Genomic DNA, 90451 nt, shown 5'->3' with positions numbered 1-90451 from the left:
TCGTGCGGGATCGGGTGGGCGGGGAAATCGCGCAGCCCCGTGGCCGCCATCGCCCGGCCTGCACGTGCAGCGAACGCCTGCCCGGCCTTCGCGCCGAAGCGTGCCCTCAGCTCATCGAGGTCGCGCGATTCGGCCAGCACGCGGCCTTCGCCGCCGCCACGCGGATCCTCGCGCAGACGCAGGTTCATCCGCAGGTGCGGCTCGAGCGCGGCCTCGTCGAAGTCGAGCGCACTGACCGCCACGCCGGTCGCACGCGACAGGAAGCGGGCCAGTTCGCCGCGAAGGTCGTCGGCCGTCGGCTTGGCGAACGCCTCGAAGAACGCGCGGCCGAAATCCGGCGCCGGCACGTAGTTGCGCCGCATCGCCTTGGGCAGGCTGCGGATCAGGCCGGCCGCCTTGTCGGCCACGAAGCCGGGCGCCAGCCACGACAGCCGCGCCGGGTCCAGCGCGTTGAGCAGGTGCAGCGGTACCTCCAGCGTCACGCCGTCGTCGGCCGCACCCGGCTCGAACGTGTACTGCAGCGGCAGCCGCGCATCGCCCAGCGCGAAATACTTCGGATAGCGGTCTTCCTCGCTGCCCTCGCCCGGCAGCAGATCGACCAGCGACCAGTGCAGGGGGCGGCGCTTGTCGGCCGGCAAGGCCTTCCACCATGCATCCAGGCCGGCAGCGGAATGGATCTCCGGCGGCACGCGGTCCAGGTACCAGCGCGCCTGCCAGTCCTCGTCGGCCACCAGACCGGCGCGGCGCAGCTTGGCTTCCTCTTCCCGCGCCTGCTCCAGCGTCTTCAGGTTGTCGGCGACGAAGCCCGCGCGCGTATTGAGCTCGCCGGTCACCAGGCCCTGGCGGACGAAGATGTCGTGCGCCTCGGCCGGCGCGATGCGGCCGTAATGCACCGGCTTCTTCGGCGCCAGCACCAGGCCGAACAGGCTGATCTGCTCCGACGCCAGCACCTGTCCCTGCGCGCGCGACCAGTGCGGATCGAAGTGCTTGCGCAGCAGCAGGTGCGGCAGCTCGGCGATCACCCAGTCCGGCTCGATCGCGGCCAGGGTCATGCCCCACACCTTCTGCGTGTCCAGCAGGTTGGCCGCCAGCAGCCATGGCGGCGGCCGCTTGGACAATGTCGAGCCCGGGAACGGCAGGAAGCGGCGTTGCCGCGGCGCCTGGAAATCGCCCTTCTCGGCGCGATGGCCGATCTGCGTGGGCAAGCCGGCGACCAGCGCGCGATGCAGGGTCTGGTAGGCGCCGGCGCGCACGCGTTCGCTGAAACCACCCCCGGCGGGTGTATGGTCCTGCTGCGCGCGCGCCGCCACCGGTGCCGGTGCAGCGTCGGTCTTTCCTTCGCGGGCCAGGCGTGCGGCACGGTGCAACTGCCCGCGCGTGGCCTTGACGGCCGTCGCATCATCCCGCACGACCGCGGGCAGGCGGCTGCCCTCCAGCAGCGGCGCCATCGACGCATCGCTCTCTTCTTCCTTCCATCCCAGTTCCTCGCACAGCAGGCGCAGCTGCCGGTGCAGTTCGCGCCATTCGCGCATGCGCAGGAAACCGAGGAAATGGCGGCCACACCAGTCGCGCAGCTTCGACTGCGTGAGGTCTTCATGCGCCTGCCGATAGGCATCCCACAAGCGCAGGACGCCGACGAACTCGGAACGGCCATCGGCGAACTGGGCGTGCGCGGTGTCCGCAGCGCCGCGCGCATCGGCCGGACGCTCGCGCGGATCCTGGATACCCAGGAACGACGCGATCACCAGCATCGGCCGCAGGCAGCCGGCGGCCTGTGCAGCCACCAGCATGCGGGCCAGCTTGACGTCCACCGGCAGCCGCGCCATCTGCCGGCCGATGGCGGTCAGGCGGCGCTCGCCGTCGATCGCGCCAAGCTCGGTCAGCTGCTGCCAACCATCGGCGACGGCGCGCTCATCGGGGGGTTCCAGGAACGGGAAATCCTCGATCCGGCCCAGCCCCAGCTGCAGCATGCGCAGGATCACGCCGCCCAGGCTGGAACGGCGGATCTCCGGATCGGTGAACTCGGCGCGCGCCTGGAAATCGGCTTCCGCGTACAGGCGGTAGCAGATGCCCTCGGCGATGCGTCCGCAGCGGCCCTTGCGCTGGTTGGCGCTGGCCTGCGAGATGGGCTCGATATGCAGGCGGTCGAGCTTGTTGCGCGGGCTGTAGCGCTTGACGCGAGCGAAGCCGGGATCGACCACGTAGCGGATGCGCGGCACCGTCAGCGAGGTCTCGGCCACGTTGGTCGCCAGCACGATGCGCCGGTTCGCGCCGGGATTGAACACGCGATCCTGGTCCTGGTTGGACAGCCGCGCATACAACGGCAGCACCTCGGTGTTGCGGTACTTGCGCCGCTCCAGCGACTGGTGCGCGTCGCGGATCTCGCGCTCGCCGGGCAGGAAGACCAGCACGTCGCCGCGCGCATCCAGCCGGGTGATCTCGTCGATGGCACCGACGATGGCGTCGTTGACGGTGAGGCCGGGATTCGGGGTTCGGGATTCGGGATTCGACGAGCCACGTCGGCCCTGATGTTCCAATCCCGAATCCCCCATCTCCAATCCCGATTCCTCCAGCGGCCGGTAGCGCACCTCCACGGGATAGGTGCGTCCTTCCACGCTGATCACCGGCGCGTCGTCGAAGTGCTGGGCGAAGCGTCCGGTATCGATGGTGGCCGAGGTGACGATGACCTTCAGGTCGCGGCGCTTGCGCAACAGCTGCTTCAGGTAGCCCAGCAGGAAGTCGATGTTGAGGCTGCGTTCGTGCGCCTCGTCGACGATGATCGTGTCGTAGGCCGACAGCCAGCGGTCGCTGGCGATCTCCGCCAGCAGGATGCCGTCGGTCATGAACTTGATGTGGGTGTCTTCGCCGACCTGGTCGTTGAAACGCACCTGGAAGCCGACCCCGCGGCCGACCTCGGTCTTCAGCTCCTCGGCCACGCGCCGTGCCACCGCACGCGCGGCGATGCGGCGCGGCTGGGTGCAACCGATCATGCCGGCCACGCCGCGACCGGCGGCCAGGCACAGCTTGGGCAGCTGCGTCGTCTTGCCGGAGCCGGTTTCGCCGGCGATCACCACCACCTGGTGCTGGCGGATCAGCTCGACGATGCGTTCGCCTTCGCGGGCGATCGGCAGCGACTCGTCCAGCGTCACCGCCGGCACCGTCGACAGGCGGCGCTCGCGGGTGGCGATCGATGCCGCCAATGCCTGCTCGAACGCCTGCCGCACGCCGGCGTCGGCCGGCTTGCCCTGCCAGCGCGACCAAAGCCCATGCAGGCGGCCGCGGTCGCGACTCAGGGCACGGTCGAGCGACCGCCGCGCCTGTTCGAGGGCGGTGCGGTCGGGGTTGGCCGGGGAAGGGTCGCGGGACGTCGTCATCATTTACGGCAAGCGGTTGAAACTTTTTGCTCACGCCACATGTTCTAGTGTGTCTATTGTGCCGCCTCAACCCACCCTCAGGAGATTCCGCATGGCCAAGACCAAGCCCAAGCCCGTCAAGAAGACCAAGGCCGCCTCCGTGGCGGCGCCGCTCGCGGCCGCACCCTCGGCACCGAACATCGATATCGGGATCAGCAGCGGCGAACGCAAGAAGATCGCCGACGGCCTGTCGCGCTTCCTCGCCGACAGCTACACGCTGTACCTGAAGACCCACAATTTCCACTGGAACATCACCGGCGCGATGTTCAATTCGCTGCACACGATGTTCGAGACCCAGTACACCGAGCAGTGGACGGCGCTGGACGAGATCGCCGAGCGCATCCGCGCGCTGGGGTTCAATGCGCCGGGTTCGTACCGCGAGTTCGTCAGCCTCACCTCGATCCCGGAAGAGCCCGGCCTCACGGACAGCGCCGACTGGCGCGAGATGGTCCGCCAGCTGGTGGTGGGCAACGAGGCGGTCTGCCGCACGGCGCGCAAGGTGCTGGACATCGCCGACGACGCCGACGATGCGCCGACCGAAGACCTGCTGACCCAGCGCCTGCAGACGCACGAGAAGTACGCGTGGATGCTGCGTTCGCTGCTGCAGTAAGCCATGCCCCAGTAGAGCGCAGAACGCCCGGCTGGTCCGGGCGTTTTGCTGTCTGACCCCTCAAAGCCCCTCTCCCTACGGCGACCGAAGGAAGTCCCCGTGGGAGAGAGGGGTTGGGGTGAGGGCCAACGGAGCCCTTGCCTTCGATCCGCCCGTAGTCGACACCACATCCGCCATGACGTTTCGCTGGCCGCGGGCTCGGAAGCCCCTCTCCCTGCGGGAGAGGGGTTGGGGTGAGGGCCAACGGAGTCCTTGTCTTTGTTCTCCATGGCTGCCACCGCATCCGCGATGGCTTTTGCTTTTGATGGCCTTGCGGGACCGATCTTCTTCTTGGACACATGGTGCCGCTCGCCGCGGAGGCCCTACTTTCTTTGCTTGTGCAAAGAAAGTAGGCAAAGAAACACACCCCGGCGGTCCGCCCGCCGCTGCGCGGCGGGTGCGCAGTCCCGGCGGGAATTTTCGTGCGGGGCATCGTGCCCCGTACGAAAACGCCGCACATCCTTGTGCGGCGCCCCTTTGGGGTTGTACCCGCCGGGACTGCCGGACCTCAGGGGGCCTGAGAACCAAAGCCGACGCGTCGCCGTTGCTCCTGCTTTTCGGGGTCCCCATGAGGCACGGCGAGTGGGCCGGGTAAAACCCGAAGGGCGCCGTCATGGATGACGGCATTTTCGTATGGCACAGGGATGTGCCTTACGAAAATTCCCGGCCCTCTCGCGGACCCTGCGCAAAGCACAGGGCGTGCCGCCTGGGGCGTGTTTCTTTGGTTCCTTTCTTTGCACGAGCAAAGAAAGGGACGCCCCCGCGGCGAGCGGCACAATGCGTTCGGGAAGAAACCCCCTTCCGCAAGGTCATGGAGCCAAAAGCCATCGCGGATTTGGGATACCCCATGGAAAAGGAAGACACGGACTTCGTTGGCCCTCACCCCAACCCCTCTCCCGCAGGGAGAGGGGCTCCAAAACCTGCGGGATTTACGAAATGCCATCGCCGATGCGGTATCGACCATGGACAGATCCAAGACTCGAACTTCGTTGGCCCTCACCCCAACCCCTCTCTCCCACAGGGACTTCCTTCGGTCGCCGCAGGGAGAGGGGCCTAATGTGGGCTGCTCGAATCAGGATGAACTCCTACCCCTCGCCCCTCCGATTTCCGATATCCCCAGGCGCCCGAAAACCGGCCTGACACCCCACGCCACGGTATCCTGTCCCCATGTCGTCCCCCGCCCTCGAAACACTGCAGCGCGTCTTCGGTTACAGCGCTTTCCGTGGCCATCAACAGGCCATCGTCGAACACCTCGCCGCCGGCCACGATGCCCTCGTGCTGATGCCGACCGGCGCCGGCAAGTCCCTGTGCTACCAGGTGCCCGCGCTGCTGCGCGAGGGCACCGGCATCGTCGTCTCGCCGCTGATCGCGCTGATGCAGGACCAGGTGGATGCGCTGCGCCAGCTGGGCGTGCGCGCGGCGTTCCTCAACTCCTCGCTGGCGGCAGACGAGGCGCAGCAGGTCGAACAGGCCCTGCTCCGCGGCGAGCTGGACCTGCTGTACGTCGCGCCGGAACGGCTGTTGACCGGCCGCTTCCTGTCGCTGCTGGACCGCAGCCGGATCGCGCTGTTCGCCATTGACGAAGCGCACTGCGTCTCGGCCTGGGGACACGACTTCCGCCGCGAATACCTGGAACTGACCCTGCTGCACGAGCGCTGGCCGGACGTGCCGCGCATCGCGCTGACCGCGACGGCAGATCCGCCGACCCAGCGCGAGATCGCCGAGCGCCTGAACCTGGTCGAGGCCGAGAAGTTCGTCAGTTCGTTCGACCGTCCCAACATCCGCTACACCGTGGTGCAGAAGGACAACGCGCGCCACCAGTTGCGCGACATGCTGCGCAAGCACAAGGGCGAGGCGGGCATCGTCTACTGCCTGTCGCGCAAGCGGGTGGAACAGTTCGCCGACTACCTGGCCGAACAGGGCTTCAACGCCCTGCCCTACCACGCCGGCCTGGATGCCAGCGTGCGTGCGCACAACCAGCGCCGCTTCCTGCGCGAGGACGGCATCGTCATGGTGGCGACCATCGCCTTCGGCATGGGCATCGACAAGCCGGACGTGCGCTTCGTCGCGCACGTGGACCTGCCCAAGTCGATGGAGGGCTACTACCAGGAGACCGGCCGCGCCGGCCGCGATGGCGAGGCCGCCGAAGCGTGGCTGTGCTATGGGCTGGGCGACGTGGTGCTGCTGAAGCAGATGATCGAGCAGGGCGAGGCGGGCGAGGAGCGCAAGCGGCTCGAGCGCCGCAAGCTGGACCAGTTGCTCGGCTACTGCGAATCCACCCAGTGCCGGCGGCAGGTGCTGCTGGCCGGCTTTGGCGAAACCTATCCGCACGAGTGCGGCAACTGCGACAACTGCCTGAGCCCGGCCGAGACCTGGGATGCCACCGAAGCCGCGCAGAAGGCGTTGAGCTGCGTCTACCGCAGCGGCCAGCGGTTCGGCGTGAACCACGTGATCGACGTACTGCGCGGCAGCCAGAGCGAGCGCATCCAGCAATGCGGCCATGAACACCTGACCACCTACGGCATCGGCAAGGACCTGGATGCCGGCACCTGGCGCAGCGTGTTCCGGCAGCTGGTGGCCTGCGGTCTGCTGGAGGTGGATGGCGAATTCGGCAGCCTGCGCCTGACCGAGGGCAGCCGCAGCGTGCTGCGTGGCGAGCGTCGCCTGCAGTTGCGCAAGGAACAGCGCGAACGCCGCGAACGCGACCGCGGCGCGCGCAGCGGCGTGCCGGTGCAGCCCGCCGACCTGCCGCGTTTCCAGTTGCTGCGCGACCTGCGCGCACAACTGGCACGCGAGCAGAACGTCCCCGCCTACGTCATCTTCCACGACAGCACGCTGCGCAACATCGCCGAGCAGCAGCCCGCCACGCTGGACGATCTGGCGCGGGTCGGCGGCATCGGCGGTGCCAAGCTGGAACGTTATGGCCAGCGCGTGCTGGAAGTGCTGGGCGCGGCGGGATGAAGTTCCCTGCCCGCGGGCATCCGTATCAGCCGACGTTCAATCCACGACTGTTAGGTTGCCTTTCAGGTCCGCCAGCCGGCGGCCCGCCGCTCCGGGATTCCCCATGAAGACCCTGCCCGCCGTCCTGCTGGCCCTGCTGACCACGGCGCCCGCGCTGGCGCAATCCAGTGCGGAAGCCCTGGACCTCAGCCTTCCCGCGTCCGCGACCCATGCGAAGGATCCGCCCGGCACCTGGTACGGCGACCGGCAGCCGGCGCGCGTGAAGGACGCAACGCCACCTGCGCCGGTGGATCCCTGCGTGTACTACGGCGACGACGATGGCGACGGCGTGTCGGGCAGCGTCACCACCGGCATCGGTTACAGCAAGGGACATGGCCGCAGCACCTACAACGCGGTCAACCTCAACCTGTGCAAGACCACGTACGACGACGAAGGCAAGCCGCGCACGTTCAACTTCAACATCAACGTCGACCGTTACGACGGCCCCGGCGGCTACTACGGGCCCTATGGCGGCTACCCCGGCGGCCCGATGATGCGCGGCGCACCGCGCCCCTAGCGCTCAGCCCGGCAGCAGCTCGAAGCTGACCGCCTCGCCCGTCGTCGCCGACGGCGACACCCACAGATCGAACAGGCCCGGCTCGGCGATCGGACGGTTGTCGACGCCGTGGAACTCGACATCCGAGCGCTGCAGCGTGAACACCACGTCCTGCGCTTCGCCCGCGGCCAGCGCGATCTTGCGGAAGCGCTTCAGTTCGCGCACCGGCCGCACGCGGCTGGCGGTGCGGTCGCGCAGGTACAGCTGCACCACTTCCTCGCCCGCCCGCGTGCCGATGTTGGTGATGCGCGTGCGGATGGTCAGCGTGTCGTTCCAGCCCAGCGTCTGCGTATCGAGCTGCGGCGCGCCGTAGTCGAAGCGGGTGTACGACAGGCCATGGCCGAACGGATACAGCGCGGCATGGCTGACCTCGCGCCAGCGCGTCTGGAAGAAGCGCGGCGTGCCCGGCACGTTGGGACGGCCGGTGGCGGGATGGTTGTAGAAGTACGGCTGCTGGCCGGCGTCCTGCGGAAAGCTCACCGGCAGGCGCGCGGACGGGTTGTAGTCGCCGAACACGACATCGGCGATGGCCGGCCCGGTCTGCGTGCCCAGGAACCAGCCCACCAGGATCGCCTGCGCGTCGCGCACGGCGCCTTCCAGCGCCAGCGCGCGGCCATTGCGCAGGATGACGACCACCGGCGTGCCGGTGGCGGCGACCGCCTCGGCCAGCGCCTGCTGCGCGGCGGGCAGCACGATCTGCGTGCGCGATTGCGCTTCGCCGGAGAATTCGTGCGGCTCGCCCACGGCGAGCAGCACCACGTCGGCCTCGCGCGCGGCGGCGACCGCCGCGTCGATGCCGCCATCGATGGCCTCTTCGATATCGCTTCCCGGCACCACGACCAGCGCGGACGGATCGTCCAGCGCGGCGCGCACACCGGTTTCCACATCCACCATGCGCGCGGCATCGCCGAAGATGTTCCAACAGCCGCCGAGGTTGGCGGTGTCCTGCGCGAACGGCCCGATCAACGCGATACGCTGGCCACTCTTCTTCAGCGGCAGCAGCTCGCCTTCGTTCTTCAGCAGCACGATGGAGCGGCGCGCGCAGTCGCGCGCCAGCGCGTCGTGCGCGGCGATGTGCGACTGGTCGGCTTCGCGCTCTGCATCGAGACAGCGGTAGGGATCGTCGAACAGGCCCACCGCCGCCTTCACGTGCAGCACGCGGCGCACGGCCTCGTCCACCTGCGCCATCGACAGCCGGCCCTGCTCGACCAGCGCGGCGACATGGCCGGCGTAGATGCCGCTCTGCAGGCTCATGTCCAGTCCGGCCGACAGCGCCTTCTGCGCCGCGTCGGCCTCGTCGCTGGCGTAGCCGTGCGCGATCAGTTCCAGGTCGGAGGTGTAGTCGGAGACGACGAAGCCCTCGAACTTCCACTCGCCGCGCAGCAGGTCGGTCAGCAGCTCGCGGTTGGCCGAGGCCGGCACGCCGTTGATGTCGTTGAACGAACTCATCAGCGTCAGCGCGCCGGCGTCGATCGCCGCCTTGAACGGCGGCAGGTGCACGTCGCGCAGCGTCTGCGGCGCCATGTCGACGAAGTTGTAATCCAGGCCGGCGGAGATCGCGCCGTAGGCGGCGAAGTGCTTGGGCGTGGTGAGCAGCGAATCGGCGGCGGTCAGGTCATCGCCCTGGAAGCCGCGCACGCGGGCGGCGGCGAATTCGCAGGACAGGTAGACATCCTCGCCGGAGGTTTCGGCGACGCGGCCCCAGCGCTGGTCGCGCGCGACATCGACCATCGGCGCGAAGGTCCAGTGGATGCCGGCCGCCGTGGCTTCCTTCGCGGTGGCGCGCGCGGTGCGCTCGGCCAGGTCGGGCTCGAAGCTGGCGGCTTCGCCCAGCGGGATCGGGAACACCGTGCGCATGCCGTGGATGACGTCGGCGCCGAGCAGCAGCGGAATGCCGAGCCGGCTCTCCTCCACCGCGATGCGCTGCGCCTCGCGGCCTTCCGCCGCACCCACGCCGTTGAACAGGGCGCCGACGCGCCCGCTGCGGATCTGCTCGCGCACCTGCTCGGCATCGCGGGCGAAGGTCTCCGGATTGACGTCGAAGGCGAACGGCCGCAGTGCGTCGGCGAAGGCACCGAGCTGGCCGATCTTTTCCTCCAGCGTCATCTCGGCGATCAGGCCTTCGATCCTTCGCTGATGCGGCATGTAGGCGATCCTCCCGGAAACGCGGGTGTTACGGGGGAGCCATTATGAAAACGTTTACAGGTCGGGTCAAACCCTGCGGGACGGGCTTTCGGGGGGCATTCCGACCCTGAGGCCGCGCATCATCCCGCCATGCCGGAATGGCGCAGCAGGGCATCGATCCGCGGCGCACGTCCGCGGAACGCGCGGAAGTTGTCGGCCGCCGCCCGGCTTCCGCCCCGTGCCAGCACCTCCCGGCGGAAGCGCGCCCCGGTGTCCGCAACCCGGGCGGGCGCCTCCTCGAAGGCCTCGTAGGCATCGGCGCTGAGCACCTCGGCCCACTTGTAGCTGTAGTACCCCGCGCCGTAACCGCCGGCGAAGATGTGGCTGAACTGGTGCGGGAAGCGGTTCCACGCCGGCGGGATGTTCACCGCCACCTCCGCACGCACCCGGTCCAGCAGGCCCAGCACGCTGTCGCCGGCCGCATCGAAGCCGCTGTGCAGCTGCATGTCGAACAGGCCGAACTCGAGCTGGCGCACGGTCGCCATGCCGCTCTGGTAGTTCTTCGCCGCGACCATCCGGTCGAACAGCGCGCGCGGCAGCGGCTCGCCGGTGTCGACGTGCGCGGTCATCGCCTGCACGCGCTCCCATTCCCAGCAGAAGTTCTCCATGAACTGGCTGGGCAGCTCCACCGCATCCCACTCCACGCCGTTGATGCCGGCCACACCCAGTTCGCCCACCTGCGTCAGCAACTGGTGCAGGCCATGGCCCATTTCGTGGAACAGGGTGGTCACGTCGCTGTGGCTGAAGGTGGCCGGCTTGCCGTCCATGCCCTTGCCGAAGTTGCAGACCAGATACACGACAGGTGTCTGTACAGCATGCGTCTGCGTGCCACGCGGGGTGTCGCGGCGGTTGCGGCAGTCGTCCATCCACGCACCGCCGCGCTTGCCCTCGCGCGCATACAGGTCGAGATAGAACTGCCCCACCAGCGCGCCGTCGCCGTCCACCAGCCGGTAGAAGCGCACGTCGGGATGCCAGGTGGGCGCGGTGTCCTGTTCCACGCGCAGGCCGTACAGGTCGCCGATCACCCCGAACAGCCCCGCCAGCACCGCCGGCTCGGTGAAGTACTGCTTCACCTCCTGCGCGGAGAAACTGTAGCGCGCCTGCTTGAGCTTCTCGCTGGCGTAGGCCAGGTCCCAGGCTTCGAGCGTTTCCAGCCCGAGCTGTTCGCGCGCGAAGTTCTCCAACTCGTTGCGGTCGCGCTGCGCATGCGGCCTGGCGCGTGCGGCCAGATCGCGCAGGAACGTCAGCACTTCATCCGGGGTGTCGGCCATCTTGGTGGCCAGCGAGTAATCGGCGTAGCTGGCGAAGCCGAGCAGGGTGGCGAGTTCGGCGCGCAGGGCGAGGATGCGGTCGATCAGCGTGGAATTGTCGAGCGCCTCGTTGTCCGCCAGTTCGGACGCGCGCACCGCATTGGCGTGGTACAGCGTCTCGCGCAGCGCGCGGTCGTCCGCATACGCCTGCACGGGCAGGTAGCACGGCATCTGCAGGGTGAACTTCCAACCCGGCTCGTCGTCGGCCTTGGCCGCCGCGCGCGCGGCCGACACCACGTCGGCCGGCAGGCCACCGAGGTGCTGCTTGTCCTTGATCCAGAACTCGTACTCGTCGGTGGCATCCAGCACGTTCTGCGAGAACTTTGCCGACAGGCCGGCCAGTTCTTCCTTCACCGCAGCGAAGCGCGTCTTCTGCTCGTCCGGCAGCTCGGCGCCGCCCAGGCGGAAATCGCGCAACGCGTTTTCCAGCACCTTGCGGCGCGCCTCGTCGTACTGCGCGGCCTCGGGCGCATCGGCCAGCGCGCGGTACTGGCGGAACAGCTCCAGGTTCTGTCCCAGCGCACTCCAGAAGCGGGTCACTTTGGGCAACTGGGCGTTGTAGGCGCTGCGCAGCGCGGCGGTATTCGCCACGGCCTCCAGATGCGTCACCTGGTTCCAGGCCCGGGCCAGACGCTCGGTGGCGTCATCCAGCGGCACGACGAAGGTGTCCCACGTCACCGGGGCAACGGCTTCCGCCGCCTTCACGACGGCCTCGCCCTCGGCCAGCAACTGGTCGATGGCGGGCGCGATGTGCTCGGGACGGATGGCGTCGAAGCGCGGCAGGCCGGAGAAGTCGAGCAAGGGGTTGGTCATTGGCGAATACCTGGGGAAATTCGGGTGTGCTGGGGAACGACGGGCATGCAGACGTGGGGGACAGGCCCGCACCACGTCGACAGAGATATGGGGGCGTCCGGAGTGCCCGCAAAGGCCGACCGGGCAGTTTAGCGGGGAGCCCCCCCAGGGGCGACCGCCAGCCGCCCGGATCCAGGACACTTCACGTCGCGGCATATGGCATGCAACCCAGCAAGGATCCGCTGAACAACTCAGATTTTGTTCGTCATTCCCGCGCAGGCGGGGAGCGCCTCACGACGGCAAAATGGTCGGTCTCCCGGTGTCTTTGCTTTCAATGACCTGAAGTCGCTGGATCCCCGCCTTCGCGGGGACGACGGCAGTAATTCAGACCTTCCCTGGCGGTATCCGCTTTCAGGCAACGAGGCGCAATGGAGATCACTCGCGCGACGCCTTCCGATTTGATCCAGTCTGTGGATCGGCTGACCCCTGCCTTCGCTTGACTGCGATGGTCACTCGATCGGAGAGAACTTCAGACCAAAAGACATTCCTTTCTCGGCTTGCCACAACTTTGCATCCGGGTATCTGGCCCTGATCAATGGCATTAACTCTGCGCACCACCGTTCAGCTCTCACCCCGAAGTAGACGCCAACCAGTTCGGGCGCACCAAAGCGGATGTCTTCAAACACTTCATTAGGAAACCTCCCTTCTCCTGTAACGATCCGCCACTCTCGCTCGTGGGCCCAGTGGGTATGCTTAATCAGCATCAAGCGATCAGCCAGTTTGGTATCCAGCCGTATGTTGCCTGCGAGGAGTTGGGCCCAAGCTTCTGGCTCAAGCAGGGGCGGCGGCTCATCTGCGTAAGTGACGCGCTGAGCGACGCGATATACGCTGTCGAGCTCAGGTATGGTGGCGAACTCAAGTACCAGACCACGATGATCGTCCGCGTAGTAAGCCCACATCGCCGCATTGTCATTCATCGGCGACAGACATAGGACTTTGATCGTCTCGAAGTGCTTGATTACGTCGGCACTGAACCTTTCGACGATGTTGGGGAAAGTGCGAATAGATGGCTCAAGCCCCGCTGCCATCGCCTCGCGAAATCCCAAGCGCCCATACTTGAGCATGGCCGCTCTCGTCGCTTCCAGCAGCGCGCCCATCTGGTTGCGAGGCCATGTCCAGTTTCGGCATATCACTCGATCCCACATGAGGTCGAGCGCCCGGTCTCTCACTTCCTCCAGCGGCACTGCAGTCGAGAATCCGACTTGCAAATCATGCGGATCATTGAATGGAGCGCGCCGCGACCAACGTAGGGTCTGATTGGTCAGCACGGCTTTCGCAGTAGGTCCCGTAACGTACTTGAACAAGCGTTCGGGGGCTGGTTCTCGGCTCATGGCTGCCGAGCTTACAGCCGACCGCAGAACATCGGCTGCGTCAAATTTTCCGAAAACTGTTCCGGGTGCTGCGGAAAGGCAATTACCGAAAGGCTAAGCGCCTGATTCGTATGGTGGGCCGTGAAGGATTCGAACCTTCGACCAAAAGATTAAAAGTCTTCTGCTCTACCGACTGAGCTAACGGCCCGGAAACGCATCCCGGCCTTGCGCCGGGGTGTGCATTCTAGCGCATCGTCCGCGACGGGGCGAAACCCGTCCGGCTCACGCGTAGTGCGTGGGGTCGGGCACGCCGGCATCGGCGAAGCCGGCGGCGCGCAGGCGGCAGGCGTCGCAGTGCCCACATGCACGGCCCTGATCGTCGGCCCGGTAGCACGACACGGTCTGCGCGAAGTCCACGCCCAGGCGCACGCCCTCGCGCACGATGTCGGCCTTGCTCATGCGCAGCAGTGGCGCCTGGATGCGCAGACCGGCGCCTTCAACACCGGCCTTGGTCGCCACGTTGGCGAGCCGCTCGAATGCCTCGATGAACTCGGGCCGGCAGTCCGGATACCCCGAATAGTCCACCGCGTTGACGCCGCAGAAGATGTCGCTGGCGCCCAGCACCTCGGCCCAGCCCAGCGCCACCGACAGCATGATGGTGTTGCGCGCCGGCACGTAGGTCACCGGGATGCCCGGGCCGCCGGCCTCCGGCACCTCGATATCGTCGGTCAGCGCCGACCCGCCGATGCTGCGCAGGTCCACGTGCACGGTCTTGTGCGCAGCGGCGCCAAGCGTGCTGGCGACGCGCGCGGCGGCATCGAGTTCGGAGGTGTGGCGCTGGCCATAGCGCACGCTCAGCGCATGCACGGCAAAGCCCTGCTCGCGGGCGATGGCGACGACGACGGCGGAGTCCATGCCACCGGAGAGAAGGACGACGGCGTTTTTCATGGGTTGTCTGGTTCGTGAAGAAGGATTCGGGAGCACAGTAGACGCGTCATCCCAGCGTACGCTGGGATCCATGTTGCCGTTGCCTCCATGCTTTTTCCAAGCGGAGAAGCAAGATGGATCCCAGCGTGCGCTGGGATGACGGCAACAGCAGCCTTAATCGCGCCAGTCTGCTCAACGCCCCGGCTCGTCATTCCACAGCAGCTTGTGCAGCTGCATCTGGAAGCGGACCGGCAGGCGGTCCTCGACGATCCAGTCCGCCAGCTCGCGCGGCGACAGGTCGGACTTGCTGGGCGAGAACAGCACGTCGCAGCGTTCGGCCAGGCGGTGTTCGGCGACCATGTCGCGCGCCCATTCGTAGTCGGCGCGGCCGCAGAGCACGAACTTCACCTGGTCGCGCGCGGTGAGCAGCGGAATGTTCTCCAGCCGGTTGCGCGCCATTTCCTTCGAGTCGGGGGTCTTCAGGTCCACCACGCGCGAGACGCGCGGGTCGACGTCGGCGATGTCGATCGCGCCGGAGGTTTCCAGCGAGACATCGAGCCCGGCATCGCAGAGCTTCCTCAACAGCAGCAGGCAGCGCTTCTGCGACAGCGGCTCGCCGCCGGTGACGCAGACGTGGCGCACGCCGTGCCGGAGGACCTCGGCGACGATGTCGTCGATCTCGCGCCACTCGCCGCCATGGAAGGCGTAGGCGGTGTCGCAGTACTGGCAGCGCAGCGGGCAGCCGGTCAGGCGGACGAAGACCGTGGGCCAGCCGACCGCGTTCGCCTCGCCCTGCAGGGACAGGAAGATTTCTGTGATCTTGAGGCGTTCCAGCAGGGACTGGACGATCTCGCTGGGGCGGGTGGCGTCGTTCATGGGGTGCGCATGATACGCCTTGCCGGCCCGGCGCCTCCGCTACGGAGCGCCGGGAGTCCTGGACTCAGCGCAGGCGGCCGAGCTGGATGGCGCGCAGGCGGTCGTCGGCGGTGCGGGCGACATCGGTGCCCGGGTACCTGGCGATCACTTCGCCGAGCGTGCGCTCCGCCTCGGGCAGCTTGCCCAGACCGTAATCGCACAGGCCGATCTTCAACAGCGCACCGGACGCCTTGTCGTGGGTCGGGTACTGCGCCAGCAGCGCGCGGAACTGGTCTGCGGCCAGCGCGTAATTCTGGGTGACGTAGTAGCTCTCGCCCAGCCAGTACAGCGCATTGGGCGCGTACACACCGCTGGGGTACAGCTGCAGGAAACTGGTGAACAGCTGGGCGGCATCGGCATAGTCGCCGGCCTTGAGCTTGTCGAAGGCCACGTTGTACGCGGTGCGCTCGTCGCCGGCGGCAGACAGGGCGCCCATGTCGCCGTGCACGCTGGGCGGCGGCTCGGACATCGCGGCATCGACCGGCGCCGGCGTGGCGGCCGGCGCGGCCACCGGGGCAGTGCCGAGGGGCGGAGCTGCGGACGGCGTGCCGGCCGGCGCCGGGGCGGTGCCCCCTTCCAGGCGGTTGAGGCGTCCATCCAGGTCGAGGTACTGGTCGCGACCCTGCTGCTTGAGCTGCTCGTTCTCGTGCTGCAACTGTTCCACCTGCGCACGCAGGGAACGCAGTTCGGTTTCCTGCTGGGTGATGCGGTTGAGCAGGTCGAGGTTCTGCTGCGGGTTGTTGGCTTTCGCCTCCAGCGCGGCCACGCGATCAGCCAGGCTGACGCGCTGCGCCTGCGCGGGTGCGGCGGCCACGAGGGCCGCCGCGAGAACCAGCATGTACGTCTTCTTCGCGATCATCGTGACGATGTCGGCTTACTTCGCCGTGTAGACGATCTCGACGCGACGGTTCTGCGACCAGCAGGACTCGCTGGAATCGGTGCAGACCGCACGCTCTTCGCCGTAGCTGACCACGGTCAGCTGGCTGGCCGAGCCACCGCTGGCCTGCAGGGCCGAGTTGACGGCATTGCCGCGGCGCTCGCCCAGGCCCAGGTTGTACTCGCGGCTGCCGCGCTCGTCGGCATGGCCTTCCAGCGTGATGCGCGAGGACGGACGGTCGCGCAGGTACTTGGCGTGGCAACCCATGATGGCCTGGAACTCCGGCTTCAGGGCGTCCTGGTCGAGGTCGAAGTAGACCACGCGCTGACGCAGGCAGGCGTCGGTGTCGAGGTCGTTCGGGCCGTAGACGCCCGAGGTGGTCGGCGCGGTCGGGGTGGTCGGCACGGTGGTGGTGGTGTCGGCCGGTGCTTCCGGCTTGACGGCTTTCTTACAGCCAGCCAGCACGGCGACCGACATCAGGGACAGCATCAGAACACGGGTGGTGTTGTTCATGGTCATTCCTTGCGTCATTGGAACAGGGGGACAGGTGGAGCGAGGGGTCACATTGTAGACACAAACTTAACGGGCGGCCCGGTAAGGCGACCATGCCGGCTCACGCACGTCCGCATTGGCCACGACCAGACGCTGGCGTACGCGCGCGTCGGCCGAGACGGCGTACAGCACGCCCCGCCCGCCTTCGCGGGCGGCGTACAGCACCATGCTGGCATTGGGGGCGAAGCTCGGCGACTCGTCCAGCGAGCCGGGCGACAGCGAGCTCCAGCGGGCGCCGCCCAGGCTGCTGTCCATCAGGGCGATGCGGTAGTTGTTGCCGCTGCCCTGCACCACGGCGATCTTCTTGCCGTCGAAGGACACGCTGGCGGTGGCGTTGTAGTTGCCCTCGAACGTCACCCGGCTGGCGCTGCCGCCGGCGGCCGGCACGCGGTAGATCTGCGGGCGACCGCCACGGTCGGAGGTGAAGTAGAGGGTGCCGCCGTCCGCGCTCCACACCGGCTCGGTGTCGATCGCGGAGGTGGTGGTCAGCTGGCGCAGCGAGCGGCTGCCCAGGTCCATCACGTAGATCTCGGGGTTGCCGCTGCGCGACAGGGTCAGCGCCAGCTGGCGGCCGTCGGGCGAGAACGCAGGCGCACCGTTGATGCCGCGGAAGCTGGCGATCTTCTCGCGCGCACCGGTCGAGATGTCCTGGATGTAGATGGCCGAGTTGCCGCTCTCGAAGCTGACGTAGGCCAGCTTGCGGCCATCCGGGCTCCACGAAGGCGACAGCAGCGGCTCGGCCGAGCGCACCACGGTCTGCGGGTTGAAGCCATCCGAGTCGGCGACCATCAACGCATAACGCGTGGCCTTGCCGGTGCCGGCGGCGGTGATATAGGCGATGCGGGTCCAGAACGCGCCGCGCACGCCGAGGATCTTCTCGTAGATGGCATCGGCCATCTGGTGGGCGACATCACGCAGGGCATTGGAGCGTGCGGTCATCGCCAGGCCGAGCATGCGCTCCTGCTTGGCGACGTCGAACAGCTCGTATTCCACCCGGTAGCCGCCATCGCCGGCGTCGACCACGCGACCGACCACGATGTAGTCCTGTCGCAGCGCCTGCCAGTTGGGATACCGGATCTCGGCGCCGCGCGTCGGGCGCTCGGTGATGCGGGCTTCAGGCAGCGTGCGGAAGGCGCCGGAGCGCTCCAGGTCGGCGCGCACCACGGCCGACACATCGGTCGGCGGCGCCGCGGCGGTGCCCTGGTAGGGCATCGGCACCACCGTGATGGGCAGGGCCGAGGCGTTGCCGCCGATGATGTCGATCTCCAGGCCCTGCTGCTGGGCGGACGCCAGCATCGGGGCCAGGGTGAACAGGATCAGGGCAAACCAGCGCAGCGGCTTCTTCATGGGCTAACGACTCGGCGGTTGGGCGGGGCGGCAAAGGGATACCAGCCGGCGCGTGAACATTTTAACAATTGTGAACGGAGGGCAGCGAAACGCCGCGTGAAATCAACGGTCCCGCGCTTCGAAATTGAGGGTCAGGGTGCGCGCGAACACCGGCTCGAATCCCCGGTACGGCAGCGGCCGCGCCTTGAGGACCGCGCGCTCGATCGAATCCTGGCCGGCCGCATCCATGGCGCAGCCCGGCTGCACCTCGGCGCTGACCACGTCGCCGCCCGGCAACTGGCGGATCACCACCCGGCAACGCGTGCCCACGGGTACCGATTCCGGCCGCGTCCACTGGCGCAGCACCGCTTCCTGGATGGCGGCGGCATAGCGGCCCCGCAGGTCCTCGTCGGTGCCGCCGGTGCCCGCAGGTCCGGAGGGAGCGCCGTACTGGGCCTGGTTGGCGGACGCCGCCGCCTGGCGCGCACGCGCATCGGCGAGCTGTCGCAGTTTCTGTTCGGCCAACTGGGCCTCGCGTGCCGCCTGCGCGCGCTGGCGACGGATTTCTTCCAGCCGCTTCTTGTCGGCCTCGGCCTTCTGCGCGGCCTCGGCGGCGATCCGCTTCTGCCGGTCTTCGTCCTGTTGCGCGGCCAGCCGGCGCTGCTGCTCGGCCTGTTCCTGCCGCTTGCGCTCGGTCAGGTCGATCTGTTCCTGCCGGCGCTTGGCTTCCTGTTCCTGCAGCGCCTTTTCCTGCGAGATGGCGTCGCGGCGGGCTTCGTCCTGGTCGACGGTATCCGGCACCGGGATGCGTTCCTGCGCCTGCGCCTGCCGTTCCACCGGCGCGTCCTGCGGTGCGGGCTCGGGAATGGGCTGCGGCGGCGGAATGGTGTCTTCGGGCGCCGGCTCCTGCACGGGCTCGGGCATCGGCGCGGGCTGGAAGTCGAGGGCCTGCTCGACCGCGCGCTGATCGGCCGCGGACACATCGAGCGTGGCTTCCATGGATTGCGAACCCGCCGCGTTCAGGCGCTCGCGGTCCCACGTGAAATAGGGCGACAGCAGCAGGAGCGCAAGCAACAGCAGATGCAGGCCGACGGCCCAGGCGACCGCCCGGCCCAGCCCCTCGTCCTGCGGGGACGGCGGTCGCTGGAGTACTTCAGCGTGCATTGCCGCCCGCGTTGGTCATCAGGCTGACGTTGCCGACCTTCGCCCGGCGCAGCACATCCATCGCATCCAGCACCTTCTGGTAAGGCGCGGCGCCCTCGGCCGCCACCATGATGCGCAGTTCGTCGCCCTGCTCGGCGCGGATCGCCGCGACGCGGGACTCGAGCGTGGCGGCGTCCAGCACCTCGGGCTGCTTGGCTTCCGGCAGCTTCAGGCCATAACGCCCGTCCGGATAGGCGATGACGATGACCGGCTCGTTGCGCGTTTCCACCGCCTTCGCGTTGGACGACGGCAGCTTCACGTCCACGCTCAGCGTGAGCAGCGGCGCGGTGACCATGAAGATGATCAGCAGCACCAGCATCACGTCGATGTAGGGCACGACGTTGATCTCGGATTTCAGCTTGCGCCGCTTGCGATGGAAGATGCTTCCGGCCATGGTGGGCTCCGCTTACTCGGCCGCGTTCTGGCGCTGCAGGATGGAACTGAATTCCTCGGCGAAGCTCTCGTAGCGCACCGACAGCCGCTCGACGCGGGTGGTGAAGCGGTTGTAGGCCCACACCGCCGGAATCGCCACGAACAGGCCGATGGCGGTGGCGAACAGCGCTTCCGAGATGCCCGGGGCGACCGCGGCGATGCCCGCCTGCTCGCCGCTGTTGAGCATGTCGTGCATGGTCACCATGATGCCGAACACCGTGCCGACCAGGCCCACGTAGGGCGCGGTGGAACCGATGTTGGCCAGCAGCTCCAGATTGCGTTCCAGCTGGTCGACTTCGCGCGTATAGGTCACCCGCATCGCGCGCTGCGCGCCCTCGAGCTGTGCGCGCCCATCAAGGCCACGCTTGTCGCGCAGGCGGGTGAATTCGCGGAAGCCCGCCTCGAAGATCGCTTCCAGGCCGGTCACCACGCGATTGCGGTCGGCAGCGCCGGCGTAGAGCTTGTGCAGCTCGGCACCGGACCAGAAGCGGCCCTCGAACTCGTCGGCATCGCGGTTGGCGGTCTTGAACACGCGCCCCTTGCGGAAAATGATCACCCAGCTGATCACCGACCCCGCCAGCAGCAACAGCACGATCAGCTGCACCGGCAGGCTCGCCTTGAGCATCAGGTCGATGTAATTGATCCCGCTGTGCGTGGTGGCAGCGGCAGCCTCGGCAGCAGCCGCGGTCGCCTCGGGCGGCAGCGCCTCCGTCACGACTTCCTGGAAGGCCAGCAGCGTTGCGATCATCCGTCGTTCCTCGTCTCTCGGTTCGTGTTGCGTATCGGGTCAAAGCTGGCGCGGATGCTCGAGCCGGCGGAATTCTTCGTACAACGTCTCGGGCAAGCCGATGGGTCTGAACCCGGACGCGCTCAGCGCCGCCACCTTCACCTCGGCGGTCAGCAGCACTTCGCCGTCCCGTTCGATGGACTGCGCGAAGACGACGCTGGCCCGCTTGCACTGGTGGATGCGTGCACTGACCTGCAGCAGATCGTCCAACCGGGCGGGGCGCAGGAAATCCAGACGCATCGCGCGGACGGCGAACACCAGGTCGTGGGTCTGGCGCAGTCGCTCCTGGGCGTAGCCACGGGCCCGCAACCATTCGGTGCGGGTCCGCTCCAGGAAAGCGACGTATTGCGCGTGGTACACCACGCCACCGGCGTCGGTATCTTCCCAATAGACGCGTGTCGGAAAGATGAACGGCGCCGCATCCCCGGCGATCGTCTTCGAATCAGTCGTCAAAGCGCGCACTCCCGCACGTTGTGGTGCATACCAACCTGAAACCAGTGGCGCTCAGAAGAGTTCGCCCGGCGCGTCGTTCGCGTCCGGCACCCTGCCCTTCGGCGTCAGTCCGAGATGCAGGTAGGCCTTGCGGGTCGCCATGCGGCCGCGCGCGGTGCGGATCAGGAAGCCCTGCTGGATCAGGTAGGGCTCGATGACGTCCTCCAGCGTGCCACGCTCTTCGCTCAGCGCGGCCGCGAGCGATTCCACGCCGACCGGACCGCCATCGAAGCTGTCGATGATGGTGCGCAGCATGCGGCGGTCGAGTTCGTCGAAACCCTCCGGATCCACTTTCAGCATCTGCATCGCCGCGCGGGCGACATCGACATCGATGTGGCCATCGGCTTTGACCTGCGCGTAGTCGCGCACGCGCCGCAGCAGGCGGTTGGCGATGCGGGGCGTGCCGCGCGCGCGCCGGGCGATCTCGCCGGCGCCTTCCGGCACGCAGTCCATGCCCAGGATGCGCGCCGAGCGCTGCACGATGCGAGTCAGTTCCTCGGGCGAATAGAACTCCAGCCGCTGCACGATGCCGAAGCGGTCGCGCAGCGGCGCCGTCAGCAACCCGGCGCGCGTGGTGGCGCCGATCAGGGTGAACGGCGGCAGGTCGAGCTTGATCGAGCGCGCGGCCGGCCCTTCGCCGATCATGATGTCGATCTGGAAGTCTTCCATCGCCGGGTACAGCACTTCCTCGACCACCGGCGACAGGCGATGGATCTCGTCGACGAACAGCACGTCGTGCGGTTGCAGGTTGGTCAGCAACGCAGCCAGATCGCCGGCCTTCTCGATCACCGGGCCGGAGGTGACGCGCAGGTTCACGCCCAGTTCGTTGGCGATCACGTGGCTCAGCGTGGTCTTGCCCAGGCCCGGCGGCCCGAAGATCAGCACGTGGTCGAGTGCTTCGCCGCGCCCTTTCGCCGCCTGGATGTAGATGTCCAGCTGCTCGCGGACCGGCTTCTGGCCCAGGTACTCGTCCAGCCGCTTGGGCCGGATACTGGCTTCGATGGCGTCGTCTTCGCGGGTGGCGGACGAGGTGATGATGCGGTCGGCGGTCATGCGGCCATTATGACGGACGGATCCGCCCCGCGGCCCGTCGATCAGGCCGCCACCGCGCCGTCCGCACGCGATCCGCGGGTCAGCCGCCGATACGACACATGCCACAGCCACTCGAGCGGGCCCCGCGTCCAGCGCCGCTGCCACACGTGGCAGAACAGCATCACGCCGGTCGCGACCAGCAGGTAAATACCCACCGTGGCCGATACCGACCACGCGTCCGGCACGCGTCGCGCCAGCCCCAGGCCCCAGTCGTAGCAGAGCGCCGACGCCAGCAGGTTCTGCAGCACGTAGCCGGTCAGGGCCATGCGACCCACCTCGGCCAGGCGGCGCCCGAACACACCCGGCTGCGGACGGCGGTGGAAGGCCTCGGCCACCGCCGCGAGCACGCCCATCGCGACGAACGGCGCCGTGCCGTAGCGGCCGGCCATGATGCCGGCATCGCCGCCGAACACGCCCAGCGCCATGTCGAGAGGCCACGCGATGCCGAGCCCCACAGCCATCAGCCAGCGGCGAAGGCGCGCACCGCGCGCCTCGAACACGCCCGCATCGAGCAGCCGCGCACCCAGCAGGAACAACGCCACGCTCATCGGCGCGATGAAGAACATCTCTGCGCGGAACAGCCAGACGTGCTCGATGCGCAGCAGCACCATGTCCCACCAGCCCGACACAGCGACGCTTGCCGACACCGCCTGCTCTGCGGCCATCTGATCGCCCCACACGGCCATCGCGAGGACCAGCACCCCCAACAGCATGAAATGCACGCTGGCAGCGACGGCCAGCCATGCCGTCCTGCCGCGCGCGCCGTGTTTCAGCATGAAGGCCACGACCACCGAGGTGAGCGCGTAGCCCATCAGCACGTCGAATTCGACGACGAACAGATAGTTCAGCACGCCATCGACGAACAGCAGCGCGGCGCGCACCAGGTAGGGTCCGGGCCAGCGGATTCCCGCGGCGATCGCGGACCGCTGCTGCAGGGCGATGCCCATGCCGAACAGCAGCGCCAGCAGCCCGAGGAACTTGCCCTGGGTCAGTTGCTGCAGGGCAAGCACGCCCCAGTGCATGCCGTTCGATTGGCCCCAGCCGGACTCCATGTAGCCGAGCAATCCGCCCGGGGACATGAAGATCCAGATGTTGGTGCCCAGCGTGCCGAGGATGGCGATGCCACGCAGCACGTCGAGCACGGTCAGGCGGTCATGCGGCGGCATCCTGCGTCCTTGCGTGGGCGAGATCCGAGTTTACGGCGGATCCCGCGCCTGCCGCGCGGTCAGATCTCGACCTGCGCGCCCAGTTCCACCAGCCGGTTGCCGGGAATGCGGAAGAAGCCGGTCGCCGGTGCGGCGTTGCGGTGCATCGCGGCGAACAGCTTGTCGCGCCAGATCGGCATGCCGCCCTGGCGACGCGCCACCACCGTCTCGCGGCTGGCGAAGTACGTGGTCTCCATCGGATCGAAGTACACGCCGCCCTGGTCGCACGAGCCCATCAGCGCCTGCGGCACGTCCGGCGTCTCGGCGAAGCCGTAGCTGATGACCACGCGGTAGAAGTCGTCGCCGATCGGATCGATCTTCAGCCGCTTCTTCTTCGGTGCGTACGGCACGGTCAGCGTCTCGACCGTCAGGAACACGTTGCGCTCGTGCAGCACCTTGTTGTGCTTGAGGTTGTGCAGCAGCGCGTGCGGCACCACGCCCTTGTCGGCGGTCAGGAAAATCGCCGTGCCCGGCACGCGCACCGGCGGCGCCAGCATCAGGCCGGGCAGGAAGGTATCCAGCCGGATGCCTTCCTTCTGCACTTCGCCATGCAGCAGCTCGCGGCCGCGACGCCAGGTGCGCATCATGGTGAAGGCGGTGATGCCGATGAACAGCGGCGCCCACGCGCCGATGCCTGTCAGCAGCTTGGCCCCGTTGGCGAACAGGAAGGCCAGGTCGATCAGCAGGAACACCGCGCACAGCGGCAACACCCACTTGCGCGAATCCGGCCAGCGCGTGTACGCCACGATCGCCAGCAGCAACGTATCGATCAGCATGGTGCCGGTCACCGACAGGCCGTAGGCCGTGGCCAGCGCGCCGGAACTCTGGAAGCTCAGCACCAGCACGATCACCGCGATGTACAGCACCCAGTTGACCGACGGCACGTAGATCTGGCCGATGGTGTCCTTGGAGGTGTACTTGATGTGCAGGCGCGGCAGGTAGCCCAGCTGGATGGCCTGGCGCGTGACCGAGAACGCGCCGGTGATGACGGCCTGCGAGGCCACCGCGGCGGCGGTGGTCGCCAGCACCAGCATCGGGATCTGCGCCCAGTCGGGGATGGACAGATAGAACGGGTTGGCCACCGCTTCGGGGTGGCGCAGCAGCACGGCGCCCTGGCCGTAGTAGTTCAGCACCAGCGCCGGCAGCACGAAACCGAACCAGCCCCAGCGGATCGGCCGCTTGCCGAAGTGGCCCATGTCCGCGTACAGCGCTTCGCCGCCGGTCACCGTCAGCACCACCGCGCCGAGGATCAGCACCGCATGCCAGTCGTGGGTCACGAAGAAGTGCCACGCCCAGTACGGATTCAGCGCCGCCAGCACCGAGGGGTTCTGGGCGATGTTGTAGAGGCCGAAGCTGGCCAGCACGATGAACCACACGATCATCACCGGGCCGAAGGCCTTGCCGACCTTCGCGGTGCCGAAGCGCTGGAAGGCGAACAGGCCGGTCAGGATCACCAGGCTGATCGGCACCACCCACTGCTTGAACACCGGCGACACCACTTCCAGGCCCTCGACCGCGCCCAGCACGGTGATGGGCGGCGTGATCATGCCGTCGCCGAAGAACAGCGCCGCGCCGAAGATGCCGAGGATGCCGACCGTGTAGCTCATGCGCGAGCCCTTGGCCAGGCTGCGCTGCGCCAGCGCGGTGAGCGCCATGATGCCGCCCTCGCCTTCGTTGTCGGCGCGCATGATGACGATGACGTACTTCAGCGTCACCACCAGCAGCAGCGACCAGAAGCCCAGCGACAGCAGGCCACGGACGGTGTCCGGATCCGGCGTCAGGCCGAAGTGCGGGTGGAACATCTCCTTGATGGTGTACAGCGGGCTGGTGCCGATGTCGCCGAACACCACGCCGACCGCACCGGCCACCAGCGCGACCATGCCCGCCTGCGAATGACCGTGCTGGCCGGCGTTGCCGGACGGGGCTTGGGAAGAATGTGGGGTGGACATGGCGGCCGGCAGGGTAGCGCTGGGAAAGTGAAGGGATGCTCTAGGGCAACGGTCAGCGCAGCGCCGACTGCAGCGCCTTGCGGATGATCGTGGCCGCATCGTCGCCGGGCGCGGTGGCGTCGCGCGCCATCCGGGTGGCTTCGGCCGGCTTGTAGCCCAACTGCTGCAACGCGCTGGTGGCCTCGGACTGCGGGTCGGCCGGCAACGCGGTGATGCCGCCCACGCCGGTGCCCATCAGGTCCGCCGCGCGGTCGCGCAGTTCCACCACCATGCGCTCGGCGGTCTTCTTGCCGATGCCGGGGATGCGCGTCAGCGCGGTGATGTCGCCGGCCTGCACCATGCGCGCGAACTCGTCCACGCTGGCGCCGGACAGCACCGCCAGCGCGATCTTCGCGCCGATGCCGGTGACCTTCTGCACGTCGCGGAACAGCCGCCGCTCGCCCTCGCGCAGGAAGCCGTACAGCGACACGCTGTCTTCCTTCTGCGCGTAGTGGGTGAACAGCAGCACCTCGCGACCGACATCCGGCAGGTCGTAGAACGTACTCATCGGCGCTTCCAGCTCGTAGCCCACGCCACCCACGTCGATCACCAGCCAGGGCGGCGACTTGTACGCCAGGATGCCGCGCAGACGTCCGATCATGGTGTCGCCCTCCGGGCGCGGGAATGGGGAATGGGGAATAGGGAATCGTGCGGGCTATCGTTCACCGGCAGACGGACGGGCTCGGCGCTTTTACCATTCCCCATTCCCGATTCCCGATTCCCGGTCCCCATCACTTCCTGCTCCATGCCAATTGCGAACCCACGCCCAGCCGCTGGGCGGTGGCGCGCACGTGCGCGTGTGTGATGGCCACGGCCAGTGCGTCGGCGGCATCGGCCTGCAGTTTGCCCTGCAGGTTGAGCAGCAGGCCGACCATGTGCTGGATCTGGGATTTCTCGGCGCTGCCACGGCCGACCACGGCCAGCTTCACCTGCGTCGCGGCGTACTCGTGCACCGGCAGGTCGCGCAGCACGACGGCACTGATGGCGGCGCCACGCGCCTGCCCCAGTTTCAGCGCCGAATCGGGATTGCGGGCCATGAACACCTTCTCGATGGCCACTTCATCCGGTTGCCAGGTGGCGATGGCCTCGCCCAGACCGTCGAGCAACCGCCGCAATCGCAACGGGAAATCGCCATCGCCCAGCAGCACCAGCGGCGCATGGTAGACATGCGTGGTCTTGCCGGCGGCGTCGACATCGATGATGCCGATGCCGGTGCGCTGCGAGCCGGGATCGATGCCGAGGATGCGGGTCATTCCGCGGGAATGGGGAATGGGGAATGGGGAATCGCGGATACGAGGAACAGGGCTCGGGAACAGCGCTTCCGCCATTCCCGATTCACCATTCCCGATTCCCGCCGCTCAGGCATACACATCCGCGCCCAGTTCGGCGTTGGAATAGACGTTCTGCACGTCGTCCAGGTCTTCCAGCATGTCGAGCAGCTTCTTCACCTGCAGGGCGGTGTCGCCCTCCACGCGGATGTCGTTGTCGGCGCGGTAGGTGATCTCGGCATGGTCGGGCGCCAGGCCGGCGGCCGTCATCGCGTCCTTCACGGCCTGGAAGGCGTCGGGGGCGGTGACCACGTCGATCGAGCCGTCGTCCGGATAGACCACGATGTCGTCGGCGCCGGCTTCGATGGCGGCTTCGGTGATCCGGCTTTCAAAGGATGACGCATCATCGGCGCCCGGCGCGTAGCTCAGCACGCCCAGCCGCTTGAACATGAAGGCCACCGAGCCTTCCGTACCCATGTTGCCGCCATGCTTGCCGAACGCATGGCGCACTTCGGCCACGGTGCGCACGCGATTGTCGGTCAGGCAGTCGACGATCACCGCGACACCGCCCGGCGCGTAGCCCTCGTAGCGGATCTCCTCGAAGACCACGCCTTCCAGCTCACCGGTCGCCTTCTTGATGGCGCGCTCGATGACGTCCTTCGACATGTTGGCCGACAGGCCCTTGTCCACCGCCGCACGCAGGCGCGGGTTGTTGGCCGGCTCGCCGCCGCCGGCGCGTGCCGCCACGCCGATCTCGCGGATGATCTTGGTGAAGATCTTGCCGCGCTTGGCGTCAGTGGCGTTCTTGCGGGCTTCGATGGACGGGCCTCTGCCCATGGTGACTTCCGGAGTGCACTGACAAGGGCGCGGATTATACGCGCCCCCGTGCAGCCGTCATTCTTGGCCCTGGAAACGGCCAGCGCGCAGGAAGTGCGCGGCCTGGCGCGCGGCGGCGGCGGAGAACACCAGCCCGGTGTGACTGGCCGGCACGATGCAGTGCGCCGCCAACCCCGGCAGGCGGGTTTCATCCAGCCCCACCGTGCCGTCCGATTCGCCGTCGAAGCGCGCGAACAGCCGGCCGAGGCCGCGCGCCACGTTGCCGGCCACCATGCCGACGGGCACCGTTCCGGCCCAGGGCGGACACCCCGCCTGCAGCAACGCACCGCTGCGGCCCAGCACCGGCGCGGTCCACCGTCGCTGGCCCAGGCTGCGGGCGGCATGGCTGCCGCACAGCGGCGAACCCAGGCAGACCATGCGCTGCACCGGCAGGTCCGGTGCGCGTCGCAGCGCCTCCAACCCGATCAAGCCGCCCAGGCTGTGGCCTACGAGATGCAGCGGAGGCGAACTCTGCAATCGTTCGATCAGCGCCGCGATGGCCGGCTCCGGCCCGCCCAGGATGCTGGGATAACCGAACACCTCTACGTCGAAGCCTTCACGGCGCAGCCGGCGTGCGAGCGGGGTCAGCCACGATTTCGCGTTCCAGATGCCGTGCACGAGCAGGATGCGCGTCGTGGGTTCTTGCGGTTCCGTCATGCGCGGCAGTGTGGGCGAAGCCGCAGCGCCGTGCCAGCGCCGCTCACTGCGTGGCCTGCTGCCGCTTCCACTCGCGCGGCGAGACGCCGCTGTGCGCCTTGAAGGCGCGCGACAGCGCCGCCTCGCTGCCGTAGCCCACGTCCGACGCCACCACCTTCAGCGGCTTGCCATGCCGCAGCGCCTGCTGCGCCAGACCCACGCGCCAGCCCTGCAGGTACTGGCCCGGCGTGATGCCGAGCGCCTCGCGGAAGTGGGTGGCGAACACGCTGCGCGACATGCCGGCGACGCGCGCCAGTTCGTCCAGCGTCCAGTCCTTCGCCGGTGCCTCGTGCATGGCCACCACTGCGTTGCGCAGGCGCGGATGCGACAGGCCGGCGAGCATGCCGCCTTTCACCTCGCCGGCTTCCATCAGCTGGCGCAGCACCTGGATCATCACCACCTCGAACAGGCGGTTGACCAGCGCGGTGCGTCCGCAGCGCTGGGTGAAGGCCTCCTCGAACAGCAGCGCCAGCACGTCCTGTGCGCCGTGCAGGCTGTCCAGCGGCAGGCAGACCACGTCCGGCAGCGCGGCACTGATCGGGCTCTGCGCGCCGCCTTCGAAGCGCACGTTGGCGCAGGCCATGTCGGCGCCGCGCGCGTCGTCGCTGACGAAGCGGTGGGTCAGCGCACGCGGGTAGAGCAGCAGGCTGGGCGCGTCGATGCGCAGCGAGGTATTCCCGTGGAACACCTCCAGTGGGCCGCGCTGGATCAGGTGCAGCTGGCCGACGCCGGGCTCCGCTTCCAGCGTGTTGATGCCGCACAGCGCCCCCGCGTGGAACACCTGCGCGGTCACCGAGAAACGCTCCAGCAGGACGGCGAGCCGGTCGACCATGTCGGAACTCCTGATCAAGTTTTCAGGATTCTACATCACCCCACGTCCCGACCGGCGGCGCAAAGTACACCTCGCCGGACGGCCACCCGCCGGACCCTACCACCCACCAAGGAAACCGCCATGTCCATCGAAAAGATCCTCTACACCGCCACCGCCACCGCCTCCGGCGGCCGCGAAGGCCAGGCCACCTCGTCCGACGGCGTGCTGGACGTCAAGCTCTCCACCCCGCGCGAGCTGGGCGGCGGCGGCGGCGACGGCACCAATCCGGAGCAGTTGTTCGCGGCCGGCTACTCGGCCTGCTTCCTCGGCGCGCTGAAGTTCGTCGCCGGCAAGCAGAAGGTCGCCCTGCCCCCCACGACCACCGTCACCGGCAAGGTCGGCATCGGCCAGATCCCCACCGGCTTCGGCATCCAGGCCGAACTGACCATCGCCGCGCCGGGCGTCGATCGCTCCCAGCTGCAGGCCCTGGTCGACGCCGCCCACATCGTCTGCCCCTACTCCAACGCCACGCGCGGCAACATCGACGTGACGCTGGTGATCGCCGACTGACCCTCCTTGCCGACCCACCCCTTCCTACAGGAACCGACACCATGAACGTCCTCACCCGCACCCTCGCCGCCACCGTCCTGGCCGTCGCCACCCAGGCCAGCTTCGCCGCGCAACCCACCACCGCACCGGTCGCCGTCGAACGCACCGCCAGCACCCTCACCACCGCCGACGGCGTGCAGCTGTACTACAAGGACTGGGGCCCGAAGAACGGCCCGGTCGTGACCTTCAGCCACGGCTGGCCGCTGTCCTCGGACAGCTGGGAATCGCAGATGATCTTCCTGGCCTCCAAGGGCTACCGCGTGGTTGCCCATGACCGCCGCGGCCACGGCCGCTCCAGCCAACCCTGGGACGGCAACGACATGGACCACTACGCCGACGACCTGGCCACCGTGATCAACACGCTGGACCTGAAGGACGTCACCCTGGTGGGCTTCTCCACCGGCGGCGGCGAAGTGGCCCGCTACATCGGCCGCCACGGTACGGACCGGGTGAAGAAGGCCGTGCTGATCAGCGCCGTACCCCCGCTGATGCTGAAGACCGCCGACAACCCGGGCGGCCTGCCGATCGAAGTGTTCGATGGCATCCGCAAGGGATCGCTGGACAACCGCTCGCAGCTCTACCTCGACATCGCCTCGGGCCCGTTCTACGGCTTCAACCGCCCGGGTGCCAAGGCCTCGCAGGGCCTGATCGACAGCTGGTGGGCCCAGGGCATGCAGGCAGGCCACAAGAACACCTACGACTCCATCGCCGCGTTCTCCGCCACCGACTTCCGCAGCGACCTGAAGAAGTTCGACATCCCGACCCTGGTCATCCACGGCGACGACGACCAGATCGTCCCCATCGACGCCTCCGGCAAGGCCTCGGCCGCCCTGATCAAGAACGCCCAACTGCTCGTCTACCCCGGCGCACCGCACGGCCTGACCGACACGCACAAGGACCGCGTCAACCAGGACCTGCTGAGCTTCCTGCAGAAGTAATTCCAGCACACGGACAAAGCGACGGCCGCATCTGCGGCCGTCTGCTTTTGATCGTCAGGGGTTCTCGGAACAACTCAGCGTTGGTTCGTCGTCCCCGCGAAGGCGGAAACCCAGTGTCTTTGCTCTCCATGGCCTGAAGTCACTGGGTCCCCGCCTTCGCGGGGATGACGGCAGTTGCTCAGCCCTTATTGGCGACCCCAATGCGCCAGCGAGCCACCAGACCCGGAGGGCGGCGGACAAGGATGTCCGCCGTTTTCCGCTGACAGCGATCTTCTGAACAACTTGGCTTTTGCTCGTCGTTCCCGCGGTTTCAACAGACGCACGTCTGGTCAAGCGGGAACCCAAGGACTTTGCTTTTGAAGGCGTAAAGTCGCTGGGTCCCCGCCTTCGCGGGGATGACGGCAGTTATCCCGATCTTCCTTCGCCGCACCGATGCGCCAGCGAGCCCGCAAGACCCGGAGGGTGGCGGACAAGGATGTCCGCCGTTTTCCGCCTCGCCAGGATGGCGAGTCGGAAAATCCCGATAGCAGCGAAGTCATGGGATTGCTTCGTCGGGGAATGGCCTTTCTTTTGGTGACTTTTCTTTGGCCAGACAAAGAAAAGTTACCCGCTAGGCCGAAGGGCTAGCGGAACGCTTTTGAAGTCAGACCCTGGCCGAAGCATCCCGCCGCAGGATGAACTCATCATCCAGCGTCTTCCCCACCGGAAACTTGTACTCACCCACCCGCACAAACCCCTGCCGCGCATAGAACCGCTGCGCCCCGAAATTCTCCGACCACACCCCGATCCACAGCGTCCGCGGCCCGTCCCGCAACAACCAACGCTCGACCTCGTCGAACAGCTTCCCGCCCCACCCACCGTTCTGGTGCGACGCCAGCACGTACAACCGCTTCAACTCGCCATCGCCCGCCCGCACCTGCGGATGCGGCAATCCGCACGGCCCGGCAGCGGCATGACCCACGGCCACGCCGTCGTCTTCCAGCAGCCACACCGCATAGTCCGGATGCGAAAGGATGGTCCGCTGCTTGCCCACCTCGTAGGCATCGGCGAGGAACGCGGACAGGTCTTCGGCCGGATACAGATGACCGAAAGTCTCGGTGAAGGTGCGCGACGCCAGGTCGGACAGGAGGCTGGCGTCATCGACGGTGGCGCGGCGGATCCGCACGCTCACGCGTCCTCGTCTTCCTCGTCGCCTTCCTCCGACTCGTCTTCCTCGTCGGAATCCTCGTCTTCTTCCTCTTCGTACTCTTCTTCGTCTTCTTCTTCGTAATCGTCTTCGCCGAAATCCTCGCCGTCCCAGCGGCCCTGGCCGTCCGGCACGAAGGTCACCGCCATCGCCGCCGGCGACGTGCCCACGCGCACCAGCCAGCCACCGAACACGCGCGCGCGCTCGGTCACCAGCGCCGCATCGGCACCTTCATTGCCCAGGCGTTCCCATTCCAGCGAAAAAGCAAACTCGGTCATTGCGTGGTTCTCTCGATCAGTCTTTCTTCGGACGCACTTGGATATGCACTTCCGCCAGTTGCTCGTCCGGAATCGGCGACGGCGCGCCGGTCATCAGGCATTGCGCGCTGGTGGTCTTGGGGAACGGGATGACGTCGCGGATCGACTCGGTGCCCGCCATCAGCGCGGCGATGCGGTCGATGCCGAAGGCGATGCCACCGTGCGGCGGCGCGCCGAAGCGCAGCGCGTCCAGCAGGAAGCCGAACTTCGCTTCCGCCTCTTCCGCGCCGATGCCGAGCAGCTCGAACACCGCACTCTGCATCTCGGGACGGTGGATACGGATGGAGCCGCCGCCGATCTCGTTGCCGTTCAGCACCATGTCGTAACCGCGCGACACCGCGGTCTTGGCATTGGCACGCAGGTCGGCGATATCGTCCACCGCCGGCGCGGTGAAGGGGTGATGCAGGGCGACGTAGCGCTTCGCCTCATCGTCCCACTCGAACATGGGGAAGTCGGTGACCCACAGCGGCTTCCAGCCTTCCTGCACCAGGCCGAAATCCTTGCCGGCCTTCAGCCGGACCGCGCCCATGAAGTCGGAAACCTTGTTGTAGCCGCCGGCACCGAAGAAAGCGATATCACCTGGAGCCATGCCCACTGCATCAATCAGTGCGGTCATCTGCTCAGGCGTGAAGAATTTGAGCAAGGGAGAACTAATTTCTCCTCCGCCGGTCGAGCCTGCGGGAGTTTGCCCAAACTTGATGTAAGCCAGACCCTTGGCACCGTACTTGGCGGCGTGCGCGGCGTACTCGTCGATCTGCTTGCGGCTCAGCGACGCACCGCCGGGAATGCGCAGCGCCACCACGCGGCCGTCCGGATCGTTGGCGGCGGCGGTGAACACGGCAAACTCGCTGGTCTTCACCAGCTCGGCCACGTCGACCAGTTCCAGGCCGATGCGCAGATCCGGCTTGTCCGAACCGTAGCGACGCATCGCCTCGGCCCAGGTCAGGCGCGGGAACGAGGCGTCGAGTTCGACGTCCATCACGTCCTTGAAGATGTCGCGGATCATGCCTTCCACGGCGTCCTGCACGTCGCGCTCGCGCACGAAGGCGAACTCCATGTCGAGCTGGGTGAATTCCAGCTGGCGATCGGCGCGCAGCGCTTCGTCGCGGAAGCAGCGCGCGATCTGGTAGTAACGGTCGAAGCCGGCCACCATCAGGATCTGCTTGAACAGCTGGGGCGACTGCGGCAGCGCGTAGAACTCGCCCGGATGCATGCGCGCCGGCACCAGGAAGTCGCGCGCGCCTTCCGGCGTGGCCTTGGTGAGGATCGGCGTTTCGATGTCCTGGAAGCCGCGCGCGTCCAGCCAGCGGCGCAGCGCCTGCACCAAGCGGATGCGGGTGCGCTGCTTGCGCTGCATGTCGGCGCTGCGCAGGTCCAGGTAGCGGTACTTGAGGCGGATGTCCTCGCCCGGGTTCTCGTGGTGGTGGAACGGCAGCGGCTCGGCCTTGTTGAGCACGGTGATGCGGGTGGCGATCACCTCCACCTTGCCGGTGCGGATCTTGTCGTTCACCGCATGGCGGGCGCGCACCACGCCTTCGACCTGCAGCACGTCCTCGTAGCCCAGGCCGGCGGCGACGGCGAACACCTCGGCGTTGTCGGGTTCGACGGTGACCTGCACGATGCCCTCGTGGTCGCGCAGATCGATGAAGCAGACGCCGCCGAGGTTGCGGGCAACGTCGGTCCAGCCGCACAGGGTCACGGTCTGGCCGGTCATGGCCTCGTCGACGAGGCCGCAGAAATGGGTACGCATGGGGGCTCCACAGGGTCGTCCGGCCGGGGCCGGAAGGGTTGCGACGGCACGAGCCGTCCTAGCCCGCTAGTTTAACCCGTCCCCTCCCCGCCCTCTGCCCCGGATTAACATTCCCGGCGTATGCTGGCGGCTCCCCAGGAGGGCGCCGCCATGAAGAAGCCGTTGTTGCAGTCCGTTTTCGTACTGTTGCTGGCCTTGATGGCCAGTTCCACCGCGTTCGGCCAGGCCAACCAACGGGCCTACGCGCCCGAGAACCTCCGCACGCTGTCGGTGCAGGACCAGACCCGGGTCATCAGCCTGGAGTATTCGGAACAATCCCGCGGCCGCCGCATTCCCGACGACCAGCTGCGCTTCTACCTGGACCAGGTCAACCGCTCCAACTGGACCTTCAGCCGCATCAAGCAGGACATCGCCCAGTCGCTCGGCGGCAACAACGGCGGCTGGAATCCCAATCCGCCGCCCACCGGCGGCCAGGTCACCTGCGAGAGCAAGGACAACCGCCGCCGCGAATGCCGGACCGGCTTCCGCCGCAACGCGGTGCTGGTACAGAACCTGTCCGACACGCGCTGCGTGGAAGGCCAGAACTGGGGCAGCGGCAACGGCATCGTGTGGGTCGACCGCGGCTGTCGCGGCCGCTTCGCGGAAGGCACCTCCGGCGGTGGCTGGGGCGGCGGCAACGGCGGCGTGGTGACCTGCGAGAGTGCGAACGGCGCCTATCGCGAGTGCCGCACCAACTTCCGCGGACGTGCGGTGGTACAGCGCAACCTGTCCTCGACCCGCTGCAGCGAGAACCAGAACTGGGGCCAGCGCCAGGGCATGATCTGGGTGCGCGGCGGCTGCCGGGCCGAATTCCGCGACTCGGGCAATGGCTGGGGTGGCGGTGGCGGTGGCAACAGCGGCTACACCATCACCTGCAGCAGCGACGACGACCGCCGCAAGACCTGCGCCTACGACCCGCGCCAGGGCCGGCCGATCCTGCAGCAGCAGCTGTCCAATGCCAGCTGTCGCGAAGGCTACAGCTGGGGCTACACCGGCACCCAGGTGTGGGTGGACCGCGGTTGCCGCGGCCGCTTCGGACCGCGCTGAATCCGGGGCGTTAGCGCTGGGCCCCGCTCCGACCCGTCATCCCGGCGAACGCCGGGACCCAGCGGCTTGCTTCGATGGAATTGCACGGCAGGGGGTCGCGCGCGCGGCGCACGCTACGGGCGGTACGCTGGATCTCGCCTTGACCCGTCATCCCGGCGCAGGCCGGGACCCAGCGGCTTGCTTCGATGGAATTGCACGGCAGGGGGTCGTGCGCGCGGCGCGCGCTACGGGTCGGTAACGCCGGATGCCGACCCGGACCCGTCATCCCGGCGGACGCCGGGACCCAGCGACTTGCTTCACCCGAGTTGGACGACAGGACGGATAGCCAACATCCAATTGGGTCCCAGCTTTCGCTGGGACGACGAAAGTCAGCGCCAACTCAACGCCGTCGTCCCAGCGAAAGCGGGGACCCATTGCGGCGCTTGCTCGCACGCATCAGACGGTGAAGCCTGGTCCTCACCCGCCCTCGCTGCTACCCCACGGCGCCGGCGGCAGTGCCACCGGCGTGGTCAGGTCGAACTCCACCCGGAACAACCGTCCGTTCGGCCGGCTCAGTTCGTAGACGAAGGTCTTTGCCGGCACCAGTTCCATCGCCCAGGTGTTGGTGACCGAGGCCGCCAGGCCTTCGCGCTGGAACATGGCCACCGACTCGGCATCCACCGGGAACGCCTGCCGCTGCGCGGTGCCCGCATCCGCCGTGTCGCCGCCGTACATGGTCACCGCATCCGGACTGCCGTCCTCGTGGCGATGATCGTGTTTCAGCCGCAGGCCCGCTGCGGTCCGCGTCAGCACCCACGTGCGCGAGTGGTCGTCGCCGACATGGAACGGCACGCGGATCTCCTGCGTCGGCGCATCGCAACCGCGCACATGCATCACCAGCGTCTTGCCCTCGAACGGATCGGGCGCGGTCGAGGCGGGCTGGTTGGCGGTGATTCGGCCGGCGTACGCTTTGCCGCAATGCTGTGCAAGCGCGGCGAGGAAGGCATCAGCCGGTGCCGGCGGTGAAACATCCGCGGTCGATGTGGCGCAGCCCGCGGCGAGCAGCACGGCAAGCGCAATCAGGGGGTTCTTCATGGCATCCCTTCGTGGCAGGAAGGGATGCACCTTACACCGCCGGGGTCAGCTGGAAGACGCCGACGACGGCGTCGCCGGTTTGGCTTCGGTTTTCGCCGGCGTGCTTTCCATCTTCGCCGGCGACGACTCGGCGGGCTTGGACTCGCTGGAAGGCTTGGCGCCCTCGCCACCGTCGGCCAGATTGCGCTTCTTGTCGCCGTCCTTCTTGAAGTCGGTTTCGTACCAGCCGCTGCCGGCCAGACGGAACGACGGCGCCGTCAGCTGCCGCTTCACCGCCTGCGCACTGCAGGCCGGGCAGGTATCGGGATCCGGATCGGAGAGCTTCTGCAGGCGGTCGAAACTGTGGCCGCACTGGGTGCATTCAAAGGCGTAGATGGGCATGGCAGGTTGCGGGGCAGAGTGAACCGGGAGGTGTCTGGGGTCGGCGGACGCCGGAATCAAGCCTCATCGTACAGCGCCGACCAGGCCTCCTCGGCCTTGGCGAGTTGCTGCTGCAAGGCCTCGCGGTCGCGGCCCAGGCGGGCGGCGAGATCGGTGTCGGCGTAGCTCTTCGGATCGGCGAGCTGTGCGTCCACGTCGGCCAGTTTGGCTTCCAGTTCGGCGACCTTGGCTTCGGCGGCCGCGAGTTTGACCGGGTTGATCTTGCGCGCGGGGGCCGGCGCAGGCTTCGGCGGCGGCGCGGGCTCGCTGCGCAGCGGCTTGCTGCCCTGCGCGGAGGCGCGGGTGCGCAGCCAAGCGGCGTATTCGTCCAGGTCGCCGTCGAACGGTTCGACCACGCCATCGGCCACGCGCCAGAACGTGTCGCAGACCAGGCCGATCAGGTGGCGGTCGTGGCTGACCATCACGATGGCGCCGTCGAAGTCGCTGAGCGCTTCGGCCAGCGCTTCGCGCATTTCGAGGTCGAGGTGGTTGGTGGGTTCGTCGAGCAGCAGCACGTTCGGCTGCTGCCAGGCGATCAGCGCCAGCGCCAGCCGCGCGCGCTCGCCGCCGGAGAAGCCGTCGACCGGCTCGAACGCGCGGTCGCCGGGGAAATTCCACTTGCCCAGGAAGTCGCGGAACGACTGGTTGCTGGCATCCGGCGACAGGTCGCGGAAGTGGTCCATCGGCGACTGCCCTTCATGCAGCGACTCAACCGTGTGCTGCGCGAAGTAGCCGATGCGCAGGTCCGGGTGCGCCATTCGGTCGCCCGTCATCGGGGGCAGTTCACCTACCAGTGTCTTCACCAGCGTGGTCTTGCCGGCGCCGTTGGGGCCGAGCAGGCCGATGCGCTGGCCGGCCTCCAGGCCGAAGCCGACGTTGTGCAGGATCACCGCGTCGCCGCCGTAGCCGGCTTCCACATGGTTCAGGCGGATCAGCGAGAACGGCAGCTTGGCCGGCGGGGCGAACTCGATGCGGAACTCGCGCTCGGCGCGCACCGCCTCGGTGCCGGCCAGCTTGGCCAGGCGCTTCATGCGACTCTGCGCCTGCGCGGCCTTCGAGGCCTTGGCCTTGAAGCGGTCGATGAAGCTCTGCAGGTGCGCGCGTTCGGCCTGTTCCTTCTCGTGCGCGATCTGCTGCTGGCGCAGCTGTTCGGCGCGCTGGCGCTCGAAGTCGGTGTAGCCACCGGTGTACAGCTTGGCGCCGCCGCCATGCAGGTGCAGCGTGTGGGTGGCGACGTTGTCGAGGAACTCGCGGTCGTGCGAGATGAGCAGCAGCGTGCCGGGGTATTTCAGCAACCACTGTTCGAGCCACAGCACCGCGTCCATGTCGAGGTGGTTGGTGGGTTCGTCAAGCAGCAGCAGGTCGCTGGGCATCATCAGTGCGCGCGCCAGGTTCAGGCGCACGCGCCAGCCGCCGGAGAACGACGACACCGGCCGGTGGTGCGTGTCGGCCGGGAAGCCCAGGCCGTGCAGCAGCTTGCCGGCGCGCGCCTCGGCGTCGTAGGCGCCGAGTTCGGCCATCTTCTGGTGCGCGTTGGCCACGGCCTCCCAGTCTTCGCGCGCGCTGGCATCGGCTTCGGCCTGCAGCACCGCCGCGACCTCGGTGTCGCCGCCCAGCACGAAGGTCAGCGCCGGATCGGGCAGCGAGGGGGTTTCCTGCGCCACGCTGGCGATGCGCACCTTGCCGGGCAGGTCCAGGTCGCCCTTGTCGGCCTCCAGTTCGCCCTGCACGGCGGCGAACAGGCTGGACTTGCCGGCGCCATTGCGGCCGACCACGCCGACGCGGTACCCCGCATGCAGGGTGAGGTCGACGTTGGACAGCAGCAGACGCTCGCCGCGGCGGAGCGCGAAATTACGAAGGGCGATCAAGAAACAACCTACGGGGATTTGGGGGAAGCGGCCGCGTAGTTTATCGGTACGGGGCCGCCTCACAGTTGTTAAGAATCCATTGACATCCATGTCATCCGGCGGTAACAAAGACATTGCTGCGTCGCACAAAACTGATTTCACCCGTAACTTTCGCCCTGTGTCGACCCGCCCGCTGCGCCGTCCACACCTTCCGCTGGAGCCATCATGACCCGCACGCTTTCGCCCCTCGCCTTCGCCATCGCCCTTGCGCTCGCCGCTCCTGCCGCCCTGGCGCAGGAAACCCGCGCGACCGAGGCGCAGACCCTCGACACCCTGATCGTCACCGGCACCCGCGTGGCCGACCGCACGGTCGCCGAATCCACCGCGCCGATCGACATCATCACGCCCGACGTCCTGGAATCCACCGGCACGGTGGAACTGGCGACGGCGCTGTCGCGCGCGGTGCCTTCGCTCAACTTCCCGCGTGCCGCGATCAACGACGGCACCGATGCCATGCGTCCGGCGCAGCTGCGCGGCCTGGCCCCCGACCACACGCTGGTGCTGGTCAACGGCAAGCGCTACCACCCCGGCGCGCTGGTCAACGTCAACGGCAGCCAGGGCCGCAGCTCGTCGCCGGTGGATCTGAACTCGATCCCGATCTCCGCCATCGAGCGCGTGGAAGTGCTGCGCGACGGCGCCTCGGCGCAGTACGGCTCCGATGCGATCGCCGGCGTGATCAACATCGTGCTGAAGAGCGCCGGCAATGGCGGCAGCGTCAGCGTGACCGGCGGCGGTTACAGCGCCGGTGATGGTCGCCAGTACCAGGCGCTGGCCGATGCCGGCTTCACGCTCGGCGAGCGCGGCAAGGTGCATTTCGCCGCGCAGACCGGCCACCAGGACCAGACCGACCGCGCCCGTCCTTTCCTGGGCACGGTGACGGCCACCAGCGCACCGGGCGGCAAGGTGGTGCAGCGCTACGGCGATCCGGAAGTCGACAACGCGTCGTTCCTCTACAACGGCGACGTCGACATCACCGACTACCTGAGCTTCTACTCGTACGCCCTGTACACGAAGCGCGAGACGCTTTCCAACGGCTTCTTCCGCCCCGCCGGCGACTCGCGCAACATTCCGTCGATCTATCCGGACGGCTTCCTGCCGCAGATCTTCAACACCTCCACCGACGTCAGCTTCTCGAACGGCATCAAGACCTCGACCGATGGCGGCACCAACATCGACATCGGCTACACCTTCGGTTCCAACGAGCTGGAATTCGACATCCGCAACACCCTCAACCGCAGCCTGGGGCCCACCTCGCCCACCCAGTTCTACGCCGGCTCGCTGGAACTCAAGCAGCACGTGCTGAACTTCGACTTCAACAAGCAGCTCGACTGGGGGCTGGCCTATCCCGTCACGCTCTCCTACGGCGCGGAGTGGCGCGGTGAGAAGTTCACCATCGGCGCGGGCGAGCCGGGCTCGTACGCCAACGGCGGCGTGCTGATCGGCGGCGCCCCCGCACCCTCCGGTGCGCAGGTGTTCCCGGGCTTCCGTCCCAGCGACAGCGGCAGCTTCGACCGCCACAACGTGTCGTTCTACGCCGGCCTGGAAGGCGACCTGACCGAGAAGCTGTCCGCCGGCGTGGCCGTGCGCTACGAGGACTACAGCGACTTCGGCGACACCACCACCGGCAAGCTGACCGGACGCTACGCCTTCAACGATGCGGTGGCCCTGCGTGCGACCGCGTCCACCGGCTTCCATGCTCCGTCGCTGCAGCAGCAGTACTACCAGACCACGTCCACCAACTTCATCGGCGGCCTGCCGTTCGACCTGGTGACGTTCCGCGTGACCAATCCCGCCGGCATCGCGCTGGGCGCCGAACCGCTGAAGGCGGAGGAATCCGACAACCTGAGCCTGGGCCTGGTGCTGACGCCGGTCGAAAACCTGTACGTGACCATCGATGCGTACCACATCAAGGTCAAGGACCGCATCACGCTGTCGGAGAACCTCACCAGCGCGGCGGTGCGCACCTACCTCAACCAGAACGGTTTCCCCGACGTGGCCGGCGGACGCTACTTCACCAACGCCCTGGACACGACCACCAAGGGCGTGGACATCGTGGGTACGTATACGTGGACGCTGGCCGCCAGCAAGCTCGACTTCACCACCGGCTACAACTACAACAAGACCTCGATCGACCGCGTGGCGGAGAATCCGGCCGCGCTGGAAGCGATCGATCCGACCGCGCTGCGTTTCGGTCGTGTCGAACTGGGTCGCTTCGAGGTGGGCGCGCCGCGCGACAAGTTCTTCCTCAACAGCATCTGGACCCGCGGCGGCTTCAGCGTCAGCGCCACCGCCACGCGCTACGGCGAGTTCACGGTCCGCAATGCCAATGCGGCGCTGGACCAGACATTCGAGCCGAAGTGGCTGCTGGACCTGGCGCTGAGCTACTCGCTCGACAGCTGGGAGTTCACCGTCGGCGGCGACAACGTGCTGGACGAGTATCCGGACGAGGTCATCTTCGCCACCTCCACCTCGGGCCAGCTGCCTTATCCGTCACAGAGTCCGTTCGGATTCAACGGCGCCTACGCGTACGCGCGCGTCGCCTACCGCTGGTAAGCGGCGAACGCCGATACGCCGCCACGACGCCCCGCCCTGCGGGGCGTCGTGCGTTGTCCGCCGGCGTCGTGTCGCCGGGTGCGCGTGTCCGTGCATGAATCCCGTATTCAATCGCGGTTTGCGGCCGGCACGCTGCATCGGCGACACTGCCGACGACACGCAGAGGAATTCCGTCGCTCGATGCACCACGATGCCGACCTGATCAATATCATCGCGGTGGGCCTGGCCCTGGCCTTCGTGCTCGGCGCGCTGGCGTACAAGCTGCGGCTGTCTCCGCTGGTCGGTTACCTGCTCGCCGGCGTCTTCGTCGGCCCGTTCACGCCAGGCTTCGTCGCCGACCAGGAACTCGCCACCCAGCTGTCCGAACTCGGCGTGATGCTGCTGATGTTCGGTGTGGGCCTGCACTTCTCGCTGGAAGATCTACTCGAGGTCAAGGCGATCGCCATTCCCGGCGCCATCGCGCAGATCGTGGTGGCCACGGCGCTGGGCTGGGCGCTGGCATGGGGCATGGGCTGGACACCGTTGAACGGCTTCGTGTTCGGCCTGGCGCTGTCGGTGGCGAGCACCGTGGTGCTGCTGCGCGCGATGGAGGACCGGCGCCTGCTGGACACGAAGCGCGGCCGCATCGCAGTCGGCTGGCTGATCGTGGAGGACATCGCGATGGTGCTGGCGCTGGTGATGCTGCCGGTGCTGGCGGAAACCTTCGGCGACACCGAAGGCGGCAAGCCCGCCAGTTTCGGCGGCTTCGCGGTCGCCATCGTGTGGACGCTGATCAAGCTGGGCGCCTTCGTCGCCTTCATGCTGCTGGTCGGCCGCCGGGTGATCCCGTGGACGCTGGAGAAGATCGCCGCCACCGGCTCGCGCGAACTGTTCACGCTGTCGGTGCTGGCCATCGCGCTGGGCGTGGCGTTCGGCTCGGCGATGATGTTCGGCGTGTCGTTCGCGCTGGGCGCGTTCTTCGCCGGCATGCTGCTCAACGAGTCGGAACTCAGCCACAAGGCGGCCAACGATTCGCTGCCGCTGCGCGACGCCTTCGCGGTGCTGTTCTTCGTCTCGGTGGGCATGCTGTTCAACCCGGCGATCCTGGTGGCGCATCCGTGGCAGGTGCTGGCCACGTTCGGCATCATCGTGCTGGGCAAGTCGGTGGCGGCGTACTACATCGTCAAGGCGTTCAAGCATCCGACCGGCACCGCGCTGACAATTTCGGTCAGCCTGGCGCAGATCGGCGAGTTCTCCTTCATCCTGGCCGCGCTGGGCGTGGCGCTGAAGATCCTGCCGCCGGAAGGCCGCGACCTGATCCTGGCCGGCTCGCTGCTGTCGATCATCGCCAATCCGTTCCTGTTCTCCTGGCTGGACCGCTGGCAGAAGAAGCAGGACGCCCTGGCGCCCGCACCGGTGGTGCCCGAAGTGGCGCCCGGGCCGTCGCTGGACATCACCGGCCACGCCATCATCATCGGCTACGGCCGCGTGGGCAGCGAACTGGCGCGCGTGCTGCGTGACCGTGGCGTGCCGCTGATCGTCATCGACGACAACGGCGACCACGTGGCACGCGCGCACGATGCCGGCATCCCCGCGATCCGCGGCAGCGCCGCCGCCGACCGCGTGCTGGCCGAAGCGCATCCCGATCGCGCCAAGATCGCCGTGCTGGCCATCCCGCAGCCGCTGGAAGCCGGTGAAGCGCTGGCCAAGCTGCGCGCGATCAATCCCTCGCTGACCCTGCTGGCGCGCGCGCACAGCGACGGCGAAGTGAAGCACCTGCTGGAGCACGGCGCCGACGGTGCCGTGCTGGCCGAGCGCGAACTGGCGTTCTCGCTGGCGGAAATGGTGATGGCGACGCCGCCGTACCGGCCGCAGCGTACGCCCGTCTGAACCGGCAGGTCAGGTGATGTCGCGCGTCGCCGCGGCTTCGGCTGCGGCGGTTTCGGCCAGCACCTCCGCCAGCGGCCGCGGCGCGCCGTACAGGTAACCCTGCACGCGGTGCACGCCCAGCCGGCGCAGGCAGTACTCGGTGTCTTCGTCTTCCACGAACTCGGCCACGGTGATCGCGCCGAACGCCTTGGCCACCGCCACCGACGCCTGCACCACCGCATAGTCCTTGCCGAGCTGGGCGACGTTGCGCACGAACGAGCCGTCGATCTTGATCACGTCGACCGGCAGTTCCCGCAGGCGCGCGAAGCTCTGCATCCCGGTACCGAAGTCGTCGATGGCGATCTGGCAGCCCAGCGCCTGCAGGTCGGCCAGCAGGTGGCTGGCGGCGGCGGTGTTGGAGATCGCCGCGGTTTCGGTCACCTCGAAGCACAGCGCGCTCATCGGCAATGGCGACCCCGCCAGCAGCGTGCGCAACTCCACCTGGAAGCTCATCGACGCCAGGCTCTGCCCGGTCAGGTTGATCGCGATCTCGCGGCAATGCGGCAGCGCGCCGGGCGACTTGCGCAGCAGCCGGAACAGCGCACGCACGACCGCCAGGTCGAGTTCGGCGCCGCGTCCGGCCGCTTCCAGCGGCGCCATGAAGCGTGCCGGCGACATGATCTCGCCCTTCTCGTCCAGCAGCCGGCACAGCACCTCGCCGGTGATCGCCCGCGGCACGGCCTGCATGTCCGGGGTCAGCTCGCGGATCGGCTGGAAGTACAGGGCCACGCGCTCGTTGCGCAGGCTGGCCAGCGCTTCGGTGGCGTCGTGCAGCTGGCGGCGGTGGGTGCGCCGCAACTGGGTGTCGCCGATGTCGCTGTAACGCGGACGCAGCTCGCCATGCTGGCGCGCCTCGAAAGCCAGGTGCGACGCCGCCAGCACCGCGCCATCGATCACGCTCGCCTGCGCGCCCTTGAAGGCCGCCACGCCCAGGTACGGCAGCAGGCGGATCGATTCGCCATCGACATCGATTTCCGCGTGTTCCACGCGCGCCATCACGCGTTCCCACAGGTCGGCATCGCGGCCGGGCCGGGCCAGCAGCGCGAACTGGCCGGTGCCCACGTAGTAGGTCTCGACCAGATCATCCAGCCGCCGCGCGGCCGCATTCATGGCCTGCGCCTGCGTATCCAGGCCGAAGCCGGCCACCAGCGTGTCAGTCTGGTCCAGCAGCAGGTAGCCCAGCTCGCGCCGGGGCAGCGGCCGCTCGACGCGTTCGCGCAGCGCCTTCAGGTTGGGCAGGCCGGTGACCTGGTCGCGCAGGGTCTCGCCCGACAGCTGCTCGGCCAGCTCCGAGCGATCACGACTGGTGAGCCACAGGTACAGCATCGCCAGCAGCAGGATGTTCATCTCCACCGCGATGTGCAGCAGATTGACGAAGCCCACCGCGGTGTTCGCGTACTCCGCCGTGCCGGCCACCATGCCCACCAGCAGCAGCAGCGTGAGCGACAACGCCAGCATCGCCCAGCGCGGACGCAGCCGCAGCATGCACCACGCCAGCACGACCAGCAGCGCGAACCGGTAATCCATCAGCACCGGCGCCGGCGTCACCGGGTCGCCGGTGAACGCCTGCCGCACCTGTACGGTGGCCCACAGGCTGACCCCCAGGCCGACCGCGAGCGCCACCGGCCACACCCAGCGCCGCCCTGCCCCGGTCGGCGGAACCGGGCGCGTGCGCTCCTGCCAGCCGATCACCAGCGGCAGGGTCAGCACCGCCACCCCGAACTGCTTGGCGAAGAACATCTGGAACGCCGCGCTGAAGGCGTGCGCCGGCGACGACACCAGCACGTTGCCGATGCCGGTCAGCGCCATCAGCAAGGGGTAGAGCAGCAGTCCGATGGCGGCAAAGCGCACCAGGTCGCCACGCTGCACCCGGGCCGGCTGCCGGCGCGGCCAGCCCATCCAGCGCGCGCACAGCACGGTCAGCAGGTACTGCAGCAGATAGCTGCCTGCACCCCAGGCCAGCGTCCAGGTGGGGCGTCCCCCGTCGAACAGGTACATCTGCCGCAGCACCCAGCCGGCGAACGTCACGGCGAAACACACCGCCAGCACGCGGCCGTCGCGGAACAGCATCGCGATGGCCAGCAGCAGGCCGATGTGCAGGTGGATCAGCGAGGCCTGGGCGATGTCGCCAAAGAAGTCGATGCGGTAGCCGATCGAGACCTGCTGCAGCAGCAGGCAGGCGCCTGCCAGCAGCAGCACGCGTGTGCTTCCGCCCAGGCCACGCACCGGCTGCGCTGGATGATCAGCCATCGGTCCGTCCTTGCCCTTCGCCAGGTCCGCCTCGACGCGGCACGCAGGGTGACGGGCCTGCCCCGTGGCAGGCCGCCCCATAACGTACTACCACGTACCGCTCGACGGAAGCAGGACACCCGCCGGCCTACCGCCCGTCAGCGGGCGGCGGTCTCGAACACCAGATGTCCGCCGTCGGCGCGCACGCGCACCGTGTCGCCGGCGCCGAACTCGCCCGAGAGGATCCGGTGCGCCAGCGGATTCTCCAGCTGGGCCTGGATCGCGCGCTTCAGCGGCCGCGCACCGTACACCGGGTCGAAACCGACGTTGCCCAGCAGCGTCAGCGCCGAATCGTCCAGTTCCAGCGCGATCTGGCGGTCGGCCAAGCGCTTGGCCAGGTAGCGCGTCTGGATGCGGGCGATCTCGCGGATCTGCGCCTTGTCCAGCGGATGGAACACCACGATGTCGTCCAGCCGGTTGATGAACTCGGGCCGGAAATGCGCCTGCACCACGCCCATCACCGCAGCCTTCATCTGCGTGTAGCTCTCCGGCGTGCCGTCGGAGCCGCCGCCATCGCTCATGTCCTGGATCAGGCTGGAGCCGAGGTTGGACGTCATCACGATGACGGTGTTGCGGAAGTCGACCGTGCGGCCCTGGCCGTCGGTCAGGCGGCCGTCGTCCAGCACCTGCAGCAGGATGTTGAACACATCCGGATGCGCCTTCTCCACTTCGTCCAGCAGGATCACGCTGTACGGGCGGCGGCGCACGGCCTCGGTCAGGTAGCCGCCTTCCTCGTAGCCCACGTAACCCGGCGGCGCACCGACCAGCCGGCTCACCGCGTGCTTCTCCATGAACTCGCTCATGTCGATGCGGATCATCGCGTCGCTGCTGTCGAACAGGAACTCCGCCAGCGCCTTGCACAGCTCGGTCTTGCCGACGCCGGTCGGACCGAGGAACAGGAAGGAACCACTGGGACGGTCGGGATCGGAGATGCCCGCGCGCGACCGGCGCACGGCGTCGGACACGACCTTGATCGCCTCCTCCTGGCCGATCACGCGGCCGCGCAGCGAGTGCTCCATCTGCAGCAGCTTCTCGCGCTCGCCCTCCAGCATCTTGCTGACCGGGATGCCGGTCCAGCGGCTGACGACCTCGGCGATCTCCTCGTCGGTGACCTTGTCCTGCAGCAGGCGGAAACCCTTCTGCTCGGCTTCCTGCGCGGCCGCCAGTTGCTTCTCCAGTTCCGGTAGCTGGCCGTACTGCAGCTCGCTCATGCGCGCGTAGTCCTGCTTGCGCTGCGCGGCCTCCAGTTCCAGCTTCGCGCGCTCGATCTGCTCCTTGATCTTCGTGGCGCCGGTCAGCGTGGCCTTCTCGGCCTTCCAGATTTCTTCCAGGTCGTTGAACTCGCGCTGCAGCGATTCGATCTCGGTTTCCAGATCGGCCAGGCGCTGCTTCGACTGCGCGTCCTTTTCCTTCTTCAACGCCTCGCGCTGGATCTTCAGCTGGATCAGCCGGCGTTCCATGCGGTCCATCTCTTCCGGTTTGGAGTCGATCTCCATGCGGATGCGCGATGCCGCTTCGTCCATCAGGTCGATGGCCTTGTCCGGCAGCTGGCGGTCGGCGATGTAGCGGTGCGACAGCGTGGCCGCGGCGACGATGGCCGGATCGGTGATCTCCACGCCATGATGCACGGCGTACTTTTCCTTCAGCCCGCGCAGGATGGCGATGGTGTCCTCCACGCTCGGTTCGCCGACGAACACCTTCTGGAAACGGCGTTCCAGCGCGGCGTCCTTCTCGACGTACTTGCGGTACTCGTCCAACGTGGTCGCGCCGATGCAGTGCAGCTCGCCGCGCGCCAGCGCCGGCTTCAGCATGTTGCCCGCGTCCATCGAGCCTTCGGCCTTGCCGGCGCCCACCATGGTGTGCAGCTCGTCGATGAAGAGGATGATCTGGCCTTCGTTCTTGGCCAGGTCGTTGAGCACGGCCTTCAGGCGCTCCTCGAATTCGCCACGGAACTTGGCGCCGGCGATCAGCGCGCCCATGTCCAGCGACAGCACGCGCTTGCCCTTCAGGCCTTCCGGCACCTCGCCGTTGACGATGCGCTGGGCCAGCCCCTCGACGATGGCGGTCTTGCCGACACCGGGCTCGCCGATCAGCACCGGATTGTTCTTGGTGCGGCGCTGCAGGACCTGGATGGTGCGGCGGATTTCCTCGTCGCGGCCGATCACCGGGTCCAGCTTGCCGATCTCGGCGCGCTCGGTGAGGTCGATGGTGTACTTCTCCAGCGCCTGGCGCTGGTCCTCGGCATTCTCGGATTGCACCTTCTCGCCTCCGCGCAAACGGTCGATGGCGGCGCGCAGCTTCTGCTTGTCGGCGCCGCTGGCCTTCAGTTCCTGGCCTGCGGCCCCACTGTCGTCCAGGGCGGCCAGCAGGAACCACTCACTGGCGATGTAAGTGTCGCCACTGTCCTGCGCCAGCTTGTCGGTGACGTTGAGCAGGCGCGAGAGGTCGTTGCCGATGGACAGGTTGCCGGCCTGGCCGGTCACCTTGGGCAGCTTGTCCAGCGCTTCGCCCAGCCGCTCGCGCAGCACGGGCACGTTGACGCCGGCCTGCGACAACAGCGGACGCGTGCTGCCGCCCTGCTGCTCCAGCAACGCGGTGAGCACGTGCACCGGTTCGATCATGGTGTGGTCGCGGCCCACGGCCAGCGACTGCGCGTCGGCCAGCGCCTGCTGGAAACGCGAGGTCAGTTTGTCCATCCGCATCGGGAGAACCTCAGGAAAAGTAGGGGCCGGCGAACGCCAGCCGATGCTACCGAGATGAGGTTAAGCGCCGGTGTTTCAAGACCAGCTGAGACCCGGATTCACGTAGGGTGGGCCTTGGCCCACCGTCCGCGCACGGACCGGAAACGGCGGGCCAAGGCCCGCCCTACGGCTTCTTCTGCAGGGACAGCAGGCCCAGCAACACCGCCAAGGCGGCATAGGCGCCGGCGAACTGCCACAGGATGGTCGCCCGCAGGCCTTCCACGTCCCACGGCAGGTAGATGCCGCCACGCGGATCCACCGAGTGGATGATGCCGAACAGCGTCAGCACCGCGCCGACCAGCAGCGCAATGACGGCACGGCCATTACGCCCGTCGATCATCGCCACCAGCGCGGTGGTCCAGATCATCGCGGTGATGATGAAGCCGTTGCCCAGCGTGACGATGGTGGCCAGATCCGGCAGGCCATGGCCATCGACGCCTTCGTACAAACCCGCGAAACGGTCCGGTGCGATCCACGCCGGATTGCCGAACTTGATCGTCAGCAGATACGCCACCGACGGCAGGAACCCCAGCGCCACCGCGATGGCATGCTTGCGCGGCGTCTCGGTGAAGGCCTGCACGGTGATGTCCAGGCCCACGTAGACGATGATCGGCGCCAGCACCGCCACCGGCAGCCACTGCACCAGTCCCGACACGTAACCCAGCACGCCGCCGAGGCCGATGAAGAGACCGGTCAGCAGCGTATAGCCCTTGCGCGCGCCCATGTGCTTGTACGCGGGCTGGCCGATGTAGGGCGTGGTCTGCGCCACGCCGCCGCAGAAACCGGCGACCAGCGTGGACACCGCTTCGGCCAGCAAGACGTCGCGCGTGCGGTAGTCGTCGCCGGCCGCGCGCGCGCTTTCGCTGACATTGATGCCGCCCACCACCATCAGCAGGCCGAACGGCAGCAGCAGCGGCAGGTAGGGCACGGTGTAGGCCAGGCCGTCCAGCCAGCTCAGCGTGGGCAGCGGCAGCGTCACCGCCAGCGGCACCGCGTCGGGCACCTTGAAGCCCGGCGCGCCGAGGCCGGACAGGCCCAGCGCGTAGTACAGCGTGGTGCCGACGATGAAGGCCAGCAGCACGCCGGGGATCTTCACCGGCAACTTGCCCTTGGCCACCAGCACATACAGCAGCAGGCCGAAGGTGACGAAGCCGACGATGGGCTGGCGCAGCGTCTCGATCAGCGGCAGGAAACCGAGCAATGTCAGCGCCGCCCCACCGATGGAGCCCAGCAGGCCCGCACGCGGCACCGCGCGCGTAACCGCATCGCCGAAGAACGACAGCACCAGCTTCAGCACGCCCATCACCACCAGCGCGGCCATGCCCAGCTGCCAGGTGGCGGTGGCCGCGGCCTGTTCGTCCATGCCGGCCTGCTTGAAGCCGACGAACGCCGGGCCCAGCACCAGCAGCGCCATGCCGATGCTGGTGGGCGCATCCAGGCCCAGCGGCATCGCGGTGACGTCGTCGCGGCCGGTCTTCGCCGACAGCCGGTGCGCCATCCACGTGTAGATCAGGTTGCCGACCAGCACGCCCAGCGCCGTGCCGGGGAACATGCGGGTGAACACCACCTCGGCCGGGAACTGGAATATGCCGATCAGCGCGGCCGCGATGAAGCCGAGGATGGACAGGTTGTCCACCACCAGGCCGAAGAAACCGTTGAGGTCGCCGGGGACGAACCAGCGGCGCACGGGAGAAGCCGATGCGGTCATGGGGGGCCGGGGAAGGAGAAGGGAAAAGAGGAAACCGGAGTACGCAGGATAAGCCCCCTCCCCCGTTCACGGGGGAGGGCTGGGGTGGGGGCGACGGAGCCGCGTGGTGTCTTCGTCGCGGGGAGCACCGTGTGGCGCGTCGCGCGCCCGTGCCTGTATCGCGCGCGCATCGTCGTCTGCGCGCGCGTCCGCCCCCATCCCAGCCTTCCCCCGCACGCGGGGGAAGGAGCAGATCGCGTCAGAACGACACGTCCACCGCATGCCGCGACCACAGCACCGACTGGTGGCCGGTGGCCTGCTTCCACGCCAGTCGGATCGCCTCGATGTCGGCGCGGCGCTGCGGGGTGTCTTCGTGCAGCACCACCAGCACCTTGGTCTTCAGCCGGTTGGGCTCGGTCGCGCCGCGGAACAGCCACTGGCCGTAGGCGTCGAACACGGTCAGGCCGTCCGGGAAGCGCGCGGTCACTTCCTGGTCGAGGAAGGCGCGCCAGGTCGCCTCGGTGATGGGCGCGGCCTGCGGGCGGTCGGCCGGTCCCGTCTCTTCGCCCACGCCGAAATAGAGCTCGCTGCGGACCCAGCCGCTGGCACTGGCCGGGCGCAACGCGTCGCCTTCCAGCGCAGCGGTGGTGGCGGACGCAGGGGACGGCGGTGGCGTGGACGCACACCCGGCGAGCGCGAGAAGGACCAGCAGCCAGACAGCACGATGCGACATGGGGGAAAGACCTCGTGGGAGAAGGACAGGATGGCGCACGTCGCTGCGCCCGCCTTATGACGCGGCGGCATAAGGAGATGGGCAGCGGACATGACCCCGGCGCTGTCGGGGCAGCTACTATATCGCTTCATCGCAATGAAGCGATAGACTTCACGCATCCCTTCCCCTCGCCCCACGAGATTTTTCATGTCCCGCCCTGTCCTCGCTCCGCTCGGCGCCGCCATCGCGCTGGTACTCGCCCTCCCCGCCACCGCCCAGACCGCGCCCGCCGGCACCACCGACCTGGATGCCGTCATCGTCACCGGCACCCGCGCCACCGACCGCACCGCGCTGGAATCCACCTCGCCCATCGATGTGCTGACCGCCGAGGACATCCGCAGGGCCGGCGTGCTCAACGGCGAACTGGGCAGCGCGCTGCAGGCGCTGCTGCCGTCGCTGAACTTCCCGCGCCAGTCCAACTCCGGCGGCGCCGACCACATCCGCGCCGCGCAGCTGCGCGGCCTCAGCCCCAACCAGGTGCTGGTGCTGGTCAACGGCAAGCGCCGCCACAGCAGCGCGCTGGTCAACACCGACAGCAAGATCGGCAAGGGCAACACGCCGGTGGACTTCAACGCCATCCCGGTCAGCGCGATCAAGCGCATCGAGGTGCTGCGCGACGGCGCCGGCGCCCAGTACGGCTCGGATGCCGTGGCCGGCGTCATCAACGTGATCCTCGACGACGCGCCGGAAGGCGGTGCGTTCGAGGCCAGCTATGGCGTGCACCACACGAAGGTCGAACCGATCGACCGGACCGTCACCGACGGCCAGACCTCCTTCTTCAGCGCGCAGGTAGGCGACCGCATCGGTGACGGCGGCTTCTTCCGCGTCGGCCTGGAATACAAGCAGCGCGAAGGCACCAACCGCGCCGGCTTCGACCAGATCCCGTTCTTCGAGGAACAGACGCCCGACAACCTGGCGCTGGCCGGCCAGCGCAACTACGTGCTGGGCGATGGCAGCTCCAAAAGCCTCAATGCCTGGCTCAACGCCGCCGTGCCGCTGGGCGAAGCGGCCGAGTTCTACGCCTTCGGCACCTACCACCAGAGCGATACCGAAGGCGCCAACTACTTCCGCTACCCCGACGGCGTGGCGAACTGGAAGCAGATCTATCCGAACGGTTACCGCCCGATCTCCGAAGGCGAGAACCTCGACGTGGCCGGCGTGGCCGGCGTACGCGGCCAGTGGGGCGACTGGGACTACGACGCCAGCCTCAACCACGGCCGCAATGAATTCACCTACCGCCTGCGCAACTCGCTCAACGCTTCGCTGGGGCCCAGCAGTCCCACGCGCTTCAAGACCGGCGACTACGAATCCGCGCAGACGCTGGCGAACCTCGACCTGAGCCGCGTGTTCGGCGCGCATACGTTCGCCACCGGCGTGGAATTCCGCCACGAGACCTTCGAGACCGGCGCCGGCGATCCGGCGTCGTACGCGGCCGGTCCGTTCACCGACCGCCCGACCGGTTCGCAGGCCGGCGGCGGACTGACGCCGCAGGACGCCGCCGACCTCGACCGTGACGTGTCCAGCCTCTACGCCAGCCTCAGCAGCCAGTGGGGCGAGAAGTTCACCACCGACCTCGCCGCACGCTACGAGCACTACGACGACTTCGGCGGCGAGCTGACCGGCAAGGCGGCCGCGCGCTACGAGTTCGCACCGGCGTTCGCGCTGCGCGGTTCGGTGTCGAACAACTTTCGCGCCCCGTCGCTGAGCCAGATCGGTTTCGAGTCCACCTCCACCGGCTACGACGCCTCCGGCCAGCTCACCCAGGGCCGCCTGCTGTCGGTCAACAATCCCATCGCCCGCGCGCTGGGTGCGCGCGACCTGGATCCGGAAAAGGCGCTGAACCTCAGCCTGGGCTTCACCAGCCGCATCGGCGAGCACTTTGACCTGTCGCTGGATGTGTTCCGCATCGACATCGACGACCGCGTGGCGATCACCGAACGCATCACCGGCGACGCCCTGACCGACTTCGTGCTGGACAATTTTGGCGTGGCGGGCGTGCAGAGCGCCAACTTCTTCATCAACGCCGCCGACACCCGCACCGAAGGCGCCGAACTGGTCGCCAACTGGCGCCGGCCACTCGGCGACGGCAACCTGCTGCTGACCGGCGCCTACAGTTACGCCAAGACCGAGCTGGAGAACATCGCGGCCACGCCGGCCGAACTGCTCGCCATCGACCCCAGCTATGTGCTGTTCGGCGTGGAGGAAAGCAACACGCTGACCGATGCCGCACCGCGCACACGCGGCACCTTCACCGCCAGCTGGGACAGCACGGCCTGGTCGCTGCTGGGCCGCGTCAGCCGGCACGGCAGCGCCAAGCGCGTGTTCAACTTCGGCGGCGGCTTCGAGCCCGAGCAGACCTATGGCGCCGAGTGGCAGCTGGATGCGGAAGTCGAGTACCGCGTCTCGCCGAAGTGGAGCGTGGCGCTGGGCGGCCTGAACCTGACCGACGAATACCCGGACCTGTCGAGCGCGGATATCTCCTACTTCGGCAACCTGCCCTACGACGTGCTGTCCCCGATCGGCAGCAACGGCGCGTACTACTACACCCGGGTGCGCTACACGTTCTGATCGACCCCTGCCGTCATCCCGCCACAAACCGGGATGACGGCGTAGCGTGCGCCGTGCGCACGACCGCAGGATCTCTCCATCGCCCATCGTGCGCATGGCGCACGCTACGGAACCGCGCCCGCTCCTGTTCTGTCGGCACGCGACGCCGTGTCGTGCAAAGGCCAAGCGTGAACGCCGCTGGTTCCCGGCGTCCGCCCGGATGACGGCGTAGCGTGCGCCGTGCGCACGACCGCAGGATCCCGCCACCGCCCATCGTGCGCAGGGCGCACGCTACGGAAACACGCCCGTGCCTGTTCTGTCGGCACACGACGCCGTGTCGTGCTGAAGCCAAGCGTAGAAGCCGTTGGTTCCCGGCGTCCGCCGGGATGAAGACGTAGCGTGCGCCATGCGCACGACCGCAGGACCCCTCCACCGCCCATCGTGCGCATGGCGCACGCTACAGGAACCGCGCGCGCTCTTCTTCCGTCGGCAGGTGGCAGGCCGTGGTGCCGAACAGGCGGTAGCGGTGGCGCGCGATCCAGCGGTACACGGGATCGCGCACGAAACGCGGCACCCAGGCGATCATGCTCGCGAGTCGCCACGCGCCGCCCAGCCCGGTGAGCACGCGCTGGATCGCATCGCTGTCCGTCCAGGCCTGCGTTCCGTCCACCAGCAGGAACGACGCCGGATCGTCGGGATCCAGCCCGTGCGTCGCCAGCAGCGCACGTCCGGCCTCCGACTGCATGGCGGCGAAGCGGTAGCGGCCTTCATGGTCATGCTTCAACAAGAAGCGCACCCAACCATTGCACAGCACGCAGATGCCATCGAAGACGATGATCGAGCCATCGCGGCGCGCGGGATCATCCGACATCCAGCCATCCCCGGTAATGCACCAGTCGACCGGCTAGCGGCAACGCCGCCCATACATCGAACCGGTAGCGTTCGCCTTCGGCGGATTCGCGCGCACCCACGCCGGTGAACCAGCGCGCGGGCAGCGACAGGCCGAACACGCGGACGCGCACCACGCGCCAGACGATGGCGGCGTCCACGATTTCCAGCCGGAAACCGAAGGTCGCCAGCCCGAGGCGTTCGCACAGCACGTCGCTCTCGCGCCACAGGCGCGAGGGCATTGCGCGGCCGCCGATGAAGCGGGTCCAGCGTTCGGATTCCGGCGACGCATCGATCTCCACGCACACCGGACCACATGCGGCGGGTGGCAGGTGGGTGGCGGCGGCCACGATCCGCGACAGCGGTCCACCGCCGCGCTTGACGTCGACATCCCCCCGATACCGGTGGATTCCCTGCGCAAGATGCAGCGCGCGCACCGGCGCCGGCAGCATATCGAACGCCGGCCCCAATACCTGCGCGAACAGCGACCTTACGGCTGCATCCATGCCAGCGTGGCGATGCGGCCGCTGCGGCCATCGCGGCGGTGCGAGAAGAAGCGCGCGGGCTCGCTGATCGTGCAGAGATCGCCGCCGTGGATGTCGGCCGGCGCCATGCCGCGTGCGACGAGCCTTCGGCGCGCGAGCGCCGGCAGATCGGCCAGCCAGTGGCCCGCGCGCGTCGGCACGAAGCAAGCTTCGGCGCCAGCATCGTGGGCGACGAACACGTCGAAGACGTCCCTGCCCACTTCGTAGCGCGCCGGTCCGGCGGCGGGGCCGATCCACGCCACCAGGTCGGAGGCCGGCGTCGCCATCGCCGCCAGCGTGGCCTCCAGCATCCCTTTCGACAGCCCGGGCCAGCCGGCGTGCGCGGCGGCGACCTCGCGGCCGTCCTTCGCCGCGAACACCACCGGCAGGCAGTCGGCGGTCAGGATCGCCAGCACCACGCCGGGCGTCGAGGTCACCAGCGCGTCGGCCACGGGTTCCGTGGCATCCGGATCGGCCGGGGTTTCAACGCGCAGTACATCGGTCCCGTGCACCTGCTTCAGCCAGTGCGGCGGAGAAGGCAGGCCGGCGAGTTCGACCAGCTGCGCGCGGTTGCGCGCCACGACGGCCGGATCGTCACCGTCGGCGGCGAATCTGTTTCCGAGATTGAATACGTCGAACGGCGCGGCCGAGAACCCGGCGCCGTGCCGCAAGGTGGTGAACGCGTGCACGCCGGCCGGTGCCGGCCAGTCGGCAAGCACCGCCGGCGCGCGGTTCATCCGCGCTGGGCCTTGCTGTCGGCGCGCAACGCCGCCAGCAGCGCGACCATGTCGGCCGGCACCGGTGCGGAGACGCGGACAGGCTCGCCGCTGACGGGATGGGCGAACTCCAGCGTTTCGGCATGCAACGCCTGCCGCCGGAAGCTGCGCAACACGGCGATCAGCTCCTCGCTGGCGCCCTTCGGCAGCCGCAGCGGTCCGCCATACAGCGGGTCGCCGATGATCGGGTACTTGATGTGCGCCATGTGCACGCGGATCTGGTGCGTGCGGCCGGTTTCCAGCCTGCATTCCAGCGCCGTGTGTGCGCGGAAGCGCTCGCGCAGCCGGTAGTGGGTGACGGCGTCGCGGCCGTCCTCGCGCACGGCCATCTTCAGGCGGTCGCGCGGATGGCGGTCGATCGGCGCATTGGCGGTGCCGCCGGACACCATCGCCCCGACCACCACGGCCAGGTACTGGCGGTGCACGTCGCGCGAGGCCAGCTGCGCCACCAGCGAGGTGTGCGCCGGCACGGTGCGCGCCACCACCATGACGCCGGAGGTGTCCTTGTCCAGCCGGTGCACGATGCCCGCGCGCGGCAGTGCCGACAGCGACGGATCGCGGAACAGCAAGGCATTGACCAGCGTGCCGGTCGGATTGCCGGCGCCGGGGTGGACGACCAGGCCGGCCGGCTTGTCCAGCACGAAGACGTGCTCGTCCTCGTACAGGATGTCCAGCGGGATGTCTTCCGGCTCGGCGTGGGTCTGGGTGTCCAGCACCACGTCCAGGCTGGCGGTCTCGCCGCCGCGGACCGGGTCGCGCGGGCGCACCACCTGGCCGTCCAGCAGGGCGTTGCCGGACTTGATCCACTCGGTCAGGCGCGAGCGGGAGAATTCGGGGAACAGTTCCGCCAGGGCGGCGTCGAAGCGCCGTCCGGCGGCGCTGTCGGGCACGATCGCGGTGCGGAGGGTGTCGGGGCTATCGGGTTCGGTCATGCTCAAGGACGTCCAGGCAGGCCATGTCCCGGTCCGTATTGGCCGAATGTTCATGGCGAAGGCGGCGCCTAGGCTATCATCGACGGCCTGTTTCCCTGCCGCGGCCTGCCGCCAGCCCATGACCCAGCGTGCCTTCCCCCGCTTCTCCCGCTCTTCCGCGACCTCCCGCCTCGTGCTGCTGGCCCTGGTCGTCGCCTTCGCCGGCACCGGCTGCGGCAAGATCTTCAAGAAGAAGGACGCGGCCGAGAACCAGCCCGTCGAGGTGCTGTACGAGGAAGGCCACCGCTCGATGGTCAACAACAACTGGGACCGCGGCCTGCTGAACTTCCGCCGCCTGATCGCCCAGTACCCGTACGGCCCGTACACCGAGCAGGCGCTGATGGAAACCGCCTACGCCGAGTACAAGGCCGGCAAGCTGGACGAAGCCGTCACCACGATCGACCGCTTCATCCGCACCTACCCGACCCACCGCAACATCCCGTACATGTACTACCTGCGCGGGCTGGCCAATTCCAACCGCGACACGGTGTTCCTGCAGAAGGTGTGGCGCCTGGACGCCAGCCGCCGCGACCTGGCCACGCCGATGCAGGGCTACAACGACTTCGCCCGCGTCGCCGAGAACTATCCCAACAGCCGCTACGCCGCCGATGCGCGCCAGCGCATGATCGCGCTGCGCGACCAGTTCGCCCTGCACGAGCTGGACACCGCCATCTACTACCTGCGCCGCGACGCCTGGGTGTCGGCCGCCAGCCGCGCCCGCTACCTGCTGGAAACCTACCCGCAGAGCAGCTACCAGTACGACGCCGTGGCCGTGCTGGCCGAGTCCTACACCCACCTGGGCAACGAGACCCTGGCCGCCGACGCCAGGCGCGTGCTGGAACTCAACGACCCGCAGCACCCGTGGCTGGCCGGCAAGTTCCCGGACTACCCGTGGATGGTGCGCCGCCTGAACCCGTTCGCCGGCGAGAAGTCCAGCAACACGGTGGACCAGCGCAAGGACGACTGACCCTGCGGTCAGTCGCTGCAAGGAAAAAGGGCCGCAAGGCCCTTTTTCGTTTCCGCTTCCCGGTGCCTCGCTCTCACTCCGCGGCGCCGCCCTTGTCCCAGTCGAAACGGGTGAGCACCGCCAGCTGACGCGGCTCGATCACCCCGTTGTGCTGGATGCCATCGATCACCCAGGTGGGGAAGACGGTGACGCCGGCCGCCGCACAGGTGGCGGTCATCGGCGCATTGCGGCCGCCGGGGGCGCACTCCACGTAGGGCAGCTGGTCTGCGGCGTGGCCGAACTCGCGCTTCTGCCGGCTGCATTCCACGCACCATGAGGCACCGTAGAACTTCGCGCCGTACGTGGACAGGTGCTGCGCCAGTGCCTCCGCGCGACGGCTTTCCGGCCGCTGGTGCAGCAGGCCGCTCTGGTGCACGTGCAGGACCGCCACCACCAGCAGCACCGGCACCGCCTGCACGGCCCACCAGCGGCCCCAGGGCTGGCCCGGCGCGGCGGCGGGACGCCGCAGCTGCAGCCACGCGAACATCGCCACCAGCACCGCCAGCGAGGCCAGGCAGCCCGCACAGAACGCGTCCAGCACCAGCTTGCCCACCACCGTCAGGTACACGCTGATCGCCAGCCCCAGCAGCACCAGCCGCCACTGCCGCTGCCAGCGCAGCAACGGCGACGCCTTGCGCGAGAGCGACACCAGCGCGACCAGCGCGTACAGGCCGAAGCCCCATAGCGCCATCGGCACGCCGAGCAACGTGGACCAGCCGCTGCGCTGAATCGCATCGCAGCCGCCGTCGGCGGTGCAGAACGCCGACGCCGATCCGCTGCCGGCCGTCCACGCCAGGTAGCCGGTGATCAGCAGGCCCAGCACCGCCAGTGCCAGCATCACGCGGTCCGGGGGCATGGCCGGTCGTGGCGTGGCGACGGCGGGACGGTCGCGGTGCGCCGCGCGCTTCTTCTTACGGGTCATGCAGTACTCCGGCGAGGCGACGCGCCACTCACAGCGCGTACTTGTTGGTGATCGGGTAACGGCGCTCGCGGCCGAAGGCGCGGCGCGAGACCTTCGGCCCGGGCGCGGCCTGGTGGCGCTTCCACTCGTTGATGCGCACCAGCCGCAGCATGCGGTCGACGGTGGCGGCATCGAAACCGGCAGCGACGATCTCGTCGCGCGACTGCTCCTGGTCCACGTAGCGGAACAGGATGGCATCCAGCACGTCGTACGGCGGCAACGAATCCTGGTCCTTCTGGTTCTCGCGCAGTTCGGCGGACGGCGGACGGTCGATCACCGCCGGCGGGATCACCGGCGCACCGCCCACGGTATTGCGCCAGCGCGCCAGCGCGAACACCTCGGTCTTGTACAGGTCCTTGATCGGCGCATAGCCGCCGCACATGTCGCCGTAGATGGTGGCGTAGCCCACCGCGTACTCGCTCTTGTTGCCGGTGGTCAGCAGCAGCCCGCCGAACTTGTTGCTCAACGCCATCAGGATCACGCCACGGCTGCGCGACTGCAGGTTTTCCTCGGTGGTGTCGGCGGGTTTGTCGCCGAACACCGGACCCAGCGCCTCGAGGAAGCCCTTGAACGGCGCCTCGATCGACACCGCTTCCAGCTTCACGCCCATCGCCGCGCACTGTTCCGCCGCCAGGTCGTTGGACAGGTCGGCGGTGTAGCGCGACGGCATCCGCACGGCGGTGACGTTCTCGGCCCCCAGCGCGTCCACCGCCAGCGCCAGCACCAGCGCCGAGTCGATGCCGCCGGACAGGCCCAGCCACACCTTCGAGAATCCGTTCTTGCCGCAGTAGTCGCGGATGCCGCGCACGATCGCACGCCACGCCAGCGCATCGCGGCTCTCGTCACCGTCGTCGATCCAGACGACCGGGCTGAACGTCCGCGCCGCCACGTCGAAGTCGACCACCAGCCACTGATCGGTGAACGCCGCCGCTGCCGGATGCACGGTGCCGTCGCCGTCGGCGACCACGGACGCGCCGTCGAACACCACCGCATCCTGCCCGCCCACCACGTTGAGGTAGGCCAGCGCCATGCCGGTTTCGCGCGTGCGCTCGGCGATCAGCGCATCGCGCTGCGCATGCTTGTCGCGGTCGAACGGCGAGGCGTTCGGCACCAGCGTCATTACCGCGCCGGCGCTGGCGGTCTCGGCCAGCGGCTCGGGGAACCACAGGTCCTCGCAGATCACCAGCCCCAGCGGCACGCCGTTCACCTCGAAGGTGCAGGCGCCGCCGTCCGGATCCACGTCGAAATAGCGGCGCTCATCGAACACCGCGTAGTTGGGCAGTTCGCGCTTGCGGTAGGTCGCCTCGACCGCACCGTCACGCAGCACGCTGGCGGCGTTGTAGACCACGCTGCCCGCGCTCTGCGGCCAGCCCACCACGGCGACGATGCCGTGCGTGGTGGCGGCGATCCCGGTCAGCGCCGTCTCGCAGTCGGCCAGAAAGCGCGGGCGCAGCAGCAGGTCCTCCGGCGGATAACCGCTGACCGCCAGTTCGGGGAACAGCACCACGTCGGCCCCGTACTCGTCGCGCGCCTCGGCGATCATGCGCTGGATGCTCGCCGTGTTCTGCGCGACGCCGCCCACCGGGAAGTCGAACTGCGCCATGGCGATGCGGAGGGTCTGGGTCATGTCAGCCTTCGGTGTCTGCCCCTTCCCCCGCATGCGGGGGAAGGCTGGGATGGGGGCGAGTGTCCGAAAGTCGGCGGAGGATCAGCACCCGGACACCTTCGAGGTTCGCCATGACCTCATTATTCCAGAAGCGCAGCACATGGAACCCTTCGCGATGCAGGAAAGCCTCGCGGTTGCGATCCGAGGCAGCGTCCATGTGCTGACCGCCATCCACCTCGATGATCAGTCCCGCTTCCAGACAGGCGAAATCGGCGACGTAGGGTCCGACGGGATGCTGGCGACGGAAGCGGAATCCTTCCAGTTGCCGCCGGCAGAGAATGCTCCAGAGCCGGCGTTCCGCGAGCGTCATGTCGCGGCGGAGCTCGCGCGCGCGGGTGCGTTTCTGTCCTTGGCGCATGGGCACGTCCTGTGCGTGGGCTTCCTCGCCATTTTGCCCCCATCCCAGCCTTCCCCCGCAAGCGGGGGAAGGGGCTGACCGCGCACGGATCGGGATCGGGATCGGGATCGAGGACTGGGACCGCGTCCGGGCGACTCCGCCGATCTCGGGCACGGCCCCCTCCTCCGCTTGCGGGGGAGGGTTGGGGTGGGGGCGACGAAGCCCATGTCTCCACACTTGCCCAGAAAAACCCGAACGCCCCCGAAAAACAGAAAGCCGCCCGAAGGCGGCTTCCCGTACCACGCCCTGAGGCGCGATTTACTTCTTCAGGCGCGACGCAATCGCCGCACCCAGGTCGCCCGGCGAGCGGACCGTGGTGACGCCGGCGGCTTCCATCGCCGCGAACTTGCCTTCGGCCGTGCCCTTGCCGCCGCTGGCGATGGCGCCGGCGTGGCCCATGCGCTTGCCGGCCGGGGCCGACGCGCCGGCGATGAAGCCGACGACCGGCTTCTTCACGTGCGCCTTGATGTACTCGGCGCCGGCTTCCTCGGCGTCGCCGCCGATCTCGCCGACCATGATGATGCCTTCGGTCTGCGGGTCTTCGTTGAACAGCTTCAGGCAGTCGACGAAGTTCAGCCCGTTGATCGGGTCGCCGCCGATGCCGATGCAGGTCGACTGGCCCAGGCCCACTTCGGTGGTCTGCTTGACCGCTTCATAGGTCAGCGTGCCCGAGCGCGACACGATGCCGATCTTGCCCGGCTTGTGGATGTGGCCCGGCATGATGCCGATCTTGCACTCGCCCGGGGTGATCACGCCGGGGCAGTTGGGACCGACCAGCACGGTGTCCGGATGGGCGCGGGTCAGCACGTTCTTGACGCGCAGCATGTCCAGCACCGGGATGCCCTCGGTGATGCAGACGATGACCTTGATACCGGCCGCGGCCGCTTCGAGGATGGCGTCGGCCGCGAACGGCGGCGGCACGTAGATCACGGACGCGTCGGCGCCGGTGCTCTTGACCGCATCGGCCACGGTGTCGAACACCGGCAGGTCGATGTGGGTGGTGCCGCCCTTGCCCGGGGTGACGCCGCCGACGACCTGGGTGCCGTACTCGATCATCTGGGTGGCGTGGAAGGTGCCCTGCTGGCCGGTGAAGCCCTGCACGATCACCTTCGTGTTCTTGTTGATCAGAACGCTCATGGAATCTGTCTTCCTGTAGGGCGGGCCTCGGCCCGCCGTCGTGTTGTCTTGATCGCCGGATGGCGGGCCAAGGCCCGCCCTACGACAGCGTGGGATCAGGCAGCGGCCTTGACCGCTTCAACGACCTTCTTGGCGCCGTCGTTGATGTTGTCGGCCGGGATGATGGCCATGCCACTGTCGCGCAGCAGCTGCTTGCCTTCTTCCACGTTGGTGCCTTCCAGGCGCACGACCACCGGCACCTTGACGCCCACTTCCTTCACCGCGGCGATGATGCCCTCGGCGATCATGTCGCAGCGGACGATGCCGCCGAAGATGTTGACGAAGATGCCTTCGACCTTGTCCGAGGACAGGATCAGCTTGAACGCCTCGATCACGCGCTGCTTGTTGGCGCCGCCGCCCACGTCCAAGAAGTTCGCCGGCTCGCCGCCGTTGAGCTTGATGACGTCCATGGTGGCCATGGCCAGGCCCGCACCGTTGACCATGCAGCCGATGTTGCCGTCCATGGTCACGTAGTTGATGTCCATCTCCGAGGCCAGCACTTCGGTCTCGTCTTCCTGGCTGGTGTCGCGCATCGCCAGCAGGTCCTTGTGGCGGAAGGCGGCGTTGTCGTCGCTGTTGAACTTGCCGTCCAGCGCGTACAGGTTGCCGTCGTCCAGGATCGCCAGCGGATTGATCTCCACCAGCGCCAGGTCCTTCTCGTTGAAGATGCGGTACAGGTTGACCATGATGCTGGCGAACTGGCCGGCCTGCTTGGCGGTCAGGCCCATCTTGAAGCCGAACTCGCGGCCCTGGTACGGCTGCACGCCTTCGACGAAGTCGACGTTGAGCGTGTGGATCTTGTCCGGCGTTTCGGCCGCCACCTGCTCGATCTCCACGCCGCCTTCGGACGAGGCGATGTAGGTGATGGTGCGGGTGCCGCGGTCGACCAGCACCGACAGGTACAGCTCCTTGACGATCTCGCCGGCGGTGGTCACCAGCACCAGGTTGACCGGCAGCTCGACGCCGGCGGTCTGGTAGGTGGCCATCTTGGTGCCCAGCATCTTGCCGGCGGCCGCCTTCACGTCATCGACGGTCTTGCAGAACTTGACGCCGCCGGCCTTACCGCGACCGCCCGCGTGGATCTGGGCCTTGACCATCCAGGGGCCGTTGCCGAGGGACTGGGCGGCTGCGACCGCTTCGTCCGCCGTGGCGGCGACTTTGCCGGCCGGGACCGGGATGCCGTACTCGGCCAGCAGCTGCTTGGCCTGATATTCGTGGAAATTCATGCGTCACCGTGGGTAGGGAACAGAAGACATCGCCCGGGCCGGGGCCACGGGGGCGGCGGCTGGGCGAGCCCCCTATTGTCGCCGACGCGGCCGGAGGGCGCAAAACCCGGGGCCTAAGCCTTTGGTGGCAAAGGGCGGGCCGGGCGCGGCGGCGGCCCGCATGCCTATACTGTGCCCCTCGCTACCGGGGAAGTACGCGTTTGCGCCAGGCCCAGTCGCTCCTGTCCCGCATCGAATCGGTCCCGCGCCGCGAGCTGTATTTCTTCGCGCTCTACCGGGTGCTGGAAGCCGGCATCCTGGCGGCGCTGATGTTCAGCCCGCTCGGCAGCGTGCTGGGCGAGCCCCGCCACCCGGATCTGGGCACGGGGGTCACCATCGCCTACCTGGTGCTGGCGCTCGTACTGTTCTTCGTTGGCCGCAGCGTGCAGTGGCTGGTCTGGATCGTCTTCAGCAGCGTCTGCATCGACATCCTCGTCGCCGCCCTGATCACCCACGCCCTGCCCAATGCCACCGCTGGCGTGGCGATGATGCTGCTGTTCAACGTGTCGGCGGCGGCGCTGCTGCTGCCGTCCACGCGGATGGCGCTGGTCGTGGCGGTGATGGCGATTGCCGCCCTGTTCGGCGAATACCTGGTCACCCTCTTCCACGACCAGGGCGCCAGCCGCTCGCTGGCCGAGGTCATCATGTTCGCGGTCAGTTACCTGGCCCTGGCCTACCTGGCGCACCAGGCCGGTCAGAAGGCGCGCCACAGCCAGGCGCTGGCGGAGAAACGTGGGGAGGAAGTCGCCAACCTGTTCGAGGTCAACGAACTGATCATCCGCCGCATGCGCACCGGCGTGCTGGTGGTCGACGCGGACAACCACATCAAGCTGGCCAACGAGGCCGCCAGCCTGCTGCTCGGCGAGGGCGGCGATGGCCAGGGCGCGGACGGCCAGGGCGTCTCGCTGCTGCACGCCGCGCCGGAGCTCGCCCGTCGCCTGCAGCGCTGGCGCAACGGCTGGCAGACCGACGAAACGCCCATGCAGTTCACGCCCGACCAGCCGGAAGTGCAGCCGCGCTTCGCCCGCCTGCTGGCCGACAGCGAGACCTCGTTGATTTTCCTGGACGACGCCACGGTGGTCTCGCGCCGGGCCGAATCGCTGACCCTGGCTGCGCTGGGCCGCTTCTCGGCCAGCCTGGCGCACGAGATCCGCAACCCGCTGGCCGCGATCAACTATGCCGTACAGCTGCTGGAGGAATCCCAGCACGTCAACGACGGCGACCGCCGGCTGCTGCAGATCATCCACCAGCAGTGCCAGCGCACCAACGGCATCGTCGAAAGCGTGCTGGGTCTGGCCCGCCGCGAGCGCGCCACGCCCGAGCACGTGGACCTCAACACCTTCGTCCGCCGCTTCGTCGACGACTACCAGCAGACACTCTCCATCGAGACCGACACGCTGGAAACCATCATCGGCGCCAAGCCGGTGCCCGCGCTGGTCGACCCGCGCCACCTGCAGCAGGTGGTGACCGTGCTGGTGCAGAACGCGCTGAACTACGGCCGCCTGCCCGGCGAGTCCGCGCGCATCCGGGTGCGCGTGTTCAACGCCGAAGGCCGCCCCACCCTGGACGTGATGGACCGCGGCCCCGGCATTCCGGACGCCGTGGCGGCCCAGCTGTTCCGCCCCTTCTTCACCACCTCCGAGCATGGCACCGGCCTGGGGCTGTATATCGCCCGCGAACTATGCCGCGCCAACCAGGCCACGCTGGAATACGTCCCGGTACCCGGCGGCGGCGCCTGCTTCCGCGTCACCCTGCCCGGCCCGCATGCGCTGCTGCCGGCGTAGTGGCACACCCGGAATGCGGCAACCGCGGTGCCCGAATCATGTCCACCCGTCGCCTACCATGTTTAAGATTCACTGGGTACACTGCCGGCACAGGGGCAGTAGGGGGAATGCATGAATCAAAGCCGTAGCGCCCTGATCGTCGACGACGAACGCGACATCCGTGAACTGTTGACGCTGACGCTGGGCCGCATGGGCCTGCGCATCGACACCGCCGCCAACCTCGGCGAGGCCCGCGAACTGCTGGGCCGCAACACCTACGACCTGTGCTTCACCGACATGCGCCTGCCCGACGGCAACGGCATCGACCTGGTCGGCGAGATCGCACGCAACTACCCCAATACGCCGGTCGCCATGATCACCGCGTTTGGCAACATCGAGCTGGCGGTGGAGGCGCTGAAGGCCGGCGCTTTCGACTTCGTCAGCAAGCCGGTCGACCTGACCGTGCTGCGCGGGCTGGTGAAGCATGCGCTGGAACTGAACAACAGCGAGCGCGCGCCGCCCGCCCCGCCGCCGGCGGAGCAGGCCAGCCGGCTGCTCGGCGCGTCGGCTGCGATGGATGGCCTGCGCGAGACCATCGGCAAGGTCGCCCGCAGCCAGGCGCCGGTCTACATCATGGGTGAGTCCGGCACGGGCAAGGAGCTGGTCGCGCGCACGATCCACGAGCAGGGCGCGCGTGCGTCCGGCCCGTTCATCCCGGTCAATTGCGGCGCGATTCCCGCCGAGCTGATGGAAAGCGAATTCTTCGGCCACAAGAAGGGCAGCTTCACCGGCGCGCATGCCGACAAGCAGGGCCTGTTCCAGGCGGCCAACGGCGGCACGCTCTTCCTGGACGAGGTGGCCGAGCTGCCGCTGCCGATGCAGGTGAAGCTGCTGCGCGCCATCCAGGAGAAAGCCATACGCCCGGTCGGCGCGTCCGGCGAGGTACTGGTGGACGTGCGCATCCTGTCGGCCACGCACAAGGACCTGGGCGAGCTGGCGGCCGACGGCCGCTTCCGCCATGACCTGTACTACCGCATCAACGTCATCGAGCTGCGGGTGCCGCCGCTGCGCGAACGCACCGGGGACCTGTCGCAGCTGACCACGGCGATCCTGGAGCGCCTGGCCGCCCAGCACGGCCGGATGTCGCCTTCCGTGTCGCCGGAGGCGATGGAGGCGCTGGGGCGCTATCCGTTCCCGGGCAATGTGCGCGAGCTGGAGAACATCCTGGAGCGGGCGCTGGCCATGTCCGAGGGGCACAGCATCGAGATCGACGACCTCTACCTGCCGCAGGCGCCGGCCGGGAAGAGATTCGGCGGCGACTTCAGCCCCGGCGAAGTGGTCCGCGATGCGCCGGATGCGGTCGATGTGGACCCGGCGGGCGCACTGCCGGATTACATCGAGCAACTGGAGCGCGCCGCGATCCAGAAGGCGCTGGAGGAGAACCGCTGGAACAAGACCAAGGCGGCCGCCCAGCTGGGCATCACCTTCCGGGCGCTGCGCTACAAGCTGAAGAAGCTGGGGATGGAGTAGGCCGCTCAAGGGCTTGCGGCAGACCTATATATAAGTCTCGATGCAAGCGTGCGGTACATCCCACAGTGACCCGGGTGACCTTTCACGTCACTTTATGACGCCAAGGGTCATGTAACCAAAGATGTGTCAGGGAATTGGCGCGCGTCGGCTCCGAAGCCCCATGTCCAAATCTGTGACACGAACCGGGATTGACCGCATTCCCCGATACACTTCGTAAAAGAATGATGCGATAGTCCCGCCCGACTTCGGTGTCAGGGTTTCCTCCCGGGGAAGTGTGGGGGAATCGCTGGGGGTATCAGAAGTTGGCACGCATCCTGCTCTACATCCCTGCACGCGTCGTATCGCTGTACGCGGCGCCCACGGTCCATGTAGGGACACGGGGCTTGTGTCCCTAAAACCATCAAGCCAATCCTGAAAGGGGAAATACCATGAAGAAGAACGCCCAGGGCTTCACCCTGATCGAACTGATGATCGTCGTCGCCATCATCGCCATCCTGGCCGCCATCGCGCTGCCGGCCTACCGCGACTACACCCAGCGCTCGGCCAACGGTGCCTGCCTGGCGGAAGCCAAGGCCTACATCAACACCGCCGTGGCCGATGCCGCCGACAACCGTAATCCGACGGGTTACAACAACGTCTCGTGCGTCAGCATGACCCCGGCAACGCTGGCTGTTAGCGACTACACCGGCGCCACGGCCGTCCAGTTTGCTCCGCAGGCCCGCGGCACCGCCACCGTGCTGCGCAACACCAACTGCGACATGGGCAGCGGCACCTGCAGCCTCGCCCCGTAACAGGGCCGGCCTCATACGCCGGCTAACCACCGCCGCATGACCAGCGAAAAGCGCCGTGAGGCGCTTTTCGTTTTTATGCCCCGCCTGCCTGGCAACCCGGACAAGGGACACGAAGCAGGGCCTCGAAATCTACCTGCGAGACGACCGCATGAGTTCACCGCCCACCGCTTTGCCGGCTGCGCCTGATTCGCCCACCTCCACGCGGCGATTTCTTCTCATCAGTCTGATCGCGGCCCTGCTGGCGGCACTGGCGTTCACCCCCGGCCTGCCGGGCGCCTTCCTGTTCGACGATATACCCAACATCGTCAACAACCGCGCGATCCATCTCACCGAACTGAATGTCGCCAACGTGGTGGACGTGCTGGCCACGCCGCAGATCTCCGGCAGCCAGCGCGGGCTGCCGACACTGACGTTCGCGCTGGATTACTGGCGTGCCGGCGGCACCGCAGATCCCGCGACCTTCAAGACCACCAACATCGTCATCCATGCGCTTACCGCGCTGGCGTTGGCCTGGCTTTTCCGCAGTCTGCTGCAGGCGGGCGGCATCCCGCCGCGACGGGTCATGTGGTTGGCGCCCGCCCTGGCGCTCGCGTGGGCCGTGCATCCTTTGCAGGTGTCCTCGGTCCTGTATGCCGTGCAGCGACTGCAGACCATGGGCACGTTCTTCCTGGTGCTGGCGCTGCTGGCCTACCTGCACGCGCGCCGCGCGCAGATCCGCGGCGATGGCGGCCGAGCCGGCTTGCTGGCCGCTGCATTGCTATGGGCGTTTGCGCTGAACTGCAAGGAAGACACCGCCTTGCTGCCCGCCTATACCTTGGCGCTTGAGTTGACCGTCCTGCGTTTCGCCGCCGCCGACGCGCGCACGCAGCGTCTTCTGCAGCGGGGCTATCTGCTGATGGTGATGGCAGGCCTCGTGGCCTACGGCCTCTGGTTCCTGCCGAACAACTGGCAAACCGACGCCTACCCGGGCCGGGACTTCAACAGCGCGGAACGCCTGCTGACGCAGGCGCGGGTACTCTGCCTCTATCTTTGGCAGATCGTGTGGCCACTGCCGGCCAACATGCCGTTTCACTACGACTGGTTACAGCCTTCCCGCAGTCTGCTGCAGCCCTGGACCACCTTGCCTGCCATCGGCGTGATCATCGTATTACTGGCCGTGGCATGGCGACTGCGAGATCGCCAGCCACTGTTCGCGCTGGGCGTATTCCTGTTCTTCTCGGCGCACTTCATCGCCAGCAATGTGGTCGGTCTGGAACTGGCCTACGAACACCGCAATCATTTCGCGCTGATCGGTGCCGTGCTTGCAGTGGGCAGCGTGCTGGGACACATCGGCGCGCGCTGGCTCCCCCAACCGGCCACCCAGGCAGGCGTGTGCATCGCCGCACTGATCGCGCTGGGCGCCACCGCCATGGTGCGTGCGCACGACTGGCGCGATGCGCTGTCACAGGCTAAGGCAAGCGCCGCCGCTGCACCGACATCGCCGCGCGCCTGGATCACCCTGTGCGACACCCTCATCAAGACCGGGGGCGGCATGGTGGCAGGCAATCCGCATCTGGGCGATGCGATGGCCGCATGTTCTTCCGGCGCGGATGCCGACGCCAGTTCCCTCAACAACCTCGCGCTGTTGACGGTACTGAAGTCCGTCAGCGGCGAGATCACGCCGCAGGACTGGCAGCGCTTCCAGCAGCGGCTGGGCACGGCACGAATGAGCTGGGACAACATCCGCGCCCCGCTGATTCTCACCCACTACGCGGGCCTGGGCGCGAAGCTGGACAAGCAGCAAGTGCTGCAGGCACTCGCCACGCTGGATCGCAGGGCCGACCTGCGCCCCTCCACGCTGCTCATCATGGGCAACGCAGTTCGCGACACTCTGGATGATCCGGACCGGGCGATGCCCTACTACCTCAAGATCGTGGATGCGATCGGGCCAGAGGATCCATTCGTCCCGCAACTGGGCGCAGAATTGCGCGCCAAAGGCAGGCCGGACCTGGCGGATATCGTCGAACGGACCACCCAGGGACCACATGCGCTTCCGGTCGACGCACCTGACGCGCCCTGATTGCGCCGACGGATGCCGCCAGACCGGCGACGCCTGATCCTTCCCTCGACTGCAACCCGGACCCCTTCATACCCATGAGTTTCGCTACCGCACGTTTCCTTTTGCTGTCGCTCTTGGTGTCACTCGCAGCGGCCGGGCTGTTCAGCCTTGGAATCGGCGGGCCTTTCGTCCTGGACGATGCCCACGCTATCGTCGATAACACCCTGATCCGCCTCCAGACCCTGGACTACGACACGTTGATGTACGCGGCCTCCAGCTTTCATGACGGGTCTGGTCTTCGTCCTTTGTCGATGCTGAGCTTCGGCTTCGACTACTGGCGCCACGGCAGCCTGGATGCGGCTACGTTCAAGGCCACCAACCTCTTCATCCATGCGCTGACCACGTTCTTTCTCGCCGTGTTCATTCGTCGCCTGCTGATGCTCGCGCAATGGACACCCCGGCCCGCCGCCATTGCCGCATTGCTGGTAGCGCTTGTCTGGGCCATCCACCCCCTGCAGGTATCGAGCGTGCTGTACGTGGTACAGCGTATGCAGACCCTGGCGACGTTGTTCCTTGTGCCGGCGCTGTGGTGTTATCTCCGGCTGCGACTCGCACAGATAGAAGGCCGGCCAGGCTGGCCGTTCGGAGTCTTGGGCACTGCTTGCTGGGGTCTGGCGTTGGCCTGCAAGGAAGACGCCATCCTGTTGCCACTGTATCTGCTGGTACTGGAGTTGACCGTTCTACGCTTTCGGGCCGCGAGCGTCGCACGCTCACGCGGCCTGCGCGCCACCTACTTGGCTATCGTGGGAGCAGGTGCGCTTCTGTTCCTGTTCTGGGCGCTGCCCACTTTCTGGAGCAGCGAGGCCTACGGCGGGCGGGACTTCAACAGCACAGAGCGCCTTCTGACCCAGGGCCGGGTGCTGATGATGTACCTGGGGCAGATCCTGGTGCCGCTGCCCAGCCGCATGCCCTTCAACTACGATGAACTCGTGGTGTCGCGCAGCCTGCTGCAGCCCGCCACGACCCTGCCCTCATTGCTGGCCATCGCTGGCCTGCTGTCCTGGGCATGGGCGTGGCGCAGGCGCCGGCCTGTTTTCTCGTTTGGTGTATTGCTGTTCTTCGCCGGACACCTGCTGACCAGTTCGATCGTCCCGCTGGAGCTGGCCTTCGAACACCGCAACCACCTGCCGTTGATCGGCGTGTTGCTGGCGCTGGCCGACCTGATCGAGGCTGGATGGCAGCGATGGGGATCGCGTCCGCTCCTGCCGGCCTCCCTCCTGACATCGGCCATGCTGCTGGTTGCTGTCGCAGGAGGCATCCGAGCCCATGCATGGGGTGATCCGATCCGCTTCGCGAAGCACAATCTCGAGAACAGCCCGACCTCTCCACGCGCCTGGCTTGCGCTGGGAGGCGTGTACTTCGACCTTGCCGGCAGGAAAGAAGGGCGCGGCAACCCCTATCTGGACCTGGCCATTGCCACAGTGGAAGAGGGCGCCGCCAAAACCGGATCACCCTCCGCGTACGCCAACATCGTGATCTACAAGACGATCGATGGCACCGTCGAGCAAGCCGACTGGGATCGACTGCTCCAGCGGCTGGAGGAGGCGCCGATGGCGCCAGCAACCAAAGCCATCCTGTGGACCTGCTTTGCCAACGTGCGTGCAGGCATTGGTCTGGACAAGGATCAAGTGCTCAGGGTGGTCGCGACGGTCACGCGTCGCGCTGGACTCTCGCCGCTTGAGCACCTCAAGATCGCCGGCCTTGTATACCGGGATATATCGCAGCCGGAAGCGCTCCCCTACATGCTGCTCGCGGCGAGAGCGTCCCCTCCGGGCGACTCCAGCATTGTGGCCATGAAAGACGAACTGGTTAAACAGGGACACGCCGATTGGGCGATGGCCGTCGAGCGTGCAAACGCGGAAGGGCTGGCCCCGTAGAACCTGTGACGGAACGCACACTGCGGACTTTTGGCGCGGGACTTGCTTGTTAAGCCAGTGGAAAAGCCAACCCCAGGGCATGCGATGAACAGATACAAGGGCTTCACTCTGATCGAGTTGATGATCGTGGTGGCGATCATTGCCATCCTGGCCGCCATCGCGCTGCCCGCCTATCGCGATTACACACAGCGCTCAGCCAACACCGCCTGCCTCCAGGAGGCCAAGAGCTTCATGTCCATGGCCGTCGCAGACATTGCAGATGCGCGCGACAGCACCGTGTTCGCCGCGTCCGCCTGCGCAAGCGGCCCTACGACCGCCCTCACACCCACCGACTGGGCCGCGAACACGCTCGTCTCATTCACCCCACAGGCGCGCGGGAATCCGGCCGTGCTGCGGGCCAGCTCCTGTGGTGCCGGGACTGGATCGTGCTCGCTTGCTCCGTAGCGTTTACTAGGGTTCTGGTGCCGACATTCCGTTCGCCAAGAGAATGAACGGCCAGAATCTCGGCGCCAACGAGGCATCCTCCTGCCTGATTACCCGCACCTTGCGCTGCTCTCTAACCCAGGCGTACAGCGCGTCGATGCTCCTCCTCAGCCGGGTCGACACCTCCGACACCAAACGCCCCTGATCTAGCACCTATTTGGATGTGACGACCTTTAACTCATAGGTGTACCGCTTCCCACTCATATCCGCCTTCGTGATTGCCGCAATGTACGCCTTGGAGATGACTGTTGACCCTGGGCGATTCAGGGAGTGGCGCGATCCAAGGCACGCCGCAGCCTGTCGGCACAATCTGGCCAAGTCGGCGATGAGATCTCGGAAATCGCTGGCGCGGACAGCTGCTTTGAGATCATCTCGACCAACATCCCCACGTCTCCAGGCGCATAAAGCGACTGTGGGACACCCTCAAGGAGCTCACTGACGTCACCTAGCGCCGCTGCGACCACCGGTATTCGCATCGCCAGCATTTCATGCAGCTTCAACGGGAAACAGTAACGACCAAAGGCGGAGTCACGATTGCAGACTACGCCGACATCCAACGCGGCCAACAACGCCGGCACGCGTTGCTGCGGCAACATACCTAGATCGACAATGCGGGGATGAGCCCTGGGTCCGAAGCTGCCATCCGTGGGACCGGCGTGGACCAGCCAGAGATCATCGTCACCGGCCGCGATCCGCTCGAAGGCATCGAACAGATCACTGATGCCACGGTCCGCGGTCAGCGCGCCCGCCGTTCCGATGATGCGTGCATCGTGAGGCAAACCCAGTGAGATCCTGGCTTGTGCCTTGTCCCGGGGATGGAACAGGTCGCTCCGGATGCCGTTGACCACCACCTCGATGGGGCATGCCGTGCGATAGGTCACGCGCACGTAGTCGGAAAGCGTACTGCTGACGACGGTCAGTGCCCCCGCCTGCCTGCACGCATTCCGGAACGCCGCTGCCAAGCCAGGCATCTTCGACAAACCGAAGCTCTCGTAGTTGTCATAGAGGTCGATCACCCAGGGAATGCCGCGCCGTTTCGACCAGCGCATCGCCAACACTGCCTGTAGCATGTCCGAACTCGCCCACACAACGTCGGGTGTCCATCCGGTCGTTGCTTCATCCAGCCAGGCGCCATGGCGGAGGAGTCCAGCCGGCACGGCGTCGATGGAATGCCACGTCACTCCGGCACCCTCGAACGTCCCTGCGCGCGCTCCCGTTCGCCGGCGATAGCTGAGTGTGCAGACGCGAACATCGTGTCCCTGCGCCGCCAGTCCGATGGGTAGTTCGTACAACCTGCCGAATCGGTCGTCGACGAGGTCCTTGCCCGTGTACTGCCGCTTACAGAGCACCAGGATCCGCATCAGGCCTTGCTCTCCGCCAGCATCTTGAGCCACTCCAGATTGAGAGCCGCCACGTCCTCGATGCGGAACCGTTGCTCGACGATTGATCGCGCCTGGCGCCCTCGCGCCAGCCACTGCTCATCCGTGGCCGAGAGCATCGTCTCCAGCGCCTCCGCCAGGCGCGCGGCATCTCCCGCGGGACAGACCCATCCTGCGTCGTCCTGCACGGCCAGATCGATACCGCCGCAGGACGTGCAAAGCACGGGAAGTCCGGCCTCCATCGCCTCCAGCGCAGCGTTGGACATGCCTTCGTAGCGCGAGGGAAGCAGAAAGGCATCCGCTGTTTCCAGCTTCGCTCTGACGTCGTCCTTGCCCAGCAGGCCGGCGAAATGCACGACGTTTTCCATGCCCTCCGCTTCGACACGCTCGGCGAGCGACTGCCGGAGCGGCCCATCTCCGTAGAGGTCGATGACGCACCGATCCAAGAGAGGACCGATGCGACCCAAGGCGTCTATGAGCACATCGAGGCCTTTCTGATACTCGAAACGCCCGGTCCATATCAAACGGCGCGGATGATGTATTGCCGTGCGCATGATCGCTGGCCGGACGTCGATTCCGTTCGGAATATGGCTTCGCTGCGGACGGCACAGCTCCATTGCGTCGAGCTCCTCGGCAATGTCTGCGTTGATGAGGTTTATCGCGTCCACCTGCCCGTCGAGTAGGCGCCGCCACAGCGGCCACCCGGGCACCGACTGCAGGAAATTGGCATCCCCCTGCCCCCTCGCGTTGATCGGAACCGCCATGAGCGGCCACCGTACCAAGCGGATGCTCTTGGCCAAAGAAAGGCCCAGCGCTGCATCCGCCAGCCCCCGGCAGTAGGCGACATCGAATCTGGCGCGATTCCGCCACGCGAACTGCGCCAGAGAGGCGAGATACGTCATACCGCGAATGCCGCGCCCCAGGCCGGTCACCGTGCCAAGCCGATGCGTCCTGACGCTCGCCTGCCCGAGCCTGGCGTTGCCATCAGGGATACGGAAGCCCGCCACCTCGACGTGCGCACCCTGTCGACACCAATGCTCGACCAGGCGAGCAGTCTGGTGCTCCGCGCCACCCATGACCCACGGCGGCAGGTTCGCCAGCACCAGGATGCGCAGCGGATCACCCATGACGGCGCAGCCAGGCGAGATACGAAAGCACGGCCCACATTGCGTAGGCGGCATCCCGCCTTCCAGACAGGTGTGCCGCCCACACGCGTTCGACGTGCCCACGCGACGGCAATGCATCCCCCATGCTCGACATCAGGTCCATCGCCCACGGTTTGAGTGGGCCGCGCAACCAGTCGCCCACCGGCACGTCGAATCCCTGCTTCCTGCGCCCGGCGACGCCGCCCGGCAGTCGGCGTGCAAGAAGCATCCGCAGCCAGCGTTTGCCCAGCCCCCCGACGACGTGCGTGTCCGGTGACAACTGCCAGGACAACGCTTGGATCCTCGGGTCGAGCAGTGGCACCCGCATCTCCAGGCCAACCGACATGCTGGCCCGGTCGAGCTTCGTGTGGATGCCCTCCGGCAGGGCCAGCACCTGATCGGCGAACCGCATACGGCTGCCGGGCGTCCGCAGGCCCTCCGGGATGCAGGGCCAGTGCGGCCACCGCCCCGTCATCGCCGATGCACGGTCCGCCGATGACTCGGGGAACTGCAGCACGCGCCTGTAATAGTCGTCGAAATCGATCGCTGCCAAACGGCTCCCCAATCGTCCGCTGGCGCGCGATGCGCCACCCGGCGGCAACATGCCGGACAGAGCACGCAGTCCTGCGCCAATACCCCGTCGGCCGCGACGACCAAGAGGAGCGGCCAAACGCCACCATGCCTGCGCGTCCAGGTGTCGTTGATAGCCTTCAAACAGTTCGTCGCCACCATCGCCCGTCAGGGCGACAAGCGCCTTGCGGCGCACCGCTTCCGAGACCAGTACCGCCGGTATCTGGGCCGGGTCCGCGAAGGGTTCGTCGTAGATGTCCGGCAGGCGTTCCACCAGCGCCAACGCTGCGCCGGCTGGACAGCGTATTTCTTCATGCGCTGTGTGTAACCGGCGCGCTACGTCGGCGGCATGTGCCGATTCGTCCACACCAGGCTCGTCGAAGGCGACCGTGAAGGTGTTCACCAGTCCCGGCGCGTGCCGCACCATGCTCGAAACGACCAAGGTCGAGTCGATGCCCCCGGAGAGCAATGCCGCGACGGGGACGTCAGCCTGCATGCGAAGACGGACCGCGTCGTCGAGCAAGGCATCCAGTTGGTCAAGCCATTCCTCCTCGGAACCTGCTCTTGCCGGCGCGGCTTCGGGGCACGCCAGTTCATCCAGGGGTCGCCACTGCAGGAGTCGTGCAGCGAATCCCGCGCAGGAGAGTGCGTTGTATTCATCCCCGGGGCGCAGCACCAGGCAGCTGCCAGCCGGCAACTTGAAGACATCCGGATGGATGCTAAGCGGCGCGGGTACGTAGCCGAAGGAGAGCATCCACGACAAAGCATCCTGATCGACCCCGCCCTTCCAGGCGGTGTGCGTGCGAAGCGCGCAAAGTTCCGATGCGAAAGCGATTCCGCCACCGACCCAGCCAGCATAGAGCGGCTTCTCACCGGTCGCGTCGCGCGCCAGCCAGAGCTCCTGCTTCTCGCAATCCCAAGCGGCGATCGCGAACATGCCGTTGCAACGACGAAGCGTATCGATCACGCCATCGCGTGCGATGCACTCCACGAGGACCTCGGTATCCGAATGTCCGCGCCAGGGAATCGAATGCGCGGCCTCCAACCGCTCGCGGAGATCGCGATGGTTGTAGATTTCGCCATTGAATGCGATGACCCAGCGCTGGTCGGCAGATGCCATCGGTTGCGCACCGGCTACACTGAGGTCGACGATGGCAAGCCTGCGGTGGCCGAGTCCGATGGGGCCCTCCGGATTCCAGAAGCCCTCGCTGTCAGGCCCACGATGACGCAAGGCAGCGGCTGATTCCCTGAGAAACACGTCTCGCGCAAAAGCGTCGCCCCCAAAGTAGCCGGTCAAGCCGCACATCGGGACTGCCTAACGGGGAGCGCGCAGATGGTCATCTATGCAATCAATGCTTGACGAATTGCCGGCCGGTGTAATCAATCCTGTGCAGCAGCGCGGGGATGCCGTTCCTTTCCAGATACTCGTCCGTCGCCTTCCGTGCCCCTTGCCAGTGTCCATAGTCGTCGATCGCAATGACTCCAAGCGTTGAGACGGCAGGGTAAAGATGCTCGAACTCATGCAGCGTCGATTCGTACCAGTCCGTATCAAGCCGAAGGTAGGCGATGCGCTCAGGCGCATGGCTCGGGATCGTGGTCTCGACTGGCCCCTGCACCAGCTGCACGAGTTCCATCGGATAGCCAGTCGATGCCAGATTCCTCCGGACCTCGTCAATTCCCGCCTCGCACCAGCGGCTACCCACCTTTCTAACTGCATGCTCCTCGTACACCGGCAATGCATCTTCGCCCTTAAGATCGAGATCGTCCTTTCCCGGCGCCGTCATGCCTGCGAAAGTATCGAATAGGATTATTTCGCGATGCTGCCCGAGCCGCTGCAAGGCAAGTGCGGCAGCCATCATCTGGCCGCCCCGCCAGACACCGCACTCCACGATCGAGCCGGGCACCGAATGTTTCAAGACGTATTCAACGGTGCTTATCGTCGAAAGCGTTCTCTCCGCACCGGCCATCGTGAACGGAGAAACCCGCTTCAGTATCTCAAGATGCCAATCCGGGACATCCAGAAACTGACGATTCCTATTGAACTCTCTGAACGCGCGCAGTAACTGCTTCATAGCTCTGCCTTGTCATCAACGATGTCCACTTTGCCGGCCAGGCCAAAAGGTTTGCGGCACGATGCTTCAACGCCATTGCCGCCGTGCACTACTTTCATGTCGATGGCGCCCAGGGACTCCAGGAAACGACGCACGCGGCCCGCGGTCCTACGATGCTTGTAGACATCCGTCATGGCGTCATGCGTATCGAGCAGCATCCACTCGTAGTACATGTCCCTGTCCTTCAGGCCGAAATGCGGGTAGTAGTTCACCACAGGATTGAGGCGGCTCAGCAGAAACTGCATGGGGTAGTTGTCCCGGTATTTCCAGATCAGCGGGAACCACCGGTCGACCACCCGCTTCACCGCATCGAATCGCTGAGCACGCGGCAGGCCGAGGAAGTACCGACGGTATGCGATGCCGGCGGTTCCCAACGGCGGCGGCAGGTAGTTTCTGATCTTGAATCGGTAGTGGTCGAACACGAGGCGCCCTCCCGGACGCACTCTGGACCACAACGCACGCAAGGTTTCCTCCGGGTCCGGCGTGTGCTGGACGACACCCAGACACACAACAAGGTCGTAGGTATCGCGCGGGAATGGCATCTGCCTAACGTCCGCCTGTACCAGGCTGAGCCTGGAGTGCGAGCCATTGTTTCTCGCGTTCGCCGACACGGCCGCCGAGTAATCGAAGGAATCCAGCGTTGCGCCGGCCTGCAGCAGGAGCTCGGTGAACCGGCCGGCGCCCGAACCGGCCTCCAGCACCAACTGCCCCGAGAGGGCGGGCAACGCATGACCAAGGCAACGCTCAAGCCGGTCGCGCGAGAGGGTCAGTCCGGTGGCGGAGTCGAGTTGGGTCCGCGGGAATCGTACCCATTGTTCGCCGAACGCATCCGCGTAGTTTTCCGCAGGCACGAATCGGGGAATGCCATCAATGATGGGGTGGCGCGCTCCCCGCGTGGAGACGAGGAATCCCGCTTCGCGCGTAAGCGGCCCGCCGTCGACGGGATCCACGACCCGCGGAAACTCTGTATCCATCAATTGTCACCCACAACAGGAAGGGAAACCAGAACGCCCTTGGCGCCGGCGGGCCTGAGCACGTATGCCCGGGTAGCGCTGCCGAGCGCACGCGCGAGCGCTTGGCGCACTTCCAGGTGCAACCGCGTCGCGAACACCATCGCGCCCGTATAGAACAACCCGACCGCCTGCTCGTGAACCACGATCCAGTCGTTCTGCCGGAAGGTAGCGCTCCACCAACGGCGCGAGAAGTACCAACTTTCGGTCAGGACGTTACCTCGTTCGCCATGCCGCCCCGGCAGGATCACTGAGAGGGATGCGCGGTGCTGCGCGTGTTCCGGACTGTCTCCGCCCGCTTGACGCTGCCGGCGGCGCGTGCCGGTGAGCAGTTGCCAGCTCCTCTTCACCACCCATGGCCCATGCGCCATGGTCGTCCAAGTCCGCCAGACGGGCGTCGGCAGTACGTGGATGGCGATTCCGTCGGCACGCAGCACGCGCTTGGTTTCCGCCAACACGCCGTCCAGGTCACTCACGTGCTCCAGCACGTTGGAGCTGACAACGACGTCGAATGCCCCATCTGGGAACGGCAGCACTCTGCCGTCGTACATCGACACAGGGAACGACAGGTCCGCCGCGTAGGCACTCGTCTCGACATCGACCGCAGAAACACGGTGGCCTTGCGCGGCCAGCCGCGCGGCTTGGCGACCGCTGCCCGCGCCTACATCGAGGATGTCGAGCGAAGGCCTGGCCGGCCCGAATCGGGTCATGAGGTCGATGACGCACGCCAGTTCGCGGTCTCGGATGAGGTGGATGTGCTCCAGATTCATGCGCTGCCCGACCTCGCGTGACGCGTAAAGGGCAACAACGTCACCATCACCAGACTCAAGCAAGCCATCCACCACTCCGCCACCAGCAATGCCCTTAATGCCCCTGACAAGTCCGACCCGGGCACCCACCAGAGCACCAAGATCGCCATCACGGCCAAGCCCGAAAGTTCCACGCAGATCCTGACGCGCTTGCGTCCGTACCCCAGCAACATGTTGCCCGACAACATTCTCAGGCAATAGGCGGGAACCCACCATCCGAGCATCGCGACGAGTGGCACCAGCCCAGCAAAGCCTTCGCCCAGCAGCAACGGAACCACCGGCGCCGCCAAGCTGACGAGCCATCCCGCCACACCCCCATACGTCAGCACGCCGGCGACCAGCAGGAGGGTATGCCGCATCGACAATGGCTTGCCGGCGCCGGCCCTGAACAGACGCGGCATCACGACGACGGTCAGCGCTTCCACCGGCAGCGCCGCCACCGACGCCAGCCGGTACCCCGCGGTGTACTCCCCCGCAACCGCTCCGCCGCCTGCGTACATTACCGCCGTCTTGTCCAGCGAGGTCAGCGCCAGGCCGCTTGCCCATATCGACGCGAACCCCAGCCCGGACTTGAGTTCCGCAGCGTTGACCCGTCGTGAATGGCGCGACAAGCCAAGACGCCGGTGGGCGAGGCGCCAGATCCACCACACCGCGACCAGCGTCGTGAAGACGTGCAATATCGCGTATCCGGCCAGGCCCATCGACGGCAAGACCAGCAGGCACCCCGCCGCCGCAACGCGGGCAACCGAAAGGGCTACCGGAGCGGCTGCAGATTCGCCCATCCGCCCGACCGAGGCGTATGCGAACGCGACCTGCGTGCAGAGTGGCGCCAGCAAGATCTCGGCGACGCCGATCGACACGATGACGACCGCGGCGGCATCGATCAGCATCCCGAACGCACACAGCAGGTAGAGAACCAGCAGCACGGGCGCGCTCCATGCCAATCCGCGGCGTACCAGGGCCCAATGGCTGTCGAGCACTGCATGGTCACGGGCGACATGCTCGTAGAGCCGCAACCCCATGCCCAACGCCGCGAAGCCGCCTAGGGCCAGCCCCAGTCCGGCCAGTCCGGAGAACGTCCCGTACCCGTCGGGACCCAGTGCGCGCGCCAGCAGCAGCACCCACGCAAGCTGCAATGCCAGCCTCGCCACGTTCCATGCGAGCACCGCCGACGCACTCGTCGCCAATGCGCGGATCATGATGCGAATCTGCCGATGTCGTTCATGGACGATCCACCGCGCGCATCAGCAGATCACCATAGGCGTCAGCTCTCACCTCCCAGTCGAAGCGGGCGATGTCCTCGGGCCGGGGAGACTCCTGGGCTTGGAGCGCCCGCAGTACCGCCTGCGACAACGACTGGGGATCGCCCGGCGCCGCTTCGTGCACCGCCATGCAGGAGGCCGCCAATTCACGGGTTGCCGGCATGCTGGACACCACGACGGGACACCCGCAACCCAGAGCCTCGACGAGCACTAGTCCCAAGCCATCCTGGTCTCCCGTACCGGCGGCCACGAAAGGCGCGACAAAAAGCGCCGCGCGCCGGTACAGCGGCGGCAGCGCGTCCTGGCTTACCGCTCCGACGAACTCCACTGCCTCTTCAAGGCCCAAGGCTCGCGCCTGCTCGCGTCGCGCTTCCAGTTCTGGCCCGAATCCGGCCACCGTCAGCGTGACGTCCGGGCGGACCGACCGGATGAGGGGCAAGGCGTCCAGCAGGTGGCGCAACCCTTTCTTCTCCACCAGCCTGCCCACGAACAGGAGTTCCGTGCGCGACCTGGCAACGCCGGCGTCTGGAAAGAAGCGCTGCTGCAAGTCGACGCCCATAGGTTCGACTGCCACCGTATTCACGTCCAAGCCCAGCGCCCCCATCTCGAGCCGCATCCCTTCGCTGACCACCGTCGTTGCAGACGCATGCCGCACGACGAACCGCTTTAGCGACGGCAATGGCCAAGCCCGCAGCGCGAACAGGTCCGCTCCATGCGACGTCACCAGAAAGGGGGCGGCGCCCCCCGGCAGATAGCGTAGCAACGCGGCGATCAATCCTTGCGGGATGAGCCAGTGGGCATGGATGACATCGATGCGTTCGCGGCGCAGCAAGCGCCAAGCACACCAAGCCTGCGCAAGAACGAAGCCGGGTACCAGCAGGTGCTTCCAGCGGTCGCGCTTCAGGTTGGCCACTATGCCGCCGTCGTTGACGAGCGTTTCCCAACGCTGCGGCGCATAGCGGTAACGATGGACCTCGACGCCCTCCAGCATCTCGCGCGTCCTCGCACCGCCCGTATGCGGCACCAGAGCGACTACTCGAAAACGATCGGTCATCCGTTTGGCCAGTTCGTGTACGAAACCCGGCTCCGGATCACCCGCCCACCGCGGATAGGTGGATGCGAGAACCAGCAAGGTTCGCTTGCCGTCGCACTCGGACAGACTCAAGACCCTTCGCTCCCCGCTTCTCCTTCGCGCCCAGCATCGCGGGCCGGCTCTCCCATTTTTTCCCTCAGCGCCGCCGACAGCTGCTTCACGAATCACGCGTCCAGATGCTGGTTGTCCCGGCATTCGACTTCGGGCCCACGCACCGCGCCGCAGACACCGCCCGCGCTAGCACGATGGTCTCCACGCGAAGGCCCTCGATGTACGGCGGATACTTCATGCCTGGGTTGTGTGGCAAGTCAATCATCCCGCCGATACGTCAGGGATGTGATCTGCTCCGAGATCAACCCGATCAGGAAAATGATCACCGCTGCGCTGAACAGCAATGCGCTCATGTTGGTAAAGCGCCCTTGAGTGGCATAGGTGAACCCGTAGTACGCCAGTGCAGTGAGGAAGAACACGCCGGCCGTCGGTGCGAAAAGCTTCAAAGGCGAATACAGCGTGGCGATCTTGAAGATGATCAACAGAAACCGGACGCCATCGCGGAGCGGCCGGATATGGCTCTTGCCCAGGCGCTTGGCCACGGGAATCGGCAGATAGGCCACCGCGTAGGCGCTGCGGAAGAACGCCATGGTGCTGGTGGTCGGATAGCTGAAGCCATTGGGCAGCAGGTGGATGAACTCCCGGAACTTCTCGGCCCGCACCACGCGGAAGCCCGAGGTCAGGTCCTTCACGTCGAAGCCCGTCATGCGGCTGGCGAGCCAGTTGTAGAAGGCGTTCGCCGCGCCCCGGTGCACGCCGGCCTGTCCCGACCAGTCGCGTGCGCCGACCACCATGTCGTAGCCCTCCTCCAGCTTCGCCAACAGCGCGGGGATGCAGGCGGGATCGTGCTGGCCGTCGGCATCCATGAAGACGAGGATGTCGCCCTTCGCCGCACGTGCCCCACGCTTGATGGCTGCGCCGTTGCCCATCGAATACGGCGAGGAGAGCACCGTGGCGCCATGCGCCGCGGCAACGGAGGCGGTGTCGTCCGTCGACCCGTCATCGACCACAATGATCTCGACACCCGGCAGGCAGGCGCGCAGCGCCGGCAACGTCCGATCCAGGCCGCCGGCCTCGTTCTTGGCGGGCAGGATGACGGAAATGGTCATGTTTGGTCCTCTTTCGGACTAGGTTAGCCGGAAGCCCGACCCCGAGAAAGGGCTCACCACGGGTGGCAATGCCGCCCTCATCGCTCGCCCCCCATGGAAGGACGATATGCATCACAGTTCTTCACGCCAATCGTCGATGCTACCCGCACACGTGCTCAGGCACCGCTCTCCCATACCGCCCTGGGATTAGGCACGTTTCCTGCTTTAATGTACGAAGACTTGTTTGCCCGGATGTCCTCATGAACGCAGTCGCCTCCCCCAACCTCGTCGGCATCACCGGCCTTGCCCGTCGCCTCGTCCAAGACGGCGCCCTGGACGAGGCCGCCGCCCGCGCGGCGATGAACAACGCCACCGACGCCAAGGTGCCGCTGCCGCAGTGGATCTCCGAGAAGCGGCTGGTCACGGCGCCGCAACTGGCGGCCGCCAACGCCATGGAGTTCGGCATGTCGTTGCTGGACGCGTCAGCTTTCGACCCCAGCCAAAGCGCGCTCAAGCTGGTCAGTGAGGAACTGGTGCAGAAGCACCAGGTGCTGCCGCTGTTCAAGCGTGGAGGCAAACTGTTCGTCGGCGTATCCGACCCCACCCGCAGCCACTCAGCGCTGGACGAGATCAAGTTCCACACCAACCTCATCGTCGAGCCGATCCTGGTGGACGAAGACCAGTTGCGTCGAACGCTGGAGCATTGGCAGAACGCGTCCAACAACATGGCCAGCAGTTTCGGCGATGAAGACGAAGGTTTGGACAACCTGGACGTGGAGGCGGGCGACGAGGACGCCGGCGGCGACAGCGGCGTGGACAGCAAGGGCGACGACACCCCGGTGGTGAAGTTCGTCAACAAGGTGCTGGTGGATGCCATCAAGCGCGGCGCGTCCGACATCCACTTCGAGCCCTACGAGACCGATTACCGCGTGCGCCTGCGCGTGGATGGCATCCTCAAGCAGGTGGCCAAGGCGCCGACCAAGCTGAAGGACCGCATCGCCGCCCGCCTGAAAGTGATGTCGCAGCTGGATATCGCCGAACGGCGCGTACCGCAGGACGGACGCATCAAGCTGAACCTCTCGAAGACCAAGCAGGTCGACTTCCGCGTCAGCACCCTGCCCACGCTGTTCGGCGAGAAAGTGGTACTGCGTATCCTGGACGGCAGCGCCGCCAAGCTTGGCATCGAGAAGCTGGGCTACGAGCCGGACCAGCAGAAGCTGTTCGAGGACGCCATCCAGAAGCCCTACGGCATGGTGCTGGTCACCGGGCCGACGGGCTCGGGCAAGACGGTCAGCCTGTACACCGCGCTGGGCATCCTCAACGACGAGACCCGCAACATCTCCACCGCCGAGGACCCGGTGGAAATCCGCCTGCCCGGCGTCAACCAGGTGCAGCAGAACACGCGTCGCGGCATGACCTTCGCCGCCGCCCTGCGCAGCTTCCTGCGCCAAGATCCGGACATCATCATGGTCGGCGAGATCCGCGACCTGGAAACGGCCGAGATCGCCATCAAGGCAGCGCAGACCGGCCACATGGTGCTGTCCACCCTGCACACCAACGACGCCCCGCAGACCATCGCGCGACTGATGAACATGGGCATTGCGCCCTACAACATCACCAGTTCGGTGACGCTCGTCATCGCGCAGCGACTGGCGCGCCGGCTGTGCGCCAAGTGCAGGCGTCCCGTCGACCTGCCCCCCAATGCCCTGGTGGCCGAAGGCTTCAGCGAGGCCGAAGTGCAGAGCGGCTTCACCGTCTACGAGGCGGTGGGCTGCGACGAATGCACCAGTGGCTACAAGGGCCGCACCGGCATCTACCAGGTGATGCCGATGAGCGAGGCCATCCAGGAGATCGTGCTGGAAGGCGGCAATGCGCTGCAGATCGCCGAGGTGGCGCAGAAGGCCGGCATCCGCGACCTGCGCCAGTCCGCCCTGTTGAAGGTGCGCAACGGCATTACCAGCCTGGCCGAGATCAACCGGGTGACCAAGGATTGAGGACCGGCGGCGGGCTATCCCATCCGCCATGTCCCTCTGCCGGGGAGCTCTGAATGAGAGATCCCGTTCGTGGTGAGCCTGTCGAACCACACTCGTCGCGAGGCATCGACGGCACCCAATCTCCGTGCCCGCTCCTCCCGCATGCCGCGCTCCACGCACTGACACAAGGCAAGGGAACGAACCGGAAGGCCTCCTTTCCGCTGGCGGGCCAGGCGGCACGGCCCCAACCCGGCCATATCACCGAAACCCGGCCCCCGTCACAGGCACGACGCTTCCATTGGGCCGATAACCGGCTACCATGCGGCATTGACAGTCCGGGTGGGGAAATCCGGACAGGGGACTACCGATGGCCGTGACCCGCTCCGCCGCTAAGACCGCTACCGCGCCCGTGCGCGAGAATCCGCTGAACCTGTTCGTCTGGGAGGGCACCGACAAGCGCGGCGTCAAGATGAAGGGCGAGCAGTCAGCGAAGAACGCCAACTTCCTGCGCGCCGAGTTGCGTAAGCAGGGCATCACGCCCAGCGTGGTCAAGGTGAAGCCGAAGCCGTTGTTCGGCGCGGCCGGCAAGACCATTTCCCCGAAAGAGATCGCGTTCTTCAGCCGTCAGCTCGCGACGATGATGAAGTCCGGCGTGCCGATGGTGTCGTCGCTGGAGATCATCGAAGGCGGCCAGAAGAACCCGCGCATGGGCAAGATGGTGCAGCAGATCCGCTTCGATATCGAAGGCGGTTCGTCGCTGTACGAGTCGATCAGCAAGCATCCGGTGCAGTTCGACGAGTTGTACCGCAACCTGGTGCGCGCGGGCGAGTCGGCGGGCGTGCTGGAAACGGTGCTGGAGACCATCGCCAGTTACAAGGAAAACCTGGAAGCGCTGAAGGGCAAGATCAAGAAGGCATTGTTCTATCCGACCGCCGTGATCGCGGTGGCGATCCTGGTCTGCGCGGTGATCCTGATCTTCGTGGTGCCCACGTTCGAAGAGACGTTCGCGAGCTTCGGCACCGAACTGCCCTACTTCACCCAGTTGGTCATCGGGATGTCGCGCTTCATGGTCAGCTGGTGGTGGCTGATCCTCGCCTTGGTCGTGGCTGCTAGTTTCCTAGGCATGTACATGTTCAAGCGCTCGCCCGCATTCCAGCATGCGCTGGACAAGGTGATCCTGCGGGTACCCGTGATCGGCCAGATCATGCACAACTCCGCCGTGGCGCGTTTCGCCCGCACGACGGCCGTGACCTTCAAGGCCGGTGTTCCGCTGGTGGAGGCCCTTGATACCGTGGCCGGCGCCACCGGCAACTCCGTCTATGAGAAGGCCGTGCTGCGCATGCGCGACGACGTGTCGGTGGGTTATCCGCTGAACATGGCGATGAAGCAGACCCAGCAGTTCCCGCACATGGTGGTGCAGATGACCGCCATCGGCGAGGAAGCCGGCGCGCTGGACACCATGCTGTTCAAGGTCGCCGAGTACTACGAGCAGGAGGTCAACAACGCCGTGGATGCGTTGTCCAGCTTGATCGAACCTTTCATCATGGTCATCATCGGTGTGCTGGTAGGCGGCCTGGTGGTAGCGCTGTACCTGCCGATCTTCAAGGTCGCATCTGCTGTGGCCGGCTGATACGTGGCATTTCTCGATCAGCACCCCGAACTGGGGTATCCGGTGGTGGCAGGCCTTGGCCTGCTGGTGGGCAGCTTCCTCAATGTGGTCATCCTGCGGCTGCCGCGGCGGCTGGAGTGGGAGTGGAAGCGCGACGCGCGCGAGGTGCTGGAGGAGCCGGAGCTGTACGATCCGCCGCCGCCCGGGATCGTGGTGGAGCGCTCGCATTGCCCGCACTGCAAGACCGCGTTGTCGTGGTACGAGAACATCCCGCTGTTCAGCTGGCTGGCCCTGCGCGGCAAGTGCCGGCACTGCAAGGCGCCCATCTCGCCGCAGTACCCGATCGTCGAACTGCTGACCGCCCTGCTGGCGGTGGCGTCGGTGTGGCGGTTCGGCTTCGGCTGGCAGGGCTTCGGCGCGGCGCTGCTGAGCTGCTACCTGGTGGCGTTGAGCGGCATCGATCTGCGCACGCGGCTGCTGCCCGACCAGCTGACCCTGCCACTGATGTGGCTGGGCCTGATCGGCAGCCTGGACAATCTCTACATGCCGGCCAAGCCTGCACTGCTGGGCGCGATTGCGGGCTATGTCTCGCTGTGGCTGGTGTGGTGGCTGTTCAAGCAGGTCACCGGCAAGGAAGGCATGGGGCGCGGCGATTTCAAGCTGCTGGCCGCATTGGGTGCCTGGGTCGGACTGAGCGGCGTGCTGCCGATCATCCTGATTTCCTCCGTGGTCGGCGCCGTGGTCGGCTCGGTCTGGCTGGGCATCAAGGGCCGCGACCGCGCCACGCCGATCCCGTTCGGCCCCTACCTGGCCATCGCTGGCTGGATCGTCTTCTTCTGGGGCCAGCAGATCGTCGACGCCTACCTGCGGTTCGCCGGGCTGAAGTGATCCACGCGCGGGTTCGTGCGTGATGCCCTGCCGCATAATCGGCCCATGAGCGATTACTTCATCGGACTGACCGGCGGCATCGCCTCGGGCAAGAGCGCGCTGGAGAAAGCCTTCGCCGCGCACGGCATCGTCGTGGCCGACGCCGACCTGCTGGCGCGCGAGGTGGTCCAGCCGGGCACGCCCGCGCTGGCCGCCGTGGTGGACCACTTCGGCAGCGACGTGCTGCAGGCCGACGGCCAGCTCGACCGCGCGGCCCTGCGCGTGCGCGTATTCGGCCATGACGCGGAACGGCGCGCACTGGAAGCGATCGTGCACCCCGCCATCCGTCGGCGTCTGGAAGCGATCTGCCGTCAGGCCGCCAGCCCCTACGCCATCGCGACGATCCCACTGCTCGCCGAAGGCGGTGGACGCGCGGCCTATCCATGGCTGCACCGGATTCTGGTGATCGATACGCCCACCGACGTGCAGAAGCAGCGGCTGGTGCAGCGCGACGGCATTGATGCCGCGCTGGCGGAGAAGATGATGGCCGCCCAGGCCTCGCGTGCCGACCGGCTGGCGCTGGCAGACGATATCGTCGTCAACGACGGTGAGATCACCCACCTGCAACGCGCGGCCGATGACCTGCACCGGCGCTATCTGGCGCTGGCGGCTTCGATGCTGTCCGTCTGAGCCCAATGGAAGACTGAGAACATACGTCGAGGCGCCCGCCCTTGAATGCCGTTCGTGGTGAGCCTGTCGAACCACGCTTTTCGCGGCAAAGCAGCACAGTCATGATCCCCGTGCCCCTGCAAAGAGCGTGGTTCGACAAGCTCACCACGAACGACAGCCGGCTGCTCAGACTGCCCGCGCCGGCCATAACCCCCTGATCGCCGCGATCCCCTGCGCACCCTGCCGGCGGGCATCGGCGATGTGGTCGGTCGTCATGCCGCCGATCGCGTAGAGCGGCAGCGATCCGCCCTCGCGCAGGCGGGCGAAGCCCGGCCAGCCCAGCGGCTCGCCGTCCGGATGGCTGGGGGTCGAATGGACACTGCCCAGCAGCGCGAAGTCGCAACCCAGCGCCTCCGCCTGCTGCAGGTCGGCCGCCGTGTGGCACGACGCGGCGACCGGCAGTCCGTCCGGCAGCGGCCGCGCGCCCAGTTCGACCAGCTGTGCTGCGCGCAGGTGCACGCCCACCTGCAGGTCGCGGGCGAGACCGATGTCGCCGTTGAGCAGTACCTCGGCATCGGCGGCGCGGCAGCGCGCGACCGCCTCGGCCGCGAGTGCGCGCCACGCGTCGCCGGACAGGTTGCGGACGCGCACCTGTACCCGTCGGATGCCCTGTGCCAGCGCCTGCTCCAGCGATGCCAGCCAGCGCGCCGGATCCTCCGGTTCCGGCGTGACCAGGTAGCGGTCCGGCTGCAGCAGCGCCGCGACTACCGGGCGGTCCGCCGGCGGCATGTCGTAACGCGTCAGCTTGTCCGGCGCGACCCAGGCCAGCGCCTGGCCTTCGTGCCCGCGCGGCGTACCCTCCCATCCGGTCAGGTGCCGCACTTCCAGGCACAGCCGCTTGTCGGGGTACTGCTGCGGGACGCTGATGAGGTGCTCGCCGACGCGGGCCTCGATGCCGAGTTCCTCGCGCAGCTCGCGCACCAGCGCGTCTTCGGCGGTTTCGCCGGGCTCGAGCTTGCCGCCGGGAAACTCCCAGCGCCCGGCCAGGTCGCGCCCTTCGGTGCGGCGGGCGAGCAGGATGCGGCCGCGCGCGTCGGTGATGACGGCCGCCATGACGTGGATGGAGCGCAACGGAGTGGACATGGAGGAAGCTTGCCGGGAACCGGCAGGTAGACGCAAATAGTCCGGGTGTCTTCGGCGGCCACAACGAAAAAGCCGCGCATCGCGCGGCTTTTCCGGTCACCGGCGATGGCGGTACGTCAGGCCAGCTGGCCGTGGCAGTGCTTGAACTTCTTGCCGCTGCCGCAGGGGCACGGATCGTTGCGGCCGACCTTGGGTGCGTCGCGGTGCGCAGGCATCGGACCGGACTGCACGTAACCGCCCTGCGCCGCGGCGAGGCGCTGCGCCTCCTCGGCTTCCTCGTCGGCGCTGTAGCCGCCGGCATCCTGGTGCTGGAACTGCATCTGCCGCGCCTGCGCCTCGGCCATCGCACGCTCCTGCGCCTCCAGCGCGGCGACTTCCTCCTCGCTGCGGATGCGCACGCGCGACAGCAACGTGACCACTTCGCTCTTCACCCGCTCCAGCATGCTGGAGAACAGCTCGAAGGCTTCCTTCTTGTACTCCTGCTTGGGCTGCTTCTGTGCGTAGCCGCGCAGGTGGATGCCCTGGCGCAGGTAATCCATGCGCGCCAGGTGTTCCTTCCAGTTCTTGTCGAGCACGGTGAGCATGATGTGCTTTTCCAGCGCACGCATGGTTTCGTCGCCGATCACCGCTTCCTTGTCGGCGAAGTGCTTGTCCATCGCCTCCTGCACGCGGCGCTCGATGGTCTCGGCGTCCAGTTCCTCGGCGTCCTCGCGCCAGCGCGACACGGGCAGGTCCACGCCCATTTCCTCGCCCAGTTCGCGCTCCAGGCCCTGCAGGTCCCACTGCTCGTCCACCGAGTTCATCGGCACGAAGCGCGCCACCGTCTCGGCCACCACGTCGCCGCGGATGCCGTCGATGTTGTCCTTCACCGAATCGGCGTCGAGCAGTTCGTCGCGCTGGGCGTAGATGACCTTGCGCTGGTCGTTGTTGACGTCGTCGAAGTCGAGCAGGTTCTTGCGGATGTCGAAGTTGTGCGCCTCGACCTTGCGCTGCGCCTTCTCGATCTGCCGGCTGACCAGCTTGTCCTCGATGACGTCGTCTTCCTTCATGCCGATCAGCTTCATCGCCTTCTGGACCCAGTCCGAGGCGAAGATGCGCATCAGGTTGTCTTCCAGCGACAGGTAGAAGCGGGACGAACCCGGATCGCCCTGGCGGCCGGAACGGCCACGCAGCTGGTTGTCGATGCGGCGCGATTCGTGGCGTTCGGTGCCGACGATGTGCAGGCCGCCGGCGGCCTTCACTTCGTCGTGGCGCTTCTGCCACTCGGCCTTCACCGCGGCGCGATCGGCGTCGCTGGCGTCTTCCGGCAGCGCTTCGTACTCGGCTTCCAGCGACCCGCCCAGCACGATGTCGGTACCGCGGCCGGCCATGTTGGTGGCGATGGTGATCGCACGCGGGCGACCGGCCTGCGCGACGATGTGCGCTTCGCGCTCGTGCTGCTTGGCGTTGAGCACTTCGTGCGGCACGCCGGCCTTGGTGAGGAAGTCGGACAGCATTTCCGACGTCTCGATCGAGGTGGTGCCCACCAGCACCGGCTGGCCGCGCTGGTAGCAGTCCTGGATGTCGGCCAGCACCGCCTTGAACTTGCCCTGCCGGTTGAGGAACACCTGGTCGGGCGAATCCTTGCGCACGGTGGGGCGGTTGGTCGGAATGACGATGACTTCCAGGCCGTAGATGCTCTGGAACTCGAAGGCCTCGGTATCGGCCGTGCCGGTCATGCCGGACAGCTTGTTGTACATGCGGAACAGGTTCTGGAACGTCACGCTGGCCAGCGTCTGGTTCTCGCGCTGGACCGGCACGCCTTCCTTCGCCTCGACCGCCTGGTGCAGGCCATCGGACCAGCGGCGGCCGGTCAGCGTGCGGCCGGTGAATTCGTCGACGATGACCACTTCACCATCGCGCACGATGTAGTCCACGTCGCGCTGGTAGATGGCGTGCGCGCGCAGCGCGGCGTTGAGGTGGTGCACGACGGACAGGTTGTTGGCGCCGTACAGCGGCTCTTCCTCGCTGATGATGCCGGCCTGCAGCAGCAGTGCCTCGGCGTGCTCCATGCCCGCTTCGGACAGGTGCACCTGCTTGCCCTTCTCGTCGACCCAGTAGTCGCCCTCGGCTTCCTCGCTCTCCTGCTTCACCAGCTGGGGCACGATGCGGTTGACGCGGATGTACAGCTCGGGCGACTCGTCGGCCGGACCGGAGATGATCAGCGGGGTGCGGGCTTCGTCGATCAGGATGGAGTCGACTTCGTCGACGATGGCGTAATGCAGGCCGCGCTGGAAGCGGTCGGCGCGCGACATGGCCATGTTGTCGCGCAGGTAGTCGAAGCCGAATTCGTTGTTGGTGCCGTAGGTGATGTCGGCGGCATACGCGGCGCTCTTGTCGCCATGCGGCATGCCCGGGTAGACCACGCCGACGCTCAGGCCCAGCCAGTTGTACAGGCGGCCCATCCAGGCGGAGTCGCGGCGGGCCAGGTAGTCGTTGACGGTGACGACGTGCACGCCCTTGCCTTCCAGCGCATTGAGGTAGGTCGGCAGCGTGGCGACCAGGGTCTTGCCTTCACCCGTGCGCATTTCCGCGATCTTGCCCAGATGCAGCACCATGCCACCGATCAGCTGCACGTCGTAATGGCGCATGCCCAGCACGCGGCGGCTGGCCTCGCGGCAGACCGCGAAGGCTTCGGGCAGGATCTTGTCGAGCGACTCCCCGCCGGCGATGCGCTGCTGGAACTCCGGCGTCTTCGCCTTCAGCTGCTCGTCGGTGAGCTTCTGCAGCTCTGCTTCCAGCGCGTTGATCTTGTCGACGGTGCGGTGCAGCTGCTTGAGCAGGCGCTCGTTGCGGCTGCCGAAGACACGGGTGAGCAGGTTGTTGATCATGTAGGGAACCGGAAAGGAAGGGAACGCCGGGGCGGCGCAGCGTGTGCGGCCCCAAAACGAAACAGGGCGCAAGGCGCCCTGTCTGGCAACACCGTATTGTAGCTTGGGGCGCCGCCCGGGGAATC

71 protein-coding genes and 1 tRNA gene are annotated in these 90451 nt (G+C 67.2%); 20 read left to right on the top strand and 52 right to left on the bottom strand.

All coding sequences use genetic code 11. The features are described 5' to 3' along the window. On the bottom strand, positions 1 to 3377 hold a 3377-nt coding region (hrpA, locus tag MMG85_RS05610; protein WP_241045129.1), incomplete at its 3' end, for an ATP-dependent RNA helicase HrpA. An 88-nt stretch (positions 3378 to 3465) separates the two neighbouring features. On the opposite strand from hrpA, the gene MMG85_RS05605 reads away from it, so the two are divergent. The 3 genes from MMG85_RS05605 to MMG85_RS05595 all read left to right on the top strand — a co-directional run bounded on the left by MMG85_RS05605 (position 3466) and on the right by MMG85_RS05595 (position 7579). After that, positions 3466 to 4023, top strand: coding sequence for a DNA starvation/stationary phase protection protein (locus MMG85_RS05605; RefSeq protein WP_241045128.1), 558 nt, complete (start codon positions 3466 to 3468; stop codon positions 4021 to 4023). Between the two features lie 1206 nt (positions 4024 to 5229). Next, positions 5230 to 7023: a DNA helicase RecQ gene (gene recQ, locus MMG85_RS05600; RefSeq protein ID WP_241045127.1), complete on the top strand. Its 1794-nt coding sequence runs from the start codon at positions 5230 to 5232 to the stop codon at positions 7021 to 7023. 103 nt (positions 7024 to 7126) lie between these two features. Beyond that, positions 7127 to 7579 carry a hypothetical protein gene (locus MMG85_RS05595; protein WP_241045126.1) on the top strand — a complete coding sequence of 151 codons (453 nt, stop codon included), beginning with the start codon at positions 7127 to 7129 and terminating at the stop codon, positions 7577 to 7579. A 3-nt stretch (positions 7580 to 7582) separates the two neighbouring features. Here MMG85_RS05595 and MMG85_RS05590 read toward each other — a convergent pair whose 3' ends face one another. The 21 genes from MMG85_RS05590 to MMG85_RS05490 all read right to left on the bottom strand — a co-directional run bounded on the left by MMG85_RS05590 (position 7583) and on the right by MMG85_RS05490 (position 28742). Then, a complete protein-coding gene (locus MMG85_RS05590; RefSeq protein WP_241045125.1) occupies positions 7583 to 9763 on the bottom strand; it encodes a glycoside hydrolase family 3 N-terminal domain-containing protein in 2181 nt (726 codons plus the stop codon). A 119-nt stretch (positions 9764 to 9882) separates the two neighbouring features. Next, a complete protein-coding gene (locus tag MMG85_RS05585; protein WP_241045124.1) occupies positions 9883 to 11925 on the bottom strand; it encodes a M3 family metallopeptidase in 2043 nt (680 codons plus the stop codon). 488 nt (positions 11926 to 12413) lie between these two features. Then, positions 12414 to 13232 (bottom strand): DUF2971 domain-containing protein, encoded by an 819-nt coding sequence (locus MMG85_RS05580; protein ID WP_241045123.1) that lies wholly within the window; start codon positions 13230 to 13232, stop codon positions 12414 to 12416. A gap of 174 nt (positions 13233 to 13406) precedes the next feature. Then, positions 13407 to 13482 (bottom strand) — tRNA-Lys (locus MMG85_RS05575). 74 nt (positions 13483 to 13556) lie between these two features. Then, entirely contained in the window at positions 13557 to 14222 is a 666-nt protein-coding gene (gene queC / locus MMG85_RS05570) for a 7-cyano-7-deazaguanine synthase QueC (RefSeq protein ID WP_241045122.1), read from the bottom strand. 171 nt (positions 14223 to 14393) lie between these two features. Further along, positions 14394 to 15077 (bottom strand): 7-carboxy-7-deazaguanine synthase QueE, encoded by a 684-nt coding sequence (queE, locus tag MMG85_RS05565; protein WP_241045121.1) that lies wholly within the window; start codon positions 15075 to 15077, stop codon positions 14394 to 14396. A gap of 64 nt (positions 15078 to 15141) precedes the next feature. Beyond that, the gene (ybgF, locus tag MMG85_RS05560; protein ID WP_241045120.1) at positions 15142 to 15954 is read right to left on the bottom strand and encodes a tol-pal system protein YbgF; all 813 of its coding nucleotides are present in this window, start codon (positions 15952 to 15954) and stop codon (positions 15142 to 15144) included. 36 nt (positions 15955 to 15990) lie between these two features. Then, on the bottom strand, positions 15991 to 16506 hold the full coding sequence (pal, locus tag MMG85_RS05555; RefSeq protein ID WP_241045119.1) for a peptidoglycan-associated lipoprotein Pal: 516 nt from the start codon (positions 16504 to 16506) through the stop codon (positions 15991 to 15993). A gap of 66 nt (positions 16507 to 16572) precedes the next feature. Beyond that, positions 16573 to 17892: a Tol-Pal system beta propeller repeat protein TolB gene (gene tolB / locus MMG85_RS05550; RefSeq protein WP_241045118.1), complete on the bottom strand. Its 1320-nt coding sequence runs from the start codon at positions 17890 to 17892 to the stop codon at positions 16573 to 16575. Positions 17893 to 17994: 102 nt separating this feature from the next. Continuing rightward, entirely contained in the window at positions 17995 to 19035 is a 1041-nt protein-coding gene (gene tolA, locus MMG85_RS05545) for a cell envelope integrity protein TolA (protein ID WP_241045117.1), read from the bottom strand. Beyond that, on the bottom strand, positions 19025 to 19468 hold the full coding sequence (locus tag MMG85_RS05540) for an ExbD/TolR family protein (protein ID WP_055940381.1): 444 nt from the start codon (positions 19466 to 19468) through the stop codon (positions 19025 to 19027). The genes tolA and MMG85_RS05540 overlap by 11 nt, the downstream gene beginning before the upstream one ends. Before the next feature lie 12 nt (positions 19469 to 19480). Next, complete coding sequence (gene tolQ, locus MMG85_RS05535) at positions 19481 to 20254, bottom strand: protein TolQ (RefSeq protein ID WP_055940379.1); 774 nt, start codon at positions 20252 to 20254, stop codon at positions 19481 to 19483. Positions 20255 to 20293: 39 nt separating this feature from the next. Beyond that, on the bottom strand, positions 20294 to 20746 hold the full coding sequence (gene ybgC, locus MMG85_RS05530) for a tol-pal system-associated acyl-CoA thioesterase (protein ID WP_055940376.1): 453 nt from the start codon (positions 20744 to 20746) through the stop codon (positions 20294 to 20296). Between the two features lie 51 nt (positions 20747 to 20797). Beyond that, positions 20798 to 21838, bottom strand: coding sequence for a Holliday junction branch migration DNA helicase RuvB (gene ruvB, locus MMG85_RS05525; RefSeq protein WP_055940374.1), 1041 nt, complete (start codon positions 21836 to 21838; stop codon positions 20798 to 20800). A gap of 41 nt (positions 21839 to 21879) precedes the next feature. Next, the gene (locus MMG85_RS05520) at positions 21880 to 23043 is read right to left on the bottom strand and encodes a DUF418 domain-containing protein (RefSeq protein WP_241045116.1); all 1164 of its coding nucleotides are present in this window, start codon (positions 23041 to 23043) and stop codon (positions 21880 to 21882) included. 59 nt (positions 23044 to 23102) lie between these two features. Next, a complete protein-coding gene (locus MMG85_RS05515; protein WP_241045133.1) occupies positions 23103 to 24962 on the bottom strand; it encodes a potassium transporter Kup in 1860 nt (619 codons plus the stop codon). A gap of 121 nt (positions 24963 to 25083) precedes the next feature. After that, positions 25084 to 25671 carry a Holliday junction branch migration protein RuvA gene (gene ruvA / locus MMG85_RS05510; protein ID WP_241045115.1) on the bottom strand — a complete coding sequence of 196 codons (588 nt, stop codon included), beginning with the start codon at positions 25669 to 25671 and terminating at the stop codon, positions 25084 to 25086. A 130-nt stretch (positions 25672 to 25801) separates the two neighbouring features. Continuing rightward, on the bottom strand, positions 25802 to 26323 hold the full coding sequence (gene ruvC / locus MMG85_RS05505; RefSeq protein WP_241045114.1) for a crossover junction endodeoxyribonuclease RuvC: 522 nt from the start codon (positions 26321 to 26323) through the stop codon (positions 25802 to 25804). Between the two features lie 105 nt (positions 26324 to 26428). Then, positions 26429 to 27175, bottom strand: coding sequence for a YebC/PmpR family DNA-binding transcriptional regulator (locus MMG85_RS05500; RefSeq protein ID WP_241045113.1), 747 nt, complete (start codon positions 27173 to 27175; stop codon positions 26429 to 26431). A gap of 57 nt (positions 27176 to 27232) precedes the next feature. Beyond that, a complete protein-coding gene (locus tag MMG85_RS05495; protein ID WP_241045112.1) occupies positions 27233 to 27871 on the bottom strand; it encodes an alpha/beta hydrolase in 639 nt (212 codons plus the stop codon). 43 nt (positions 27872 to 27914) lie between these two features. Next, positions 27915 to 28742 carry an AraC family transcriptional regulator gene (locus MMG85_RS05490; RefSeq protein ID WP_241045111.1) on the bottom strand — a complete coding sequence of 276 codons (828 nt, stop codon included), beginning with the start codon at positions 28740 to 28742 and terminating at the stop codon, positions 27915 to 27917. Between the two features lie 120 nt (positions 28743 to 28862). Here MMG85_RS05490 and MMG85_RS05485 point away from each other — a divergent pair, with 120 nt between their 5' ends. Together MMG85_RS05485 and MMG85_RS05480 are read left to right on the top strand one after the other, a co-directional pair. Then, a complete protein-coding gene (locus MMG85_RS05485) occupies positions 28863 to 29291 on the top strand; it encodes an organic hydroperoxide resistance protein (RefSeq protein ID WP_241045110.1) in 429 nt (142 codons plus the stop codon). Positions 29292 to 29332: 41 nt separating this feature from the next. Next, positions 29333 to 30268 (top strand): alpha/beta hydrolase, encoded by a 936-nt coding sequence (locus MMG85_RS05480; protein WP_241045109.1) that lies wholly within the window; start codon positions 29333 to 29335, stop codon positions 30266 to 30268. A gap of 643 nt (positions 30269 to 30911) precedes the next feature. On the opposite strand, the gene MMG85_RS05475 is transcribed toward MMG85_RS05480, so the two are convergent. Genes MMG85_RS05475 through aspS form a run of 3 tightly spaced genes read right to left on the bottom strand, consistent with a single transcriptional unit; the run spans position 30912 to position 33521 of the window. Then, positions 30912 to 31439 carry a GNAT family N-acetyltransferase gene (locus MMG85_RS05475; protein WP_241045108.1) on the bottom strand — a complete coding sequence of 176 codons (528 nt, stop codon included), beginning with the start codon at positions 31437 to 31439 and terminating at the stop codon, positions 30912 to 30914. Continuing rightward, complete coding sequence (locus MMG85_RS05470) at positions 31436 to 31732, bottom strand: DNA primase (RefSeq protein WP_241045107.1); 297 nt, start codon at positions 31730 to 31732, stop codon at positions 31436 to 31438. The genes MMG85_RS05475 and MMG85_RS05470 overlap by 4 nt, the downstream gene beginning before the upstream one ends. A 16-nt stretch (positions 31733 to 31748) precedes the next feature. Next, a complete protein-coding gene (gene aspS / locus MMG85_RS05465) occupies positions 31749 to 33521 on the bottom strand; it encodes an aspartate--tRNA ligase (RefSeq protein ID WP_241045106.1) in 1773 nt (590 codons plus the stop codon). Between the two features lie 150 nt (positions 33522 to 33671). Between aspS and MMG85_RS05460 the strand changes: the two genes are divergently transcribed. Further along, positions 33672 to 34607 (top strand): DUF3011 domain-containing protein, encoded by a 936-nt coding sequence (locus tag MMG85_RS05460; RefSeq protein ID WP_241045105.1) that lies wholly within the window; start codon positions 33672 to 33674, stop codon positions 34605 to 34607. Positions 34608 to 35063: 456 nt separating this feature from the next. On the opposite strand, the gene MMG85_RS05455 is transcribed toward MMG85_RS05460, so the two are convergent. The 3 genes from MMG85_RS05455 to MMG85_RS05445 are packed head-to-tail and all read right to left on the bottom strand — an operon-like array spanning position 35064 to position 37969. Then, positions 35064 to 35681 carry a hypothetical protein gene (locus MMG85_RS05455; RefSeq protein ID WP_241045104.1) on the bottom strand — a complete coding sequence of 206 codons (618 nt, stop codon included), beginning with the start codon at positions 35679 to 35681 and terminating at the stop codon, positions 35064 to 35066. A 45-nt stretch (positions 35682 to 35726) separates the two neighbouring features. Further along, on the bottom strand, positions 35727 to 36062 hold the full coding sequence (locus MMG85_RS05450) for a zinc ribbon domain-containing protein (protein ID WP_241045103.1): 336 nt from the start codon (positions 36060 to 36062) through the stop codon (positions 35727 to 35729). Between the two features lie 56 nt (positions 36063 to 36118). After that, positions 36119 to 37969 (bottom strand): ABC-F family ATP-binding cassette domain-containing protein, encoded by a 1851-nt coding sequence (locus MMG85_RS05445; protein ID WP_241045102.1) that lies wholly within the window; start codon positions 37967 to 37969, stop codon positions 36119 to 36121. A gap of 204 nt (positions 37970 to 38173) precedes the next feature. On the opposite strand from MMG85_RS05445, the gene MMG85_RS05440 reads away from it, so the two are divergent. Both MMG85_RS05440 and ybaL read left to right on the top strand, forming a co-directional pair. After that, entirely contained in the window at positions 38174 to 40561 is a 2388-nt protein-coding gene (locus MMG85_RS05440; RefSeq protein ID WP_241045101.1) for a TonB-dependent receptor, read from the top strand. Positions 40562 to 40741: 180 nt separating this feature from the next. Then, positions 40742 to 42430 (top strand): YbaL family putative K(+) efflux transporter, encoded by a 1689-nt coding sequence (gene ybaL / locus MMG85_RS05435; protein ID WP_241045100.1) that lies wholly within the window; start codon positions 40742 to 40744, stop codon positions 42428 to 42430. A gap of 9 nt (positions 42431 to 42439) precedes the next feature. Here ybaL and MMG85_RS05430 read toward each other — a convergent pair whose 3' ends face one another. From MMG85_RS05430 to MMG85_RS05415, 4 genes are all read right to left on the bottom strand, one after another. Next, complete coding sequence (locus MMG85_RS05430) at positions 42440 to 44719, bottom strand: bifunctional diguanylate cyclase/phosphodiesterase (RefSeq protein WP_241045099.1); 2280 nt, start codon at positions 44717 to 44719, stop codon at positions 42440 to 42442. A gap of 137 nt (positions 44720 to 44856) precedes the next feature. Continuing rightward, on the bottom strand, positions 44857 to 47460 hold the full coding sequence (clpB, locus tag MMG85_RS05425; protein ID WP_241045098.1) for an ATP-dependent chaperone ClpB: 2604 nt from the start codon (positions 47458 to 47460) through the stop codon (positions 44857 to 44859). A 163-nt stretch (positions 47461 to 47623) separates the two neighbouring features. After that, positions 47624 to 49207 (bottom strand): hypothetical protein, encoded by a 1584-nt coding sequence (locus MMG85_RS05420; RefSeq protein ID WP_241045097.1) that lies wholly within the window; start codon positions 49205 to 49207, stop codon positions 47624 to 47626. Positions 49208 to 49445: 238 nt separating this feature from the next. Then, positions 49446 to 49919, bottom strand: a complete 474-nt coding sequence (locus tag MMG85_RS05415; RefSeq protein ID WP_241045096.1) for a DUF3574 domain-containing protein — start codon at positions 49917 to 49919, stop codon at positions 49446 to 49448. Between the two features lie 186 nt (positions 49920 to 50105). Here MMG85_RS05415 and MMG85_RS05410 point away from each other — a divergent pair, with 186 nt between their 5' ends. Further along, entirely contained in the window at positions 50106 to 52526 is a 2421-nt protein-coding gene (locus tag MMG85_RS05410) for a TonB-dependent receptor (protein ID WP_241045095.1), read from the top strand. 436 nt (positions 52527 to 52962) lie between these two features. Here MMG85_RS05410 and MMG85_RS05405 read toward each other — a convergent pair whose 3' ends face one another. Genes MMG85_RS05405 through rluD form a run of 4 tightly spaced genes read right to left on the bottom strand, consistent with a single transcriptional unit; the run spans position 52963 to position 55625 of the window. Then, a complete protein-coding gene (locus tag MMG85_RS05405) occupies positions 52963 to 53376 on the bottom strand; it encodes a thiol-disulfide oxidoreductase DCC family protein (protein WP_241045094.1) in 414 nt (137 codons plus the stop codon). Then, entirely contained in the window at positions 53366 to 53899 is a 534-nt protein-coding gene (locus MMG85_RS05400) for a DUF4166 domain-containing protein (RefSeq protein ID WP_241045093.1), read from the bottom strand. Before MMG85_RS05400 ends, MMG85_RS05405 begins: the two co-directional genes overlap by 11 nt. Then, positions 53884 to 54654 carry a peptidoglycan editing factor PgeF gene (gene pgeF / locus MMG85_RS05395; protein ID WP_241045092.1) on the bottom strand — a complete coding sequence of 257 codons (771 nt, stop codon included), beginning with the start codon at positions 54652 to 54654 and terminating at the stop codon, positions 53884 to 53886. Before pgeF ends, MMG85_RS05400 begins: the two co-directional genes overlap by 16 nt. Beyond that, positions 54651 to 55625 (bottom strand): 23S rRNA pseudouridine(1911/1915/1917) synthase RluD, encoded by a 975-nt coding sequence (gene rluD / locus MMG85_RS05390; protein ID WP_241045091.1) that lies wholly within the window; start codon positions 55623 to 55625, stop codon positions 54651 to 54653. Before rluD ends, pgeF begins: the two co-directional genes overlap by 4 nt. A gap of 118 nt (positions 55626 to 55743) precedes the next feature. Between rluD and MMG85_RS05385 the strand changes: the two genes are divergently transcribed. Then, positions 55744 to 56631: an outer membrane protein assembly factor BamD gene (locus MMG85_RS05385; protein ID WP_241045090.1), complete on the top strand. Its 888-nt coding sequence runs from the start codon at positions 55744 to 55746 to the stop codon at positions 56629 to 56631. 73 nt (positions 56632 to 56704) lie between these two features. On the opposite strand, the gene MMG85_RS05380 is transcribed toward MMG85_RS05385, so the two are convergent. From MMG85_RS05380 to sucC, 5 genes are all read right to left on the bottom strand, one after another. Beyond that, entirely contained in the window at positions 56705 to 57592 is an 888-nt protein-coding gene (locus tag MMG85_RS05380; protein WP_241045089.1) for a vitamin K epoxide reductase family protein, read from the bottom strand. 28 nt (positions 57593 to 57620) lie between these two features. Beyond that, complete coding sequence (locus tag MMG85_RS05375; protein WP_241045088.1) at positions 57621 to 59258, bottom strand: NAD+ synthase; 1638 nt, start codon at positions 59256 to 59258, stop codon at positions 57621 to 57623. A 1-nt stretch (position 59259) separates the two neighbouring features. Next, positions 59260 to 59655 (bottom strand): DUF559 domain-containing protein, encoded by a 396-nt coding sequence (locus tag MMG85_RS05370; protein ID WP_241045087.1) that lies wholly within the window; start codon positions 59653 to 59655, stop codon positions 59260 to 59262. Positions 59656 to 59952: 297 nt separating this feature from the next. Then, positions 59953 to 60831: a succinate--CoA ligase subunit alpha gene (gene sucD, locus MMG85_RS05365; RefSeq protein ID WP_241045086.1), complete on the bottom strand. Its 879-nt coding sequence runs from the start codon at positions 60829 to 60831 to the stop codon at positions 59953 to 59955. A gap of 95 nt (positions 60832 to 60926) precedes the next feature. Further along, the gene (sucC, locus tag MMG85_RS05360) at positions 60927 to 62096 is read right to left on the bottom strand and encodes an ADP-forming succinate--CoA ligase subunit beta (RefSeq protein WP_241045085.1); all 1170 of its coding nucleotides are present in this window, start codon (positions 62094 to 62096) and stop codon (positions 60927 to 60929) included. Between the two features lie 200 nt (positions 62097 to 62296). Between sucC and MMG85_RS05355 the strand changes: the two genes are divergently transcribed. The 6 genes from MMG85_RS05355 (at position 62297) to MMG85_RS18435 (ending at position 70638) form a co-directional block, all read left to right on the top strand. Beyond that, entirely contained in the window at positions 62297 to 63919 is a 1623-nt protein-coding gene (locus MMG85_RS05355; RefSeq protein WP_241045084.1) for an ATP-binding protein, read from the top strand. A gap of 111 nt (positions 63920 to 64030) precedes the next feature. Next, on the top strand, positions 64031 to 65428 hold the full coding sequence (locus MMG85_RS05350; RefSeq protein ID WP_241045083.1) for a sigma-54 dependent transcriptional regulator: 1398 nt from the start codon (positions 64031 to 64033) through the stop codon (positions 65426 to 65428). A gap of 428 nt (positions 65429 to 65856) precedes the next feature. Continuing rightward, positions 65857 to 66219 (top strand): prepilin-type N-terminal cleavage/methylation domain-containing protein, encoded by a 363-nt coding sequence (locus MMG85_RS18440; RefSeq protein WP_277399750.1) that lies wholly within the window; start codon positions 65857 to 65859, stop codon positions 66217 to 66219. Between the two features lie 55 nt (positions 66220 to 66274). Further along, positions 66275 to 68278, top strand: coding sequence for a hypothetical protein (locus tag MMG85_RS05340; RefSeq protein ID WP_241045082.1), 2004 nt, complete (start codon positions 66275 to 66277; stop codon positions 68276 to 68278). Positions 68279 to 68352: 74 nt separating this feature from the next. Continuing rightward, positions 68353 to 70194 (top strand): hypothetical protein, encoded by a 1842-nt coding sequence (locus MMG85_RS05335; protein WP_241045081.1) that lies wholly within the window; start codon positions 68353 to 68355, stop codon positions 70192 to 70194. Between the two features lie 84 nt (positions 70195 to 70278). Next, positions 70279 to 70638 carry a prepilin-type N-terminal cleavage/methylation domain-containing protein gene (locus MMG85_RS18435; RefSeq protein ID WP_277399749.1) on the top strand — a complete coding sequence of 120 codons (360 nt, stop codon included), beginning with the start codon at positions 70279 to 70281 and terminating at the stop codon, positions 70636 to 70638. Positions 70639 to 70940: 302 nt separating this feature from the next. Here the strand turns inward: MMG85_RS18435 and MMG85_RS05325 are convergent, their stop codons facing one another. From MMG85_RS05325 to MMG85_RS05285, 9 genes are all read right to left on the bottom strand, one after another. Continuing rightward, positions 70941 to 72038, bottom strand: a complete 1098-nt coding sequence (locus tag MMG85_RS05325; protein ID WP_241045080.1) for a glycosyltransferase — start codon at positions 72036 to 72038, stop codon at positions 70941 to 70943. Next, a complete protein-coding gene (locus MMG85_RS05320) occupies positions 72038 to 73183 on the bottom strand; it encodes a glycosyltransferase family 4 protein (protein WP_241045079.1) in 1146 nt (381 codons plus the stop codon). Before MMG85_RS05320 ends, MMG85_RS05325 begins: the two co-directional genes overlap by 1 nt. After that, a complete protein-coding gene (gene asnB, locus MMG85_RS05315; RefSeq protein WP_241045078.1) occupies positions 73176 to 75068 on the bottom strand; it encodes an asparagine synthase (glutamine-hydrolyzing) in 1893 nt (630 codons plus the stop codon). The genes MMG85_RS05320 and asnB overlap by 8 nt, the downstream gene beginning before the upstream one ends. A gap of 52 nt (positions 75069 to 75120) precedes the next feature. Next, positions 75121 to 75843, bottom strand: a complete 723-nt coding sequence (locus MMG85_RS05310; RefSeq protein ID WP_241045077.1) for a TylF/MycF/NovP-related O-methyltransferase — start codon at positions 75841 to 75843, stop codon at positions 75121 to 75123. Further along, on the bottom strand, positions 75840 to 76832 hold the full coding sequence (locus tag MMG85_RS05305; RefSeq protein ID WP_241045076.1) for a methyltransferase domain-containing protein: 993 nt from the start codon (positions 76830 to 76832) through the stop codon (positions 75840 to 75842). Before MMG85_RS05305 ends, MMG85_RS05310 begins: the two co-directional genes overlap by 4 nt. 23 nt (positions 76833 to 76855) lie before the next feature. Then, positions 76856 to 77662 carry a class I SAM-dependent methyltransferase gene (locus MMG85_RS05300; RefSeq protein WP_241045075.1) on the bottom strand — a complete coding sequence of 269 codons (807 nt, stop codon included), beginning with the start codon at positions 77660 to 77662 and terminating at the stop codon, positions 76856 to 76858. Continuing rightward, positions 77659 to 78900, bottom strand: a complete 1242-nt coding sequence (locus tag MMG85_RS05295; protein ID WP_241045074.1) for a hypothetical protein — start codon at positions 78898 to 78900, stop codon at positions 77659 to 77661. Before MMG85_RS05295 ends, MMG85_RS05300 begins: the two co-directional genes overlap by 4 nt. Before the next feature lie 22 nt (positions 78901 to 78922). Then, on the bottom strand, positions 78923 to 80128 hold the full coding sequence (locus MMG85_RS05290; protein WP_241045073.1) for a glycosyltransferase: 1206 nt from the start codon (positions 80126 to 80128) through the stop codon (positions 78923 to 78925). 236 nt (positions 80129 to 80364) lie between these two features. Continuing rightward, positions 80365 to 81216, bottom strand: coding sequence for a glycosyltransferase family 2 protein (locus MMG85_RS05285; RefSeq protein ID WP_241045072.1), 852 nt, complete (start codon positions 81214 to 81216; stop codon positions 80365 to 80367). 239 nt (positions 81217 to 81455) lie between these two features. On the opposite strand from MMG85_RS05285, the gene pilB reads away from it, so the two are divergent. The 4 genes from pilB to coaE all read left to right on the top strand — a co-directional run bounded on the left by pilB (position 81456) and on the right by coaE (position 86334). Continuing rightward, the gene (gene pilB / locus MMG85_RS05280) at positions 81456 to 83189 is read left to right on the top strand and encodes a type IV-A pilus assembly ATPase PilB (protein WP_241045071.1); all 1734 of its coding nucleotides are present in this window, start codon (positions 81456 to 81458) and stop codon (positions 83187 to 83189) included. A gap of 346 nt (positions 83190 to 83535) precedes the next feature. Beyond that, positions 83536 to 84798 (top strand): type II secretion system F family protein, encoded by a 1263-nt coding sequence (locus tag MMG85_RS05275; RefSeq protein WP_241045070.1) that lies wholly within the window; start codon positions 83536 to 83538, stop codon positions 84796 to 84798. 3 nt (positions 84799 to 84801) lie between these two features. Beyond that, positions 84802 to 85665 carry an A24 family peptidase gene (locus tag MMG85_RS05270; RefSeq protein ID WP_241045069.1) on the top strand — a complete coding sequence of 288 codons (864 nt, stop codon included), beginning with the start codon at positions 84802 to 84804 and terminating at the stop codon, positions 85663 to 85665. Between the two features lie 45 nt (positions 85666 to 85710). Next, complete coding sequence (coaE, locus tag MMG85_RS05265) at positions 85711 to 86334, top strand: dephospho-CoA kinase (protein ID WP_241045068.1); 624 nt, start codon at positions 85711 to 85713, stop codon at positions 86332 to 86334. Positions 86335 to 86499: 165 nt separating this feature from the next. Here the strand turns inward: coaE and MMG85_RS05260 are convergent, their stop codons facing one another. Both MMG85_RS05260 and secA read right to left on the bottom strand, forming a co-directional pair. After that, positions 86500 to 87456: a Nudix family hydrolase gene (locus tag MMG85_RS05260; protein ID WP_241045067.1), complete on the bottom strand. Its 957-nt coding sequence runs from the start codon at positions 87454 to 87456 to the stop codon at positions 86500 to 86502. Between the two features lie 116 nt (positions 87457 to 87572). Then, entirely contained in the window at positions 87573 to 90326 is a 2754-nt protein-coding gene (secA, locus tag MMG85_RS05255; RefSeq protein ID WP_241045066.1) for a preprotein translocase subunit SecA, read from the bottom strand. Positions 90327 to 90451 lie beyond the last annotated feature (125 nt).

The sequence above is a fragment of the Pseudoxanthomonas sp. LH2527 genome (assembly GCF_022539275.1).
Lineage (GTDB): Bacteria > Pseudomonadota > Gammaproteobacteria > Xanthomonadales > Xanthomonadaceae > Pseudoxanthomonas_A.
This window is presented reverse-complemented; position numbering and strand designations above follow the sequence as displayed.

Coding starts and splice junctions, on each gene's coding strand:
- pilB (WP_241045071.1), top strand. CDS start 81,456: ATGAACGCAGTCGCCTCCCCCAACCTCGTCGGCATCACCGGCCTTGCC.
- MMG85_RS05405 (WP_241045094.1), bottom strand. CDS start 53,376: ATGTCGGATGATCCCGCGCGCCGCGATGGCTCGATCATCGTCTTCGAT.
- MMG85_RS05500 (WP_241045113.1), bottom strand. CDS start 27,175: ATGGGCAGAGGCCCGTCCATCGAAGCCCGCAAGAACGCCACTGACGCC.
- queE (WP_241045121.1), bottom strand. CDS start 15,077: ATGAACGACGCCACCCGCCCCAGCGAGATCGTCCAGTCCCTGCTGGAA.
- aspS (WP_241045106.1), bottom strand. CDS start 33,521: ATGCGTACCCATTTCTGCGGCCTCGTCGACGAGGCCATGACCGGCCAG.
- MMG85_RS05320 (WP_241045079.1), bottom strand. CDS start 73,183: ATGGGTGATCCGCTGCGCATCCTGGTGCTGGCGAACCTGCCGCCGTGG.
- MMG85_RS05420 (WP_241045097.1), bottom strand. CDS start 49,207: ATGACCGCATCGGCTTCTCCCGTGCGCCGCTGGTTCGTCCCCGGCGAC.
- MMG85_RS05590 (WP_241045125.1), bottom strand. CDS start 9,763: ATGCCGCATCAGCGAAGGATCGAAGGCCTGATCGCCGAGATGACGCTG.
- MMG85_RS05415 (WP_241045096.1), bottom strand. CDS start 49,919: ATGTCGCATCGTGCTGTCTGGCTGCTGGTCCTTCTCGCGCTCGCCGGG.
- MMG85_RS05605 (WP_241045128.1), top strand. CDS start 3,466: ATGGCCAAGACCAAGCCCAAGCCCGTCAAGAAGACCAAGGCCGCCTCC.
- ybaL (WP_241045100.1), top strand. CDS start 40,742: ATGCACCACGATGCCGACCTGATCAATATCATCGCGGTGGGCCTGGCC.
- pgeF (WP_241045092.1), bottom strand. CDS start 54,654: ATGAACCGCGCGCCGGCGGTGCTTGCCGACTGGCCGGCACCGGCCGGC.
- MMG85_RS05450 (WP_241045103.1), bottom strand. CDS start 36,062: ATGCCCATCTACGCCTTTGAATGCACCCAGTGCGGCCACAGTTTCGAC.
- MMG85_RS05310 (WP_241045077.1), bottom strand. CDS start 75,843: ATGAAGCAGTTACTGCGCGCGTTCAGAGAGTTCAATAGGAATCGTCAG.
- MMG85_RS05455 (WP_241045104.1), bottom strand. CDS start 35,681: ATGAAGAACCCCCTGATTGCGCTTGCCGTGCTGCTCGCCGCGGGCTGC.
- MMG85_RS18440 (WP_277399750.1), top strand. CDS start 65,857: ATGAAGAAGAACGCCCAGGGCTTCACCCTGATCGAACTGATGATCGTC.
- MMG85_RS05410 (WP_241045095.1), top strand. CDS start 50,106: ATGTCCCGCCCTGTCCTCGCTCCGCTCGGCGCCGCCATCGCGCTGGTA.
- pal (WP_241045119.1), bottom strand. CDS start 16,506: ATGAACAACACCACCCGTGTTCTGATGCTGTCCCTGATGTCGGTCGCC.
- MMG85_RS05585 (WP_241045124.1), bottom strand. CDS start 11,925: ATGACCAACCCCTTGCTCGACTTCTCCGGCCTGCCGCGCTTCGACGCC.
- MMG85_RS05460 (WP_241045105.1), top strand. CDS start 33,672: ATGAAGAAGCCGTTGTTGCAGTCCGTTTTCGTACTGTTGCTGGCCTTG.
- MMG85_RS05380 (WP_241045089.1), bottom strand. CDS start 57,592: ATGACCCGTAAGAAGAAGCGCGCGGCGCACCGCGACCGTCCCGCCGTC.
- MMG85_RS18435 (WP_277399749.1), top strand. CDS start 70,279: ATGAACAGATACAAGGGCTTCACTCTGATCGAGTTGATGATCGTGGTG.
- MMG85_RS05440 (WP_241045101.1), top strand. CDS start 38,174: ATGACCCGCACGCTTTCGCCCCTCGCCTTCGCCATCGCCCTTGCGCTC.
- ruvB (WP_055940374.1), bottom strand. CDS start 21,838: ATGACCGCCGACCGCATCATCACCTCGTCCGCCACCCGCGAAGACGAC.
- ruvA (WP_241045115.1), bottom strand. CDS start 25,671: ATGATCGGACGTCTGCGCGGCATCCTGGCGTACAAGTCGCCGCCCTGG.
- coaE (WP_241045068.1), top strand. CDS start 85,711: ATGAGCGATTACTTCATCGGACTGACCGGCGGCATCGCCTCGGGCAAG.
- clpB (WP_241045098.1), bottom strand. CDS start 47,460: ATGCGGATGGACAAACTGACCTCGCGTTTCCAGCAGGCGCTGGCCGAC.
- queC (WP_241045122.1), bottom strand. CDS start 14,222: ATGAAAAACGCCGTCGTCCTTCTCTCCGGTGGCATGGACTCCGCCGTC.
- MMG85_RS05480 (WP_241045109.1), top strand. CDS start 29,333: ATGAACGTCCTCACCCGCACCCTCGCCGCCACCGTCCTGGCCGTCGCC.
- ybgF (WP_241045120.1), bottom strand. CDS start 15,954: ATGCTGGTTCTCGCGGCGGCCCTCGTGGCCGCCGCACCCGCGCAGGCG.
- MMG85_RS05300 (WP_241045075.1), bottom strand. CDS start 77,662: ATGAATCTGGAGCACATCCACCTCATCCGAGACCGCGAACTGGCGTGC.
- MMG85_RS05540 (WP_055940381.1), bottom strand. CDS start 19,468: ATGGCCGGAAGCATCTTCCATCGCAAGCGGCGCAAGCTGAAATCCGAG.
- secA (WP_241045066.1), bottom strand. CDS start 90,326: ATGATCAACAACCTGCTCACCCGTGTCTTCGGCAGCCGCAACGAGCGC.
- rluD (WP_241045091.1), bottom strand. CDS start 55,625: ATGACCGAACCCGATAGCCCCGACACCCTCCGCACCGCGATCGTGCCC.
- MMG85_RS05335 (WP_241045081.1), top strand. CDS start 68,353: ATGAGTTTCGCTACCGCACGTTTCCTTTTGCTGTCGCTCTTGGTGTCA.
- MMG85_RS05485 (WP_241045110.1), top strand. CDS start 28,863: ATGTCCATCGAAAAGATCCTCTACACCGCCACCGCCACCGCCTCCGGC.
- MMG85_RS05400 (WP_241045093.1), bottom strand. CDS start 53,899: ATGGATGCAGCCGTAAGGTCGCTGTTCGCGCAGGTATTGGGGCCGGCG.
- MMG85_RS05350 (WP_241045083.1), top strand. CDS start 64,031: ATGAATCAAAGCCGTAGCGCCCTGATCGTCGACGACGAACGCGACATC.
- MMG85_RS05520 (WP_241045116.1), bottom strand. CDS start 23,043: ATGCCGCCGCATGACCGCCTGACCGTGCTCGACGTGCTGCGTGGCATC.
- recQ (WP_241045127.1), top strand. CDS start 5,230: ATGTCGTCCCCCGCCCTCGAAACACTGCAGCGCGTCTTCGGTTACAGC.
- tolQ (WP_055940379.1), bottom strand. CDS start 20,254: ATGATCGCAACGCTGCTGGCCTTCCAGGAAGTCGTGACGGAGGCGCTG.
- tolA (WP_241045117.1), bottom strand. CDS start 19,035: ATGCACGCTGAAGTACTCCAGCGACCGCCGTCCCCGCAGGACGAGGGG.
- MMG85_RS05285 (WP_241045072.1), bottom strand. CDS start 81,216: ATGACCATTTCCGTCATCCTGCCCGCCAAGAACGAGGCCGGCGGCCTG.
- MMG85_RS05385 (WP_241045090.1), top strand. CDS start 55,744: ATGACCCAGCGTGCCTTCCCCCGCTTCTCCCGCTCTTCCGCGACCTCC.
- MMG85_RS05515 (WP_241045133.1), bottom strand. CDS start 24,962: ATGGTCGCGCTGGTGGCCGGTGCGGTCGGCGTGGTGTTCGGCGACATC.
- tolB (WP_241045118.1), bottom strand. CDS start 17,892: ATGAAGAAGCCGCTGCGCTGGTTTGCCCTGATCCTGTTCACCCTGGCC.
- MMG85_RS05260 (WP_241045067.1), bottom strand. CDS start 87,456: ATGTCCACTCCGTTGCGCTCCATCCACGTCATGGCGGCCGTCATCACC.
- sucC (WP_241045085.1), bottom strand. CDS start 62,096: ATGAATTTCCACGAATATCAGGCCAAGCAGCTGCTGGCCGAGTACGGC.
- MMG85_RS05430 (WP_241045099.1), bottom strand. CDS start 44,719: ATGGCTGATCATCCAGCGCAGCCGGTGCGTGGCCTGGGCGGAAGCACA.
- MMG85_RS05375 (WP_241045088.1), bottom strand. CDS start 59,258: ATGACCCAGACCCTCCGCATCGCCATGGCGCAGTTCGACTTCCCGGTG.
- sucD (WP_241045086.1), bottom strand. CDS start 60,831: ATGAGCGTTCTGATCAACAAGAACACGAAGGTGATCGTGCAGGGCTTC.
- MMG85_RS05370 (WP_241045087.1), bottom strand. CDS start 59,655: ATGCGCCAAGGACAGAAACGCACCCGCGCGCGCGAGCTCCGCCGCGAC.
- MMG85_RS05470 (WP_241045107.1), bottom strand. CDS start 31,732: ATGACCGAGTTTGCTTTTTCGCTGGAATGGGAACGCCTGGGCAATGAA.
- MMG85_RS05275 (WP_241045070.1), top strand. CDS start 83,536: ATGGCCGTGACCCGCTCCGCCGCTAAGACCGCTACCGCGCCCGTGCGC.
- MMG85_RS05595 (WP_241045126.1), top strand. CDS start 7,127: ATGAAGACCCTGCCCGCCGTCCTGCTGGCCCTGCTGACCACGGCGCCC.
- MMG85_RS05295 (WP_241045074.1), bottom strand. CDS start 78,900: ATGATCCGCGCATTGGCGACGAGTGCGTCGGCGGTGCTCGCATGGAAC.
- MMG85_RS05495 (WP_241045112.1), bottom strand. CDS start 27,871: ATGACGGAACCGCAAGAACCCACGACGCGCATCCTGCTCGTGCACGGC.
- MMG85_RS05490 (WP_241045111.1), bottom strand. CDS start 28,742: ATGGTCGACCGGCTCGCCGTCCTGCTGGAGCGTTTCTCGGTGACCGCG.
- MMG85_RS05325 (WP_241045080.1), bottom strand. CDS start 72,038: ATGCGGATCCTGGTGCTCTGTAAGCGGCAGTACACGGGCAAGGACCTC.
- ruvC (WP_241045114.1), bottom strand. CDS start 26,323: ATGACCCGCATCCTCGGCATCGATCCCGGCTCGCAGCGCACCGGCATC.